Origin of the sequence: Flavobacterium sp. RSP15 (assembly GCF_003968755.1) — a bacterium.
GTDB lineage: Bacteria > Bacteroidota > Bacteroidia > Flavobacteriales > Flavobacteriaceae > Flavobacterium.
Window position 1 is genome coordinate 1 of the sequence record NZ_RYDL01000008.1, and the last position, 107183, is coordinate 107183.

A 107183-nucleotide genomic window follows, 5' to 3' on the forward strand; every position below is an offset into this window, starting at 1 on the left:
TTGCAAAAACGTTTTTGCAAGTGTTTAATTAAATATTTTTATCTAATAATCTGTATCGGTTATTCAGGACAAGACAAAACCTTTTTTTTGTCATTTAAATAAAAAAAGCAAAATGCTTGTAACAAACTAGCCTTTCCTTAGTCTACTCTAAATCAAAAGAAACCTCATTTTAATAGTTTGTTACAAAAAGAAAAACCCGGAGTATGCCAACTCCGGGTTTTTTGATTTATAAAGTTTTACAGGGATTCTAAATTTGCTTTTAGGGCTTGGATCTCCAACTGATTTGCTAGTTCCCCTGCATCAATAATTGCAGAAGAATGATAGAAAATAGCTTTTGTTTTTTGTTTTAATGCGGAAATATTAACAGAACGCAAACCGCCGCCCGGCATAATTACAATTCGGTCAGTTGCTTTTCTAACTAAGGCTGCCAAAACATCGATACCGTCAATTACATTCGTTTCTTGTCCAGAGGTCAAAATGGTTTTAAAACCACATCCGATTAGCGATTCAAGTGCTTGAAATTTATTTTCTACTCCATCAAAAGCACGATGAAACGTACAAGGCAATGGGTTTGCCAAAGCAACTAAATCCTTATTTTGTTGTTCACTGATACTACCGTCTTCGTTTAAAATTCCAAAAACAAAACCATCAACCTGAAGTTTTTTGAATGCCAAGATTTCTGACTTCATTTGTGCCAATTCAGAATCAGAATAAACGAAATCCCCACCACGAGGCCGAATCATAACATTCAAGTCGATGGTGATTTTATCGCGAACAATTTTAGTAAGTTCTAAATCTGGCGTTGTTCCGCCCGCTGTTCTATTGGCACACAATTCAACCCTGTCAGCACCACTATTTTCAGCAATTATAGCCGATTCTAAATTAAAACAGGCAATTTCCAGTTGTGCTTTTTTCATTTATTTCAAAAAATAATCGGCATCAATTAATCGGTTTCCAGATGTATCATGGACAGCATAGTTGAAACCGCCCTGAATGCAATACGAGCCATATTCTCCTTTTTTATTTAAGGCAATGAAACCAACTTGGATATCTTTTACATTTTTATTTCTTTTACGGGTCAAATTTACGATTCGGGCCACCGCTTCCTCACACGCTTTTTGTGGTGATTTTCCTTGGCGCATCAGCTCAACCACTAAGTGACAACCAGAAATCCGAATCACTTCTTCTCCATGTCCTGTGGCTGTGGCCGCACCAATTTCATTGTCTACATACAATCCAGCGCCAATAATCGGGGAATCACCCAAGCGTCCGTGCATTTTAAAAGCCATTCCGCTAGTGGTGCATGCGCCAGAAAGATTACCGTCAGCATCCAAAGCAATCATCCCAATGGTATCATGATTTTCAATATTGGCAATGGGTTTGTATTGGCTGGTTTTCAACCACTCTTTCCATTCTTTTTCAGATTCTTCCAACAATAAATTTTCTTTTACAAAACCTTGCGACAACGCAAACTGCAAAGCACCATCACCTACCAACATGACATGCGGTGTTTTTTCCATCACAGCGCGAGCCACCGCAATGGGATGTTTTATAAACTCCAAACATCCTACTGAGCCTATATTGGCGTTTTCATCCATGATACATGCATCAAGTGTGACGCGACCGTCTCGATCTGGTCTTCCGCCATATCCTACGCTCCGTTCCTTAGGATCGGCTTCTGGAATTTTTACTCCGGCTTCGACAGCATCTAAAGCTCGTCCGTTATTTTTTAAAATTTCCCAAGCGGCTGCATTCGCTTGGATTCCAAAATTCCATGTCGAAAGCACAATAGGTTTACTTCCTTTTTTAGATGAAAAATCATTTTATTCCTCTGGTTTCCCTTTGAATGAATGTAAAGCCATAGCTGCGGAAGCGAAAGCAGCTGTTTTCAAAAAATTTCTACGATTAGTCATTTTGATTGTATTACTATTGGTTGCATCAATTTTGAACTATAAATATAACGGTTCCTCTTTAAATAAAAAAAACCTGCACAATAATTTGCGCAGGCTTAGACTATTTATCAAAGAACAATTGGAATCGACATACGATTTATTGTACTACTATTTACCATTTAATAATGGCGCTTCCCCAAGTAAATCCACTTCCAAAAGCGGCTAATACAACCGTATCTCCTGATTTTATTTTGCCTTTTTCCCATGCTTCAGTCAAAGCGATTGGAATAGAAGCGGCGGTAGTATTACCGTATTTCTGAATATTATTATAGACCTGATCATCGGTCAAGTTGAATTTCTTTTGGATAAACTGTGAAATTCTCAAATTTGCCTGATGCGGAATCAACATATTAATATCCGAAACCTGCAAATTATTCGCTTGTAATCCTTCATTAATTACTTCGCTAAAACGAACCACTGCATTTTTAAATACAAATTGTCCGTTCATGTACGGGAAATAACTCTCATCATCCGGATCATTATCTGCCAAGATATCTGTTATCCAACGGCCTCCCATTCCGGGCGCTTTTACAATTAATTCTTCGGCGTGCTGCCCTTCAGAATGCAAGTGTGTGGATAAAATTCCTTTGGTCAAATCCTCTTCTCTGCTCAAAACAGCCGCTCCTGCACCATCTCCAAAAATTACTGAAACCCCTCTTCCGCGCGAGGTCATATCCAATCCGGTAGAATGAACTTCTGATCCAATTACCAATACATTTTTATACATGCCCGTCTTGATATATTGATCTGCCACGGATAAAGCATAAACAAATCCAGAACATTGATTTCTTACATCTAATGCGCCTACGGTTCTTAACCCTAAATCCCGTTGCACTAAAACGCCTGGACCAGGGAAATAATAATCAGGGCTTAATGTGGCAAAAACCACAAAATCGATGTCTTCCTTAGCAACACCAGAACGCTCAATAGCAATTTTGGCAGCTTTCACTCCCATAGAAGTCGTCGTGTCTTCTCCTTTTATAATATGTCTTCGCTCCTGAATTCCAGTTCTTTCCTGAATCCATTCATCATTAGTGTCTATAATTTTGGACAAATCGTCATTAGTCACTACGTTTTCGGGAACATAATAACCCAATCCTGCTATTTTTGAATGATACATATATTGTTGTTATTTTATTAAAATACGAGTACAAATTTAAAACATACTTGAAAATATGAGCACACAAATTACTACTTTTTTATCAATTTACAACTTTTATGCTTTTTTGCGCAATTTCTTGTTATACTTACAAATACAATCTGTTGAAGTGCTTAAAAATAATACTATTGTGACCTCATCCGGATCTGACTCAAACGTTAAAAAAAAGTTTTTGTTTCCAAATGTAACAAGATTCATTTATTTTAGACCAATTATTGACACTGCCAATGCTAATTTAAAATCATTCAAATTATGAAGTTAAAAATTCCATTTTTTTTATTTCTTGGATTGAGCTTAACCACTTTTGCACAAGAAAACTTAACCTATCAAAAACCATCTCAGTCCATATTGGATTTAGCGGATTATGAAAGAGCACCTTCAGTATCGATGGATACTAAAAAAGAATACATGTTGCTTACGTACAGAAATACGTATAAATCACTGGACGATTTAAACCAAGAAGAACTGCGCTTGGGTGGATTGCGGATTAATCCAATTACAAATATTTCCAGTACTGTTACATACGTGAACAACCTGAAATTACGCAAAATAAAAGACAAAAATGAAGTACAGGTTACAGGTTTGCCTACGAATCCTCGTATCAGTACTATCGGTTGGTCTCCAAATGATACAAAAATCTCATTTTCGCACACCACAGCTTCCGGAGTAGAACTTTGGGTTATCGATGTTACTTCGGCGAAAGCCACCAAATTAACGGAAGCAACAGTGAATGCTAATATTGGAAGTCCGTTCAGCTGGATGAATGACAACGAAACTATTTTGGTAAAAATGTTACCAAAAAACAGAGCAGCTCTTTTGGATGCCAAAAAAGATTTGCCAACCGGTCCGATAATTTCAAACGCCGATGGTGTAAAATCGCAGAACAGAACTTATCCGGATATGTTGAAAAACAAGAATGATGAAATCAATTTTGAGAATATCATGACTTCTGAATTGTACAAAGTAAACCTGAACGGAATAGCAACTTTATTCAAAAATGCAGCTATGTATGCGGGAGAAAGTTTTTCCCCTGACGGCAATTATCTAATGCTGACTACGATTCAAAAACCATTTTCATACATTGTCCCGTTGAGTCGTTTTCCTTCAAAATCAGTAATCTATGACAAAGCTGGAAACGAAGTAAAAGTAGTCAATGAAGTGCCGCTGACGGAGATTATTCCTAAAGGATTTATGGCCGTTCGAAAAGGAAAAAGAAACATGAGCTGGAGAACCGACAAACCCGCAACATTAGCTTATGCTGAAGCTTTAGACGGTGGCGATCCTGCAAACAAAGTGGAATTCAGAGATGAAGTTTTTCTTTGGAACGCACCTTTTAATCTTTCCGCTACTTCATTGGTAAAAACACCACAACGCTACGACCGAATAATTTGGGGAAATGATACCGTGGCTATAATTACAGATGAATGGTACGATACCCGTAATACCAAAACGTATGCAATAAATCCCTCGAATCCAAGTCAGGCTCCAAAAGTAATTTTCGACAGAAATTCACAGGATGTATATTCTGATCCTGGAAATTTTGAAACCAGAAAAAACCAATACAACAGGTATGTTTTGGCTATCGAAAATGACAATGCATATCTTATTGGTAATGGATTTACTAAAAACGGGCAATTCCCGTTTATAAGTGAATTTAATCTGAAAACGTTGCAAGCAAAACGGTTGTATACTTCGACTTACACCGATAAAAAAGAAGACGTTTTGGAGATTGAAGACTTCAAAAAAGGAACGGTTTTAGTCCAAATCCAGTCTAAAAATGAATACCCTAATTATTACCTTAGAAATATTAAACAAAAAAACAAACTAACACCAATTACCGCATTCAAAAATCCTTTTGAAAGTATCAAAAACGTGAGTAAAGAAGTGATTAAATACAAGCGTAAAGATGGTGTTGAATTATCCGGAACGTTATATTTACCTGTTGGTTATGACAAAATCAAAAAAGAGAAAATGCCATTGTTGATTTGGGCTTATCCAGCTGAATATAAAGACAAAAATTCAGCAGGACAAAGCACACAAAACCCGAACGAATTTACATTTCCTAGTTATGGATCGTTCGTATATTGGGTAACCAAAGGCTATGTAGTTCTTGATGACGCAGCTTTCCCCATAATTGGCGAAGGAACAACGGAGCCCAATGATAATTTCATGACGCAATTAGTTGACAATGCTGAAGCGGCCATCAATGCCGTGGATGCTTTAGGATACATCAACAGAAAAAAAGTAGCTGTGGGCGGTCATTCCTATGGTGCTTTTATGACCGCTAATTTACTAACGCATTCTAATCTTTTTGCGTGTGGAATCGCTCGAAGTGGTGCTTACAACAGAACGCTAACACCTTTTGGTTTCCAGACCGAACAACGCAACTACTGGGAAACTCCTGAAGTGTATAACACGATGTCACCATTTATGAATGCTGATAAAATGAAAACGCCCATGCTTTTGGTACACGGTGAAGCAGATAATAATCCGGGTACTTTCACTTTGCAAACCGAACGTTATTTTCAAGCTTTGAAAGGGTTAGGTGCTCCGGCAAGAATGGTAATTCTGCCAAAAGAAGCACACGGTTATGTAGCCAAAGAAAATATTTTGCATTTGCTTTGGGAACAAGACCAGTTTTTAGAAAAGTATTTAAAGAATTAATTCTAAAAAGGGTTCAGTGATCAGTTATTGAGTGATCAGTAAGTTGTACAAAAAAAATTAACATAGCACAAAACCCCAAATTCACTTTGACTTTGGGGTTTTTGTTTATTACTACTTTTATAAAAGTTGAAAACGACTTCTACTTTCGATAGTTATCAGAACTGAAAATCACTGAATACTGAGCACTGTTTACTGAATACTAATCATCAGGATAACATCAAATATACTTCCTGATTTAATGCTAATTCCGAATCATGTTCAAAAAAAATCGCTCTTCTTTCAAAAGCTGCTTTGACTAAATAATGACTTCCTTTAAAATAACATTGTTTTACGACTACTTTCATAATGGCGTTGTCCACCACTTTTAATTGATGCGGATACAATAAAAGCGGCTGATCCGCTTCATCCACAAGTTCAATTAATTGAGACAATTTTAACTCATTGACTTCTCCAAAAAGAGAAGCAATATATTTGTTAGCGGGGTTTTCATACAAGGATTTAGAATCTCCTTTTGCCACTACTTTTCCGTTTTGAACCACAATTGTTTCATCAGAGAAAGACAACGCATCAGTACTGTCATGTGTGGCAATAATACAGGTAATCTCTTTGTCTTTTAAATACCTAAATAAATTTCGACGCAACGAATTTTTCCGAAAAGAATCAATTTGACTAAACGGTTCATCGAGCAAAATAATTTCGGGTTCTAATGCTAAAACTCTTGCCAAGGCTACTCGCTGCTGCTGTCCACCGCTTAGGAACTTCGCTTTTACTTTTGCGAAAGCAGTCATTTCGACCATTTCTAACAGCTCTTGGACTCGAGCTTGCTTTTGTTCCGGATGCATATTTGACAAGAACTTGCCCACATTTTCTTCAACGGTTATGTACGGCATCAAATCGAAATCTTGTGCTAAATATTTAATATAATCTTCTCCCGGTATCAGATTGTATTTGGGACCCAAAATAGGTTTGTCATTATAAGTAATTGTTCCGTTATCCAAATCATATAATCCGTATATGAGTTTTAGCAACGTACTTTTACCGCAACCGCTTTCGCCAATAATAGCGGCGTTTTCCCCTTTTGCAATGGCAAAACTAACCTCTTCTATTACGGGCTTTTCAATGTAAGTAAAGGATATGTTTTTTATCTCGAGCATCATCTGTAATTAAGACTGCAAATTTACAATGTTTTAATGCAATTTGGACATAAAAAAAGGCTGCTTCTTGACGAAACAGCCTTTGTTTTTTGGTATTTTATACTTAATTTTTTCCTTCGGATTCAGCATCTTTAATCATTTTATCGTTTGCAGTAATCGCAAATTCAACACGACGGTTTTGACTTCTGCCATCAACTGTTTCGTTGGAGGCAATTGGATCTGCAATTCCTAAACCAGTCACTTGAAATCTACTGGAAGAAACCCCTTTGCTAGTTAAATAATTTCTAACTGATGCCGCTCTTTCTCCTGAAAGTTTCAAATTGTAATCCGCTGGACCTGTGCTGTCAGTATATCCGTAAATCGTAATATCAGTATCCGGATATTCTGAAAAAACAGGAACTAGTTTATCTAAATTTGCTTTAGCACTGGCCGTCAATGAAGATTTATTAGTATCAAAACGCACTGCATTTTCATTCAAAACCAGTTTAATACCTTCTCCTACACGAACGACTTCAGCGCCAGGAAGTACTGCATCAATTTCTCTTGCTTGCTTGTCCATTTTGTTGCCAATAACTCCACCGGCAACTCCACCAACAACTCCACCAAGTACAGCTCCCATTGCTCCATTACCACCTTTTCCAAGATTGTTTCCAAGAACACCTCCCAGAACGGCTCCGGCAACAGCACCTATTCCAGCTCCTCTTTGGGTTTTATTGGTGTTTTTGATTGCTTCGCAACTGGTAAACATTGAACCTATAATCATTATTGTTGCCATTGCAACTATTGAAATCTTTTTCATATCGCTATTTTTATTAATTAATTAACTTTCTGGAACTGATACACGACATCCGTCATTTTTCCTCCTACATCGATTTTATCGATCAATTGAAAAGAAGTTTCCGTTTGGTTTGCAAGGCGTAAAATATAACCGTCTCTCACTTTTCGCGCTTTTTCACCTGCATCAAGTACTTTCAATACAAATTGCTCTTCATTGTTAACAAACCATGTAATTGGGGAGCTAAATGCAACACAATTTACTTTGGTCAAAGCCATATTCCCTTTGTTATTATTCGAAATAAACTTCCACGTACTTCCAATAAAGCATTCGGAATCGGCAAGTTGAAACGTATTCACATTAATATATTGTGAACCTGGATAGGTTACTGCGCTAATCACCCAGTCTCCTTTCATCATGACCTGAGCTTTTCTATCGGTGTTCGTACTCGTTACTGATGTTGACTTACATGCAAACATTAAAACCGCTAATGTGCATAATAAAATGATTTTTTTCATCGTTTGAAATTTATGTAATTAATGTTTTAACAAAGATACAAAGCAATAAAAACAAAATAGTTTCAAAATTAAATTATTTTATATCATAATTAACACCTGCGCCAATTTGTCACTTCAACAATAATTGGTATTCTATTTGAAAGGATTTTATTCATAAAAATAAACTTAAAAATTCAAAATATGACAACAGGTAAAATTAATGTTTCGGTAGAAAACATCTTTCCCTTAATCAAGAAATTCTTATACAGCGATCACGAAATTTTCTTGCGTGAATTGATTTCGAACGGGACAGATGCAACTTTAAAACTGAAGCATTTAACCAGCATTGGCGAAGCCAAAGTAGAATACGGAAACCCAATTATCGAGGTAAAAATCGACAAGGAAGGCAAAAAACTGCACATCATCGATCAAGGTCTGGGAATGACAGCTGATGAAGTGGAAAAATACATCAATCAAGTTGCTTTTTCTGGAGCTGAAGAATTTTTGGATAAATACAAAGATTCTGCTAAAGATTCTGGAATTATTGGCCATTTTGGTCTTGGTTTCTATTCTGCTTTTATGGTTGCTGAAAAAGTGGAAATCATCACTAAATCTTTCAAAGACGAGCCAGCTGCGCACTGGATTTGTGATGGTAGCCCGGAATTTACTTTAGAACCTGCTGACAAAACTACTCGCGGAACAGAAATTATCTTGCATATAGCCGAAGATTCTTTGGAATTTTTAGAAGATTCAAAAATCAATCAGTTACTGAACAAATACAATAAGTTCATGCCTATTCCAATTAAATTTGGAACCAAAACAGAGAAAATAGAGCAAAAAAAGGGTGAAGAAGTTGCTGCAGAAGATAAAGACAAAATTTTTACTGAAGTAGAAGTTGACAACATCATCAACAACCCAAACCCGGCTTGGACGAAACAACCAACGGAGTTATCAGATGCTGATTACAAGGATTTCTACAGAGAAGTATATCCAATGCAATTTGAAGAACCGTTATTCCACATTCATTTAAATGTTGATTATCCGTTCAACTTAACCGGTATTTTGTATTTCCCAAAATTAGGTTCGGATTTACAAATTCAGAAAGACAAAATCCAGTTGTACCAAAATCAAGTGTACGTAACGGATAATGTTGAAGGAATTGTACCTGAATTTTTGACTATGTTAAAAGGGGTTATCGACTCACCGGACATTCCGTTGAACGTTTCTCGTTCTGGATTGCAAGCAGATGCTGCGGTGAAGAAAATCTCTAATTACATTACGCGTAAAGTTGCCGATAAATTAAAATCGTTGTTTACTGAAAACCGTGAGGATTTTGAACAAAAATGGAACGATATCAAAATCGTTTTGGAGTACGGAATGCTTTCTGAAGATAAATTCTACGAAAAAGCAGGTGCGTTTGTTTTGTATCCAACAGTGGATGGAAAATATTACACATTAGAAGAATTAAAAGAAAACCTTGCGGCAAATCAAACGGATAAAGACGGGAAATTAGTGGTTTTATATGCTGGAAATAAAGAAGCACAACACTCTTATATCGAAATTGCAAAAGACAAAGGATATGAAGTTTTATTGTTGGATTCCCCAATTATCTCGCATTTAATTCAAAAAATTGAAGGCGACAACAGCAACATGACTTTTGTACGTGTGGATTCGGATCATATTGACAATATAATTAAGAAAGAGGAAACTACTATTTCTAAATTATCGGAGGAAGAGCAAACCAACCTAAAAACCGTTTTAGAAGCTATTGTTCCTAAACAAACGTATTCGGTTCAACTGGAAGCTTTAGATAGCAATGCTTCGCCATTTATCATCACGCAACCGGAATTCATGCGTAGAATGAAGGAAATGAGTCAGTCTGGTGGCGGTGGAATGTTCGGAATGGGAAATATGCCGGAAATGTATAATTTAGTGGTGAATACTAATTCTGAATTGGCAACAAGCATCCTAAACAACAAAGACAAAGACGCTCAGGAAAGTTTGGTCAAACAAGCGCTTGACCTAGCTAAATTATCACAAAACCTATTGAAAGGAGAAGCATTAACCGCTTTCGTGAAAAGAAGTTTTGAGCTGATCAAATAAGCAGCGAACCCATTTTATCAACTAAAATTATGTGAATCGCTTATTCCGAACTTGCTTCGGAATATCCAAAATACTAAAACTGTCCAACCTTGGGCAGCTTTTTTTTTGGAGCAAAACGATTGTTTTCCAGAATCACTTTCGTCCCGCTATACGCTGCAATCTTTGCCTTTGGCTGTCGCCAAAGCAAAGGATTTTCACTTCTATCGGGGCTATTTAGAGCATTTTAAGGTTAAAACTTCGTTTAGCAGCAGGAGTAAAGAAATACTATTTTGTAAAGAATTATTTATATATTTGTGTATAACCATCAATTTAATAGTGACAATCTACCCAATTTTGGGTAAATACTGGCTATAGAGTAGCAAGTATATACAAGTTGGTAGTAAGCAACACGTAGAACGTAAATTAGAGAAGTAACAAATACTAAAATAAAACGTCTAATACTAAAAATAAATTATGTCAAGAATTGTAATGGTAGTAGGTTTAGTAATCGTTTTTATAGGTTGGATTTTATACCGACTAATAATTAAAAAAGACTTAAATAAAAATTTAAATAATGTATACCTTGGACTATTTTTTATAATAATATGGGCAGTGTTTTATTTTTTTATTGTTGAATATTTTTAAAAATCGTGTACAATTGGTTATGCACCCTCAGAAGCTAGATCGCGGATTTACTTTTTTTTTGACAGCGACAGCGCGGATTTGCAATCCGTGCGCACATAGAATATCTACAAAGGGAATTTGCAATTTCAAAATTTCAAAAAAAGTATCCTGTAACATATTTAATTGATTAATTGGAATAGGCACGGATTGCAAATCCGCGCTAACGGATTTTCATATTTTGTTTAAGAGAAGTATAAATAAAAACTAATTTTTTATCCTGAAAATGAATTCATGAGATGTACAGGAATAAATAATTAACGCTGCATTTTATATTGGGGTAAAATTGTACAAAAATTAAAAAGTAGTCCAAGTATTTTATAGTACAATATTTCATAAAATTAAATGGGAATGAACACGATTTTTTGAATACATTTGATTTATGAAAAGGGATAAAGGTTGTCCACAATAAAGTTAAAATCAATCAAATCGCAAAAAAAATGAGAAAAATCATATTATCAATAGTGTTCTTATTTTGTAGTCATTTATCAATTGCTCAAGAGAAAGAAATTAAAGCAGTTTTAGAAAAACAACGTTTAGATTGGAATAATGGGGATATGATTGGGTATATGCAATGTTATTTAAAATCCGATTCTTTACTATTTGTTGGAAAAACAGGACCATTTTACGGCTGGCAAAAAAACTTAGAGATCTATCAACAAGTTTATCCCGACAAAGCTGCAATGGGTACTCTAACTTTTGATATCAAACAAATAAAAATGATTGATAGCGAACATGCCTTTGTTTTAGGTGCTTGGAATTTGCAAATGGAAAAAGGAGAACAAAAAGGATTTTTTACTTTAATAGTAGAAAAATTTAAAGAAGGTTGGAAAATCGTAGTTGACCATTCTAGTTAGTTTTTTTTAGTGAAAGGTTGTGACGAAATATTTATATGAAATGAGTTTTCTAAATTGCATTCCAAATTACATCATCAGGAGTTGGCGCCAAGATTTCCATATTTTCTTTGGTAACAGGATGGGTAAAGACTAGTTTTCGAGCATGTAAATGAATGCCTCCATCTGAATTACTTCGATCAAAACCATATTTTAAATCGCCTTTTATGGGTGAGCCAATAGCCGAAAGCTGTGCGCGAATTTGATGGTGTCTGCCCGATCGCGCCGACATACCACAATCGTTAGCGCAGTTTTGCAAAGTGTGCCCACAATAGTGAGCAAACAATACAAATAACACAAAAAATGTCGACAAAGTATAAAGCCACAACAACTGAAGACGCTTATTTTATTACTATAACTACAATGGGTTGGGTAGATATTTTTACACGATTAAATCAAAAACAAATTATTATACAAGCGTTACACTATTGTCAAGATCAAAAGGGCTTAGAAATTTATGGATATTGTATTATGCACAGCCATATTCATCTGCTTTGCAAAGCAACAAACGGTTTTATATTATCCGATGTGATGCGTGATTTTAAAAAATATACATCTAAAAAAATTATTCAGGCTATTATTGAAGAACCGGAAAGCAGGAGAGAATGGATCTTGGATTATTTTAAAAAAGCTTGTCAGCATTTAAAACAAGAACAACAATACAAAGTTTGGCAAAACGGTTATCATGCAGAACATATTTACAGCAATAAATTTATTAGACAAAAAATGGATTGCATACACAACAATCCTGTAAATGAAAAAATTGTAACGATGCCGGAAGATTATTATTTCAGTTCTGCAAGAAATTATGCTGCATTAGAAAATGAATTAGAGGTAATTTTATTAGATTTATTTTAGTTGCCAATTGAAATGGCCACAGTTTACAAAACTGCGCTAACGATTCTCTGTAAAGAACATTCATGTTATTACCAATAGTTTTTGAAACAATTAATAAGTGCTACTACATTGGTCAAAGCAACTGTCTAAAGGTGACACAATACAATTGAAAAATAAATGGGCATCCCAAAAGTAATGTTAAAAGGAAACGTTACTGCCAAAGCCATGGGTAAAAATATTCCTGGATTCGCCTTTGGAACGGCTATTTTCATTGCTGCCGGAACCGCAATATAAGAAGCACTGGCCGCTAAGACAGCAAAAATAAAACGATTCCCAACATCATCGGTAACGAATTGACTTAAGAAAGCAACAATACACCCGTTGATCAATGGGAAAACAATAGCAAAAAAGACGCTAAACCAGCCACTTTTGAAAAAATCATTTAATTTTCGTCCACTAACAATTCCCATGTCTAGTAAAAATAAAGCCAAAAACCCTTTGAAAATATCAGTAGTAAACGGCTTAATTCCTAAAGCCTGTTGCTCACTGGCCAAAAACCCAATAACCAAACTACCTAGAATCAAGAGCACGCTTCCATTAGTAAATGAATGTTTGATAATTGTGGTCATCTTCGTTTTTTGAACTTTTTCCTTACTAAATAATCGGATCAAAATCACTCCGATAATGATTGCCGGAGCTTCCATCAGCGCCATAACAGCAACCATGTGGCCGCTAAAATTGTAACTTTGAATTTCTAAAAAAGAAATAGCCGTTACAAAAGTAACTGCACTCACAGATCCATAAGCGGCGGCTATGGCGCCCGAATTCTCAATACTAAACTTTTTCTTTAAAATAAAAAAAGTATATAATGGAATTAATACCGCAATCAAAACTCCAAAAACGATCGACCAAAGTATCTCTATAGTAAAGTGACTGTGAGCTAATTCCTGTCCACCTTTAAAACCAATGGAAAAAAGAAGGTACAACGATATAAATTTAGAGGTATTCTCCGGAATTTCTAAATCACTTTTGACATAGACGGCGATAATTCCCAACACAAAAAACAACAAGGCAGGATTAGTTAAATTATCCAGTAATAAACTAAGATTCATATTTTAATTATTTTAAATTATTTTATACATTTTGATTATCTTATCTTTTCAAATCGCAATCTTTTTCCTTTTATATCTGTCTTCACAAGTCCTTTTTCATACACCAAATTTCCATTAACAAAAGTTGAACTGATGCTGCTTTTAAAAACCTGTCCTACAAAAGGAGACCATTTGCATTTATATAAAAGAGAGTCTGGAGTTACTTCCTGTTTTTTATTTAAATCGACTAAAACTAAATCGGCAAAATAGCCCTCCCGTATATAGCCTCGTTCTTTTATTCTGTAAATTTCGGCTACATTATGGCTCATTTTCTCCACTACTTTCTCCAACGGAATTTCACCACGATAAAATAATTCTAACATTGCTAAAAGAGCATGTTGTACTAATGGTCCGCCGGAATGCGCCTGAAAATAATTCCCTGCTTTTTCGGCAACAGTATGAGGAGCATGATCCGTTGCAATAATATCTATTGAATTATTGAGCAAATACTGCAGTAAACCTTTTCTATCTTGCTCTGTTTTTATAGAGGGATTCCATTTGATCTTGGAGCCCAGTCTTTCATAATCGGCATCCGAAAACCAAAGATGATGTACACATGCCTCGGCTGTGATTCGTTTTTCTCTGATCGGTGTATGATTATCAAATAATTTGGCTTCCGCCAAAGTTGAAATATGAAAGAGATGCAAGCGAGTATGGTATTTTTCAGCAATTTTTAGTACTCGTTGCGTAGCACTTAAGCAAGCCTGCTCATCCCGAATCAGGGAATGATAAAAAAAAGGAATATCATCCCCGTACTGCAGTTGAAACTTCTGGGTATTTGCTTTTATAATTGCGTCATCTTCGCTGTGCAAAGCTACAAGCGTATCCGTTCTTGAAAACAATTGCTCTAAAAAGTCTGGATAATTTGCCAAAATACCTTCGTCATTATTAAAATAAAGACCATCATCCGTAATCCCACATACATTTTCAGTATCTGTTTTTAATGCTTCTTCCAAATTATTTTTAGAAATCCCCATAAAAAAAGAATAATTAGCTATTGATTTTTCAGCGGCCATCCGGTACTTTTCTTCTAATAATTCCTGAGTCAGCGTATTAGGAATCGTGTTTGGCATGTCCATAAAAGAAGTGATGCCACCGGCAACAGCAGCTATAGATTCCGTAAAAAGGGTGCCTTTATGAGTTAGTCCTGGATCTCTAAAATGAACTTGATCATCAATGACTCCCGGAAGCAAATAAAGTCCTGTCGCATCAATTTCAATATATTTTTTTTCGGGATTTAGTACAATTGATGGTGCTATCTTTTCAATTCTTACCCCTGAAATCAAAAGATCTAATTCGAGTATTTGTCCTTCATTGACCACTTTTGCATTTCTGATAATAGTATCCATATCTTATTTTTTAGTAGCTCTTTCTAATCGATCGTTTATCGTTTTGCCTAAACCCACATCTGGAAATCGTTCGGCTATAATGAAGTCAAGTTCAAGCTCATCTAATCGATGCAAAGCAGCATACAATTTTGAAGCAGCTTCTGCTAAATTGCCTGTGGGTGATAAAATTTCCTGTACTGCAATTTTGGGATCATCAATCCCTTTTTGAAAGACTAAAACTCCAATTTTTTGATTCGGAAACATTTTTAGCTTCTCCGTCACATCAGCTGTCAAAAAAGTCGTCGTCGAAGGAGCATAGTGCTTAGAAAACATGCCTGGTGCCGCTGGAGCAATATCATCATGGGTAATCATTTTTACCACCCCAACAATTGCTTCAATATCCTCTACAGCCAAAGAACCCAAGCGATATAAAATAGGCTCCCCATTTTCAAATCCGATGATTGTTGACTCTATTCCCCTTTGACAAGCTCCACCATCCAAAACCATTGGTAACACCTCTTCAAAATAGTCAGCAACATGTATTGCTGTAGTGGGACTAAGAGAGCCAAACGGATTAGCACTCGGAGCCGCTAGAGGATAGGCTAACTGATTCAGCAGGGCTAAGGCTACTGGGTGATTTGGAACTCTGATCGCTACGGTATCTTTACCACCGGTAACCAAATCCGGAATGGAAATTTGCTTTTTTAAAACCAAAGTTAAAGGTCCCGGCCAGAAAGCTTTTGCTAACAAGTTCGCTTTTTCAGGAATGTCTCTCGCTATTTCAGAAAGGACAGTTGCCGATTTTATATGAACAATTAACGGATTAAAAAACGGACGTTTTTTAATCGAAAATATACGCTCTACCGCCTTTGAGCTGTAAATATTGGCGGCTAAACCATAAACCGTTTCGGTAGGAATTCCTATGGTTTGCTCCTGATTTAAAAGCGCAACAGCTTTTGGAATCGAACTACTGATTACACTCATATCTTATGGATTACAGGAATCGCAGAATCCTGGTTCTTCGGTTATTTTTTGATGGGGATACATTTTTTCGGAACTAAAACAACACTTTTTACAACTATAAATAAAACTCAAGGTAGATCGTGTGGGCGCTGAACACCATGAACAAGGCAAGCCCTGTTTCGCATCTATCACACAATAACCCGGTGCTTTACAGCTTGGGCATTCCGTTTTTATAGTTTCCAATAATTTTTGCGCCGCTACTTTTATCACACCCATACGAGTGGGGTTGTACAGCGCACGCATATCAGTTTCAGCATAAACACTTCCATATTTGTTCACAAGGTGCTGAAAAGTATCTTCCAATTCACTTTTTGTGGTAATCCCTTTAACTAGTGTTGTTAGATCATCAGGCTTGCTTCGCAAAATTATGGCATGGGCAGGAAATTGAATCTTATTTGCAAAATCCAAGAGCATTTCTTTACTAGAAATATTTTCTCCATGAAAATTAGTTTTCAAACTGAGTTCTCTGGCAATGATTTCTAAGTCGTTTTTTTTATCGATAAAAATTAAAAACTCATCATCGGACTGAGCAAAAAAGATGGAAGGATGTGAACCAAAAGAGCCTTCGCTGGCAATAGCCAAATCGCAGTCAAATTCTTCCATTGCCGCCAAACATTTAGCTCTGACGGTTTCAACTGCCGTGTTTTTCCGCTCCACTTCACCTGAAAAAGTGCCGAAAATATCCGAATCATAACTTTCAGGAACAAAACAGTGAACACCTAATCCTTTTTCAAAAATTGGAGCAATCACTTTTTCTTTGTGATGCTTGGTGGCAATGAGTAATTGTCTACCCTCAAACATTCAATTCAGTTTTTACTTTAGGACACAGTACAATTTGAATTACACTGTCAATTTTCAGTTCCAAATCCTTTGACGACGCTTCTTTGATGAGTTCCTTGATGTATTCAGAGGCGTCTAAAAGAGTCTTAACCCTTATTTTTGAATGCGGATTCTCTTCATCAAAACGGATCTGATTACTAAATATTTCCAAATTATGGTAATTTATCTTACTGTTTATCAAAGAAAACAGTACTTTTCCTGCTTCTGATGGTGCAAACTGACCTTCAACTAACTTAAACTGATATTCTTTTTCCATAATACTTTATAATGAAATTTTATTTTTTTGTAATGTGTAGATCGTGAAAAATATTCCCAAACCTAGAAACAGTGTGAAAAATAAGTTATTAGGTGCTACGATTGTCAATAGTATTCCACCAATCAACCAAACTATTCCAAAGACCAAACTAATTTTTTTATTTTTATTTTTCATAGGGACTAATTTTTTTACTACTTACTGGAGCGTGTTAGGAATGACTCACCTTATTAAATTCTTTAAAGGAAACAGCACATTTAGTGAAAGAGTACCAATTAAATAAAGGAGAAGTTAACGCATTTCTTACTGTCCTTGACCCAATGAAAAAGCCATTTTCCCGTCAAATTTATATAAATTTTCAGTTTTGATGCTATCGATATTATGGTCGATGCATTGCTGCAATAATCCAATGATCTCCTCTTTGTTAACTAGTACTCCATCCTCAACTTTGAAACGGCATCTCCAGTGATCTGTACAAAAGGTTTGTTTAAATCCTTCGGGCCAAACTTTGATTCCTCTATTGGAAATCATATTCAGTTTTAGATTTTCAGTCCCTATATTTTTTAGAATTTCGGCTAGCGAATTAGGATCGGTTCCATTCCAATGCACAAATACATCGTGACCTACCAATTCTTTTTTTGCAGCTGGTCTTCTCTTATATTTCGGGAGATCTAAGGCTTGAACATTTTTATAATCTACAGCAGGAAGCTGTTTTGGTTTTTGCCCTAAATTTAGGATTACTGCGTCGGCAAATTCTGAAGTCCCTACTTTTGCAGTGCTTACGCCTTCTTTGAAGATATCATAGGTATGTATTCCGTCTTCAAGCGTTTTCAGCCATGCATTTTGTACTTTACTAGCCACTTCGTTTTGCCCAATATGATTCAGCATCATTACTGCTCCTTGTAATAATCCCGACGGATTCGCAACATTTTGTCCGGCTCTTCTGGGTGCAGATCCGTGAATTGCTTCAAACATTGCACATTCTTCTCCAATATTTGCTGAGCCTGCCAGCCCCACAGAACCGGCAATTTGTGCAGCGATATCAGAAATCACGTCACCGTATAAATTTAAGGTTACAATAACATCAAAATTCTCTGGTGTATCGCTCATTTTTGCAGCACCAATATCTATAATCCAGTGCTCGTTTTCAATTTCAGGATACTCTTTCGCTAACTCATCAAACACTTCATGGAATAATCCGTCCGTCTGCTTCATGATGTTGTCTTTTGTGAAACAAGTTACCTTCTTTCTTCCATACTGTTTGGCATATTCAAAAGCATAGCGGACAATTTTTTCACAGCCTGGACGACTAATGATTTTCAAACACTGCACAACTTCATCCGTTTGCTGATGTTCTATTCCCGCATATAAATCTTCTTCATTTTCACGAACAATGACAATATCCATTTTTGGATGTTTTGTTTCCACAAAAGGGTGCAAACTCATACATGGTCTAACATTAGAATATAATCCTAAGAATTTTCTAGTGGTAACATTCAAGCTTTTATAACCACCACCTTGCGGAGTAGTAATTGGAGCTTTGAGAAATATTCTATTGTTTATTATAGAATCCCAAGATGACTTTTCAATTCCGGAGGTATTGCCTTTTAAATACACTTTTTCACCTACTTCAATTTCATCGAATTCGATTTGTGCGCCCGCTGCCTTAATAATTTTCAAAGTAGCATCCATTATTTCAGGTCCTATTCCGTCTCCTTTTGCTATTGTTATTCTTTGCATATCTTTTTGTTTGTTTTTTTTTTACAAAAGTAAAACCGGCTATCCATATATTTTTATTTATATTTGTAATACAAAACATAAAAATTATTTATGAATTATACACTACACCAGCTGCATGTCTTTTTAAAAATTACCCAAAATAAAAGCATCACTAAAGCCGCAATGGAACTGCACCTTACACAACCCGCAGTATCCATTCAATTAAAAAATTTTCAAGATCAATTTGATGTACCGTTAACAGAAGTAATCGGAAGAAAGCTGTTTGTTACTGATTTTGGCAAAGAAATCGCCATGGCTGCAGAAAAAATTCTAAATGAAGTGCATGCAATCAATTATAAAACAATGGCATTCAAGGGACAACTGACAGGACGATTAAAAATTTCTGTCGTATCAACCGGGAAATATGTAATTCCCTATTTTTTATCTGATTTTTTGAAACAAAATCAAGGTGTCGAATTGATTCTGGATGTGACCAATAAAACTAAAGTGTTGAAAAACTTAGAAAGAAATGAAGTAGATTTTTCTCTGGTTTCCGTGTTACCAGAAACCCTGCAAATCGAGAAAGTGGAGCTTATGCCTAATTCCCTTTTCCTAGTTGCTAATAGTGATCAAAAAATGGGAAAAGGAATTCAAGAAAAAAAAATCATAGAAACCTTACCCATCATCTATCGCGAGCAAGGATCAGGAACAAGATATGTGATGGAAAAATTTATAGAACAGAATCAATTAACAGTTTCAAAAAAAATGGTGCTGACCGGAAATGAAGCGGTAAAACAAGCCGTACTGGCTGGACTTGGATGCTCGATCATGCCTTTAATTGGTATAAAAAACGAGCTTAATAATGGAGACCTACAAATTATTCCGGTAAAAGGCTTGCCTATTCAATCCAACTGGAATTTAATTTGGTTAAAAGGCAAAAAGTTTTCACCTGTAGCCGATGCCTATTTAAAATTTATTCAAAAAGAAAAAACTAGAATCATCGAACAAACCTTTAACTGGATTACACTTTAAAAATTTAAGTCAGTAAAGGAAAACTCCTCTTATTCATTGCAATACTAAAATGCATCAAAAGATTAGCAATATTTGCCTTTACAATGATTCTATTAAATTATGATTTTACAAATAGAAACTCCAGCATTACTTTTTAGCGCAACTTCGTTGATTTTATTGGCGTATCCCAACAGGTTTTTGGCTAATGCTACAATCATAAGAGGATTAAAAAAAACCTTCCACGAAAAGCAAAATGATGTAATTTAATTGGAAATCAAAAACCTGAATTTATGGTTGACTCTGATATTATCTACCAATTTACACCTTATAACTAGGAACAAAACCCTATCTTTGTCCGCTTTTTAAAATTAAAAAAATGATAAAAAATAGTGTCTTAAAAGGAGTTTTCTTAGTTGGTCTCGGCGCAACGAGTTACGGAATGCTGGCTACTTTTGTAAAGATAGCCTACGGTCAAGGCTACACTACACCCGAAGTTACCGTTGCCCAATTTGTATATGGAATCATGGGAATGCTGCTGATCAATATGTTTCAAAAAGCTAAGAAAGGAAAAACCGTTATAAAAGCATCCCAAAAAAACATCACTCAGCTGATGCTTGCCGGAACTTCTTTAGGATTTACGAGTATCTTTTATTATTTGGCAGTAAAATACATTCCTGTTTCTATTGCGATTGTTTTATTGATGCAAACCGTCTGGATGGGTGTATTATTCGAAATGATTTTAGAAAAAAAAATTCCTTCTACTCAAAAAATAGGTTCCGTATTTATTGTCTTAACCGGAACTATCCTTGCTACCAATGTCTTCGAGAATAGTATCGTTTTAGACTGGCGCGGTATTGCTTTAGGGCTTTTAGCAGCAGCTTCTTTTACTACAACAATGTTTACCGCTAATCGTGTGGCAACTCATATTTCCTCGGCACAACGCAGTTTATTCATGTTGTTGGGAGGTGCTGTCATCGTGACCTTTTTTGCAATTTCGACACAAAACACTCCTTTTAACTTTGAAATTTTTATAAAATGGGGAATCATTTTAGCCCTTTTCGGAACCATAATTCCACCTTTATTATTGAATGCCGGTTTCCCGCTGACTGGAATCGGACTGGGAAGTATTGTTTCGGCACTGGAACTTCCCGTATCGGTACTCATGGCATATCTATTATTGAATGAGCAGGTAAACCTGATCCAATGGCTTGGCATTATTTTAATTATTTTAGCAATTATCATAATGAATGTAAACCTGAAGCGAACCTCCTAATTGCAGTTTCAATCCATTTGTATTGATTTTAATAAAAATTTTATAAATTCGTACTAAATAACTTTACTATGAATTTACCTTGGCATTTATATGTAATGGCTTTCGTCTACTTTATCGCAGGATTAAACCATTTCAGGAATCCCAGACTGTACTTAAAAATCATTCCTTCGTACTTTCCAAATCCAAAATTATTAAATTACATCAGTGGTTTAGCAGAAATATTTCTGGGAATTTCGCTTTGTATTCCGTTACTCTCCAACTACGCCGCTTGGGGGGTGATCGCTTTGTTGATTGCTATTTTCCCAACACATTTGTATATGTATTTTGATGAAAAAGCAAGAATGGGTCTGCCAAAATGGGCCTTACTATTGCGAATGCCACTACAATTATTTTTAATTTACTGGGCGTACCAATATACTTAATCTCGTGAAATCACTTTTCGAATCCACATCAGAACCCGTATTTATTGACTTGCCAGATGCGGAGATCATCTACTATCCTCAATTTTTTGACCAAGAACAAGCCGATATTATTTTTGCCGAATTAATGCAAGATATTCCTTGGCAACAAGACGATATTCGCGTATTCGGGAAAATTCATCCGCAGCCTCGTTTGACGGCTTTATTTGGAAACGAAGGAAAACCTTACTCGTATTCGAATATAACGATGCAGCCACATCCTTGGAATTTGCTTTTGCAAAAGCTAAAATCTCAAGTCGAAAAAAGTGATGATACTACTTTTACAACCGTCTTACTCAACCAATATCGCGACGGAAAAGACAGCAACGGCTGGCATGCTGACAACGAAAAAGAATTAGGAATCAATCCCATAATTGCATCATTGAGTTTTGGAGCCCAACGAACCTTTCAACTCAAACATAATTTAGACAAAGACCTAAAAAAAAGCATCCTATTGGAACATGGAAGTTTACTGCTGATGAAAGGAACCACACAACATTTCTGGAAACACCAGATTCCAAAAACCACAAAACCTATTGGCCCCAGAATAAATGGCACTTTCCGGGTAATCAAATAATTACTTTCATAAAAAATTATTAAATTTGGAATAAATATCTAAATTATGAATGATATCATTACTTATTTTTCTACCATTCCATCTTCTCACCGAAGTTTAATTCTTGTGGGCGGAATCACTTTTTTCTGGCTGATCGAAAATGCTTTTCCGCTTTTTAACTTCACCTATAAAAAATGGTATCACGCCGGCATCAATATTTTTATGACCTTCACGACTATTGCTGTCAATTTTTGCCTGGCTTTTATTTTATTAAAAGCGGCTGACTGGACAATTGCTACAAATTTTGGAATTTTACAATGGCTTCCTGAAATGCCGCTATGGCTTTACGCCCTTATTGGATTGCTTTTATTGGATTTAATAGGCGCTTATCTGGTGCATCTAGTGGAACATAAAACCAAGTTCCTGTGGCGTTTTCATTTGGTTCATCATACAGACACCTGGATTGACACCACAACCGCCAATAGACACCATCCGGGAGAAAGTGTGATCCGATTTACATTTACCGCTTTGGGTGTTTTAATCATTGGAAGCCCAATGTGGATGGTTTTCCTTTACCAAACATTATCTGTTGTAGCCACGCAATTCAATCATGCTAACATTTCACTTCCTAAAAAAATAGATACTATTATGAGCTATTTTATCGTATCGCCAGACATGCACAAAGTACACCACCATCATGTTTTGCCTTATACGGATAGTAATTATGGCAATATATTTTCAATCTGGGATCGGTTATTTGGCACATTTATGACACTTCCAAAAGAAGAAATTATTTACGGAATTGATACCCATCCCAATCCTGAGGAACACAATGCATTAAAGAATTTATTGAAAATACCGTTTCAAAAACAGCCATTAAAGAAAAAAAATTAAAAAAAATCATCTTTTGAGAAAAAGTAATTATAATTTTCCTTAATATTGAATGAAATTAAAAAATTTAATTTAATAATCATTAACACCTATTTGAATTAATTTTCACGTGATGAAAAAGAGTAACCGCAAAGAATTGAACTGGGAGCAAACAGAAAAACTTGTTACAATGGCTTTAGAAGAAAAAAATCCTTTTGAAATCATTAAAAAAGAATTTGGTCTGGCCGAAAAAGAGATCCTGGAGATAATGAAGAAGAAGTTGCCGGCAGAAAAATTTGAAATGTGGAAAAAGAAAGCTACCGCAAATAAACCAAAACCAAAACCCATTAAAGTGGATGATTTTGACGAAGACTTAGACGGTAAATATTACATAAAAAACAAACTAGATTAAAATAAAACTCCTGATATTCGGGAGTTTTTGTTTTTAAAATAGCAGTCTCAACTCATACATTTATGGTTTCAGTAACATCAAACGAAAACGAATTTATTTTTGATATTCTAGGAAGTCATACATTTTGGGCTTTCGAAAATAAGATTCGTGTACCGAAAGATAAAATAATCCGAGCGTATCAAAGCAACGATGAATTTACATTTTGGATCGGCTGGAAAATGCCAGGCACCCAATTACCATGGGTCATAACTGCTGGCACTTATATCAAAAAAGGAAAACGCAACTTTTGGGACGTTTGCAATAAAAAAAATGCAATTATTGTTGAACTCAAAGATTCCTATTACAATAAACTAATTATTGAAGTCGAAAATCCGGAAGAAACAATAAACGAATTAAATGCGAAATAAAATGAAAAAATCACTACTTGTACTCCTGTCCTTGTGTTCAATACTCTGCCATTCACAAACAGAAACAGCAATTCAATCTTTTAATAAGGATGAAGTTACTATAAATCCATTGTTAAATGGGTCGTTGTACTCTCCTTTAAAACAAAACAAAAAGACGAATCTTGTCATCCTTATTGCAGGTTCAGGCCCTACAGACAGGGACGGCAATCAAAAAGGACTCCCCAATAATTCCCTGAAATATTTATCCGAAGAATTAACTAAAAATGATATTGCCGTCTTTAGCTATGATAAAAGAATCCTTGCTCAAATGAAGAATGGAACGGTAAATGAAGCTACCCTTACTTTTGATGATTTCATCACTGACGCAACCACCGTTTTGCTATTTTTTAAAAATCAAAAAAAGTACAACAAAATAATAATTGCAGGACACAGCGAAGGTTCCTTAATAGGAATGATTGCTGCCAATGGCAAAGCGGATGCTTTTATTTCATTGGCTGGAGCCGGAAGAACGATTGATGCCGTTCTGGTGGAACAAATAGCAAAGCAAGCCCCTTACCTCAAAGAGGAAGTTCAGAAAAACCTGAACATTCTTAAAAATGGGGAAACTTTCGAGTTAAGAAACCCCATGTTAGCCGCCCTTTTTAGAGCAAGCATTCAGCCGTACATGATTTCATGGATAAAATACAATCCGCAAAGTGAAATTGTAAAGTTAAAAATACCTGTACTACTGCTCAACGGAACTGCTGATTTACAGGTGTCAGTTGCTGAAGCAGAACTGTTAAAAAAAGCCAAACCGGAAGCAGAGCTAGTTCTGATCGAGAAAATGAATCATATTTTCAAAGAGATAAATGGAGATGATTCTGTAAATATGAAATCCTATTCTAATCCGGACTTACCCATTGCTCCAAAAGTGGTGACAGCAATAACTGGCTTTATAAAATCGTTATAAGGGGTAACAATTCCCACTTGTAAAAGACCTATACAATAAACAAAAACAATACAAATGAAAAAAATATTTTTTGCAATAGCATTTGCTACTCTTCTTTGGAGCTGTAAAACTGTTGGCACTTCAGCAAATGTTTCAAAATCAATAACCGAAGTAGTACACGTAGCAATCAACTTAAATGACGTTAAAGAGGACAAAGTAATGGTTACGATTACCGCACCAAAAATTAGCACTGATGAAGTCACTTACAGTATTCCTAAAATTGTCCCTGGCACCTACTCTATTGATGATTATGGAAAATACATTGAAGATCTAAAAGCTTTTGACAGTAAGGGCAATATACTTCCGGTTAACAAAACGGATGACAACACCTGGAATATCAAGAATGCCAAAACTGTCACTAAAATAACCTATTGGGTTAACGACACATTTGATACTGAAAAGGGAAGCGGCTTTGGCAAGAATGATATTTTCTCTCCTGCCGGAACAAATATAGACGCAGGAGTCAATTTCATGCTAAACATGCATGGCTTTGTGGGCTATTTTCAAGACAAAAAAGACCTTGCTTATACGGTAAATATAGCCCATCCGGAAACACTTTGGGGAGCAACTTCCATGACAGATCAAGACGCAAGTACTACAAATGATGTATTTACAACAGCTCGTTATGCTCAATTAGTTGAAAATCCAATTATGTATGCTAAACCGGACTACACTACTTTTACTGTAGACGGTATGGAAATATTGATCAGTGTTTTTTCGCCTACCGGAAAAGTAACTGCTGAAAGTATTACTCCACAGATGAAAACCATGATGACTGCTCAAAAAACATTTTTAGGAAAAATAAACGCTACCAAAAAATATACCGTCTTGTTGTATTTATCAAGCATGAAAGATACTGATGCAAAGGGATTTGGAGCCTTAGAACACCCTACAGCCACTACAGTGGTTTTACCGGAAATGATGCCAAAAGAAGAATTGGTACAATCAATGAAAGATGTAGTTTCGCATGAATTTTTTCATATCGTAACTCCTTTAACCATTCATTCTAAAGAAATTCACTATTTTGATTACAACACGCCTAAAATGTCAGAACATTTATGGCTGTACGAAGGGGTGACGGAATATTTTGCCAATCTTTTTCAGATTAATCAAGGATTAATTACAGAAGAGGAATTTTATACGCGTATGTCTGAAAAAATTGCACACGCAAATGCAATGAATGACACGATGCCTTTCACAACGATGAGCGCAAATGTGTTGACTGAACCTTACAAAGCCCAATACTTGAACGTATATGAAAAAGGAGCTCTTATTGGAATGTGTCTGGATATCATTATCAGAGAAAAAAGCAACGGAGAAAGAGGAATTCTTGATTTGATGCAAAAGTTATCAAATGAATATGGCGCTTCAAAACCGTTTAATGACAAGGACCTTTTTGCAAAAATAACTTCATTTACCTACCCTGAAGTAGGGACTTTTTTAACAACTTATGTTTCCGGACCAACACCAATACCGTATGAAACGTACTTAGCTAAAGTAGGCATCACAAAAGCTATGGCAAAAGTACCTGGTAATGTGTTCTTAAAAGGACAATCCCCGTACATAACCGTGAACCAACAAACAAAGGAAATTATCGTAATTCCAACTATAGAACTAAACGATTTTTATACCAATTTAGAGCTAAAAGGAGGCGACATCATCATCTCTATAAATGAAAAACCTTATTCGTTAGACAATATTTATGAAATGATTTCCGAAAGTCAAAACTGGAAAGAGAACGATACAATCACTTTTAAGATAAAACGAGACGGAAAAGAACAAATAATCAAAGGAAAAGTTACACTTCCTTACGAAGAAAAAGAAGGTCTTAAAGCCACTGATGCATCCAAAACCACTTTAAAAGAAGCCTGGTTAAAAGCTTAAATTCATAATTTAATGAGGAACATCTCAATTTAGAAATAAATTGAGATTTTTTTTGATAAATTTGAATGTGTTAGCAAAATCATTCCAACAATTTTCTTTATTTTGCGCCAAAATCTAAACACTAATCAAATCGCCAAGATTCTATCCCGAGATATCAGGATAAATCATAAAAAATGACGATGCCATGTCCTAAAAAACAAATTTTAACTTCACATGAAAAAAACTATTCTAGCATTTATCACTTTAATCCTTTTATCGTCCTGTAATAAGGAGGAACCTGGGGGGAATGTACACATTACCGGAAATATTAAAGGATTAAAAAAAGGAACTTTATACATCCAAAGAGTCGTTGATACGATGCTGGTTGCAATTGACACGATTCATATTGATGGAAGCGCCGTTTTTGAAAGTCACTTAGATCTAAAATCACCTGAAATGCTGTACTTGTTTCTAGACAGAGGCGTCAGTAATTCCATGGACAACAACCTGCCTTTCTTTGCTGAGCCGGGAAAAATAACTATTGAAACCAGTTTAGATCGCTACTTATCTGATGTTACAATTACAGGTTCTAAAAACAATGAAATATTTGAAGAATTTAAAAAAATAAATAGCCGCTTCACCGATGAAAGTCTTACTTTAATAGAAAAAAAATTCAATGCAGTAAAAAGTCAAAACATAAAAACCATTGATAGCATAGGAGCAAAACAAGATTCTAACTTGAAAAGAAAATACTTATTTGCCACAAATTTCGCTCTAAACAACAGAGACTACGAAGTGGCGCCTTATATAGCCTTATCCCAGATTTACGACATCAACATAAAATACTTAGATACGATTCAAAAATCAATGTCTCCCAAAGTGGCAAAATCTCTTTATGGAAAGCAATTAACAGAGTATGTAGCAACAATCAAAAAACAGCAATAATCATACAAATTAAGAGAAGTACTTAAAACAGGAATCAATTGTCATGTTCTATAAAACAAAAAACCATCCCGCTTAAGACGGGATGGTTTTGTCAAAGAGCCGGCGGAGGGACTCGAACCCACGACCTGCTGATTACAAATCAGCTGCTCTAGCCAACTGAGCTACGCTGGCGACTCATTACGGATGCAAATATAGGTCTGAATTTCTGTTTTCCAAAACAAATTCAAACTTTTTTTGCTTTTTTTTTGACTACAATTCGTTGATTTTAGCAATCAATTGATTAGCAGTTTGTTCCAATTCAACATTAATTTGTTTGAAGTGTGCTTTTTTATTTTCTACTTTTTTAACATTTACTTTTGTGATTAAAGTGTCAAAAGCAGCAATCGCTTCGTCAATTAAAGCATTTGTTTCTGTCGTTGGTTTTCCTGTTGTAGAAATTTCGAACAAGTAAACTGCTTCAATAATATCTCCTAAAACGTAGTTGATGTCTTTTTTTAAATTCTTAATGTTTGCCATTTTTATTTTTTTAAAATTTGAATTTTAATTTGCGTCTGCAAAAGTACACATAATCTTTCTATTACCGACTATGAAATGTAAATTTCTAAAATTGAAGCTTTTCCATTGATAATGAATGCATGCATGGCAGCAGGAATCAAAACAGTGTCTCCCTTTTTATATTCTAGTTTTGAATTGTCAAATTCTATTTCAAATGCTCCTTCGACACACATATATACGGTAAAGCTTTCTCCAGATTTAGAAACTGCAATAGCTCCATCTAGGAGGATAATGTTAGTGGTAAAGTAAGGGCAATCAACCACTGGATTAGACTCATTGCTATTCTTAGAGTATTCTTTTTTGGTTTCAACTGTATTGTAATTGATCGCTTCCAATGCCAAATCCACATGCAATTCTCTGGTATCCCCATTCGTGTCTACTCGGTCAAAATCATACAATCGATACGTAATATCCGAAGTTTGTTGAATCTCGGCCACCATTAACCCAGCGCCAATAGCGTGAACAGTACCGGTTTCTAGGAAGAAAACATCTCCTGCTTGTACTTTTATATCGTCCAGAACAGAGAGCAGGGTTTTATTTTTTAGGTTTTCTAAATAGGCTTCGGGATTCGACTTTTCTTTGAAACCTACAATAATTCGGGCGTCATCATCTGCTTGCATGACATACCACATCTCTGTTTTACCAAAAGAATTGTGGCGTTTTTTTGCTAAGGCATCATTAGGATGTACTTGAATAGACAAATCTTGACGGGCATCTAAATATTTAAAAAGCAACGGAAATTGCTTTCCAAAGCGATTATAAACTGCTGTTCCTAGGATTTCCTCAGGAAACTCATTAATAATATCTGTCAATGCACTGCCTCTCCAATCTCCGTGAGCCACAACACTAACGTCTCCTGCTACAGTTGATAACTCCCAACTTTCGCCAATATGCGTTGAGGCAATGGGTTTGTTAAGTATTGTTTTTAATTTTTCACCACCCCAGATTCTTTCTTTCAAAATGGGTTTAAACTGTAAGGGATAAAATGTCATGTAACTATTTTTTTTGAATCCCAAATGTAAACAAATCAATATTGTTTTACACAAAAATAGATTTCCATTTACAGGAGTCCGTTAAACTACCGAAAAAAGTATAAATTAATTCCAATCAGAAAAGTAACAAATCACATTTTGTAATTGATTATACTAATTTTTTAATGGCAGCAAGTGCTTTAGGAATATGTTTCGTTGCTAGAACACTGTCAAAAATCATTTGTATTACTCCGTTTTTATCCGTTACGTAAGTTACTCGTCCCGGAAGCAACCCGAACATACCAGAGGGAACCCCAAAAAGTTTTCTTATTTTTTTATCAGTATCGGACAAGAGAATAAAAGGCAGTTTGAATTGTTTGCTGAATTTTTGATGTGAGGCAACGCTATCGCTGCTAATCCCTATCACTTCTGCACCCAAATCCTTAAAATCTTCGTATTGATCCCTAAAACTACAGGCTTGCGCAGTACATCCAGGCGAATTATCTTTAGGATAAAAATAAATTACAAGTGGTTTTCTGCCTACTACGTTTGCACTGTCAAAATCAGTTCCATTGGTGTCTTTCGCCATGAAATGGGGAATAGTATCTCCTACTTTTAGCTCCATTATTCTCCTTTATAAGTTACAAAATTCCGAGGTGTTTCGTATAAAACCACTTCTAATTCAAACTCTGCCTTGATTCTTTTTCTAATTTTATTCCAAATGACTACTACAATATTTTCAGCTGTTGGATTCAAATCCTGAAACTCCGGTACATCCAAGTTCAAATTTTTATGATCAAACTGATGCTCAACATCCTCTTTAATGATATCACTTAGAAATTTTACATCCATTACATAACCTGTTTCCGGATCAATTTCCCCAGTCACACTTACTATCAGTTCATAGTTATGCCCGTGGAAATTTGGATTGTTGCACTTGCCAAAAACGGCATCATTTTGTTCAAAAGTCCAATCTTTCCTGTGCAATCTGTGAGCCGCATTGAAATGGGCTTTTCGTGAAATAGTCACTTTCATAAAACGTATAAATTAAGGGTTATCTGTGCTCGAGTTCAGAGACAAAGGGCTTTTATGTTCTTCCAGAAAATAATAAAACTCGTCAAAAATTATTTTGAACCAAACGGTATACAAGGCCGGCTGCAATTCCATATCCATTTTTACATCCTCAATTTTCATCCATTTCCAGTCTTCCACTTCCTCCGGATTGATGACCGGTGCGTCGTTATAATAGCCAATCATCACATGATCGAGTTCATGCTCCGTCAAGCCATTATCAAACGGTGCTTTGTAAATAAAATGAAAAAGTTCTTTAAGTTCCGTTTTAAAACCCATCTCCTCAAATAACCGTCGGTTTCCCGCCTGAATATTTGTTTCTCCATCGCGTTGATGACTGCAACATGTATTAGTCCACAATAACGGGGAATGGTATTTTTGACCTGCCCGCTGCTGCAGCATGATTTCATTCGTACTGTTTAGAACAAAAACTGAAAAGGCACGATGCAGAACTGCTTTTTCATGCGCTTCAAGCTTAGGCATCAGCCCTAACTGCTCATCATTTTCATTAACTAAGATTACATTTTCTTCTAACATGTGGCTTTATAATTAGGTCAAAAATACAAAAAAAGAACGGGTATCTGTGCCGTTTTTGAATTTGTGAAAAGTTTAACGAGTGTTGAATACCCTAATATTCTAATTTTATATTTTAAGTATTAATCTTCTAATTTACACTTTAGTCTGGGTAATATCCGCAAAACTAAAAGGCTATTTTTTTCGTAAATACAGAGGAATCAAAAATATAAATAAAAAAAATTCAATTACAAAGTAACCGACATTTTAAAACAAAAACCGCTTTACATTTGTAATGTAAATAAAAAAAAGATGAAAACAAAAAACAAATTCTTAAGTGTATTATTTTTAATCTCTTTATTCACCTTCACTGCTTCTGCGCAAACAACAAAGAAACAAGATCCTATAAAAAAAACTGTCACAATGAAAAACACAATTGAAAAACCTGGAAACCCATATTACTCTAACACGAATACTGCAAAACTCGAAATAAGTGATGCCGAATGGAAAAAAGTTTTACCCAAAGATGTCTATGAAGTAACTCGTAATGCGGATACGGAAAGACCTTTCACAGGAAAATTCTGGAATACAGATGACAAGGGCACCTATTATTGTGCCGCCTGTGGCAACAAATTATTTCGTTCCGGCGCCAAATTTTCCAGCACTTGCGGCTGGCCAAGCTTTTTCGAACAAGACAATAAAAAAAGTGTGGTTTATAAAACCGATAATTCACTAGGAATGGAAAGAACTGAAGCGCTCTGCGGAAGATGTGATGGTCATTTAGGTCATCTTTTTGATGACGGGCCGGAACCAACCAAAAAAAGATACTGCATGAATTCAATCGCACTTGACTTTATACCTGACACCAAATAACATGAAAAAATTATTTTTAGTGTGTGTTTTAACGATCAGTAGCCTGTTTGCGAAAGGTCAAACACCAAAGCAATCCAATCTTGAATCCATTACTGTAGCTGGTGGATGTTACTGGTGTGTTGAGGCCGTTTATGAGAATCTCATTGGAGTACAATCGGTAATCTCAGGATATGCAGGCGGCAAAAATAGCAATCCTACCTATGAAGATGTGTCAACTGGAAGATCGGGTTATGCAGAAGTGGTGAAAATTACCTATGATAAAAACGTCACGAATCTAGATGAGATTTTCAAAGTCTTTTTTACGGTACATGACCCAACGACACTTAACCGGCAAGGTGCCGATGTAGGAACACAATACCGTTCCGCCATTTTTTATAAAAATGAAGCACAAAAAAAATCAGCGCAAACGATAATCAACGCAATGAAAAAGGCCAAGATTTATGATAGTCCGATAGTAACAACACTAGAACCGTTGACTAAATTTTACAAAGCAGAAGATTACCATCAAAATTACTACGCCAACAATAAGAACCAACCCTATTGTCAAATGGTAATTCAACCTAAAATGGAGAAATTCGAAAAGCTTTTTAAAAACCGATTGAAAAAACAAAAATAAAAGCGTAAGAATACCGTCTTGTTTGAAATAACAAGACGGTTTTTTTATATCCTACTCAAAAAAAAGACACTTTACACCCCTATTTAAAATTAATGCCAGACGAAATAATTTTGCTATATTTGTTTCTAACTGACCTTCTTTAGAATCGAAACAGCTGTGTTTTTAACTAAAATAAAGGCTGTTTAGCAACCAAATTTTACACTACCAACTAATGAAAAAAATTATTCTTTTTGCTGGCTTATGCTCCTTCTCCTTTTTTGCTACTGCACAAAATTCCGTTCTTAAAGCCACGGTTGCCAAAAAAGCAGCCTCCTTAGAATCTAAAGTCAGTGCCTGGCGGAGAGACTTTCACCAAAACCCTGAATTAGGCAATCGAGAATTTAAAACTGCCGAAAAAATAGCAATACATTTGCGTTCTTTGGGCATGGAAGTACAAACTGGTGTGGCAAAAACTGGCGTGGTGGGAATTTTAAAAGGCGGAAAACCCGGTCCGGTTGTAGCACTTAGGGCAGATATGGATGCCTTGCCTGTAACAGAAAGAGTTGCCATTCCTTTTGCATCAAAAGCAATGGGAGAATACAACGGTCAGGAAGTAGGTGTCATGCATGCTTGCGGACATGATTCGCATATAGCCATGCTGATGGGAACTGCTGAAATTCTGGCCGCTATCAAAAGTGAATTAAAAGGAACGGTTAAATTCATTTTCCAACCTGCTGAGGAAGGCGCTCCCGATGGTGAAGAAGGTGGAGCTGCACTAATGGTAAAAGAAGGTGTTCTGGAAAATCCAAAAGTAGATGTGATTTTTGGGTTACATATCAGCGCAGACACCGAAGTCGGCAAAATCAATTACCGTCCAAAAGGAGCGATGGCTTCCTCAGACTGGTTCAAGATAAAAATAAAAGGAAAACAATCACACGGAGCCAGCCCATGGCAATCCGTAGATCCTATTGTTACGGCGTCCCAAATAATATTGGGATTACAAACTATTGTGAGTCGCAATGTAGATTTAACGGAGTCCGCGGCTGTGGTTAGTGTTGGAAAAATTACATCTGGCGTAAGAAGTAATATTATTCCGGAAGAACTTGAAATGGCAGGAACGATTCGGACCCTAGACAAACAAGTTCAGGAAATGATCCACAACAGATTGAAACAAATTACCACCAATATTGCAGAAAGTGCTGGAGCTACTGCCGAGGTAAGCATCACTAAACAAACCCTGATTACCTATAACGATCCTATATTGACTGAAAAAATGCTCCCTACATTAGAAACTGTAGCGGGAAAAAACAATGTAGTATTGACTCCTGCAGCAACTGGAGCCGAAGATTTTTCGTACTATCAAGATAAAGTTCCCGGACTTTTCTTTTTCCTGGGTGGAATGCCAAAAGGCAAAAATCCTGCCGAAACAGCCTCACATCATACTCCCGATTTTTATATCGACGAGGGTAGTTTTGTATTAGGAATGAAAGCGATGTCCGACCTAACTATAGATTATATGGAAATGAATGCTGAAAAATAAATCAGTACTTGAATAGACATTTAAAAAGTTTTTAAAACTACAACCGAAAAGAGATTTTCGGTTTTTTTACACCTTTGTATGATTCAAAAAAATAATATTCAAAATATTGAATTAAAGCAATTTAATCCATGTTTTTAACGATTTTTAGTAAATTTACGTCTATATCTTAAAAGTTGATTTTATCAAGGACACTAAACATATTCAAAAGAAATCTCTAGGAAAATTGCCAACTCAAAGCTGCTGAATGAAAGCACTTGAAACCTATTTTAGAAATCAAAAAAGGCCTAGAAACTCATCTTGAAAAAACGCCTGACTCCTACACTGTTAAAACTTTCCACGAGTTGCGAGTTGAAATCAAGAAACGGAGATCTTTATTTGAATTGGGTGCCTTTTGTAAAAAAAAATTAAGCCAAACAATTTCATCCTATGAGCCGAATACATATAAAAAAACCATCTTAAAAGCATAAAAATCATAGTATCTTCGAAAAAGAGAATTAGTGTTCCATAAAATAAATGCAACTTTACCGTACAGGACTCTTTCATACCTATTGGAAACAAAAAATACTAAATAACGCTAGGAATCATAATTTGCTTCAAAAATACTTAAAACCATATTTATATAACCATTATGAAACTAACCATCATGCTCATATTCGCATTTATCCTACTGAGTTGCGGCGGTAATTCTATCTATAAATCACAAAGTAAAAGTAAGGATTGGGCGATGCTCGACTTTGTAAAAGTAGATAGCCTAAACCCTATTTTAGAACCACAGTTACATCCTGTTTTTCAATCTCCAATAAGCAACAAAAAAGTCCACTGGGAAGAACGAAATGTTCTTAATCCATCCGCTATTGTCAAAGACGGAAAAGTATACCTCATCTACAGAGCGCAAGACAAAGACATGACATCAAGATTAGGCCTAGCTATCAGCGATGATGGACTGCACTTTAAAAAACAACCCACACCAATATTCTATCCGGACAACGACACGATGAAACAATACGAATGGAAAGGAGGTGTTGAAGATCCTAGAATTATAGAAAGCGAGAATGGGACTTACATTATGACTTACACATCCTATGATGGTAAAACTGCGCGTCTTTGTTTAGCCAGTTCAAAAGATTTAAAAACATGGACAAAACACGGTTTAGTATTAAGGGAAGAAAAATACAAAGACTTGTGGTCAAAATCCGGAGCTATAGTTTGCAAATTATACAAAGATAAAATCATAGCTACAAAAATTAAAGGCAAATACTGGATGTATTTTGGGGATACTGATTTGTATATAGCAACCTCTGAAGATCTCATCCATTGGGAAGTAGCCGAAAATAATGAAAACAAAAAAATGATTACTGTTTTACATCCCAGAATGGGATATTTTGATAGTCGTTTAGTAGAACCCGGTCCTTTTGCATTACTTCAAAAGCAAGGTATCGTGCTGATTTACAACGGAAGTAATGCCGAAAATTATAATGATTCAAGTTTACCTAAATTCACTTATGCAGCAAGCCAGGCGCTATTTGACAAAGAAAAGCCCTATAAATTAATAGACCGTATGGAGAATCATTTTCTGCATCCGGACAAGCCCTATGAAAAGACAGGTGAAGTAAATGAAGTTTGTTTTGTTGAAGGACTGGTCTATTTTCAAAACAAATGGTTCTTGTATTATGGAACAGCAGATTCAAAAATTGCAGTAGCAGTAAAAAACAAATAACACCTAACCTGAAAAAGAAGATTAATCAACGACCAAACTTTCTAAATAAGCTAAAAACCTAGATAAAATACCTCTTTTATTTTGTGTGATAACCTTTTTTTTTTTTACTTTTTCAAATTCATTAAAAGTAGAAATAAAGAACGCTACAAAACACAAAATAACTACTATTGTTAATACAATTAATTCTATATTTTCCATATTATTTTTTGAGTTTTAAATTTAGGAATATTAAAAAACCAAGAATTGTAGGAGGCCATAATCCAATAAAAATTGCCCGTTGAGGATCTTTCAAAACAATATAAAAATATTCCGAAGTAAATATCAAGGCCAAAACCAATACTAAAATTAAAATTTCAGATTTTTTAAATTTTTCAAACATATTTATAATTTTTATCTTTTTTAATACATCTAACGCTATAAAAAAATAATTAATTTGTAAAATTAAGACATTTGCTATTAAAACAATATTTTTTTTAACAAAAAAATACTAAATTGTAACAGCTATAAATAAAGAAAGTTTGAAATAAAAATTAGGATAACAATATAAAATAATAGTTTGCCTATACAACGAGACTATTTAGTAGGAATCATTCTCCTTCTAAAATAATATTTGATTCTATTTTAGAGGTATAACAAGCTGTTTACAAAGTATATTAACTTATAAAATTCTTTATAGTCTGTCGATTAAAAAAACTAAAAAATAAAGGACTAAGTGCCAATTTAGACCAACGTAAAAAGTATAAAAAAATACTGGTCCACAACTTAACCCTCTAACCTTTTTTTAAAAATATAAACTACTATAACTAAATAGAAACAGAGCGAATCTATGTCCATTGTTTCCGGAAAACAAGTATTCCTCGACAAAATTAGAAATCAAAAGCACGACTAAAAAATAAAAAAATTATTTTTTAATTAAGTAATAATAGTCAATACAACCCTGTTAAATTTTTTATCCGATTATTTTTGGTTTAAAATTGCTCCAATCATCAAGGCACATTTTTCTCCATCTATTGCAGCCGAAATAATTCCGCCCGCATAACCGGCGCCTTCTCCACAAGGATACAGCCCTTTTATTTGAACATGTTCATAGGTCAAAGGATCTCTGGGAATACGCACCGGAGATGACGTTCTGGATTCTGGCGCATGTAGTACTGCTTCATTAGTCATATAACCTCGCATTGATTGTCCAAATTCAGTAAATCCTTCCCGTAATATCTGCGTTAAAAAATCGGGAAAAACCTGCCCCATTTCTACCGAAGTTGTTCCAGGCACATACGATGTTTTTGGGATATCTGATGAAACTCGGTTTTGTGTAAAATCAATCATGCGTTGTGCCGGGACTTTTTGGCTTTCGCCAGCTAAATGCCAAGCGCGTTGCTCGATACTTTTTTGGAATTCCATTCCAGCCAAAGCACCAAATTTAGCCCAAGGTTTAAAATCCTCCAGTTGCAATTCAATTACAATTCCGGAATTGGCAGTAGCCTGATCCCTTTTGGATGGAGACCAACCGTTAGTAACCACTTCGCCGGGACTCGTAGCGCAAGGAGCAATCACCCCGCCAGGACACATACAAAAGGAATATATTCCCCGGCCTCCTACTTGCTTCACAATAGAATACGGAGCGGGAGGTAAAAACGCTCCACGATAATCACAATTGTACTGAATGCTGTCAATCAAAGATTGCGGATGTTCTGCACGCACGCCCAAGGCAAAAGGTTTAGCCTCGATAAAAATCTTTTTTCGGTCTAACAATTCAAAAATATCACGAGCAGAATGTCCCGTAGCCAAAATAACTTTATTAGCAAGAATTGTATCCCCTTTTTGAGTAACTACACCCTGAACTTCATTATTTTTTAATAAAATATCGATCAATCGGGTTTCAAATAATACCTGCCCACCACATTCGATGATTTTCTCTCGAATGTCCTGAATAATCTGAGGTAATTTATTTGTTCCAATATGCGGATGCGCCTCAATGAGAATATCTTCGGAGGCTCCAAAAGCGACAAACAACTCCAAGACACGCGTTACATCACCTCTTTTTTTAGAACGCGTATACAACTTCCCGTCCGAATAGGTTCCGGCACCGCCTTCGCCAAAACAATAATTGGAATCTTCATTGACGACATGATCGAGATTGATGGCTTTTAAATCTCTTCGTCTGCCCCTAACGTCTTTTCCACGCTCGACAACTATAGGTTTCAGCCCTAATTCGATCAATTGCAAAGCAGCAAAAAGACCGGCGGGTCCAGCGCCAACAACAATTACTTCTTGAGCTGAGGAAACATTTTTATACTCCGGAAGTTGTATTTTTTGCTCTTGAAAAAGCTCTCCTTTTAAATAAATCATAACTTTAAGATTTATTTTTATCGCTTTTTGGCGGGCATCAATCGATCTTTTTAAAATAGAAATATGTTGAATTTCAGTTACAGAAACGGTAATTTGTTTTGACAAATGATTTTTTAGCAGCACATCATTTGCTGCAATTTCCGGGGATACTTGTAATAAGAGTTCTTGAGGCATTTTTTTAGATTATTCGATTTTCAGATTATTTGACTTTTAAAATCTCAAAAATAATCCACGTACAAAAGTAGTATTTTGTACTGACTTCTTCTTGTAGAAAACAGAATCCGTTTTCAATTTTTAAAATTAACCAATTTTAAAATTAGAGTTTGTAACTTTGTATGTTAAAGTAATTATCCAACTAAACCATTAACCGATTAATCTTAGGGAAAAATGTCCAGAAAAATAAAGTTGATATGGGATTTCCGTGGGCCAGCTTCCGCAAAAACCGCCGAACATCATGAAATCCACTTAAAAGAATACATTGCTATTGAAAAATTATCGTTGAATATCACTGGGTTCGAAATCCAAAGCGAAATGCTGGCCATTGCTTTTATGGTGGTCACCGATGAAAACATGATTCAAGTACGAGATGTTTTGAAACCGCATCGTGGAGAAGTTTATGAACACAAAATTTAGGTTGATTGACTACAAACTAAGAATTGTCTTCACCAATAATTTACTTAATTTTTCATCCGCCATTCCTGCTACTGCAATAATCTCTGGAATATCAACAGGTTTTAGATTGTCTGGATCACATTCATCCGTAATCACGCTAATCGCAGCACAAGGTAATTTTAATTGATTAGCAACAATAACCTCTGGAGTAGTACTCATTCCTACCATATCTGCTCCAATAATTCCTAAATATCTGTATTCAGCTCGTGTTTCTAACTGAGGTCCAACAACAGAAGCATAAACCCCTTTTTTCAGATTAATATTTAATTCCTTAGTGGCTTCTAATAATTTTTTATTTAAAATTCTATCATAAGGCGCACTCATATCGGGGAAAATACCGCCATATTCAAATGAATTCAATCCAGACAACGGACTTCCGCCTTGTAAATTAATATGGTCATCAAGTAAAACCAAATCTCCTTTTTTTAAATTTCTATTAATTCCTCCAGCTGCATTGCTCAAAAATAATTGTTGAATTCCCAGTTGTTGCAATACACGAATAGGAAAAGTAATTTCCTGTAAACTATATCCTTCATACAAATGAAAACGCCCTTGCATAGCAATTACTGAAACTGAACCAATAGTTCCAAATATTAGTTTACCTTTATGAAATTCAATTGTGGATTGTACAAAATTAGGAATGTCAGTATAATTAATAGTAAATTTAATTTCCAAATGATCTAAAAACTTACCTAAACCAGTTCCTAAAACGACTCCAACCTGTGGATCAACAATTCCTTTTTCTCTTAAAAAAAAAGCAGTTTGATTGATTTGTTCTAAATAGTCCATATTTTAAAAACTTTTATTTTGTAATTACGTACATACTATAAATATACTTAAAAATGAGAAAATATTTCTTGCTAATATTACTATTTTCTATGCAATTGGTTTCGGCACAAGAAATAGATTATATCAAAATGTCACAAAAATTCATTGAATCGGCAAAGTTTCAAGATGATAGCACCGCATATTTTATTGAAAAATTCGCGACAGCTGATGAAAATATTCTAAAAAAACAATTAATTAATGATAATTCAAAGAAAGCCTTTTTTATTAATCTTTACAATGGTTTTACAAATAATGCATTAAAAAAAAATCCAGAGAAATATAAAAATAGAAACAAATTTTTTAAAAGCAAGCAATTTGTTCTTGCTGGTCACAAAATAAGCTTGGATATCATAGAACACGGTTTTTTGAGAAGATCAAGTATTAAATGGAGTTTGGGAAAAATGAATAAGATTTTCCCTTCTAAACTAGAAAAAGATTTCCGAGTTGAAAAAGTAGATTACCGAATTCATTTTAGTTTAAATTGCGGTGCAAAAAGTTGCCCAATGATCGCTTTTTATGATCCAGCAAAAATTGATGCTCAACTGGATACTGCAACAAAAAGTTATTTAACAGGAGACGCTAGTTATGATGCTACAAAAAATATACTTTCGTTGCCAGTTTTAATGAGTTGGTTTAGAGGAGATTTTGGAAATAAAAAAGGGATATTGAAAATCTGTGAAAATCTAAAAATTATACCAGAAAATACAAACCCAAAATTAAAATACAATAAATACGACTGGACTTTATATTTAGAAAACTTCAAATATTAAAAAAAATGGATACTAATTATTACAATGCAAACGATTTAGCAAAATTTGGAAATATCGTAGAATTCCAAAAAGAAATGGGTGAAAAATTCTTTGGTTATTATGGTGAAGTTTTTAAAGAAGGTGAATTAACAGCAAAAGAAAAATCATTGATTGCTCTTGCGGTTGCTCATGCGGTTCAATGTCCTTATTGCATTGATGCCTATAGTACCGACGCTTATGAAAAAGGATATAGCGAAGGTCAGATGATGGAAGCAGTTCACGTTGCTGCCGCTATTCGTGGCGGAGCAAGCCTCGTTCACGGCGTACAAATGATGAATAAAGTTAAGAAAATTGCTCTATGAGCGAGTTTAAAAAAGTAATTCTAAAATCATTAAAGTCAAAAGATAGTTCCTTATCTAATGCACAAAATCAAATATTAACCTTACAACAGAATCCAGAAAAATTCAAACCTTTTAGTGCTAGTTTAAGAGCAATAGGTGTCAATAGTTTAAAACCTACACAGCTTGAAATTTTTCAGGTTAATCTCGGAAAAATGTGCAACCAGGTTTGTACACATTGTCACGTTGATGCTGGTCCGGATCGTAAAGAAATTATGACTAAGGAAACCATGCAATTGTGTTTGGATGTATTGAAAGCAAATCCGTCTTTCAAAATTGTAGATATGACTGGTGGTGCTCCCGAAATGAATCCTAATTTCCGATGGTTTGTTGAAGAAATTAGTAAATTAAATATTCAAATGTATGTTCGTTGTAATTTAACCATTATTCGTGCAAACAAAAAGTATTATGATTTGCCAGAATTTTTCAAATTACATAAAATCGAAGTGATTTCTTCCCTTCCATTCTATTCTCAGTCAAGAACCGATAAACAACGTGGCGATGGTGTTTTCAAAAGCTCTATTACCGCTTTACAAATGCTGAATGAAGTAGGTTATGGTAAAGAAAATAGTGGCTTAACACTCAATTTAGTCTACAATCCTGCTGGAGCTTTTCTTCCGCCAGATCAAAAAGCATTAGAAAATGAGTTTAAAACTAATCTGAAAAAGGATTTTGATATAGAATTCAATAGTTTATTTGCAATTACTAATTTACCAATAAGTCGTTATCTGGATTATTTAGTTGTTTCGGACAATTATGAAGATTACATGACCAAATTAATTAACGCATTTAATCCATCAGCAGCACTTAATGTGATGTGTAGAAATACAATTTCTGTAGGTTGGGATGGATTTTTATATGATTGTGATTTTAATCAAATGTTAGAATTAAAAGTGGCAGCACCAGGCTCTCAACATCTATCAACTTTTAAAAGTGAAGCATTATTAAAACGTACAATTATAGTCAACAACCATTGTTATGGCTGTACCGCTGGTGCAGGAAGTAGCTGTGGCGGTGCCGTAGCATAATTTTAAAATATTATAAACAACAAAAAATAAGAATATAAAAATGGAAAATTATTTAGACGCAACAACAGATTTATACAGAGAAGCAGCCTTAACTCCTGATGTAGGATTGTGTTGTACAACTACCCCAATTTGGAAATTTCCTGGTTTGGAAATTCCAAAAATCATGCAGGAAATGAATTATGGCTGCGGAAGCACAATTAGCGCACAAGATTTAATAAATAACCCAAAAATACTTTATGTTGGTGTGGGTGGAGGAATGGAATTACTCCAATTTTCTTATTTTTCACGTCAAAAAGGTGGTGTCGTTGGTGTCGATGTCGTAGACGAGATGCTCGAAGCTTCAAGACAAAATTTTATAGTAGCCGAAAAAGAAAATGACTGGTTCAAAAGCGAATTCGTAGAACTGAAAAAAGGAGATGCACTAAATCTTCCTATCGAAGATGAAACTATTGATATTGCTGCTCAAAATTGCTTATTCAACATTTTTAAAACCGATGATTTAAGAAAAGCATTACAAGAAATGTACCGTGTTTTAAAACCTTACGGACGTTTAGTAATGAGTGATCCTACTTGTGAGCAACAAATGAATGACACTTTAAGAAACGATGCACACCTTAGAGCATTGTGTTTAAGCGGAAGTATTCCAATTGCAGAGTATATTAAAATGTTGACCGATGTAGGTTTTGGAACTATCGAAATCAGAGGCAGAAGACCTTACCGAATCTTAGATACAAAAAATTATCCTACCGATGAATTAATCTATATTGAAAGTATCGAAGTTTGTGCTATAAAAGATCCAATGCCAGCAGATGGCCCTTGTGTTTTTACTGGAAAAGCAGCAATATATTATGGTACTGAAAATCATTTTGATGATAAAAAAGGTCACATTCTAACGAAAAACCAACCTTTAGCAGTTTGTGATAAAACTGCGGCGGCAATTGCAGCATTAAATAGAGATGATATTTTTATTAGTGAATCCACTTTTCATTATAACGGTGGCGGTTGTTGCTAAATAACTATAAAATGTCTTCAAAACAAGCAATAATTTTGTTTACAAAAAATCCCGAACTTGGCAAAGTCAAAACCAGACTTGCCACGACTATAGGCGATGAAAAAGCATTAGCTATTTATAAAAAATTGCTACAGCACACCAGAGAAATTGTTACTCCGATGGAAGTGGATAAAATTTTATTTTATTCGGACACCATTATTCAAAACGATAATTGGTCTACTGCTATTTTTATGAAAAAAGTTCAGGTAGGAAATGATTTAGGCGAGAGAATGAATCATGCTTTTCAAATGGTTTTCAATCTGGGTTATGAAAGTGCCTGCATTATTGGAAGCGATTGTTATGAACTAAACACAACTATCATTGCTGAGGCTTTTGAAAGCATAAAACGCAAAAACATGGTTATCGGACCAACATTCGATGGGGGTTATTATCTGTTGGGAATGAATAAACTACATTCAAGTATTTTTAAAAATATAGAATGGAGTACAGAAACTGTTTTTGATGATACGATGAAAGAGGTTGAAAATTTGAATCTTTCCAGTCATATCCTAACCAAATTAACAGATATAGACGAAGAAAAAAATTTACCTCAACATTGGAAATAAAAGAATTTGTATAATTTTTTTAAAATATGGGCGCGATTGGCACTGTTTTTTTATTCTAGAAAAACTGTTGCAAATTTTGCATTAATTTTAAATTTAAATCAACCCAAAATTCTCGCTTCCAATCATCCAAATTCTTTTTTTGATGCAATTGTAATAGCGGTTCATTATCCAAAACCCATTTATTTTCTAGCGCGTGGTGATGCTTTTAATAAGCCGTTAATTAAAAAATTTCTGAATGCTTTACATCTGATTCCAATTTACAGACTAAGTGAAGGAAAAGAAAATCTTTCTAAAAACGACAGTACTTTTGAGCGTTGTTTGAAATTACTAAAAAGTAACGAACATATTTTGATTTTCCCTGAAGGCGTTTGTGTAAACGAATGGAATTTGCGGAGTTTAAAAAAAGGAACTGCACGCCTGGCATTTATGGCTTTGCATCAAAAAATAAATAATCTTATTGTTCAGCCCATAAATTTGAATTATTCCTCTTTTTATAAAGTTCCGAAAGAAATCATTATTAATTTTAACGAACCAATAACAGTATCAAATTTATCAAATCATGCAGAAAATGTATTTTATAGAATTTTTAATCAAGAATTAAAAGAAGGAATTACACGAAAAATGCTGATTAAATCTGATTTACAATACTTCGATTTATTCCCAAAAAAAGAAAATTATTTAAGAAAAATACTGTTATTTATTCCTGCTATTTTAGGATTTATAAGTCAATATTGGATTTATTTCTTTTTGAAAAAATGGGTCATAAAAAAAACCAAAAATTCCGTGTTTTATGATTCGGTGCTTTTTGGTTTATTAATGTTCTCTTATCCCGTAATAATTATTGTAATGGCAACATTCGTAGGAATCTTTTTTAATTTCAAACTCGGACTTTCAATGTTGATTTTACTTCCATTTACCGCTTGGTGTTGCAAAGAAATAAAATAGACAACTATTTCACTTTGCTTAAAGCCAACATTTTTATCATCCAATTGGGTAATGGTTTTTCAAAATCACGCTTTCTTAAATCCAAAAACCAGCCAATTTTCTTAAAAATAGGCACTTTATGGGTTTCTACTAATTCAATTAATGTTCCGTCTGGATCTTCAATATAGCAAAATCGCCCTGAAGCACTATCCATTTCGAATGTATTATTGCTGTCAACAGTGAAATTATAGTTGTTTTTATCGGAATGTAATTTTAAAGATTTCATATCTAAAACATCTAGGCACAAGTGTATAAAACCACAATCACCCCAATATTTATTCTCGTATATTTTCTTTGGAGTTTTGTTTAAAATTTGAATTAATTCAATTTCAACCGAACCCAACAGCTTATTAAAAGCACCTTTACCAGTGGCTTTTTTAAACAATCCTACTTTTCTATATAAATTTCCGTCAGCTTCAGTACTTTCATTATCATATAAAATTTCATTGACACCTAAAATTTCTTTATAAAAATGCAATGATTTTTCCATGTCACTCACACCAATAACGGCACCACAAACACCACCAGTATCATGTTTACCGTTTTGAAACCACTCAGAGGAAAAAACAATATTAAAGTTATTTCCGTATTGATCTTTTACCCAAAATTGAGATGAATTACTGTTTTTAGTTATCGCTGACACTTGAATTCCAGAAACATTAGAAAGCCTGTTGTATGATTTTTTTATATCTAATGATTTGATTTTAGGACTATAAATCCCAAGATCACCAAGATTAACTTCATTAGTAGCAATAGGAGTTCTGTCAAGAAATTGCCAAATCTCAAAACCGCCTCCTCCTTGCAGATTCATGGTCAGAATAGCTCTTCGTTCGTGAATTTTATTACCTGTGTATTGCGACATTAATTTGGCCTGCGCTACGTCATCAAAAATTAACACATCAAGACCAAATATGCTTTTATAAACATTCATAGCTTCTTGAGCATTTTTTACTCCAATCCCAATTTGTTGAATTCCAGATAAATAATTATGCATTTAAGATGTCTTGTTTTTAATACCTTTTAGGTAAGCTATTTTATAATATATCGAAGGCAAGAACCACCAAAACCAAAATAATAAGCGTTCTACTTTTGCAATAATAATGTTTTTTTTGTTCGATTGGATTCCCGAAATAATTTTTTTTGCACAAATTCTTACATCAATTCCTACTTCATTAATATCATCCGTTTTGCCATATTGATTTCCGTTTCCTAGCAAAGCATTTTTCGAAATATCAGTATCAATTCTTCCTGGATATACGATAGAAATACTAATATTGGTTTTATATAATTCGCATTGCATAGTTTCAAAATACCCTTTCAATGCATGTTTTGAAGCTGCGTAACCTGATCGCAACGGAAAACCCATTAGTCCGGCAAGACTACTGATTACTGTTATATTCCCTGAATTTACTTTTTTAAAATGAGGTAAAATTGCCTGAGTCAATAATATAGGTGCAAAAAAATTGAGTTCCATCAACTTTCTGTTCACTTCAATCGATGTTTCATCAGATAATGCTCTTTGACTGATTCCTGCACATTGAATAATAACATCAATCTTACCTTCTAATGCTATCGCCTGATTAACGAGTTCCGGAATTGCATCAACATTCATTAAATCACAAGACAATATATGACAAACTGAATTGTGTTTTTTTAAGACTAAAGCCAATTCTTTTAATAGATTTTCATTAGATGAAGTAAGAATTAAGATCGCTTCTTGTTTAGATAATTGTACAGCCAATTCTCTGCCAATGCCAGAAGATGCGCCTGTTATCCAAACAACTTTGTTTTTAAAATGCATTCTTTCTGTAATTAAGCATTTGCTTATAAGTAGTAATCATGTCGCTTTGCGAAGCTCCTTTTTTGTACATATTTACCACTTTCAAATTGGCTAGCTGAACAGTTAACCAAGAATTCTCATCATACTTTCGGGCAGAAATAAGTGTTGTTTTTGAAATTAGTTTGAATTTCCCTGCGTTCCAGATGCGTTCTAGGAAATCATAATCTTCCATAATTAGCATTTCTTCTTTGTAATTACCGACTTTTTTCCACAATGACTTAGTAATGAAAATAGTTTGGTCGCCACCACGAAAAAAAAGATAATTGAAACGTGTAAAAAAAGCATTGATTTTTAGAATAAATCTATTGCTGTCAAAACGAGTCAGGAAACTCCCGCAATCAAAACCGTTTTCAATGGCCTTTTGGATGTCATTTTGAAAAGTCGGTGTCGGTAAACTATCGGCGTGTACAAAATAAAACACACCGCCTTTTGCTTGTTTTACTGCATGATTCATTTGTCCTGCTCTACCTTTTACTGGAGAAACCAAAACCTTAACGCCTAACTCTATTGCAATTTGACAAGTATTATCAGAACTTACTGCATCGCTGACAATAATTTCGAAGGAATCTGATTTTAAATATTTTAGTAAATGAGAAATAGTAATCCCAATATTTGCTTCTTCATTATAAGTGGGCATAATAATGCTTAAAAACATAGTGTTCGTTTTAGAATTTAATAACTTTGGAATATTTAATTCGCCACTTCGCTGATGAATTTTATACGCATCAGACGCAATTCACAAAGATCATATTCGCCGTCAAATTCCTTGAGTGCTGCTTCAATATTATCCGATTCGGATTCCATGAAATACTCGTGAATTTCTTCTTGTTGTTCATCGTCAAGCATGTCGTCAATCCAGTATTTTATATTCAGCTTGGTACCAGAATACACAATTTGTTCCATTTCTTTTATTAAAACATCCATTTTAATTCCTTTAGCGGAAGCAATATCATCGAGCGATAATTTTCTGTCAATATTCTGAATGATATAGAGTTTGTTTACTGAATTGACTCCTGTTGATTTTACGACAAGATCTTCCGGACGCGTAATGTCATTTTCTGCAACATAGCGGCTGATTAATTCTAGAAATTCTTTTCCATATTTTTTGGCTTTTCCTTCCCCAACCCCATGAATATTAATCAGTTCCTCTTGAGAAACTGGATATTTCAAAGCCATATCTTCTAGTGATGGATCCTGAAAAACTACAAATGGGGGAACGCCAACTTTTTTAGCTACTTTTTTACGCAAATCTCGCAACATTCCCATCAAAATTTCATCTGCAACTCCGGTAGATTTTGATGCGGTTACAATAGCCTCATCGAATGATTCGTTGTATTGATGATCTTCCGACATCATAAAGGATTTTGGTTTTTTTATAAAATCCAGTCCTTTATCGGTAATTTTGACAATGCCATAGGTTTCTATATCTTTTGATAAATAGCCCGCTACCAAAACTTGTCGCAACAAGGCCATCCAATATTTTTCATCCTGTTTTGAACCACATCCAAAAAAAGACTGCGCATCCGTTCTATGTGCCTTGATCACTGCGTTGACGCGACCGATCAAGGTAAAAACAACTTCTTTTGATTTGTATAAATGTTTGGTATCTCGTACCACTTCCAGCAGCTGCACTACTTCAGCTTTGGCCTCTGTTTTTGTTTTTGGGTTTCTGACATTGTCATCCATATCCGCTCCTTCGCCTGTGACATCGTCAAATTCTTCTCCAAAGTAATGCAACAGAAACTTTCTTCTGGACATCGAAGTTTCGGCGTAAGCCACAACCTCCTGTAATAAAGCAGATCCAATTTCCTGTTCTGCAACGGGTTTACCAGACATGAATTTTTCTAATTTCTCGACGTCTTTATAAGAGTAATACGCCAAGCAGTGCCCTTCACCGCCATCTCGACCGGCACGTCCTGTTTCCTGATAGTAGCTTTCTAATGATTTAGGAATATCATGGTGAATTACAAAACGCACATCTGGCTTGTCTATTCCCATCCCAAAAGCGATGGTGGCCACTACGACATCTACATCCTCCATAAGGAACATGTCCTGATGTTTGGCACGGGTTTTAGCATCTAATCCCGCATGATATGGCACGGCACTTATCCCGTTGACTTGCAACACCTCGGCAATAGCCTCTACTTTTTTACGGCTCAGGCAATAAATAATACCCGATTTGCCTTTATGTTGTTTGATGAACCGAATAATATCCGATTCAATATTTTTTGTTTTAGTACGTACTTCATAATACAAATTGGGTCTATTGAAGGATGCCTTAAAAGTGGTAGCATCACACATATCCAAGTTTTTGAGGATGTCTTCCTGTACTTTAGGAGTAGCAGTAGCAGTTAGTCCTATAATAGATAAATCACCCAGTTGTTTTATGATGTGTTTCAGGTTCCGATATTCCGGTCTAAAATCATGTCCCCACTCTGAGATACAATGAGCCTCATCTATGGCTACGAAAGAAATGCGAACGGTTTTTAGAAAATTGACATATTCTTCCTTTGTCAACGATTCCGGCGCAACGTACAAAAGCTTAGTCAATCCAGAGGTAATATCCTTTTTTACTTGCGCAATTTCAGTTTTGGTCAGGGAGGAATTTAAAACATGAGCAATCCCGTTTTCTGAGGATAAACTTCGAATGGCATCAACTTGATTTTTCATCAAAGCGATTAAAGGCGATACTACTATTGCAGTTCCTTCCTGAATTAAAGCGGGCAGCTGGTAGCATAGTGATTTACCCCCACCAGTTGGCATTATCACAAAAGTGTTCTGCTTATTCAACAGACTTTTTATGACTTGTTCTTGCAATCCCTTAAATTGGCTGAAGCCAAAATATTTCTTTAATTCTTTGTGTATTTCAATTTCGTTTGAATTCATTCTTTATTATGTGGTATTTTGTATAAATTTGCATCATCTAAAGGTACAAATTTCTTTTACACACACAAATTTTAATTATTCAGTTTTGATAACTACAGAAAATATATTGGCAAGTGCCAGAAAAACTATTTTATCGGAAAGCCAATCCATTGCAAAACTCGCTGATTTTCTGGATGAAAACTTTATTAGTGCCACACAAAGCATCTATAATACTGCCGGAAGACTAGTAGTAACAGGGATAGGAAAAAGCGCTATTATTGCCCAAAAAATGGTGGCTACTTTTAACTCTACCGGAACTCCGTCGTTGTTTCTTCATGCCTCCGAAGCCATTCATGGTGACTTAGGAATGATTAAAAACGATGATGTAATCATTTGCATTTCTAAAAGCGGCAACAGTCCGGAGATAAAAGTACTGGTTCCGCTATTGAAACGTTTTGGCAATACGCTGATTGCCATTACTGGAAATACGTTCTCTTTTCTTGCCAAAGGATCTGATTTTGTATTGAATACTACCGTCACCTCCGAAGCTTGTCCAAACAATCTTGCCCCTACAAACAGCACTACCGCACAACTTGTCATGGGAGATGCACTTGCGGTTTGCCTGATGGAAATGCGCGATTTCAAACCGGAAGATTTTGCGGTCTACCATCCTGGGGGCGCATTAGGAAAAAAATTATTGCTCAAAGTGAAAGATATGTTAGAGCACAGTCTCAAACCAATGGTTACTCCGGACGCTTCAATCAAAAAAGTTATTTTCGAAATTTCAGAAAAGCGCCTTGGTGTCACTGCAGTTGTAGATCAGCATAAGGTAATCGGAATCATTACGGACGGAGATATAAGAAGAATGCTCAATGAACGAGATAATTTCACTGATTTAACCGCAAAAGATATTATGACAAAAAACCCAAAAATGACTTCTTCGGAAGCGATGGTAGTTGAGGCATTCAACATAATGGAAGATTTTTCTATCACCCAATTAGTGGTGGTTGATCATGGCGAATACAAAGGAGTCTTACATATACACGACATTTTAAAAGAAGGAATACTATAATGGCAAAGAAAAATTTAAACGAAATGTCCTTTTTAGATCATCTTGAAGAATTAAGATGGTTATTAGTTCGAAGCACTGTAGCTATATTAATCCTGGCCACTGTTACGTTTTTTATCAGTGACTATATTTTTGACGTTATCATCTTTGGACCAACCAATCCAAATTTTATTACCTACCGTGCTTTTTGTGATTTATCACATTATTTGGGTTTTGCTGATAGTATTTGCGTAACCGAAATGGCTTTTATCATTCAAAACACCAATATGGAAGGGCAGATCAATGTATTGATCTGGACCTGTATCACTGCCGGTTTTATATTGGGATTTCCTTTTGTATTATGGGAAATCTGGAAATTTATAAGCCCAGCATTGTATGAAACCGAAAAAAAACACGCAAAGCTTTTTGTGATCACCTCCTCCTTGCTCTTTTTCATGGGTGTCCTTTTTGGTTATTTCGTAATTGTCCCCATGTCGATGAACTTTTTTGCTACATTTACCATAAGTGATGTAGTAAAAAATCAGTTTAGCGTTGATTCCTACATTGGGATGGTAAAAACCAGTGTTATCGCTTGCGGATTATTTTTTGAATTACCAATAATTATCTATTTCCTGACTAAATTAGGCTTGGTAACCCCTGAATTTTTAAGGAAATATTGGAAATATGCCGTAGTCATCATCCTTATAGTAGCGGCAATTGTAACACCTCCGGATGTGGTGAGTCAAATAATTGTAACCATCCCGATGTTGTTAATCTATGAAGCAAGTATCTTAATATCGAAAATAGTTGTAAAAAATCAAAAAAAAGTAAATGGCTGATATCATAAATGAATTCAACGAATACCGTTCGAAAATGAACGAAAAATTATTGGCAGACAATAATAAAATTGTAAAGCGAATTTTTAATTTGGATACCAATGCGTATGCTCCAGGCGCTTTGGATGTAAAAACAAAAGAGCTTTTAGGCCTTGTTGCTTCGGCTGTTTTACGCTGCGATGATTGCGTAAAATACCATTTGGAGACGAGCTTCAAAGAAGGTGTCACCAAAGAAGAAATGATGGAGGCGATGGGAATTGCTACACTTGTTGGCGGAACTATTGTTGTGCCTCATTTGCGCAGAGCCTATGAGTTCTGGGAAGCACTGGAGGAAACCGCAACAAAATAATTTGTTAAGAAGTTCTATCGTTTAATTGTTTATTCGTTTATTTGACGATTAAACAATTAAACTATTGATGCGTTAAACGATTAAACCAAAAAAATGAAATTACGAGCCGAAAATCTAATCAAAACCTACAAAGGACGCAGTGTTGTCAAAGGCATTTCGGTAGAGGTAAATCAAGGCGAAATCGTTGGACTCTTGGGGCCTAACGGTGCCGGAAAGACAACTTCATTTTACATGATTGTGGGATTAGTAAAACCCAATTCCGGAAATATATTCCTAGATGATTTGAACATCACAGATTACCCGATGTATAAAAGAGCACAGCAGGGAATTGGTTATTTAGCTCAAGAAGCTTCCGTTTTTAGAAAATTAAGCATCGAAGACAATATATTAAGTGTTTTGCAATTGACAAAATTATCCAAAGCGGAACAAGAAGCAAAAATGGAAAGTTTAATTGATGAGTTTAGTTTAGAACACATTAGAACCAATCGTGGGGATTTACTTTCCGGCGGTGAACGCCGCAGAACTGAAATAGCCCGTTGTCTGGCTACAGATCCAAAATTCATTTTATTAGATGAACCATTTGCCGGTGTCGATCCTGTAGCCGTTGAAGACATTCAGCGAATTGTGGCGCAATTAAAAAATAAAAATATCGGAATTCTTATTACAGATCACAACGTTCAGGAAACCTTAGCCATCACTGATAAAACCTACCTGATGTTTGAAGGTGGCATCCTTAAAGCCGGAATTCCAGAAGAATTAGTTGAGGATGAAATGGTACGTCGTGTGTATCTGGGGCAAAATTTCGAACTGCGAAAAAGAAAGTTGGAGTTTTAGAAAAATCGCCTTTTTTTAATATTCAGTTAAAAAATGGAAAATGGAAACTAAGATAAAATCATAATTTTTCATATACTTACAATGCAAAAAACTTATATCTTTGTTATATGATTTTAATAAACCAAAATAAAGAAATGATAAAAAGATTATGTAAAACACATAATGTTGAAAAATTATATCTTTTTGGTTCTGCTACTACAACCAAATTTAATGAAGAAAGTGACATTGATTTCTTAGTGAAATTTAAATCTTTTGACCTTAAATTATACTTCTTAAACTACATTGATCTTAAAACTAAACTTAAACATTTACTGCAAAGAGAAATTGATTTAGTAGAAGAACAAACTTTAAAAAACCCCTACTTAATTAGTTCTATTGAAGAAAACAAACAATTAATTTATGGATAAAAAAATCCTTAAGTGGCTTTATGATGTTAAAGTATCCATTGATGAGATAAACAGTTATTTTATTGATGAAAAGATGGATTTTTTTGAATACAGAAAAAATTTAATGAGAAAAAGAGCCGTTGAACGGAATCTTGAAATCATTGGAGAAGCCATAAATAGAATATTAAAAAGTGATCATTCTAATACATTAAAAATTACCGATGCTACTGCAATTGTTGGATTAAGAAACCAAGTAATTCATACCTACGATAACATATCGGACGAGACTATTTGGGCAATACTTACCAATCATCTTCCAAAGTTAAAAATTGAAATCAATACATTACTAGAAGTCACCTAAAGCATTAAGATACTACCATTTCTTAATCTGAAAACTGAGACAAAACCGCAACTAAAAATCTACTCTAAAGTAATAAACCGTAACTGCTCCAAATCTCCATTGTAAATATTGACATCTACATTGCCATTTATTCCTGGAACAGAAGCTTTCTCCGTAAATTGCCAAAACAACCAGTCTTTGGCTATTTCCTCCCTGTAAAAATTATAATTGGCTATCCAAAAAAGATAATCGCCGAATTCCTCTTTCAAAAAATCATCGTAATAGCGCTCGCCGGTATAGATAATAGGCCTCACCCCGTAATGGGATTCTACAGCATTTAACCACCTTTTCAAGCCTAGTTTAAGATTTTCAATCGACTGGTTTTTAGGTAATTTTTCAATATCCAAAACAGGCGGTAAATCTCCCTTTTGAAGGGTGACGGTTTTGATAAAAAGTTGGGCTTGTTCAATTGAATTTTCGTTAGGACGATAATAATGATAGGCACCTCTAATCATTTTATTTTCTTTGGCACCCAGCCAGTTCCGCGCAAAATTTCGGTCTTTCCGGTCTTTCCCAACCGTAGCGCGAATAAACACAAAATGTAGTGGATATTTATTTTCTAAAGTATCCACGTAAGTCCATCTGATTTTACCTTGGTATTCTGAAACATCTAAACCGACACTTTTTCCTTCGTGCTTTTCTAAAACCTGAAAATTTCGAACATCAGAAATGCGCTTGGCTTCAGTTTCTTCTTGTAGAATTTTATCCGATTTAAAACTAAAATAGTACGCTAAACCATCTCTATAATGATATCCAACAGCAGTCATCAGTGCTACTAAAAGAGTACCAATAGAATAGCGTATAACCTTTCCGGAGAAAACAGTTGCTTTCTTCTTATGTTTACGGACAAGGGTAGTTTTTCTTCGTACGGTTTGTTTTCTCATTCAAAAATTACTTTTTGACTACTTTATTATTCAAAACCGACAGTAAAACATAAAATAGTATCAGTAATGGAATTCCTAAATAGCAAAAGAAAACCAACAACAGAACAGCACAGATCAAAAAGACAATTTGAAGGGTGTTTTCTTTGAAACTGAATTTCTTGATTTTCAGAGAAAATAACGGAATTTCCGCATTTAGCATAAAGGCGCTCAATACGGTTAGCACTAATAAAAACCATGGGTTGGTCAATAGTTCAACAATAAATATAGAATCGGTATATTTCAAAACCAACGGCAGACTCAGAATAAACAGTGCATTGGCAGGCGTTGGCAAACCAATAAAAGAATCTGTTTGACGGGTATCAATATTAAAATTAGCCAAACGATAACAAGATCCCAACGCAATTACAAAACCCAAATAAGGGAAAAACTGCAAATGACCTGCTGGTGCTGTTGTTGCATGACTAATCATCATTTGATACATCACTAAACCAGGGACAACTCCGCTGGTTACCATATCTGCCAAAGAATCCAACTGCAAGCCGAGCGGACTTGACACCCTGAATAATCGAGCAAAAAAACCATCAAAAAAGTCCAGAAATATACCCAGACAAACAAAATAAAAGACCATTTCAAAATCTTGATTAAAAGCAAATACCAGCGCAATGCACCCACAAAAAAGATTCAGTAACGTAATTAAATTCGGTGTATGCTTTTTAATAGTCATCATAATAAAGTTTAAATAAACAAAGATGGCAAATTTAACATAATAAGTGAATGAAAAGTACGTTTTGTGATAGAGATTTAAACCGCTACAGCCAAGTAGCTTTTTAAGGACTCAAAACGCTGAAAGGGCCATTTCTAAATTATGTGCAAATAATTCAAACAACAGCTGTAAAAAAGGTATTCTTCCTCTTGTAATTTACTATGATTCTAAAAAAATGAATAAAAACAAACTTTTTAAGTACTATCCGCCTGTTATTTTAATTCTTTACGGCCATTATTAGCTATAATTTTTCTAGCTCAAGTAACTAGAAGAACCAACAAATTCAGGACTAATCCACACTAAATTGATCCGCAATACTAAATTCAACAGCAAAATGAAATAACCTCAGTAAAAAATTATATTTTTGATGAAAATTAAACAGACTTTTAGTTCGTAAAAATGATGCCCTTAAAAAAAAGCTTTTTAGTAGCAGTCCTCTTGGCAAGTACCTTCACGTATGGCCAAACGGTTAGAAAATACTCCAATGAATTCATGAATATCGGGGTTGATGCGGCTGCATTGGGCATGTCAAATACTGTCGTGGCTTCAACCAGAGATGTCAATTCAGGATATTGGAATCCCGCTGGCCTGATTCATCTGGAAGACCATCAGGTTTCAGTAATGCATGCGAATTATTTTGCAAATATTGCCCAATACGATTACTTGGCCTACGCCAGTCCGATTGATGATCGCAGTGCTTGGGGCATTTCATTAATACGTTTTGGAGTTGATGATATATTAAATACCACTGAATTAATCGATAGTCAGGGTAATATTGACTACAACCGAATCAGTCTTTTCTCTACGGCTGATTATGGATTTACCTTTTCCTATGCCAGAAAACTACCCGTTCCCGGATTTCAATATGGTATAAGCGCTAAAGTGATTCGCCGAATCATCGGGAAATTTGCTAATTCTTGGGGATTTGGTTTTGATGCCGGAATCCAATTCGAAAAAAACAACTGGCAATTTGGGCTAATGCTCCGCGACATTACCACGACGTATAACGTGTGGAATATTGACGAAGACGAGTATAAAAAAATTGCTGGTGCCATTCCTGAAGAAAATCAAGAATTACCGGAAAGCACTGAAATTACTGCCCCAAAAGCACAATTGGGTATTGCTAAAAGGTTCATCATTCGGTATGATTACAGCATTCAGGCTGCGGCCAATGTGAATATGCGCTTTGCCAGAACCAATGATTTAATTGCAACTAATTTTATAAGTATTGATCCCGCTTTAGGACTGGAATTTGGCTACACTGATTTGGTCTTCGTTCGTGCCGGAGTGGGTAATTTTCAGAATGTACAGCAATTAGACCAGACGGAAAGAGTAGGTTTCCAACCTAATATTGGCTTGGGATTTAAATACAAAGGTATTCAGATTGACTATGCATTGACCGATTTAGGCAATCAAAGTGCCGCTTTATACTCAAATATTTTTTCGGTGAAAGTAGATTTGGGAATGTTCCGAAATTAATTTAACAGAACCTTTATAATCAAATAATGCTGTGGATCATGATTACGTTTTTTAAAAAGTTCACGATACGTTACAAAACATGAATTCTGATTTTAACCACCAAACTTTCTGCTTCATTTTTGTTTCTTTGAGTATCTTTGGAAACCAAATACAATCAGTGCGGACGCAAATTTATTTTTTAAATACATAAGCGCCCTATTACCCTCTAAAAGCTAACGAATGCAAACCTCTTCTTTCAAGAAAATAATTTTCTTCCTGTTTTTATTTTTAATGGCACCGCGTAGTTTTGGACAAAACATCCAATTATCAAAAAACACGAAGGTCAGTGTACTAACCTGTGGAACAGGCAATGAATCGTATTCTCTTTTTGGCCACACGGCAATTCGCGTTCAGGATACAATAAATGCAATTGATGTGGTATATAATTACGGAGCTTTTGATTTTAACACCCCGAATTTCGTGATGAAATTTATAAAAGGAGACCTACAGTATTTTGCTGTAGCAAATTCCTATCCAGATTTCATCAATCAATATCAGTACGAAAGAAGATCTGTTTATGAGCAGGAGCTGAATATTCCTGAACATTTAAAACAAAAACTGTTTGACAACCTCAATACATCCTTAGCATCAGGAGAAAGTTATTACACCTATAAGTTTATCGATAAAAACTGCACCTCGATGGTTGTTGCCATTATCAACAAAACACTAGACACAACCGCTATTGTAAAAAATGCTGATACTGACCTCACCTACAGAACTATTTTATATCCGTATTTTGACGGTCACTTTTATGAGAAACTAGGGACAAGTATCATTTTTGGAAAAAAAGTAGATCAATTAGGCACGCAATTATTTCTTCCCTTCGAATTGCAAAAAAGCCTGAAAAAAGTTTTTTTCCAAAACCGTCCGCTGGCACCGGAAAACAAAACCATAATCGAATTCAAAAATGAAGTTCCCTTTTCTTGGTGGAACAATCCGTATACCTATTTTTTACTGCTTGCTCTGATCGTTTTTATAAACAAAATGGGTATCAATTTGTTGTACCTTATCCTGATGGCAACAATAGGGCTATTCTTTACGTTTGTTGGGTTTTATTCAGATCATCTTGAGCTGGGTTACAACTACAATATTTTGTTGTTTAACCCAACCTTAATCTGGTTATTGTATTTTTATTGGAAAAAGAGCCAAAGAGGGATCTATAATTTGGTTTTATTTAATCTATTCTCCGTTGTACTCTATTTCTTTTTGATAATCAACAAAGCACATTTGATAGTAGTTTTACCCTTAGTGGTAACTAGCGGAATTATTTTAGTACGACTGGCCATTCAAAATAAAAAAAGAATCTCTACACTTCTGTAATACTCTCATTTACGCACACTTGAATTACTCTAAACAAATATTAATTTTTTTTAACTGCCAAACCTCTAGTTTACTAAAATTAAAAAATCATACTATTCGTCACTGAAATAAATATGAAAACAAAAGTACCTTAAAAGAATAGTTTAGGCTCAATGCGCCTTTGACGTTACTATTTTGGCTACTAACAGAAAATAGAGTTAGTGAACTCAGCTGTTCAGTTGATGCAATATTTGTTCAAATATTTTTATAAATATTCCTTTTTAACAAAAAACGAATCCTTTATTGTCATTTGTACCGAATGCCTGATCGTTTGTATTTCTTTGAAGTTCCCCAAGGAATGCTTTTGTCTTGGATAATTGTATGGGTTTTAGTTGCATATCCAAGCACCTACTTTTCAATGGTCTGTTTTACTATTTGCATCCATAGTTATAGCTGATACTACTAAATACATTCACATTTGATAGAAATCAAATTAGGCAATTACTACCAATTATCGCTTTTCAAAAGATATGCTGTAAAAACATCACATACAAAAAAGGCTGTCCTCTTGGGACAGCCTTTTAAACAAATTACAGTATCAATTATTAATAACCCGGATTTTGCGTTAAGTTAGTATTATTATCTCTTTCTCTTTGTGGGATAGGAAATACAACTTTGTCAGCATTTGGCTGAGATTTATCAAAATTAACCATATTACTTGATCTAAGAGGAAGATTGTTTCTCAGTAAATCCATTCTTCTCAAACCTTCAAAACAGAATTCTTTTCTTCTTTCAACCAATATATCATTTATTGATGTTATAGTTGCTAAAGGTGATAAGTTTGCCCTAACTCTTGTTCGGTTAAGATCACTAACGGGTGTAGCACCAATAGCACTATTATCTCTAAAGTTAGCTTCAGCTCTGATCAGATACATTTCTGAAACACGTAATACATTAGGATCATCCGTATTTGCAAGACCATTAGGGTATTTAGTGGTAAATACAGATGTTCTGTTTTTGGCATCAACACCTGTTCTAGTCAGTCCATATCTTAAATCACCTGGCTCAGCCGCAAATGCACTTTTTAAATTAACAGAAAATGGCGCATCACCTCTACCTCCGTTAGCGGTAGGGCTGTACAATTTAGAAAAAGATTCAGCAAATCCTTGATCCCCAGGTATATTTTGAAGCTGGAAAATATGCTCCGTACTTGCAGCGTTGTAGAAAGTATAATTTGCTGCTAATGAAATACCGGACGTATTAATGACTGTTGTAGCACTATTAGCAGCCTCTCTCCAACGCTCTTGGTACAAATACAATCTTGCTAACAAGGCAGTTGCAGATGCCGAAGTAGCTCTGCTTTTAACTGTTGTATTTGTAATTGCGCCTTGAGCAAATAATAAATCTTTTTCAATCAAAGTATAAACTTCTTTCAGTGTAGCTCTAGCAGGCATATTAACGACAGCCTGAAATGGTTCAGTAACTAAGGGAACAGATAAACTATTTCCAGTAGGATCTTGTTTTAACTGCTTTCCAAACATTTGAGAAAGTTTAAAATACAATAAAGCTCTCACAAATCTAGCTTGTCCTACCAAGTTATTTTTACTTGCATCAGAAAATGTTGGATCAGCCACTGTTGGAACATTCAATATAATCATATTAGATTGATTTATAGAGAAATATGTTGCATTCCAAACATTCAAAATTGAAGTATTGTCTGATAATGTGTTGTAGGTATATATTTCATCAAAGGTTGGAAACGATCCCACAAATTCAACATTATCAGCTTGCCATTCCGTCATCGTATCAGGTATACCTGATAATACATTTGAGCTTTGTAAAGAACTATACATACCATTTACAGCATTAACAGATACTGCTTCAGTAGTGAAAATTTGATCTGGTTGTAATGAATCCTCAGGAATTAAATCTAATGAATTATCACAACTTGAAAATACAAGTACAGATAAAACAAAAAAGATACTTTTTATATTTTTCATAATAATTTTATTTTAGAAAGTTAATTTTACACCTAATAAATAATTTTTAGATTGTGGTGGCGTAAAGAACGTTTCACCTTGTCCTAAATTACCCACAGTGCTTGTCGTTTCAGGATCTACTCCAGCCATCTCCTTATTTTTTAAAGTGTATAGGTTTGTTGTAGTCGCATACACTCTAGCAGAAGTAAAGAAACGCGAATTCTCAAAAATCTTTGAACTTAAATTATATCCTAAAGTCACATTATTGATCCTTAAGTAAGAACCGTCCAATAACTGATTAGTTGAGCTACGAGCAAATATCGCTCTTGTTGAACTAGTCAATGCTGGTGTGTAAGCATTTTGACCAGGAGTGGTCCAATAGTCTAAAACTTTAGTTGTTTTGTTAAAATCATTATTTAAATTATCAGTAAATTGTTGTCCTTGTACAAAAACTTGATTCCCATAACTGAAATTTGCCAAGATATTTAAATCAAAATTCTTATAATTGAACGTATTAGTGATACCACCTACAAAATCAGGATTAGCATCACCAACTATAACTCTATCACTATCTCTTGGACTAGTGGTTGGGACTCCATTAATATCAAGCCATTCAGCATTTCCGGTTTGAGGATTGACTCCTGAATATCTTACTAAGAAGAAAGTATTAACAGAATACCCTTCAATAGCTCTCTGAGCAGCACCACCACTAATAAATCTATTTCCATCTGGTCCAATTGATGCACCTGGCAACTCAAGAACTTTATTTACATTAGTTGCGATATTAAAAGAAGTTCTCCATTTGAAATCTTCGCCATCAATATTTAGCGTAGACAAGTCAAACTCTAAACCTTTGTTTTCCATAGAACCTGCATTAGCTGCAATAAATGTAAACCCATTACTTGCAGCTATTGGAATATTCAAAATCATATCTGTTGTTTTCTTGTAATATGCATCAACAGACAATCTAATTCTACTATTAAGAAAAGCTACATCTAAACCTATGTTGGATGTCTTAGATTGCTCCCATCTATAATCTCTATTTTCTGGTTGCGAATATGTAAAACCAGGACTATTATTGTAAGCTCCAGTTACACCACCGGCATAAAGGGGTAAAAATGCGAAATCACCTACTCTATCATTTCCATTTGTTCCAATCGAACCTCTTAATTTCAAATCAGATAAAAAATTAACATTACTCATGAATTCCTCATTGATTACATTCCAACCTGCAGAAAGCGCCCAAAAATTACCATATTTTCTGTTTTCTGAAAATCTTGAAGAACCATCTCTCCTACCTGATGCTTCAAGGAGATACTTAGAATCGAAATCATAAGCAACTCTTGCAAAATATCCATTTAATCTAGAATTTTGGGTCGAAGAAGAAGTTACTGTTTTTTCAGCACCTGAAATAACATTCAACTGTAAATCCGAAGCAAAGTTAATAGCTGCAACAGTGGCCGATATGATGTCATTTTGCTCATAAGCAGTACCTAAGATACCTGAAAAGGAATGCTTAGCAATAGACTTCTCATAACTCAAGCTATTAGTAACAACGTATTTATTTTGAATATTTGTTTGATAGGATCCAGATCCTCCTGGCGTATTTATGTTCAATGATCTCTGTTTCTGCTCCAGCAATAATCTATCCATACCGAAATCTACTCTATATGTAAGACCTTCAAACAATTGAAGTTCACCAAAAATATTACCAAAAGCTCGTGTTGTTTTCGCTAAGTTAGTATCGAATGTTTCAATAGCAATAACGTTAGGAATGAAACCTGCAAGTCTAGTCAGATCTCCCGATGAATTATAAGGTGAAATCCAAGGACTTTGCAGATACGCAGCGGTTAAAGGCGCAAAAGTACTATTCTCTGAACCTACTCTATCATTAAGCACTTCGCTGTAAGAAAGGTTACCTCCAATTTTAATTCTATCATTTACGTCGCTATTCACTGAGATTTTCCCATTCGTCGAACTTAACTTGTTCCCAATAATAAACCCTTCTTGATCAGATCTACCAAAACCAACATAATAAGTAGTTTTGTCATTTCCGCCTGAAATAGATAGATTAGTTGCTCTAGAGACACCGTCTCTAGTAACTCCCTTTTGCCAATCAAAATCATCATTCAAGAAATTAGCAGGATTATCCCCTCTCAAAGTCTTAAATCTACGAAAATCTTCACCATTCATCATAGATAATAAATCAGTAGCTCTACTAACAGAAATATTTTGTTCGAAAGTTACCCTTGCTGGTTGATTTTTCTTACCTTTTTTTGTTGTAATTAAAATCACACCATTTGAACCTCTCGAACCATAAATAGCAGTTGCAGAAGCATCTTTCAAAACTGTTTGACTCTCAATATCATTAGGATTAATTTCTAATAATGGGTTCAGAGCCTGACCTCCTTGGGCACCCGTAAAAGAATTATCATTCAAAGGAACACCATCAATTACATACAATGGTCTACCACCTGCAGTTATTGAAGCATTTCCTCTAATTTTAACAACCGTTGCAGCCCCAAGAACCCCTGAAGACTGAACAACCTGAACACCGGCTGCTTGACCTTGTAGCATCTGTTGTGGAGACAAAACCGTTAGGTTTTCCATCGCTGAGTTGCCTACTACTTTACTAGACTGAACAACCTTTGATCTTTTTTGTGTACCATAACCAACAACAACTACTTCTTCAAGACTTTCAGATGATGGTGCTAATATTACATTAACTACATTAGAAACACCAACTACTTTAGATTGGTCTACCAAACCAATGAAAGAAAAAACTAATACATCTCCAGCGGTCACTCTGATCGAATATTTTCCCTCTAAATCAGTTTGTATTCCTCTAGTAGTTCCTTTGACTACGACATTCGCTCCAGGCAAGGATCCAGTGGCATCAGACACTACACCTGTAACAGTTTTTTCTTGTGCGAACACAAATTGCATGGACAGCGCCAACAGCAACGAAAAAATCCATTTGAATTTTGATCTCATATTAAATTTGTTTTTGAATTAGTTATTCCACAAACTTCTTAATAATTTCTTAAAGAAACAAGCTTTTATAAAATTTAACACATTCTATTTTTAACACCATTCCGTTTCAAAAAATAAACATACAAATGAAATTTAGTTATTACGACAGTACAAACTGCAAAAAATCACTTCAAAAATCTATTTTTTGTCAAAATTAATTTAATGTAAAGTCCTTTCTTTTTAACACCATCTTTAGACAACTGATCAAGCAGAACCATCCATAATTATAATACTCAAGATTTATTTAATTCCCAAAAATAAAACTCTGAAGCAATTAATATTAGAAAATATTTTAAAAAAATACCGTTTTTCTAGTATTTTGAACATTTTTAAATTAACAATAAAACAAATAACTAAGTAGAAAGATTAAACGTCATAAAGTCAAAAGGAGCAATATTACAAATAGTAGTTTAAAATCAATCTGTTGCGTCATTTTGTCTAATTTTAAAACACGACATTATACAATAGGTGTTACTTACATTAAATCAAATTTTGTAAAATAACCCAATAATATGAGTTAATAGCTGTTTAGGACTATTAAGATTCAAGATCACAATTACCTACTCCCGCTCCATTAAAGTGAGATTACTAAGCCCCCATTACAAATACTCGACACTGAAATATTAAATAAAATACACACCTTTTTTTGTTAATATACCGTGCAATAATTTTATTTAGTACTATAGGTAAACTACTTATTGATTATTTTAACATATTATAAGAAAATAAATACTAAAAATTAACAAATTTATTATTAAAAATAATATGTTAAACTTTAGTTAATTGGCTGTTAATAATTGGGGCCTTAAGATAAAATTAAGATTTTTGAAATACTAACAAATACAAATTAATATGAAATTGAAATTTATTTTTTTTTTAGTACTATTGTCAGTACTGATAACGCAAAGTTCCTTTGCACAGAAAAAAACTGTAAATGGTAAAGTTTCCGATGAAACCGGACTATCAATACCAGGTGCAAATGTGTTAATAAGTGGCACTACGACAGGAATTCAAACTGATTTTGAAGGTAACTTTTCAATAAGTTCAATCTCAGTAGGAGATAACATTGTAATTTCTTTTATTGGCTACAAATCACAAACAATTAAAATTACTCAAAGTAACACCTACAATGTTGCGCTTCAACCAGATGCTCAAATGATGGATGAAGTTGTTGTTATTGGTTATGGAGTTCAAAAAAAGAGAGACCTTACCAGTTCAATTGCTTCTATCAAAGGAGATGACATTCAAGGTTTAGTAACACCCAGTTTTGAGAGTCAATTAGCGGGAAGAGCATCAGGTGTACAAATTACCTCTGCAACAGGAATTATTGGTGAAGCTCCAAAAGTAAGAATTAGAGGTACAGCTTCTATTTCTTCTGGAACAAATCCTTTATACATCGTGGACGGAATGCCTGTTTACTCGGGAAGTAATGGTGGATTCGCTAGTTCGAATGCCCTTGGAGATATCAATCCAGCTGATATCGAATCATTCGAAGTATTAAAAGATGGTGCTGCAACAGCAATTTATGGCTCCCGTGCTGCCAATGGAGTAATTATTATTACAACTAAAAAAGGAAAAAAAGGATCTATGAAAGTTAGCTACAATGTAGTAACTGGTTTTGCCTCTGCAGTCAAAACTTTTGATTTATTAGAGACAGAAGATTTTTTGACAATTTCAAATGAAAAAAGAAGTAACAGAACCCCTGTTCAACCTGCTTGGGCTGTGGGCAACGAATTCAATACCGATTGGCAAGGTGCGGTATTAAGAAAAGGAGCTTTTCAAATGGACCATAATCTTTCTGTAAGCGGAGGATCTGACAAAACCAGATATTATATGTCAATGGGTTATACTGAACAAGAAGGAGTAGCACAATCAAATGAAATGACCCGTTACACTTTTAGAACAAATATTGAACACGATGTAAACAATTGGTTAACTATTGGTGGAAATGTTGCGCTGACAAGAACAGAATACAATGGTTTGAATACAGGGGGTAATTCACTTTCCGGTAATATTTTTAATGCCATCCGTCAAGCACCAAATACGCCAATCTTTGATGCTACCAATCCAACAGGTTATAACTTAAATTTAACCACTGGAACTGTTGGACAAGGAACTAACTTAAGTCCTATTGGTGACAACATTAGTAATATTGCTTACGTTCTAGCTAAAAATAGATTTCAGTCTAAAATTAATAGAACCCTTATCAATACGTTTGCATCTGCTAAAATTACTAAGGATATTAATTACAGGTTTCAAGCCAGTGTCGACAACCCAATAACAGGTGGGTTTTTATACTATAATCCAACTCACGGTGATGGTCGCGGTTCGAATGGTAGACTTCAAAATGACAATACCGACTTATTAAGATGGAACATACAAAATTCACTTTCCTATAACAAAACATTTGCTGAAAATCATAACGTATCTGCGACAGCAGTAGCAGAGTATCAGAAAGAAAAAAATCAATATTTTGTTGGTATAGGAACAGATTTATTAAATGAATTTTATAATCAAAATTTAGTTACTGGTGCCTATGGAGTTCAACAATCAGGAGGTTCTGTAACCGAAATAGGAATCATGTCCTATATTGGAAGATTGAGCTACAACTATAAACAACGGTATTTTGTACAAGCCTCTATCAGAAGAGATGGTATCTCTAAATTAAGCGCAGACTCACGTTGGAATAACTTTTCAGGTTACTCAGCAGGTTGGAATATTGCCAATGAAGAATTCATGAAACCATTATCAAATATTGTAAATGAATTCAAACTAAGAGCTTCTTATTCTGAAGTAGGAAATACAGAAATTGGAACTTACCCATATTTAGGGTTAACATCTGCCTCTCAATATGGTGCCTTAAATGGAATTGCTTTCACCCAATTCGGTAATGATTTATTACAATGGGAAACCAGCAAGAAAACAGATTTTGGTGTCGACCTAGCATTATTTCAAAACAAAGTGAAATTGACTTTTGATTATTTTAATAATGACATTGACGGAATTGTTTTACAGGTCCCAACTGCTCCTTCCCTAGGTGTTCCTAATAATAGAATTTCTCAAAATATTGGACAATTATACAACAGAGGATATGAGTTCTCTACTGATATAAACCTGATTAACAGCGAAGATTTAAGATGGGATGTAGGTGCCAATATCACTTTTCAAACCAACAAAGTAACCTCACTTCCTGGTGGCTTGGATATCGTTGGTGGCTCATCAACAGATCCGCTTATTGCAGCAAACGTTATTATAAGAGAAGGAGAATCTGTAAATTCACTTTTCGGATTTCAATATTGGGGATCAAATCCTGCTAACGGAAATCCAGTATACTACAAAGCAGATGGATCTCTTGTTCAAGGAAATGTTGAAGCGGGAACTTATTCTACATTCGACGTAAACAACCCTTCTGATATTAGTACTCGGGCAGCAGCCTTAGGTCAATCTGACAAAAAGATTCTAGGAAATACACTTCCAACCTATTTTGGTGGATTAAACTCTAAAATAAGTTATAAAGATTTTGATTTTAGCTTTCTTTTCCGATTCAGTGGTGGAAATAAAATGTTTAATGCTACACGAAGAGATTTGATGAATCAAAATTTAAACAACAACAGTACAGAGATATTGGGAAGATGGCAAAGTGCTGAAAATCCAGGAGACGGATGGACTCCTAGACTTTATGCTAGCCAAAATACTTTTTTAAATCAAGCTAGTAATGCAACTACACGATTTGTTGAAGATGGATCTTTTATTAGTTTAGATAATGTATCGTTGGGGTACAAGTTACCAAAAGTGCTTACCGACAAAATCAATGTAGATGTAATTCGCTTTTTCGTCCAAGCACAAAACCTACTAATTATTACCAAATATAAAGGACTAAATCCTGAAATGGAAACCCTTGGAGTAGATTTAAATGGTACACCACGATCAAAAGTAGTTTCATTAGGTATTAACGTAAACTTATAAAAAACATGAAAATATATTTAAAATTCATAGCAATGTCCGTTTTGGCACTAGGAACGAGTGCCTGTAGCGAAGAGAAACTTCTCGACTTAACACCGATAAATAACATTTCAATAGAAGATGCTTTTTCAACACCATCTTTAATTGAAAGTTCAATAAACGGAATGTACAATGCGGCAGCAATTGGACAATACAATACCACAAACCCAAACGGTGGTAGAGGTTTTGTATGGGGCGCTGCATTTGTACAACAAGGAGACAACAGAGGAGAAGACGTAGTAAATATTCAGGCTTTTTATCAAATTACGTATACTTCAACTTATGATGCAGGATCTGCCAACAACACGTACTATTGGGTAGACGCTTACCGCCTAATCAACAGATGTAATTTGGCTATAGAAGGGGTTACAGCAGCAGTATCTAACGGCATAATTACACAAGCTGTTGCGGATAACTATATTGGCCAAGCCAAATTCCTAAGAGCAATAACACATTTTGAATTGCTTACTTATTTCGCCAGACCTTACAATTTTAGTGCTGGAGCCTCTCATTTAGGAATTCCTTACAGAGAAGTGGGTGTAGACACACAAGCAGAAATTGCATCTGAACTTTTAAAACCTCGTAACACAGTAGCCGAATGCTATGACAAAGTAATTGCTGATTTAACTGCTGCTGAATCTCTGACCACTAATGTGACTTTGACAAAAGCATCTAAAAAAGCTGCTATTGCTTTTAAAACTCGAGTGTATTTGCATAAAAGAGATTGGAACAATGTAATTACAGAAGGTCAAAAATTAAATGGAGCGTACGCTTTGACAGGCACTCCAAATGGACCATTTGCAAATAGTTATGTAAATACTGAATCTATATTTTCTATTTTGATGGCCGCTACACTAAATCCTGGAGTAAATGCAGCTTTGGCCTCACAATATAAGACTAGAAAATTAGTAAGTGTTAGCCCAATAATATGGAAAGATCCTAGCTGGTTATCGGATGATAAACGAAGAGAGGAAGGCGTACTAATTGAAACTGTTAATGGTGTAAAGTACACCAACAAATATAAAGACGGAGTTAATTACACTGATGCTGCCCCTGTAATTCGCTATGCAGAAGTAGTATTAAATATGGCTGAAGCATATGCCCGCAGGTCTTCAGCTGATGCAAGTCTATCTGTAGCTGAATTAAACAAAGTAAGAAACAGAGCTTTAGCTAATCCTACTACTCAGCAATATGTGCTTTCACAATTCCTTTCGCAAACCGCTTTAGTGGCAGCAATTATTAAAGAAAGACGAATTGAATTTTTAATGGAAGGGCGCCGTTGGTCTGATATTCACCGTTTACAAGGAGATAATTTAGTTCCTATAGATGGTATCCCTGCAAAAGTAGGAAATGGATCATTAGTTGCATCGGGCTTTGTACTAGACGGGACACCATATTCCGGACCAAAATCAGAAGCCGCTATTCCAGGTTCAGATTTTAGATTCTTGTGGCCTATACCACTTTTAGAAACAAACAACAACCCTACTCTAAAAGCACAACAAAATCCAGGTTGGGAATAATACAGTTTAGGACTATTTAAAAAAAAAAAATACAAATCTTAGATGCCTGTTCATACCATGAACAGGCATTTTTGTTGTTTATAAGTATCCAACGAAGGTTTAGAATTAAATACCAAACAAAAATATAATGTAGACTACTTTTGAAAATTGGTTTATATTATGGCATAAGCCAAAATATTTACAATTATGAAACTAAGTAACAACTCTTGTATAATGTCGTGTTTTAAAATTAGATATAACGACTCAACAGATTGATATTAAACTACTTTTTATAATAGTGCTTCTTTTGACTTTATGACTTTTAAACTTTCGACTTACTTATACCTTTAACACTAAAATAAATCCGTCCTAAATAATGTAATTGAAGTTTTAACTTAATTGCTTTTAAAACAAACCTAAAATCTTCTATGCTTTAATTTTTTAAAACAGGACAACATGCCGTTACTGCACTTAATTCATTTTTAAAAAATCGTCTTTTCATAAAAAAAATTTCTTTAAAAATATTATTAAAGTACAAAGAGTCTTAAAATGCCGTAAAACACAACTTTTAGACCTATTTTCGTCAAAATTAATTTAATGTTAAGCCCTTTTTTTTTAACGCCATATTTAGAAACCGGAACGGATGAAGCTGGTCGGGGTTGTCTGGCAGGACCTGTCACTGCAGCAGCCGTAATACTGCCTGTAAATTTCCAAAATGAGTTATTAAATGACAGCAAACAATTGTCTGAAAAAGTGAGAGAAAGATTAAGACCTATCATAGAACAAGAATGTATTTCATTTGCAGTAACGCATCTAGAGCCTTTGATAATTGACGAAATAAACATTCTTAATGCCTCCATAAAAGCAATGCAGGAAAGTGTTTTAAAATTAGATCCAAGACCACTACATATTATAATAGACGGAAATAGTCCATTCATTCCTAAAGGCGGAATTAAAAATCGTGGTGGAAAGGTTTTTACGGATGCTGAAATTGAAATCCTACATTCGATTCCGAATGTCAGTGTTATTAAAGGAGATTCAAAATTTATGAGTATTGCCGCCGCTTCCGTATTAGCAAAAACGTATCGGGATGAATATATGAATCGGATTCATGAGGAATTCCCAATGTACAATTGGAAACAAAATAAAGGATATCCTACCAAAGAACACCGGGAAGCCATTCGGAAATATGGGGTTACAAAACACCACCGAATGACATTTCGTTTGTTGCCGGAACAGTATTGTTTTGATTTTTGAATTTAGATTGCTTCGCCAGTTTGCCTTACAGGCTCGTGTAACGATTTTTGAGTGCAGGTTTCTCAAAAGTGGCATCAAAAAGAATGGCAAAATATTTCAGGATTTTTTCTTTGACTTCTTGTTCATTCACTTTGGCTACGCCTAGTTCTACGTTCAAAGAAGTTACGGCTTTACCGCGAATCCCACAGGGAATAATATTGTCAAAATAACCCAAATCAGCATTTACGTTTAAAGCAAATCCGTGCATAGTGACCCAACGGGAAGCGCGAACGCCCATTGCACAAATTTTTCTGGCAAATGGTGTTCCTGCGCCTAACCAAACACCGGTTTCGCCTTCGCTTCTGCCACAAACAATTCCATATTCTTCAAGGGTAAGAATAATAGCTTCCTCCAGAAACCGTAGGTATTTATGAATATCCGTAAAAAAATTTTCTAAGTCTATAATAGGATACCCTACGATTTGTCCAGGTCCGTGATAGGTAATATCGCCACCACGATTGATTTTATAAAAAGTAGCTCCTTTAGCTTCCAATTGTTTTTCAGACAAAAGTAAATTACTTAAATCACCACTTTTGCCTAATGTATATACATGCGGATGTGCTACAAAAAGGAAATAATTGGGTGTTTGTAAACTCGTTTCTTCTCTCCTATTTTTAATTTTTAAGTCAACTATCTCTTTGAACAATTCTTCTTGGTATTCCCAAGTTTCTTTGTAATCTTTAGTTCCTAAATCTTGAAGTTGGATGTTTTTATTCATGTGTCATTGCGAGGAACGAAGCAATCCTATTTCGTTCACTTATTTTTGAATGACAAAGGTACAACGTTTTGAGTTTACTGTTTTTTCCTATAAGGTTTTTTTTCAAACCTTGCAGGTAAGATATAAAATTATGAATCAAAAATAATTAGTCTCGGACTTGAACTAATTTCGATGTTTTATCATTGCGCCAAAAAAGTCACCTACAAGATTTGAAAAAACCATTGAAGGATTAACTCATATTTCTGTCAAGTTGAGCGCAGTCGAGACTAACCAAATGAGTCTCGACTGCGCTCGACTTGACCATAAGGCGATTATTTAAGTTCAATATTATTATTCCAAAACAACTTCAAGATTTATACTCTCCGGGTTTTTAAACAATCTGTGATTAGAAATTGCATTTCCAGTGCTTTTTTGTCATCGCTTATTTTTGAATTTATATTTGAACCCGATTTTATTTTTCGAGGAAAATGATATTTCAAAACATAAGACTGCGTAATTTTGAATTTAGAAACTTGCGTTTGGGTCCTTTAATCTTATCCTGTTGTCTTTTTAGTTCAACTGCATTTGTTATTTTTACTATTCTCCTGAAAACACTTGCATCAAAAGCATAGTTCACACTGTAATAATGTTCTTCGGCAACCAGTGCGTAATTATTTTCTATATCATCCGCCTATTCTTCGGTTTTGTATAAATCCGCAACTTCGGTTATTGTATTGAGTTTTTGACTGATTATTATGCAAAATTCTTTCTCGAAGGAACTTTTCTTACTATGGACTTTTACCGTAATAATTTTTTTAAAAATGGCTTTTTCGGATGCTGGTAATTTGGAAAAACTTCTCGGAATTTTTGGTTATCAGATCTTTAAAAACATAAGTTGTATCAAGAAAAACGTCTTCTTTGGAGTGATTTTCAGCTATAAATTACATACAACGATGTTCATCGCGGAGTAATTCTGTTTCAATTTTTCCGGTTCCGTCTTGGTTTAGACAAATGGTTTCTTATACTTGGCAACTGATCAAAAATAATACTAAAAGCAGTAAATCGTGTTTTTCCATTTGGTAATTTAAAATACTTATTGGTTTCTATATATGTTATTTGTACTATTTTTCATGTTGATTTAAAAAAATAAAAGTCGTAGCATAGCCCCGATAGCAGTGGCATCCTTTTTTTCTTGTTTTTTTTTGAACAAGGAAAAAAGATAGAACGAATAGCGGGACGGATCGTCTTGAAGAAACAAAATATTCTGCTCCAAAAAACGGTACATTTTAAACTTTAAATTTTAAAACTTATATAGTATCTTTGCGCTCTTAAAATCAGCATAAAATGGCATTATCCGAACAAGAAATATTACGTAGAGAAGCACTTACAGAATTACGCAATTTAGGTATTGAGCCTTATCCTGCAGCCGAATTTATTACAACCGCATATTCTAGCGAAATCCTAGCTGATTTTGCAAAATACGAAGGTAAGGAAGTGGTTTTAGCAGGTCGTTTGATGGGGAAGCGTATCATGGGAAAGGCGTCATTTGCCGAATTGAAAGATGCTGAAGGGCGTATTCAAATCTATGTTTCGAGAGATGATATTTCGACAGATGAGGAGAAAACCATGTATAATGTCGTTTTCAAAAAACTGTTGGATATTGGCGATTTTATTGGGATTCGCGGAACGGTTTTCAAAACGCAAGTGGGAGAAATATCGGTTCATGTTTATGGATTAACAGTTTTGGCCAAAGCCTTGAAACCACTTCCTGTTGTAAAAACGGATGCTGATGGTAAAACACACGATGCTTTTGCTGATCCGGAACAAAGATACCGTCGTCGGTACGTGGATTTGACCGTGAATGATCATGTAAAAGAAACGTTTATCAAAAGAACAAAATTGTTCAATGCAATGCGTTCTTTTTTTAATGACAAGGGATATCTTGAAGTAGAAACGCCTGTTTTGCAACCAATTCCCGGTGGTGCTGCAGCGCGTCCTTTTATCACGCATCACAACTCGCTTGATATGCCTTTATACATGCGTATTGCGAATGAATTATACTTAAAAAGATTGATTGTTGGTGGTTTTGAAGGGGTTTATGAGTTTTCGAAAAATTTTCGTAACGAAGGAATGGACCGTACCCACAACCCAGAATTTACTGCCATGGAAATATATGTAGCCTACAAAGACTACAACTGGATGATGAAATTTGCCGAAGACCTTTTAGAACATTGCGCGATTGCTGTAAATGGAAGCTCGGAAGTTACTTTTGGAGAACATACCATTAATTTTAAAGCGCCTTACGCCAGAGTGACAATGACGGACTCTATCAAACATTTTACTGGATTTGATATTTCAGGAAAAAGTGAAACAGCGTTATTTGATGCTGCCAGAGGAATGGGAATTGATGTAGATGCAACCATGGGGAAAGGGAAACTGATTGATGAGATTTTTGGCGCGAAATGCGAAGGAAATTACATTCAGCCTACTTACATCACGGATTACCCAAAGGAAATGTCTCCGCTTTGCAAGCAACACCGTGACAATCCAGAATTGACAGAACGTTTTGAATTGATGGTTTGCGGAAAAGAAGTGGCAAACGCTTATTCTGAGTTGAATGACCCAATTGACCAAAGAGCCCGTTTTGAAGACCAAATGAGATTGGCTGAAAAAGGAGATGATGAAGCAACCGGAATAATTGATGAAGATTTCTTGAGAGCATTAGAATACGGAATGCCTCCAACATCCGGAATGGGAATTGGAATGGATCGATTGATTATGTATTTGACAAATAATGCTTCTATCCAGGAAGTGTTGTTGTTCCCGCAAATGCGCCCAGAAAAAACTCAAGTTAAAATTGAATTGGAAGACGATGAGAAATTGATTATTGACCTTTTGAAAGTCAATGAAAACCAAATGGATTTTGGTTTACTAAAAATCAAATCGGAACTGAGCGGTAAAAAATGGGATAAAGCAATGAAAAATTTATCTTCTTTAGGATTGACCGAAGTTGTGGTAAATGGCGACAGCAAAGCGTGTCGATTGAAATCCTAAGTGTATTATAGAGCTATATTTATAAAAATGGAGCTTCAAATTGAAGCTCCTTTTTTATAAATACTATTATTTTTTATGACTGTCCGTAACTAATCCCAAGTTGTTTCTAAATCAGTAATCATCAATCTAACCCGATATCGCGGATTTGATAGCGGATTTGCAATCCGTGCCCACAAACATAAGCCACAACAGCAAATAATTAAAGTTATTATTTCTTTATATTTTTAAAATATAAAAAACTTTACGGGCACGAATTGGAAATCCGCGTGCGCTGTTACTTCCGTTTTGAAATTTTCAAATTGTTCCTTCTCGATTTTGTTTGCCAAATTCAGATAAGAAGTGATGCGTTCTGCGCGGTAATCCTCTGTTTTTTGAGTAATTCCCTGCTACGACAAATCGAATTTCCTGCTATAAAAAGCATTCATTTTTTCGATAAGTACGTCATCCATAATAGAAATAATGGATGAAATTCCATATTCCACACTCGTAGCAGACTATCCATAATGTAAGTATGTCCTTACAATATGGATATAAAAAGTATGAAGTAGTTTACATGTTGTCATGCTAAAATGATTTAATAAATAAGCCACAAAGTTCGAGAAACATAACCGGATTAAAACGGATAAATATCATGCTTTTGTATCGCTGAAATTTCTTTTTTTAGAATGCTGGAGTACCGAAAAATCGGATTAAAGTATTCTTCGAATTTAAATATTAAACCCAAAATTTTGTTAATGATTAAACTTTTAAATAAGAACCCGGTCTTATATACTTAAAACAAAACAAATGAAAAAATTATTTATCGTTGCATTATTAGTTGTCGGAATGACAAGCTTTGCACAAGAAAAAGAAGTAAGACCGGCAAGAGCTCAAATGGGGCAATTAACTCCTGATCAAAGAAATCAACTGCAGTTAAAAAAGATGACTTTGGAATTAGATTTGAATGCTTCACAGCAAAAAGAAATGAGAACAATCCTCGCGGAACAAAGCACTAAAAGAGAAGCTAAAATGGCCGAACGAAAAGCTAACAAAGATTCGGCTAAAAAACGGCTTACCTCTGATGAACTTTTTGCTAAAAAAAGCCAAATGTTAGATGAACAAATTGTGATGAAAGAGAGAATGAAAAAAATTCTTTCCTTAGACCAATATAAAAAATGGGATGACATAAAAGGGAAAAGACACAACCGAATAAAAAAAAGAATGGCATACCATCAGAATAGAAAACCAACAAAAATAGGCGATAAAAAATAATCCATTTACTTGAAGTAAGTCAAAAGTTTAAACTTCATAAAGTCAAAAGAAACACTGTTGCAAACAGTAGTTTAAAATTAATCTGTTGCGTCATTTTGTCTAATTTTAAAACACGACATTATACAGTGGCTGTTACTTATTTCATTTTATTTCATAAAAAAGCCCTGAAATAGTGTCTAATTTTTTAGAGGCAGTCTATTTTCGGGGCTTTTTTTGGTTTAAAATGTTTTCGAAACTTTATCTATCGCTTGAATGGTAAAATCTAAATCAGCATACGTTAATGCATCCGTAATAAACCATGTCTCATAGGCGGATGGCGCAATATAAATTCCTTCCTGCAATAATCCGTGAAAAAATTTCTTGAACGTTTCGTTGTCGCCGTTTGCAGCCGTTTGAAAGTCTACAACCGGAGCCGCGTCAAAGTGAATCGAAATCATTGAGCCAATAGTGTTGATTGTAAATGTAACATCATTTGCTTTCAGAACTTTATCGATTCCTGTAGCCAAATACGCTGTTTTTTCTTCTAGTCTTTTAAAAATAGTACGATCACTGTCTAAAGCTTGTAACATGGCTAATCCTGCGGCCATTGCCAATGGGTTTCCAGACAATGTTCCCGCCTGATATACAGGACCTAACGGAGCAAGATAGTTCATGATTTCTGCTCGGGCAGCAAAAGCACCGACAGGCAATCCTCCACCGATTACTTTCCCAAAACAAACGATATCAGCCGTTACATGCAATAATTCCTGAACACCACCAGCGGCGAGTCTAAATCCGGTCATTACCTCATCAAAAATCAAGAGAATTCCGTTGTCAGTACACAATTGACGTAAGCCTTCTAAAAAGCCTTTATTAGGCGGAATACAACCCATATTCCCAGCAACAGGCTCAACGATTATTGCTGCAATTTCATTTTTATTTGCTTCAATTAAAGTGGCTACGTTTTCTAAATCATTGTATCGTGCCAGCAAAGTATCTTTGGCCGTCCCTGCTGTTACACCAGGACTGTTTGGCGAACCAAAAGTAATGGCTCCGCTTCCGGCTTGTATCAAAAACGAATCCGAATGTCCGTGGTAACAACCTGCAAATTTGATTATTTTATCTTTTTTTGTAAAACCACGAGCCAGCCGTACAGCGCTCATACAGGCTTCGGTACCAGAGTTTACAAATCTAATTTTATCAATATTTGGAACCATAGCAACGGCTAAAGCGGCAATTTGTGTTTCTAATTCTGTGGGCATCCCAAACGAGGTTCCCAACTTTGCTTTCTCTATCACGGCGTGTACAACCGGTTCGTAAGCGTGTCCTAAAATCATTGGCCCCCAAGAATTGATATAATCAATCAAACGGTTGCCATCTTCATCGTACAAATAAGCACCTTTGGCACTTTTGACAAAAATAGGAGTTCCGCCCACTGCCTTAAACGCTCTTACGGGTGAATTTACGCCACCTGGAATTACTTTTTCTGCTTCAGCAAAAAGCTGACTACTTCTTTTATATAACATGTATGAAATTATGAATTATCGTTATTTTAAAATTATTTTACTACCAGTTTTTGTCCAATAGAAAGGGCATTGTCCGAGAGGTTATTTTTTTGTTTTAAATCCTCAATCTTTAATTCGAATTTTTTCGAAATAGAATATAGCGTATCGCCTTTTTGAACCACATAGGAATCCAGCCCCTTAGGGATTGTATTTCTGGATTCAACCGTTAATTCTGCAATCATTTGTTTTTCATTGGACACATAATTAATATCTAGAACCTGATTGTCATATTCATGCAAATTGTAGCGTTCAATATACGAAATCAATTTATCTGGATACTTAGGATCTGTGGCATATCCGGCGGCTTTTAAGCCTTTGGCCCAAGCTTTATAATCGCCTTTTGAGAATTCAAATAATCCAGCATAGCGGCTTCTTCCTGTTAAAAATAAAGCGTGATCTTTAAATGATTCTGATGGATTGTCATATTTTCTAAAACATTCCTGTGCAGCATCGTCATCATGCCTGATACTTTCACCTGTCCAGCCTACATGACATTTTATACCAAAATGATTGTTCGCATTTAAAGCCAAATTACCCCTCCCGGCACCAGACTCTAAAATGGCCTGTGCTAAAATAATACTTGCAGGAATACCATAATTCCTCATATTGCCCATTGCAATATCTTTGAATATGGAAACGTAGGTTACAATCACATCATTTGTAACTATTGTTCTTGAAGTTGAAGCAATCTCTTCCGCTTCACTATTATTCAGCTCTTTACTTGATGCTTTTCCTGCGGTGGCACGTACTGTTTTGGTTTTCTTTTCATATCCCTTTTTAGCCGTCGTCGCAATTTTTGATTTTGAAGGCGCTTTTTTTGTAGTAACAATAAGTGGTCTAGTGGCATTACAACTCACCAAAGTTATTAGTATAAATAGCAGTAGGATTTTCTTAATCATTGATCTCAATTATTGGTAATTGTCTGTTCCGAAGTTTTATATTCATTCCCTGAATTCCCTGAATTCCACCAGTATGAATTAGTAAAATTTTTGATTGGGCAGGAAAATAGTTTTTTTGAATTAGTTCTATAACACCAAAAACCATCTTTCCCGTATAAATTGGATCTAAAGGGATCTTATTTTGCTTATAAAATGAATTGATAAACCCTATTAATGCTTCATTAACTTTACCGTAGCCCCCAAAATGATAGTCTGTAATGAACTCCCAGTTTTCATTTTGTACAAAATTACGAATTTCTTCTTTCAAAAAATCGCCTTTTAAGGCCGGAAACCCTAAAATTTTTTGATGCGGCAAAGCACTGTTTATGATACCGGAAATGGTACCGCCAGTTCCTATCGCACAACAAATATAATCAAATTGAGCATCTTCCTGAGTTAGAATTTCTTCACATCCCTTGATGGCAAGTTCATTAGTCCCGCCCTCTGGCAGGAGATAAAAACGACCAAATTGTTGTTTTAATTTCTCCAAAAATGAGTCATCACTTTTTAACCTATACGCGTCTCTTGAAATAAATTCCAGTTGCATTCCACAATTTTGAGCGAAAATTAATGTTGGATTCTCTGAGATTTTACTTTCTAATTCCTCACCACGGATAATCCCGATGGTTTTAAATCCTTTTTCTTTTCCTGCATAAGCCACAGCGGCAATATGATTGGAAAAAGCACCTCCAAAAGTAAGCAATGTGGTCTGCTCGTTTTTTTTGGCTTCAAGCAAATTGTATTTCAGTTTTCTAAACTTATTTCCGGAAACAAAAGGATGGATCAAATCTTCTCGTTTGATGGTTACTGAAATAGAGTGCGGAAATGCTGTAATTACCTTTTGATTCAAACGAATATTTTTTAACACAAAGGTAAATTTATATATAAAAAAATGCAACCTTTATAGATCGCATTTTGTATTAATTCTTTTCAAAAGGATTTAATTTTTAATTATAATTTTCTGACCCACCTCTATTTTGTCTTTTGTGGCTAATTTTACGATGTAAATTCCATCGCGAAGACCCGCAGTAGAAAACGCATAGCTTGCATTAACTCCCAAATTTTCTTTTTTAAAAATCAATTTTCCGGCGACATCATATAAACTGCAGGCAGCGAGATCCAATAACATGGGATTACTGATTTTTAGATCTTTTGCAGAATTGTTTTGATAAATTACAAAATCTTTACGCACTGCCTCTTCGACACCTAAACTGGAATTGTTTTTAAAGGTAATTTCAAACTGTGTATTATTGACACCAGCCGGAAGTGACAATTCATGGAAATCGTTCTTGATATCAAAATATCTGTCCGATTTCTTATCATGCAGATAAATGTTTGCTACCTCTGGAAGATTTAAAATTTCATTAACTGTGATTTTATAATTGGCTGATTTATCATTTCTAAAACCTAAGGGGATTTTTTTATCACTATCAAAACGGATTGCATTGATAATGAACTCAGAATCCTCTAGTACAAAATAAACATCTGCCGGAGTACTATCACTAGAAGAAATGGCATCCATAGCCCGATCAATTCCATCAGTAGCTTCGGGAATCAATGCCAATGCTAATTGACGCACACCATGGTCGTTCATCAAGGTATTGAATCTGATTTGTGGCGTTGTAACTAAATCTAGCGATGTGTAATCAAATCCGGATTGCTTTTGAGTCATCAAACCAATATTTTTTTTTGTTTTAGAAACACCCGTTATTCTCGTAGGGGCTTGATTACTTACCGTTTCTTTAACAAATCTCCTATAACTATTTTTCATCTCAACAAAACCGTTTGCTAATCCCCCAATCAAAAAACCTTGTCCTATTGGAGAAAAACGTCTCTGATAATTCCCTCCGGTTACGCCTGCTGCGCCTTCATTACCAGAACCGTCATACGAATTAAAAGTAGCTGGAACATAAATTCCGGCACTTCCTAATGCACCCGGGGAAAAAGCACCATAACCCCCTTTGTAATCCGCTATATAATGTGAATTCACTGTGGCGTCTTGTTCCCAAAAATAGGCTATTCCGGTACAATTTGTTTCTGCCAGCAAAAAGGCTGATAAATCAATTGCGGATGGATACGGATTTCCTGTCAATGTAAATTGTTCCACTGCAACGGGTATTGCTATTGTTCCGTCATTTGGTTTTCCTCTAAAATCATATCGCTGTTGACTTCCGGGATTATTTTGAACGCCATTTACAGTAAAGCCATTTGTACCTGATGTTCCTTTCATTGTAAATCCTTCTCCTGCGTTCAGACCGAAACTGGCTCCCACTCGTACCCAATTCGAATAGCCTGATGAAGCTATTAATTTATAGACCCAAAAGGGTGCAATTGCTAACGGATTCGCCGTTCCATTATAATTACTCATTGACAATATTGCCGGCTCTTTGAAAGCAATCAAACCATCAACATCCTTAAGTTGAGTCACCCCAAAAGGAGAATTTCCGGCGGTGACACTTGTTTGTCCCACAGGCGAACACCAATAGTCATATTGAAAATTATTAGTTGTTCCTTCCTGAAATACGGACAAACTTCCTAATCCTTGATTTGTTCCTGCTGCAATTGTCCCTTGTATCAACTGCCCATTTTCCCTTAAATAAAAATTACTGTTGACCGCATTTAGTTCTAATTGTTGGTTAATGAAAACAACCTCATTATTGACAAAAACATAACTATTAGGACTCACATACATTTGAGCACTCATGTTGTTTTGCAAAAAAATTATCGCAAAAATTGCCACTATCTGTTTAAGTCTTGCTGCGTTCATAAGCATATATGTTAAGTTGTTTTTCTATATTATTTTTTCTAAAACTATGGTCAAAATATATCCTCTTAAAAAATCTTGCTTGCATAATAAAACTACAAATCAGTTTTTTCAATACCAAAACATGAAATTTTCTCTAAAAACGAGTAAAATTACAAAAAAACAGGATCTTTATTTGACTAAGTACCAATAAAAAGTATTTAAAATTCGTTTAACTAATTATACCTATTGTTTAAATAAGTTATTCCTTTCAAAAAAATAAAATTAAAAATAAACAAAATTAAAACAATACAAAACTCTCCAAAGTAAGTAATGACTAAAATTTAATGTCGTATTTTAATAAAATACTAAATTTCTTTGCCACAGATTTCACAGATTACCACAGATTAATTCGTTATGTAATTTTAAAATCTTTTTAATCCTTACAATCTGTGGCAAAAACTCTTTTTAATAATTGCGACAATATATCTTTCTTGCTACTTGTTATAAAAAAAATCATTTTCAGTAGTTCAATCCCTTTTATTTAATAAAAAAAAGCCCGGCCGTTTAAAATAAAAAAAAACATTAAAACAAAAAAAACTGGCCGATAGATCATAAATATTTAAAAAACCGTAAAAAAGTCGTCTTTTAAGGTAATGAAAATTCCTCTCATGAGCATACGCCTCTCTTTCAAAACTACTATTTCCGTAAGCCAAATTTGCATTTTTATACCGAACCAATCGAAAACAATATTCTAACAGATACCAAGAAAAAGAGGAATAATTAATAATTCTAATTGCTGGCGCAAATGAATTTTTTCATGATTAATTAAACTGATATTTGTTCTATCTTCTTGATATTGTACCCCAGCAAATGGGAATACCGCTAATCCACTGTATCCTTTTGGAATTAAATATTTAGAAACAATCAGAAACATTCGCTATAAAATTATAAATTTGTACTACTAAAGTGGTCCTTTTTAATGAAAAAGCGCAATCGTTTGAATCCCAATTTAGCAATTGAACGAAATCGAATGACGCCTGCAATCGCACAATACCAAATATGATGGACCAAAATACTGAAAATAAATTAATAGAAGGGGAAGATTTCTATTACACACCCGAAGGCTATAAATGTTTTACTGAAAAATACCATTTAAAACGGGGTTATTGCTGTAAAAGTGGCTGTCGCCATTGTCCGTATAAAAGCCCGCTAACACCCAAAGGGGAAAAAAGAAGAGATTATGAATAATAAAAGCTTACATTACCATGACTAACTCACCTCACATAACTCCTACCACGATTCCGATTTCAGAAACTAGGACCTCTTTTCAAGAACAAATACAACAAGGAATCCCATCGGTTTTACCAAAACCAAAACCATACGATATGGATATCAATCACGCACCAAAGCGTAAAGAAATCCTTTCGAATGAAGAAAAAAAATTAGCCCTTCGTAATGCTTTGCGTTATTTTGAACCAAAACATCATAATGAGCTAATAAAAGAATTTCGACAAGAATTAGAAATATACGGCCGTATTTATATGTATCGCTTTCGTCCCGATTATGAAATGCGTGCGCGTCCAATAAATGAATATCCTGGAAAAAGCGAACAGGCCAAAGCAATTATGCTGATGATTCAAAACAATCTGGATTACGCCGTGGCACAACATCCGCACGAACTGATAACCTATGGCGGCAATGGAGCTGTATTCCAAAACTGGGCACAGTATTTATTGACGATGCAATACTTATCAGAAATGACCGATGAGCAAACATTGACGATGTATTCCGGGCATCCAATGGGATTATTTCCCTCGCACAAAGAAGCGCCACGAGTTGTAGTAACAAACGGCATGGTAATCCCTAATTATTCTAAACCGGATGATTGGGAAAAAATGAATGCTTTAGGCGTTTCTCAATACGGCCAAATGACCGCCGGAAGTTACATGTATATTGGCCCGCAAGGAATTGTACACGGAACAACTATCACGGTTTTGAATGGTTTTCGTAAAATAAAACGCAGTCCAAAGGGCGGATTATTTGTTACTTCTGGTTTGGGCGGCATGTCTGGCGCACAACCTAAAGCCGGAAATATTGCCGGTTGTATCACCGTTTGTGCCGAAGTAAACCCTAAAATTACACATATTCGCCACAGTCAAGGATGGATTAATGAAGTGATTGATAATATTGATGCGCTGGTAAAAAGAGTCGCTTTGGCGCAAGCCAATAATGAAATTGTGTCCATCGGATATCTTGGAAATGTGGTTGAGGTTTGGGAAAAATTTGACCAGGAAAACATCCATATTGATTTAGGATCAGATCAAACTTCGCTACACAATCCTTGGGCAGGTGGCTATTATCCTGCTGATATTTCCTTTGAAGAAGCCAATGAAATGATGGCATCAACTCCTGATTTATTTAAAACAAAAGTACAAGAAACATTACGACGTCATACGACAGCAATCAATAAACACACTGCCAAAGGAACGTATTTCTTTGATTATGGAAATGCTTTCTTACTGGAAGCTTCCCGTGCCGGTGCAGATGTCATGGCAGAGAATCACATCGATTTCAGATATCCAAGTTATGTACAGGATATCATGGGACCCATGTGTTTTGATTACGGTTTTGGCCCTTTCCGATGGGTTTGTGCTTCGGGAAAACCAGAAGATTTAGCCAAAACAGATGTAATTGCTTGCCAGGTTTTGGAAGAAATGTCCAAAACAGCTCCCGAAGAAATTCAGCAACAAATACAAGACAATATTCATTGGATAAAAGGCGCACAAGAAAACAAATTGGTTGTAGGCTCACAAGCACGAATCCTTTATGCAGATGCTGAAGGACGCGTAAATATTGCCGAAGCTTTTAATCAGGCTATTGCCAAAGGCGAAATAGAAACCGTAATTTTAGGTCGCGATCACCATGATGTTTCCGGCACCGATTCTCCATACAGAGAGACTTCTAACGTTTATGATGGCTCAAGATTTACCGCTGATATGGCGATACAAAACGTCATTGGAGACAGCTTTCGTGGCGCCACTTGGGTATCCATTCACAATGGCGGTGGCGTGGGCTGGGGAGAGGTAATAAACGGCGGATTTGGTATGGTTCTTGATGGTTCAAAGGAAGCGTCAAGACGTTTAGCATCAATGCTTTTCTGGGATGTCAACAACGGAATTTCCAGAAGAAGCTGGGCTAGAAATGAAGGAGCAGTATTTGCTATAAAAAGAGCGATGCAAACACAACCTTTATTGAAAGTAACCATCCCTAATACAGTCGCTGACAATTTATTGGATTTTTAAAAATTTGAACGTATCTTTAATAAACATTTAGTAATCAAAAAAAACAGGTCATGAAAGCAATTAAACTCCTTCTCGCATTTCTACTTTTAGTATTTGCCTCTTGCGCTTCCGTAAAAGTATATTCTGATTATGATAATAATGTCGATTTTACTCCGTACAAAACGTACGCTTTTCATAAAAAAGGCATCGATCGAGTTGAAATATCAGAATTGGACAAAAAAAGAATACTCAATGCCATAGATCGAGAATTAAGTAAAAAAGGAATGACCAAAAGTGAAAATCCAGATTTGCTGATTAATATATTAACTAAAGAAAGAGAACGCATTGACGTAAATCAGTTCAACGCAGGCTGGGGTTACGGATGGGGTTGGGGATGGAATCCTTACTTTTGGGGAGGCCGCAGCAGTTTTGTTTCCTCATCAACGGAAGGGACATTGTATATTGATTTAATTGATGCCAAGAAAAAAGAATTGGTTTGGCAAGGCGAAGGAGTTGGTTATTTGACCGAAACCCGAAGTGAAAAAGAAAAACAAATCAACGAATTTGTGGCAAAAATTCTTGAACAATTTCCGCCCAAAGTAAAATAGTTTACCATCACATTTCAACATAAAAGCCTACCTTTGCGTAGGCTTTTTTTATACCAAATTATGGCACAATTTAACGACATTTCCACATTCGAAGATATTAAATTACTAGTGAATACTTTTTATTCTAAAGTTCAAAAAGACGAATTTATCGGACCCATATTCAACGAGAAAATAGGCAATCGCTGGCCGGAACATTTAGAAAAAATGTATCGCTTTTGGCAAACTATTTTACTTGAAGTGCATTCTTATTCCGGAAGTCCATTTCCACCACACAAACAATTACCGGTCGCCAAAGAACATTTTGACCGCTGGATGCAAATTTTCACTGAAACAACTGACAACTTATTTTCTGGTCCATTAGCCGACGAAGCTAAACTTCGGGCAAAAAATATGGCTGAAATGTTTAATTACAAAATTGACTACTTCCGCAATCTTGAGAAAAGTCAAACGAACAATTCATAGTTTTTAAAGTGGGTTCAATCCAAAATATGTTCCTTTTTGCAAACAGCAACAAATTATTTTATGCGCAATTTATTATTACTTGTCGTTTTACAAGCTTTCCTCATTTCTTGTTCCAATTTAAAGCAAACAGCTGACAACAAGTCAACCCCAAGTTTAAAACTAATCAGTTCCATTGAAATTCCTTTTGAGGAAACGTTTCAAAACACAAAAGTGGGCGGATTGTCCGGAATCGATTATGATGCCAAGAATGATTTGTATTATTTGATCAGTGACGATAGATCCATGTTTAACAATTCAAGATTTTATACGGCAAAAATTCATTTGCTCGAAAATAAAGTTGAACGTATTGATTTCCAAAGTGTCACCACTTTAAAAAATGCAACTGGGAAAGCGTTTGGCAATTGGAATACCATGCCAACTACTTCCGCAGACCCGGAAGACATCCGATTCAATCCAATAACGAACACTTTGGTTTGGAGTAGCGAAGGCGCTCGAGTGCTAACAGCAGATAAGGAAGTTTTACAAGATCCTTCTCTAAATTTCATGAATTTAAAAGGTGATTTTCTAGGCAATGTCACCTTACCGGAAAATTTAAAAATGCAGAAACTGGAAAAAGGTCCGCGAAACAACGGCGCTTTAGAGGGAATTACTTTTGACAAAAACTATAAAAATGTCTATACCAATATTGAAGAACCATTATTTGAAGATGGCGACCAAGCCAATACCAGCGAAGGCGGTTTGATTCGGTTGTATCAATTTGATGTCAAAACAAAAAAGAACACCGCTCAATACGGCTATAAACTGGAACCTATTGCTCGTGAGCCTAATCCGAAAGGGACATTTGGTGTAAATGGCGTTTCGGCAATTCAGTATTATGATAAAAATCAATTACTGGTAGTGGAACGCTCCTATTCTACCGGAACGCAAGCCTGCACGATAAAAGTATTTTTGTGTGACCTGAAAAAAGCAACTAATATAAAAAATTACAGCTCTTTGCAAAATCAAAAATTCGAATTGGCTTCTAAAAAACTGGTCCTTAACATGGATGATTTGGGAATTTTTATTGATAATATCGAAGGACTTACTTTTGGTCCAAAATTGGCAAATGGTAATCAATCTATTATTTTCATTTCAGATAATAATTTTTCAGATAAACAAAAAACGCAGGTTTTGGTGTTTAAGTTGGCGAAGAAGTAAATCCAAAAAATAGCTATCAATCCTCTATCCAGTTCGCCAAAGAACATATTCAGTACCAACAAAAATGAGAATGCACAATGTTTAATTTAGCGGAAGTCAATGAAACATAATTGGAGAATGTTTGAAATTATACTATCTGGAATTCAGATTTGCCTCGGTATTTTAATATGGTTTTTTGTCTATTTAACTTGCAATCAATATTATACTTTTTTGTGGAAAAATCCATTAATGGACCATCATAGCATTGTTCAAATGGCTGTCAGAAAAAATATAACTTTAGTAATTCTATCACTTATTGCTATTTCATCAGCAATACTTTTAATCAAAAACTTATCTCAAGGCTGGGTGATGAGTGTTATAACTTGGATTATGCTTATAATAACATTGATAATTAACTCCTATCGATTAAACCAAAGCAATCCTAATGAGTTAGATTTAATTTCTATATTTATTATAGGAATAATTACATTTGTTTTTATAGCTATTGTATTCGCATTAAATAATATAGAATTCAAACGGAAATACAGCCCAACCATAAAAAACTGGATTTTCATAGCAATTTCTATTGTTGTACTGACAGCTTTAAAATCTTTATAAGCTTAAGCGAGAGTGTGACGAACTGAGCAGACTTTGTGCGCGGAATGTATTGATGAGATTGCTTCGTTCCTCGCAATGACTAAATGGACAAAAATCATCATAAATGTCAAAATCTCTAATTAATCCCCAACTCCTCTAACCCCGATTGCAATGAAAAGCTTTTTGTGAAAGCCGTTTTGATTTTTCTTGTTTATAAAAAGCGACTCCTCTCCCCAACCCTCTCCAAAGGAAAGGGAGAAAAGAGGAATACCCCTTTTTATTTCTCCTGCCGGAACATTAGAAAAACAAACGGGTTTGCAAAAACTTGCAATGAAAAGCGGGAAATCGCTCCTGAAATTCGTACTTTTGCAGTAGAACTACAACGTTTTCGATATGAACTCAACTATAGAAAGCAATCCGTTATTAGACCGATTGCCAAAGCACTTAAAACAATTCATTAAGCCTCAGGATTATAGCGATTATACGCCCATAAATCAAGCGGTTTGGCGTTATGTGATGCGCAAAAATGTAGCTTATTTATCAAAAGTGGCGCATAGTTCCTACCTAGAAGGATTAAAAAAAACAGGAATTGAGATTGATAATATTCCGAGTATGTACGGTATGAACCGCATTCTGACTGAAATAGGCTGGGCGGCGGTTGCGGTAGATGGATTTATTCCGCCCAATGCTTTCATGGAATTTCAGGCCTATAATGTGCTTGTAATTGCTTCTGACATTCGCCAACTTGAACATATAGAATACACGCCCGCACCAGATATTATTCACGAAGGTGCAGGTCATGCTCCCATAATTGCTAATCCGGAATATGCGGAATATTTACGCCGTTTTGGCGAAATAGGCTGTAAAGCGCTCTCTTCACATAAGGATTATGAAATGTATGAAGCCATCCGACTGCTTTCCATCGTAAAAGAAGCTGAGGGAACTCCCCAAGCTGTTATTGATGCTGCCGAAAAAGCGGTAGAAGATTTGCAAAACAATATGGGTGAATTATCAGAAATGGCGCAAATTAGAAACCTGCATTGGTGGACTGTTGAATACGGTCTCATTGGAACCGTAGAAAATCCTAAAATTTATGGTGCCGGTTTGTTATCTTCAATAGGCGAAAGTGCGCACTGCATGACAAACGAGGTAAAGAAAATCCCGTACGACCTATCAGCAGCAAACCAGAGTTTTGACATCACAAAATTGCAACCGCAACTTTATGTCACACCAACATTTGCTTATTTAAACCTAATTTTAGAGGAATTTGCCAATAAAATGGCACTTAGAACGGGCGGTTTATCCGGAATAGAAAAACTGATAGACTCAAATGCTCTGGGAACAATTGAATTGAGTACAGGCTTGCAAATTTCTGGAATTTTCAGTTCCGTAATTGCACACGAAGGCAAGCCTATTTATATACAAACCATCGGAAAAACGGCTTTAGCTTCTCGCCAAAAAGAACTGGTTGGTCATGGAACTTTGACACATCCTGAGGGTTTTGGAAGTCCTATTGGGAAGCTGGAAGGAATCAATCTGGCAATTGAAGACATGAGTCCAAAAGATTTGAATGCCTACGATATATTGGAATCGAAAACGGTCAAACTGGAGTTTGAAGGTGGCATCACTGTTGAAGGTGAAATCATAACCGGCTCCAGAAACTTACAAGGCGAAATTATTTTGATTCGCTTTAAAAACTGTACTGTGTCACACGGAGAAACGATTTTGTTTCAACCAGAATGGGGCATTTATGATATGGCTGTGGGTAAAAAAGTGATTTCGGCTTTTTCAGGCCCTGCAGATGTGAATAGTTTTGATTTGATTTCGCATCTTCCCGCGAGCAAAACCATTAAAGCGAAACATACCGCAGAACGTGATGATTTAGAGGTTTTGTACCAAACTGTTAGAAATAGTAGAGAAACCAGGGATACAGAAACTCCCTTGAAGCCTATATTCGAAAATTTACGAACCAATCACCCAAAGGATTGGTTACTAGCTGTTGAAATCACAGAGCTGCTAAAAGAAAGAAATGAAATTAAATTATTACAGGAAATATTGGTTTATCTCGATCAATTAAAACAAAAAAGACCTGAAGTAGCGCATTTGATTACTGGTGGTTTGGATTTAATCTTTGACAAAGAGAAAGCTTAGTTTTCCAATTTAGGTTTGTCAAATCGAGCGCAGTCGAGATTTTTCAATAGGCTTAAACAGCTATAAAAATGGTTTCGACTGCGCTCAACCTGACAAAAAAACTATTATAATTTTATTTTTTGTCCAAAATCTTTTTCGCTTTCGATTACTTTTCCTTCGTATTGTAATTTCCAGCCCATTGAATTACTCAAAATTAATATTTTGGACAATTCGCTGATTAATCGGTTTTGAGCATTGGTTTTCAGTGAAGACTTTTCTATTTTCTTGGCGAGATTTGCTTTGACCGATTTATTGATCTTATTATAATCATCTCCCGTAAACGGATTCAGCTTGCTTTGTTCTACGTTATAAAACTGAATATCTGGACTTATTTTTATTTCTTCTTTTGGAATACTGACAATAGTGATGGTTTTATTTTTTTCATCTATTTCATATTTCATTTGGCGCAAATCATAAGCAACTGTAACATCAGCATTGACTATTACCAATGCTTTTTTCTCAAAAGAAAGCATATCCAACAAATATTTTTGCTGATTTTTATAGGTAATCACTTCGGAGAAATGACCTTCAGTAACTACTAATTTTCCAACATTTAGAATTTGTTGCTGAATGAGATTTGTGTTGTACTGGATATCTTCATCGTCGTTTTTCTTAAAATCGCAGTATTTGAATAATAAAAATATTCCCCCGATAACTACTATTGCAATACCTATTCTTCTTAACATAATTAAAATTTCATAAATGAATATTCTGATTCCAATTTAGTGATTTTTTCTCTGACTTTAGACTCAAATTTTAAATGACTTTCAGATTTCGGATTAAAAGGCTTGTGCGAAAGACTTTTTTGAATAGTTGAAACTTCATCCATTGTAGCAAAAGCAGTTTCAGAAATTGTAGTTTCCTTGAAACGTTTCCAAATATAATCGATTGCCACTGGATTGGGATGCAACATATCTTCAGTATAAAAACGGTAATCTCGAAGTTCATCCATCATGATTTCGTAGCTGGGAAAGTAATTTATAGTCGAAAGTCGAAAATCAAAAGTCCCATGAAGCGCACTAATTATATTGGCTTTGCTCCATTGATTTTCGACAAAACCATCTTTGATGTGACGCACTGGAGAAACGGTAAAAATAATGGTGCAACTAGGATTTACAACATGAATTAATTTCAGTGTCTTTACTATACTTTCTTCTATTTCTTCAACAGAAAGTAATTCTTTCTGAAACAGCTTTTGCGGTACTTTATGACAATTAGCCACAACACAATTGCTTTCTATATTTCGATATACCCACGAAGTTCCGTAAGTAATAATAATATGGGAAACATGCTGCAATTGCAGTTTTGTAGCTATCAGCATTGCATTTAAAGATGCTAACAATTCCTCTTTACTAGAACTGCTTAAATCCGAATGCACATCAAAACAATGCCAGCGTTCGTTGTAAAAAAAAATGTCGCTTTCTGTAAATTGCTTTCCGGAAACAGCAAAATCAACTAGTTTTTCAATCGCTATAGGATGAAACAAAATGCCAAATGGATTACAACTATTTTGAAATTTAAAATAGTCCAGTTTCTGCGCCATATTTACCGCAAAACAAGAACCTAAAGAAATAATTTTAGAAGTATAATCAATAGGAAACTTACTTTTAGGAATGGGAACTTGGGTTCTGAAATTCATATTTATTTCTCGCAAAGCCGCATAGGTTAAAGGTTATTTACAATTCTTGTAATTCCTGTTTTAATTGGTGGTTCGTTGAAATTAATTAACAAGCCAAATTTCATTCCTGTAATTTTCAGTTACGTTTAAAGTTGTATTGGATGAACATTAGCAATTTGTTCAACTGATTTTATTTCTAAAATAACTTTATTTTCTATGATCAAGCCAGTTCTGAATCCAATATCTAATTTTACTTAATCCCAGACAACGGGAAGTGGTTTTTGACTTTCAACTAGTAGTCCTCTTTTCGTTAACTCATAAAACAAAACAACTTCATAAACTGATTCTAATAACCCTGGACCAAACTTAATGTGCATCTTTTAACAAACATCAATAACAATTTTTGAAATCTCGTTTTCAGTCATTTTTTTATTTCTCGCCAATATATTAAAAAAATTACGATATAATTACTTTACAAACTCAATTGCTTTTTCTAAAGCTTGCTGAATTCCTGCGACATTCTTCCCTCCTGCTGTTGCAAAAAATGGTTGTCCTCCGCCTCCACCTTGGATAAATTTACCCAATTCACGAACCACTTGTCCTGCATTTAGGTTTTTCTCCGCAACTAATTCTTTAGAAATATAACAGGTCAACATTGGTTTTTCTCCAGAAGCTTCGGGATTCACTGTAGCCAAAACTAGAAACAAGTTATTTCCTAAATTTCCTAATTCGTACGCCAAATCTTTTGCTCCCTCCGGATTCAAATCGACTTGTTTTGCCAAGAATTGAACGCCATTAATTTCCTGTATCTCAGCGATTAAACTCACTTTAATATTTTTGACTTTATCTTTTACCAAAAACTCAATTTGCTTAGTCAATTTGACATTTTCTTCTTGCATCGAATGAACGGCTTTCAGAATATCCTGAGGATTTTTTAAGGCTATTTTTACTTCATTCAATGTGCTTTCATGCGAAGCAAAATGTGCTTTTACCGCATCACTTGTAATCGCTTCTACACGACGAATTCCTGCAGCAACCGCTCCTTCTGAAACGATTTTGAAATGCCAGATTTCAGCTGTATTTTTCACGTGGATTCCACCGCATAATTCCATGCTTTCGCCAAATTTGATTGCCCGAACCTCATCTCCATATTTCTCTCCAAAAAGTGCCATCGCTCCTTCTTGAACTGCTTGCGCAAAAGGAATATTTCTTCTTTCAATTAGTGGTAATTGCTCTTGAATTCTTGCATTTACAAAATCTTCCACTTGCTGCAATTCGGTTTCCGTCATTTTAGCAAAATGAGAAAAGTCAAAACGCAAGTAGTTTGGATTTACTAGCGAACCTTTTTGTTCTACGTGTGTTCCAAGAATACTTCTCAAGGCTTGGTGCATTAGATGTGTCGCCGAGTGATTTCTGGAAGACAAACTTCTCAAATCTTGATTTACTTTGGCTACAAAACCAGCATTTATATTTTCCGGTAATTTTTTTGCAAGATGTAAAATCAGGTTGTTTTCTTTTTTCGTATCGATGATTTCGATAGTTTCATTTGCAGACCCGAGCGTTAGCGAACTGGCGGAGCAAACTAACGTTCCTTTATCACCCACTTGTCCTCCACCCTCTGGATAGAACGGGGTCTTGTCTAAAACGATTTGGTATAAAACACCATCTTTTTTACTGTCTACTTTACGAATGCGAGTGATTTTTACGTCACTTTCTGATTGGTCGTAGCCTACGAATGTTTCTACATTTCCTGGGACTAATAGCAACCAGTCTTCGGTAGAAACTTCCGATGCCGCACGGGAACGTTTTTTTTGTTCTTGCATGGCGGCGTTAAAACCAGCTTCGTCCAGTTCGAATCCTTTTTCTCGAAGAATTAATGCGGTCAAGTCAATTGGAAATCCAAACGTATCATACAATTCAAACGCTTTTATTCCAGAAACTGTTGAACCTTTAGTTTCGGCAACCACATTTTCTAATAATTGCAATCCTTGGTCTAATGTTCTCAAGAACGATACTTCTTCTTCCCGAATTACATTCGTAACCAATTGTTGTTGCGATTTGATTTCCGGAAAAAACTCTCCCATTTGATTCGCTAAAACAGTAACTAATTGATTGATGAACGGTTCTTTTATATTAAGAAACGTAAATCCGTACCGAATGGCACGACGCAAAATTCTACGAATTACGTAACCAGCACCTGTGTTTGATGGCAATTGTCCATCGGCAATAGCAAATGCAACCGCACGAACGTGATCGACTACTACCCGAATAGCGATATTTATTTTTTCCTCATCTGCATTCGGTACGGACAAGTCTCGACTTGTACCTACGGAATTTGATGTGTATTTTAATCCTGTAATTTGCTCTACTTTTTCGATAAGTGGCATAAACACATCCGTATCATAATTGGATGTTTTTCCTTGTAATGCCATACACAAACGCTCAAATCCCATTCCGGTATCAACGTGTTTTGCTGGCAATTTTTCCAGAGAACCATCGGCTTTACGGTTGAACTCCATGAATACATTGTTCCAGATTTCCACTACTTGGGGATGATCATTGTTAACCAAACTTTTTCCTGAAACTAAGGCTTTTTCTGCTGCAGAACGAATGTCAACGTGAATTTCTGAACACGGCCCGCAAGGTCCTTGGTCTCCCATTTCCCAGAAATTGTCTTTCTTGTTTCCAAGAATGATACGGTCTTCGTCAATTAATGCCGCCCAAATATCCCAAGCTTCCTGATCGAATGGTACGTTTTCAATTGGATTACCTTCAAAAACGGATACGTATAAGTTTTCTTTTGGAATTTTATAGACTTCTGTCAAAAGTTCCCATGCCCAGTTGATAGCTTCTTTCTTGAAATAATCTCCAAAAGACCAGTTTCCCAGCATTTCAAACATGGTGTGATGGTAGGTATCAAAACCTACATCTTCCAGATCATTATGTTTTCCTGAAACACGAAGGCATTTTTGCGTATCAGCAATTCTGTTGCTTTTTGGAGTTCCGTTACCTAGAAAATATTCTTTGAACTGGGCCATCCCTGAATTGTTGAACATTAGTGTTGGATCATCCTTGAGAACTATGGGTGCCGATGGAACGATTAAGTGTCCCTTTGATGCGAAAAAATCCAAAAATTGTTTGCGTACGTCTTGTGATTTCATTTTTTTATTTAAATATTTAAAGATTCAAAAATTTAAAGATTAGTTAGAATTGAATTTTTCAATCTTTTAATCATTAAATCTTTTAATTTCTTTTGCCCCAGATAGTAGTGAAAAGCTTCGAGATTTATACATTTATTTTTTCTTGAGGTGGCAGAGCAACCGAAGGAAGCTCCTGCTAGCTCATTAGAAAAAAAATTTATAAACGAGAACTTGCAACAAATAGCTGGAATAGGCACATTATTTTATTTATTATTGAAAAAAGGGTGTAACAAATGAAACATTTCTTAAATTTGTTCGTCTAACCTTTTACAGTGTGCAAAAATAGGGTATTTTAAAATATGTCGAAAGTAAAATATTATTACGATTCTGAAAATTTAGCGTACAGGAAAATAAAAACTCGAAAAAGAAGAAAATTTGGTGTTATCATTCTGTTTTTGCTGGCCTCGATATTATTTGGTTTTTTGAGTTTTATTGTATTATTGAACACCCCTTATTTTGAAACGCCTAAAGATCGGTTGCAGGCTCGCGAAATTGAAAATTTAAGATTGAATTATGCGATTTTAAATAAAAAAATGGATCAGGTAAATAGCGTAGTTGAGGCTCTTGAAGAGAGAGATAATAATTTGTATCGGGTATATTTCAATAAAACAGCAATTCCTGACTCTGTCCGGAAAGCGGGATTACCGGGAATAAACAGGTATAAAGTACTAGAGGGATATGACAATTCCCAGTTGGTACTGAATACCACCAAAAGAATTGATGTATTAAGTAAGGAACTCGCCATTCAATCCAAATCACTGGATGTCATTTTGAAAATGGCAGATGCTAAAAGTGATTTTTTGTCTGCCATTCCTGCCATTCAGCCAGTGCGAAATGAAAATTTAAAACGACTGGCATCTGGTTTTGGTTATCGAACAGATCCGTTTACAAAAGTAAGAAAAATGCATGAGGGAATGGACTTTACCGCCAAAACAGGAACTCCAATTTATGCCACTGGAGACGGAATTGTAATAACCGCCGACAATAGGGCCTCTGGATATGGAAATCATATTGTAATTCGGCATGGATTTGGATACGTAACATTATACGCGCATTTAAGTAAATATAAAATACGAGCTGGACAGCGTGTAAAACGCGGAGATGTAATAGGATATGTGGGAAGTACCGGAAGATCTGAAGCACCGCACTTGCATTATGAAGTTCATAAAGATAACAAAGTGGTAAATCCGCTTAATTTTTATTATGGAAACATTTCGGCAGTAGAGTATGTTGCTATAGCACAATTAGCGAATCAAGAGAATCAATCGCTAGATTAATCCTTTAACAAAGTGTTCAGTATTCAGTCGAAATAGTTTATAAAAGAAGTGTTCAGAAAAGATTAAAATAAAAAATATGCACATTGAACTTTCTAAAGATAAAAGATATTATAGCATTGGCGAAGTAGCCAAAGCATTTGACGTGAACGCCTCGCTGATACGTTTTTGGGACAATGAATTTGATATTTTGAAACCAAAAAAAAATGCCAAGGGCAATCGCATGTTTACACCCGAGGATATCACTAATTTGCAATTGATTTATCATTTAGTCAAGGAAAGAGGTTTTACGCTGGAAGGGGCTAAAACCCATTTGAAGGAAGGACAAAAGAAGGCTTTGGATAATTTTGAAATAATCCGGAAATTAGAAACGATACGCACACAATTAACAAATATTAAAAACGAATTGTAATCCCGAGACAAAACAGGGATCCCACTATTTACAATTAAAATTAAACAACAAACATTAAATTAAACAAAGATGAAAAGATTTTTGCCTTGGATTATCGTAGGAGTTATTATTATTGGTATGTACAGCTGGATTAAAGGGATTAATAATACTGCGGTAACAATGAACCAAACAGTAGAACAATCATGGGGAGATGTGCAAACGGCGTACCAAAGAAGAAATGACCTGATTGGAAATCTAGTAAATACTGTAAAAGGTGCTGCTGATTTTGAAAGAAGTACCTTGACTGCTGTTATTGAGGCACGTGCCAAAGCTACCTCAACTACTATTGACCCAACGAACATCACACCGGAAAAATTAGCTGAATTCAACAAAGCACAAAGTGGTGTTAGTAGTTCTTTGTCTCGATTGTTAGTATCAGTAGAGCGCTATCCTGAGCTGAAAGCCAACCAGAATTTCTTGAAATTACAAGATGAATTAGCTAGCACAGAAAATCAAATTCTAACAGCAAGAACACGTTTTAACGAAGCAGTTAAACCTTATAATTCACACATTAAAACGTTTCCAAACAGCTTATTTGCAGGAATGTTTGGATTCAAAGACAAAGCATATTTTACTGCTGTTGAAGGAGCGGATGCACCTGTTGAAGTAAACTTCTAAAATTGGATTATTAAATCTTATATATTTTTATAGGTCAGAATAAATCAAATTTAAATTCAAGAAACAACCTTTTAAAAATTAACGATTTTTGACTTCAGATTTAACATTGCTGAAATCAAAAATCGTTAATCTTAACTCAAAAATATCTCAATGTCAAAAGTAGCAGAATTATTAACCCCGGAAAACGAACAGGAGATTGTTGAAGCTATTCGCATGGCTGAAAAAAACACTTCTGGTGAGATTAGAGTTCACATAGAAAAAACAACTTCCATGGATGCGTATGAACGAGCCAGAGACGTTTTTCATGAACTTAAAATGGATGAAACCGAACTTAAAAATGGTGTTTTAATATATTTAGCTGTTGATGATCACCAATTTGTAATTTGTGGAGACCAAGGCATCAATGATGTTGTTCAAGATGACTTTTGGAATCGTACACGGGATCTAATGGTCGTTCAGTTTAAAACCGGGAATTTCAAGCAAGGACTTATTGACGGAATCACCAGAGCCGGTGAACAATTACAAAGTTATTTTCCTTGGCAAGAGGGAGACACGAATGAATTATCAAACGAAATATCTAAAGGATAATGTTATTACAAAAAAAGAATACCCTAATTTGCCTAAAGTTGTTTGTTTATCTGTTATTTACACAAGTTAGTTTTGCGCAATTAACCATACCTGAAAAACCAACGTTACAAACCTCTGTTTACGATTATGCCAAGGTTTTAAGTGCCACAGAAAAAGCACAATTAGAAGAAAAACTGATTAAATACTCTGACTCTACCACAACGCAAATTGTAGTGATCACTATAGAAAGCCTAAAAGGGGAAGATGTAAGTCAATTAGCTACCCGGTGGGCACAAACTTGGGGAATTGGAGGAACTGCAAAAGAAGACAATGGTGTCATTATTTTACTCTCTAAAACCGAAAGAAAAATTGCAATAAACCCTGGTTATGGTCTAGAAGACAGGCTTACCGCAGGAACTGGTGGAGAAATAATCCGGAATATAATCATTCCAGAATTTAAAAAGGGAACCTATTACAGTGGATTAGACAAAGGAACAGATGCCTTAATTGATGTTTTTAAAGGCAAATACAAAGGTGTTCGCAAACAAACACCAAAAGAAAAAGAATTCCCGATACTGCCTATTATAGTTATCGTGATCGTGATACTGGTATTAATATCCCGAAATAAAGGGGGTGGAAATTCAGGAAATTCCGGTGGCGGAGGTCCAAGTCTACTCGACGTTATTATTTTAAGCAGTCTTGCCGGTGGCAGAGGTGGCGGCGGTTTTGGCGGCGGAGGCTCTTCTGGAGGTGGTTTTGGTGGCGGTTTTGGCGGCGGGGGATTCTCTGGTGGCGGATCAAGTGGTAGTTGGTAGCAATACCGCTTACAGAGATGCGTTTCCAAATTAAGACCTTGCTAACTAAACAATAAGACAGTGATTGATAATCAACTTATAAAAGTAGATTTCTTTTTAAATACCAATAATTTAGCTCATTTTTTTAAAATCTATTTACAGAATAGCAATAATCCAAATTAGTAGCCAAATTAATCAATCAATGATATTACATGCTTTCACATAAAGCCAAATATGCGCTAAAAGCACTGCTGTTTTTAGCGCAACAAGAAGAAACCCATATTTCTCGAACTATCGAAATTGCCGAGGCAGCCTCTATTCCAAAAAAGTTTTTGGAACAGATTCTATTGGATCTTAAACGAGGTCATTTCGTAGGGAGCAAACAAGGGAAATTTGGAGGTTATTATCTTTTAAAATCCAAAAATGACATTACTTTAGCCGATATTCACAGGCTTTTTGATGGTGCAATTGCCCTGCTACCTTGTGCTTCACTGAATTTTTATGAACGTTGTTCTGATTGCGTTAATGAGTCGGAATGCCTACTAAGACACGGATTAATTAGTATTAGAGAAGAAACTTTAAAGGCTATGGAAGGCATCACTATTGCTTCATTGGTAAAAAAATAAAAAAATATTATTTAAACTCTACTAATTTTATAGAATTACTTATATATTTGCCTCGAATTTAAAATATCATTAACAATACAAATTTAAAAATATGAAAACGTACCGAAGTAAGTTTCCTTTTTTGCATAGACGATCCGGCAAAAAACATCTAATTATAAGTACAAAAAAGAACTCTCAAATGATGTGTATGAGTTAGTAAAAAAATTTAAATTAAATTCTACTAATTACATATACTTACTTAACATGAAAATTTATCTAAATAATACCCTTGTAATACTATCCGTTTTAACGTTCTCAATATCATTTGCGCAAAACATTAAAGGTGTAATTACAACAAACCTAAACATACCATTAGAAGCCGCAAATATTGTACTAAAAGAAACAGATTCTAACTCATTTACAGATTCTAGCGGAAAATTTACGATTGACTCGAAAGGAAAATTCCCTTTAACTCTTTTAGTTCAATATGTGGGATATAAAACCTCAGAAATAGAAATTACTTCCTTACCGATATCTACATTACAAATAAATCTTACTGAAGAAAATGTATTGGTCGAGGTGGTCGTTTCTTCAAGACGCCGGATAGAGAAAGTACAAGATGTGCCAATTGCAATCTCCGTAATAACGGGAAAACAGGCAGAACAATCCGGAGCTTTTAACGTTAATCGCATAAAAGAACTTGTCCCATCCGTTCAATTGTATTCATCAAACCCCAGAAATACGGGAATTAATATTCGAAGCTTAGGTTCCCCTTTTGGACTTACAAATGACGGAATCGATCCGGGTGTTGGTTTCTACGTTGATGGCGTTTATTATGCACGTCCAGCTGCAACCACTTTAGATTTTATCGATGTCGAACAAATTGAGGTATTGCGTGGTCCACAAGGATCATTGTTTGGTAAAAACACCACTTCGGGTGCCTTTAACATTACTACACGTAAACCAAGTTTTATTCCAGATGCTACCTTTGAAGTGACCTACGGAAATTACAACTTTTTGCAAGCTAAAGCTTCGGTTACTGGAGCTTTGAGTTCAAAAATCGCCGGTCGAATCTCATTTTCAGGAACGCAACGTGACGGTTTAATCCATAATGTCGTTACTGAAAAACCTACAAACACATTAAACAATCAAGGAATTAGAGGACAATTACTTTATACTCCTTTTGAAAGAACAAATATCATATTAGCTACAGATATCACAATACAACGTCCAGATGGATATGCTCAGGTAGTTGCGGGTGTCGCACCAACAGAAAGAGCGGCTTACCGTCAATTTAATGCTATTATTGCTGATTTGAATTATCAACTGCCAAGTTTAAACGCGTTTGACCGTAAAATTGACCACGATACGCCATGGCGTTCAGGACAAGATATCGGAGGTATTTCTCTTAATATAGATACAAAAATTGGTAATGGAACACTTACGGCAACAACTGCTTGGCGTTTTTGGAATTGGGATCCGTCAAACGATAGGGATTTTACAGGATTACAAGTATTAGCCAAATCGCAAAACCCAACCAGACAGACACAAATAACACAAGAAGTACGTTATGCAGGTCAGCTTACCACAAAATTAAGCGGTGTAGTAGGTTTATTTTTTATTGAACAAACATCACAAACAGATGGTACAGAAGAATCTGGTAATGCACAATGGCGATTTGCGCAAAGTACTACCAGTAATTTATGGAAGACACCTGGCCTATTTGAAGGATATGGGATCAAAACCGATGCCCGCATTAGAGCTTCTAGTGCGGCAGTATTTAGTCAGTTGGACTGGGTAATAACAGAACGTTTACATGTATTACCAGGTTTACGTTATAATTTTGACAAAAAAGACGCTACTTACAACCGTACAACATATGGAGGACTTCAAACGAATGATCCAGACTTAATTGCCTTGAAAAAATTAGTTTATACGGATCAGTCTTTTTTATCTAATACAAATAACACTAATTTTTCTGGAAATATAACCGTTTCTTTTAAAGCAACTGACAAGATTAATGTGTATGCGACTTTTGCAAAAAGCTACAAACCCGTTGGAGTAAACGTAGCTGGATTACCTACTCTTGCCGGGCAACCAATTCTTGAACTTGCAGTAATTAAACCGGAAGAAGTAAATCATTATGAAATTGGAGTAAAAACAGCACCGTTTAAAAACTCAATATTCAATTTTACCTTCTTTAATACCGATATCAAAGATTTTCAAACCAATGTACAGTCCGCTGAATTAGGTGTAAACCGTGGCTATCTTGCCAATGCAGATAAAGTAACGGTAAAAGGGGTAGAATTAGACGCTAGTTTCGTAATCAACAAACATTTAACCATCAATGGAGCAGCGACCTATACAGACGGTAAATATGTCAAATTTACAAATGCACCTCTTCCGTTAGAAGAAACAGGAGCAGCAGTATCCTTTAAAGATGTTTCAGGAACTGCTTTACCTGGTGCTTCAAAATGGGCAGGTTCTTTAGGGGGTGAACTTTCCGATAAAGCAAGATTCTTTGGAAATACAGGAAAAATATTCCTTGGAATCGATTCTTATGCCCGTTCTGAATTCTCTTCTAGTCCATCTGCTTCAAAATATTTAGTCGTTCAGGGTTATGCCTTATTGAATGCTCGTGTAGGTTTCCGGGCAACAGATGGTTTGTCGGTACAATTCTGGGGACGTAACCTTTTAGACAAAGAGTACTACGAACAACTATTACCGGCGGGTGGAAATTCAGGACAATATGCAGGGGTATTAGGCGATCAAAGAACGTACGGTATTACACTTCGTTATTCGTTATAGTAGCACTAAATATAAACAAGCACAACAGCACCAGTAAAACTGAGTTTTGATTGTGCTAGATATGCAAATAAAACTAACCGTATTAATTTTTTTACATTTTTAAACCTTTAATGTTGAACTATTTTGTCCTCTAAAGCAGCATATACTCTGTTTTTTTGTGCGGTATTTGTAATACAAAAAAACTGCCCCAAAAAAGCGGCTAACTTTTTGAGGGCAGTTTAATATACATAGGCTCATTGAAAAACCATTGAAGGTTCTTATTTTTTAATCAACTTCTGACTGTAACTTGTACCATCTTCTAATTTTATAGTTATAATATAAACCCCTTGAACAAGATTACCCGTGTCTACTCTAGATTCGGTAGCTAAGTCCATTTTAGACTCTATTAATTGTCTTCCGTTGATATCAAATATAGATATTACAGCATTCCCTGCGTTTTTATTTGTATTGATAAACACTTCAGAAGTCATCGGGTTAGGATAGATACTGAATAAAGTTTTTGTATTATCAAAAATAGATAAAGAATTACAAGGACCTAGTAAAGGATTAACTTGAAAGTTTTCCACTTGATCATCTCTGCGTGCAGATGTGCCCTGAAGGGCCAAAGCTCCAACACCTCTTCTTGCAAATACTGCACGAATCAAACATTCATTTTTACCTGCATAAAGTGCTGCGTCGGCCTTTATTATTGCATCTCTACCCTCCACAAAACCAACATTATCACAGGTAATCAATTTTAGACCATCCATTACTAATTGGATAGCCATGTTGTTTCCTCCAGTTCCATAATAGATATCTGGGTCAAAACCGTATGTGCCGATAAAAGCCCAATACATATCCCAAATCATAGTTGCCCATACAAAACCAATACCATGAGGCACGCTTAATTTAGGACTAGCAATATCAGCGTAAGTGTAATCATTGATTCCCATGTCAGTAGAATAAGGAGAAGGACGTATTCCTGGTCCTTCAGTATTCTGAAATTGTACGTATGTTCCTATTCCTCTTTTTTGACCTTGAGTATCTCCGGTTCTATGAGTCATTACAAGTCCAAAAAAGTCTGACCAACCTTCTCCCATTTGCTCTTCATGGGCTTGACCCAATAAACAGTCAATACGATTCCGGCCTCCTACTAAACGAGTAGATATTCCATGCCCATATTCGTGCGCGATGATCCCTTGATCTAAATCTCCATCTCTGTTGATTAAATTTTCAGCTGGACCTCTGTCAATTAGTCTACCATAGACATCCTCTGTTGCCATTTTGTCTAGTAATATCTTCCCGTCCTCAAAAGATAAACCTACTGTGGGGATTGTAATCGGTTTGTATGGTACACCGCCTCCATTAACTGGACCAGCGCCTGGAGCGTTGTTAATCATTATGACACCAATTGCTCCATTTTCCTGCGCTATTATAATTTTATCAACAAAAGGACAATTACCACGGATGATAACAGCAATTTTACCTTTAACTGCAGCCGCACCGGCAGCTGTATAAGCTGTACATCCATCTCTAGGATCAGGACTCTGTGCTGGTGTACCGGGAGGAGTGGTGTTAGTTCCAAGCCATGGAGTCCCGTCATCTTCTGCAAGTATTAATTTACTGTCCTTAGAAGGATCTGCTTCTCTAGGAATAGCTACAAAGGGGAAACGAGTTGAGGCATATGACCTACGAATATCAGTTGCACTTGGAGCAATCACATCAAGAAATTCTCCAAAAGGAGAGGCGCCCCATAAAAACATTTGCATGGTTGGCTCAAATCCATCAACCAAAGTACCAAAATTAGCGTTGTTAAGTCCACTACCATCTTGAGCCTCAGCCTGTACTTCATCACCATCCCAATTATTTACTACACCGTCAATAGCGTTAAATCGGGCGTAAGAGTCTTCTTGAAAATTTCCATTATTTTCGTCAAAACCGTATGCGTATGAAAAATCATGCACGTAATTATTCCATACAAATAAATTGACAACAGCCGCCTTTTGGTAGTTGATTGGTGCCTGGGTCAAATCTAAAGGGTAATCAAAACTTAATGCTCCTGTAGCGCCGTTTTCTGCGGCAAAAGAATTATCATTAGCGGGTGCATTAAGTTTACCACCATCTTCATAAGACTGGACATTATTACCTTTTGTTTTGGTGTCTTTTACTCCAGCAAAATCATGCCATCCTTGTGGTGAAGGAACAGCGCTTCCAGCTGGTTGAGTGGCAATGTTGGCAGGATTTTGAATTATACTGCGACTACCGTGATTTGGTGTCTCAATACCCAAACGAAACGCATTATATTTTGACCCATCCGAAGCAGAAAGAGCTGAATTAGATTTCACTAAAGTAACTTTTTTGCTGTCATTTTTAAAGTTGAATGAAAGCTTATCAGTACCATAGCTATGGGTGTGGTTCTTGTGGCTTCTTGTATCTATTGGAATTGCATCTGTTTCAACAGGAACGTCAAAGTTGCAACTGATCATTAAATCAGACTGATTCAAGAGGGCGCCATCTGAAGCATTAATTTTAGTTGACCACCAATGTGAGTCTGGAGCTTTGACAATAATCTCATACGCCAATACATAGCTATTGCTGATGTTCTTAAAATAAGTTAGTGGTGCTTCAAAAGTTGTACTACCCAATTCGGAAGGTAATACATCCTTTTTAGTGGCATAATTCACTACTTCTACTCCAGCAGAACCGTTTAGTCCTAGCTGATTAATTGCTTGTTTAGCTGCTTCAGTTGCAGTTAAACTTGCAGTCCCGCTACTAATGCTTCCCGATATGTTTTTTACGAACATATGCGTAAAGCTAGTAACCACATTGTTTTTTAAAAGCACTGTTGCTGATGTATTAGCAATTTTAATGCCTCCAACTTCTTGTTGTAGGTAAGCAACCAAATACTCCTTATTTTTAAGCGTTCCATAACTGGTTATGGTAAATTGATTGGCATCTGAAGCAGATAAATTTAAACTTGCAAAATTCACAAGCAGATAGTTTTTTATAATATCTTTTTTATCTTGACCATGACTCACGGTGCTCAAGGTTAAAAAAGAACAAAACAAAAAAACAGAGTAAAGGTTTTTCATAAATAGCCGATTTTTAATTACTTAATTCAAATTTACGACGAAAGTAATTTATGAAATTTAATTTTATAAATTTTAGCGTATAATTTGAAATAAAAAACCAATAATTTATATTTAAACATAAAAAAGAATGTAAATAGCAATTTATTGCCCTAAAATAAAAGAAAAAAATATTTTTTAGCAATACCAACAACATATTTGTACACGTTTATAAAAGACAATATTCTGTTATTCAAAATTCTAGTGCTTAAAACTACAAGCTAAACTTACCAATCAGTTTTATTCCTTTTAAAAACAAACTAATGTATAATGTTTTGAAGACTACAAAATGCAATCCACATCTAATGCACCAGCGTTAAAACAGCTATATATTTGGCCACAATCAGTACAAAGAACACAAAACCACTGGTTCTACACCCGAGTTTTTATAAGTTATACCAGCACTATAATAAGGCAAAAATCTGTCTATGAATTACTTACAAAAACATTAATGCACTTAATAATAACCAGACTGTTAGCACCTTATTTTGAATGCACACCAATTTTAAAATATTTTAAATAAAATAAAATATACCCTATAGAAATACTAGACTTTTTTTTAAATTTGCCATAATCGAAATAAAATTTAGTGAAAACCATTAGAATCATCTTGTTTTTATTTGTGTCACTGGGCTGCCAAGGACAAAGCAGCAAAATAGTGGATCATCAAAGTATTCTTTGGACACGCTATTACAACCAATTATCGTTAAACGAGAAGTGGTCTCTGCATTCTGAATTTGACAATCGTCTTTTTGTAAAGCCTAGTGCTGAAAATTTATATGTTATTCGTGTTCAAGGACGTTATAAAATTAATGATCATCTGGAAACTGGAGTCGGTTTTGCTTATTTCTCTGTTGACACGCAGGTTCCTGAAATTAATTTTGATTTTGAAATCCCGGAATATAGAGGGCAACAAGACATTACATGGAAAAAAATCATAGGTAAAGTAACTTTCCATCAACGTTTTCAATTAGAAGAACGTTTTATTCATAACGCTAGCAAGACTGCTTTATCGCCGGGATCCTCGTTTTCATGGAGATTCAGATACAGACTTCAAGGGGATTATACCTTTTGGAAAAAAGAAAAACACTTTGTCAAAGCAATATTATCTGATGAAGTAATGGTTAATTTTGGAAAAAAAATCATCAAAAATACGTTTGACCAAAACCGAATTTACATCGCTCTACAATATGGTTTTAATCCGAATATTGCTTTAGAATTGGGCTATTTAAATAGTTTTCAGCAGCGATCCAACGGAATTGATTATTTCAATAGAAATATTATCCGATTCAGTATATTGCATAAAATAAGACTCCAAAAAAAGAACCGAAAGAACTATTAGTACGTATATATTTTTACAAAAATACTAAATAATCATATTTTAAGTATTAATTATTAGTGTATTAACTAAATATTTAGAATTTAAGATGTGTCTTAATTAAAAGATATAATCATGAAAAATTTCGCAATTAAACTCGCGTGGTTTACCACCATTTACATTTTTGTATTTGCCGATTTATGTCAAACCACTATTCCTCTGCCAATTTTAATGATTCTATATTGCGTGGTATACCATTTATCCAATTTATGGTTTATACCGTTCTAACTGACGATTAAAACTACAAAAACATTCAAAGATTGGTACAGTGACCATCCTACGGAAACTTTTGAAGAAGAAAAACGTTAATTACTCAAATCCATTTTATGCAAAAAAAATCCCGATAAAATCGGGATTTTTTTTATTTTTCTCTAATATAAATATCGATTGGAACGCCTGAAAAGTCCCAGTTTTCTCTAATTTTATTCTCCAGATAACGTTTGTATGGTTCTTTTACATATTGTGGCATATTAGCAAAAAATACAAATTGTGGTGTAGGTGTTGGCAACTGCATGCAGTATTTAATTTTTACATACTTCCCTTTTGTTGCTGGTGGCGGGTAGGCTTCAATCACTTTCAACATAAATTCGTTGAATTTTGAAGTTGCAATATGCTGTTTTCTATTTTCAAATACTTTGACGGTTGCTTCTAATGCTTTTAACAAACGCTGTTTGGTCAAAGCCGAAACAAAAAGAATAGGCACATCCGTAAATGGCATCAATTCTTCTCTGATTTTAGCTTCATAATCCCGAGTTGACATCGTTTCTTTTTCGACTAAATCCCATTTGTTTACTAATATTACAACTCCTTTACGGTTTTTCTCAGCCAACCAGAATATACTTTGATCCTGACCTTCAAATCCACGCGTGGCATCAATAATCAAAATGCAAATATCCGCATGCTCAATCGCACGAACCGAACGCATTACTGAGTAAAACTCTAAATCTTCCTTCACTTTCGCTTTACGACGAATACCCGCAGTATCCACTAAGTTAAATTCGAAACCAAAACGGTCAAATTTTGTATCAATTGCATCCCGAGTTGTTCCCGCAATATCGGTAACAATATACCTGTCTTTACCAATTAAAGCATTGATAAAGCTTGATTTTCCAGCATTAGGACGTCCAACCACTGCAAAACGCGGCAATACCACTTCTTCCTGAGTTGGCTCTGGTTTTATAGGAAAAGCATCAATTAATGCATCTAATAAATCACCGGTTCCACTTCCTGAAATACTGGCAAACGTATAATATTCTCCTAAACCAAGGTTGTAAAACTCAATCGCATCTTTCTCACGCATGGAATTATCTACCTTGTTTACAGCCAGTAAAACTGGTTTTGTCACCTTACGCAACAATCGCGCAACGGCATCATCCATTGGAGTAATTCCTTCCTCTACATCTACCACAAAAATGATAACATCAGCCTCATCTATTGCAAGTTCGACTTGTTTACGGATTTCTCCTTCAAAAACATCATCAGAACCACGCACGTATCCGCCGGTATCAATTACAGAAAACTCTTTTCCGTTCCATTCGCTTTTTCCGTAGTTTCTGTCACGGGTCACTCCCGAAACAGAATCTACAATAGCTTCTCTTCTTTGTATCAGCCTATTGAAAAGGGTTGATTTCCCTACATTAGGTCTTCCTACTATCGCAACAATGTTATTCATAATCCTATTTTCAAATATTTTGCAAAGGTATGCTTTTTTTAGTTTGTAGTGACTAGTTTTGAGTATTCAGCAAAAAAGCACACTAACTGCACGCCTTCAAACTAAATTTCAATGCCTTTTTAGGAGCTATTTCCAGCTGTCCACTCTATCTTTTATGTTTTAAAGAAAAACATAAAAGGATGCCGTTCCCATCTGGGCTAGGGCATTTCGAGTTCTACTATTATTTATCGTAAAATTTTTAGAGCTGAGCACTAAAAAACTGAATCCGGAACAGTTGTCTTACTGATTATACCCAAATCGTTTCAACATATTAACGTTGCTACGCCAGTTTTTGTTGACTTTTACGTACAATTCAATATGGATTTGTTTTCCGAAAAACTTCTCCAAGTCGGCACGAGCTTCCATTCCTACTTTCTTCAAAGCGGCTCCTTTATGTCCGATGATGATTCCTTTTTGGGTTTCGCGCTCCACCATAATCAAAGAACGGATTCTGATAATGTTTTCATCCTCAAAAAACTCTTCGGTAACAATTTCTACGGCGTATGGAATTTCTTTACTATAATTCAATAATATTTTCTCCCGGATGGTTTCATTCACAAAGAAACGTTCTGGTTTGTCTGTCAATTGATCTTTCGGGTAATACGCCGGTGATTCCGGTAATAACTCAATGATACGTCCAAAAACTTCTGGCACATTAAAATTCTGCAAGGCAGATATTGGGAAAATTTCTGCATTTGGAACTTTGGCTGCCCAAAAAGCAACTTGCTCTTCTAGCTGCACTTGGTTTGAAGTATCAATTTTATTCAATAAAAGCAGAACTGGGATTGTGGCGTGAATAATTTTATTAAAGAAAGCTTCATCTTTCAAATCCTGCTCTCCAATTTCGACCATATAAATCAAGATATCAGCATCTTCAAAAGCAGACTTCACAAAATTCATCATAGATGCCTGCATTTCATAGGCAGGCTTTATAATTCCTGGCGTATCTGACAAGATCAATTGAAAATCTTCCCCGTTTACAATTCCAAGAATTCTATGGCGTGTTGTTTGTGCTTTTGAAGTAATTATGGACAATCGTTCTCCAACAAAGGCATTCATTAATGTTGATTTTCCAACATTTGGATTCCCTATGATGTTTACAAAACCTGCTTTATGTGACATTTTCAATATAATTTATTGTGCAAAGGTAGACATATCAAGTCAATAGACGAAATAAAACATTTTTTTAAATTTATGTTTGAATTTAGTAAATTTGGTTGTACATTTGCAGTCGAAACAACGCGGGATAGAGCAGTAGGCAGCTCGTCGGGCTCATAACCCGAAGGTCACTGGTTCGAGTCCAGTTCCCGCTACTAAGTTAATCATATTGAGATTACAAACGCACATCGCGGGATAGAGCAGTAGGCAGCTCGTCGGGCTCATAACCCGAAGGTCACTGGTTCGAGTCCAGTTCCCGCTACTAAGA

At 35.2% G+C, this 107183-nt stretch carries 92 protein-coding genes, 3 tRNA genes and 4 pseudogenes; 56 read left to right on the plus strand and 43 right to left on the minus strand.

What is annotated here, in order from left to right:
- Positions 1-236 precede the first annotated feature (236 nt).
- The 3 genes and pseudogenes from EKM00_RS09710 to EKM00_RS09720 all read right to left on the minus strand — a co-directional run bounded on the left by EKM00_RS09710 (position 237) and on the right by EKM00_RS09720 (position 3072).
- Entirely contained in the window at positions 237-917 is a 681-nt protein-coding gene (locus EKM00_RS09710) for a copper homeostasis protein CutC (protein WP_126453564.1), read from the minus strand.
- A pseudogene (locus EKM00_RS09715) lies at positions 918-1913 on the minus strand (isoaspartyl peptidase/L-asparaginase family protein).
- Between the two features lie 151 nt (positions 1914-2064).
- A complete protein-coding gene (locus tag EKM00_RS09720; protein ID WP_126453562.1) occupies positions 2065-3072 on the minus strand; it encodes a 3-oxoacyl-ACP synthase III family protein in 1008 nt (335 codons plus the stop codon).
- Between the two features lie 291 nt (positions 3073-3363).
- On the opposite strand from EKM00_RS09720, the gene EKM00_RS09725 reads away from it, so the two are divergent.
- Positions 3364-5775: an alpha/beta hydrolase family protein gene (locus EKM00_RS09725; RefSeq protein WP_126453559.1), complete on the plus strand. Its 2412-nt coding sequence runs from the start codon at positions 3364-3366 to the stop codon at positions 5773-5775.
- Between the two features lie 206 nt (positions 5776-5981).
- Here EKM00_RS09725 and EKM00_RS09730 read toward each other — a convergent pair whose 3' ends face one another.
- From EKM00_RS09730 to EKM00_RS09740, 3 genes are all read right to left on the minus strand, one after another.
- Positions 5982-6929, minus strand: a complete 948-nt coding sequence (locus tag EKM00_RS09730) for an ABC transporter ATP-binding protein (RefSeq protein ID WP_126516102.1) — start codon at positions 6927-6929, stop codon at positions 5982-5984.
- A gap of 103 nt (positions 6930-7032) precedes the next feature.
- Positions 7033-7728 (minus strand): OmpA family protein, encoded by a 696-nt coding sequence (locus tag EKM00_RS09735; protein WP_126461562.1) that lies wholly within the window; start codon positions 7726-7728, stop codon positions 7033-7035.
- A 17-nt stretch (positions 7729-7745) separates the two neighbouring features.
- Positions 7746-8222: a lipocalin family protein gene (locus EKM00_RS09740; protein WP_126516037.1), complete on the minus strand. Its 477-nt coding sequence runs from the start codon at positions 8220-8222 to the stop codon at positions 7746-7748.
- A gap of 180 nt (positions 8223-8402) precedes the next feature.
- Between EKM00_RS09740 and htpG the strand changes: the two genes are divergently transcribed.
- Entirely contained in the window at positions 8403-10304 is a 1902-nt protein-coding gene (htpG, locus tag EKM00_RS09745; protein ID WP_126516038.1) for a molecular chaperone HtpG, read from the plus strand.
- 1100 nt (positions 10305-11404) lie between these two features.
- Positions 11405-11821, plus strand: a complete 417-nt coding sequence (locus tag EKM00_RS09750; RefSeq protein ID WP_126516039.1) for a YybH family protein — start codon at positions 11405-11407, stop codon at positions 11819-11821.
- Between the two features lie 49 nt (positions 11822-11870).
- On the opposite strand, the pseudogene EKM00_RS09755 reads toward EKM00_RS09750, so the two are convergent.
- Positions 11871-12077 (minus strand): annotated as a pseudogene (locus EKM00_RS09755) (RNA pseudouridine synthase); the annotation flags it as partial.
- A gap of 83 nt (positions 12078-12160) precedes the next feature.
- Between EKM00_RS09755 and EKM00_RS09760 the strand changes: the two are divergent.
- On the plus strand, positions 12161-12715 hold the full coding sequence (locus EKM00_RS09760) for an REP-associated tyrosine transposase (protein ID WP_126516040.1): 555 nt from the start codon (positions 12161-12163) through the stop codon (positions 12713-12715).
- 125 nt (positions 12716-12840) lie between these two features.
- Here EKM00_RS09760 and EKM00_RS09765 read toward each other — a convergent pair whose 3' ends face one another.
- From EKM00_RS09765 to EKM00_RS09790, 6 genes are all read right to left on the minus strand, one after another.
- On the minus strand, positions 12841-13806 hold the full coding sequence (locus tag EKM00_RS09765; protein ID WP_126516041.1) for a sodium-dependent bicarbonate transport family permease: 966 nt from the start codon (positions 13804-13806) through the stop codon (positions 12841-12843).
- 35 nt (positions 13807-13841) lie between these two features.
- A complete protein-coding gene (locus tag EKM00_RS09770) occupies positions 13842-15194 on the minus strand; it encodes a dihydroorotase (protein ID WP_126516042.1) in 1353 nt (450 codons plus the stop codon).
- Between the two features lie 3 nt (positions 15195-15197).
- On the minus strand, positions 15198-16157 hold the full coding sequence (locus EKM00_RS09775; RefSeq protein ID WP_126516043.1) for an L-threonylcarbamoyladenylate synthase: 960 nt from the start codon (positions 16155-16157) through the stop codon (positions 15198-15200).
- A 3-nt stretch (positions 16158-16160) separates the two neighbouring features.
- A complete protein-coding gene (locus EKM00_RS09780; protein WP_126516044.1) occupies positions 16161-16997 on the minus strand; it encodes a DUF6671 family protein in 837 nt (278 codons plus the stop codon).
- Entirely contained in the window at positions 16990-17292 is a 303-nt protein-coding gene (locus EKM00_RS09785) for a hypothetical protein (RefSeq protein ID WP_126453537.1), read from the minus strand. Before EKM00_RS09785 ends, EKM00_RS09780 begins: the two co-directional genes overlap by 8 nt.
- A 300-nt stretch (positions 17293-17592) precedes the next feature.
- Positions 17593-19029: an NADP-dependent isocitrate dehydrogenase gene (locus tag EKM00_RS09790; protein ID WP_126516045.1), complete on the minus strand. Its 1437-nt coding sequence runs from the start codon at positions 19027-19029 to the stop codon at positions 17593-17595.
- A gap of 90 nt (positions 19030-19119) precedes the next feature.
- Here EKM00_RS09790 and EKM00_RS09795 point away from each other — a divergent pair, with 90 nt between their 5' ends.
- The 11 genes from EKM00_RS09795 (at position 19120) to EKM00_RS09845 (ending at position 27791) form a co-directional block, all read left to right on the plus strand.
- Positions 19120-20040, plus strand: coding sequence for a LysR family transcriptional regulator (locus EKM00_RS09795; protein WP_126453533.1), 921 nt, complete (start codon positions 19120-19122; stop codon positions 20038-20040).
- A 99-nt stretch (positions 20041-20139) separates the two neighbouring features.
- Entirely contained in the window at positions 20140-20286 is a 147-nt protein-coding gene (locus tag EKM00_RS09800; protein WP_126516046.1) for a DUF2721 domain-containing protein, read from the plus strand.
- Between the two features lie 109 nt (positions 20287-20395).
- A complete protein-coding gene (locus EKM00_RS09805; protein WP_126516047.1) occupies positions 20396-21292 on the plus strand; it encodes a DMT family transporter in 897 nt (298 codons plus the stop codon).
- A gap of 68 nt (positions 21293-21360) precedes the next feature.
- Complete coding sequence (locus EKM00_RS09810; RefSeq protein WP_126462116.1) at positions 21361-21714, plus strand: DoxX family protein; 354 nt, start codon at positions 21361-21363, stop codon at positions 21712-21714.
- Positions 21715-21718: 4 nt separating this feature from the next.
- Positions 21719-22327 carry an alpha-ketoglutarate-dependent dioxygenase AlkB family protein gene (locus EKM00_RS09815; protein WP_126516048.1) on the plus strand — a complete coding sequence of 203 codons (609 nt, stop codon included), beginning with the start codon at positions 21719-21721 and terminating at the stop codon, positions 22325-22327.
- A 45-nt stretch (positions 22328-22372) separates the two neighbouring features.
- The gene (locus tag EKM00_RS09820; protein ID WP_126516049.1) at positions 22373-23200 is read left to right on the plus strand and encodes a sterol desaturase family protein; all 828 of its coding nucleotides are present in this window, start codon (positions 22373-22375) and stop codon (positions 23198-23200) included.
- A gap of 109 nt (positions 23201-23309) precedes the next feature.
- Entirely contained in the window at positions 23310-23588 is a 279-nt protein-coding gene (locus tag EKM00_RS09825; RefSeq protein ID WP_126453521.1) for a DUF2805 domain-containing protein, read from the plus strand.
- A gap of 62 nt (positions 23589-23650) precedes the next feature.
- Positions 23651-23995: a hypothetical protein gene (locus EKM00_RS09830; RefSeq protein ID WP_126462104.1), complete on the plus strand. Its 345-nt coding sequence runs from the start codon at positions 23651-23653 to the stop codon at positions 23993-23995.
- A 1-nt stretch (position 23996) separates the two neighbouring features.
- A complete protein-coding gene (locus tag EKM00_RS09835) occupies positions 23997-24944 on the plus strand; it encodes an alpha/beta hydrolase (protein WP_126516050.1) in 948 nt (315 codons plus the stop codon).
- Between the two features lie 54 nt (positions 24945-24998).
- Positions 24999-26867: a M61 family metallopeptidase gene (locus EKM00_RS09840; RefSeq protein ID WP_126516051.1), complete on the plus strand. Its 1869-nt coding sequence runs from the start codon at positions 24999-25001 to the stop codon at positions 26865-26867.
- Positions 26868-27080: 213 nt separating this feature from the next.
- A complete protein-coding gene (locus tag EKM00_RS09845; protein WP_126516052.1) occupies positions 27081-27791 on the plus strand; it encodes a DUF4369 domain-containing protein in 711 nt (236 codons plus the stop codon).
- Positions 27792-27888: 97 nt separating this feature from the next.
- On the opposite strand, the gene EKM00_RS09850 is transcribed toward EKM00_RS09845, so the two are convergent.
- The 6 genes from EKM00_RS09850 to idi all read right to left on the minus strand — a co-directional run bounded on the left by EKM00_RS09850 (position 27889) and on the right by idi (position 30925).
- Positions 27889-27962, minus strand: a tRNA-Thr gene (locus tag EKM00_RS09850).
- Between the two features lie 78 nt (positions 27963-28040).
- Positions 28041-28307: a hypothetical protein gene (locus EKM00_RS09855; RefSeq protein ID WP_126453511.1), complete on the minus strand. Its 267-nt coding sequence runs from the start codon at positions 28305-28307 to the stop codon at positions 28041-28043.
- 68 nt (positions 28308-28375) lie between these two features.
- Complete coding sequence (locus tag EKM00_RS09860; RefSeq protein ID WP_126516053.1) at positions 28376-29338, minus strand: type I phosphomannose isomerase catalytic subunit; 963 nt, start codon at positions 29336-29338, stop codon at positions 28376-28378.
- Positions 29339-29486: 148 nt separating this feature from the next.
- On the minus strand, positions 29487-29942 hold the full coding sequence (locus EKM00_RS09865; RefSeq protein ID WP_126516054.1) for a peroxiredoxin: 456 nt from the start codon (positions 29940-29942) through the stop codon (positions 29487-29489).
- Positions 29942-30352: a 6-pyruvoyl trahydropterin synthase family protein gene (locus tag EKM00_RS09870; RefSeq protein ID WP_126453505.1), complete on the minus strand. Its 411-nt coding sequence runs from the start codon at positions 30350-30352 to the stop codon at positions 29942-29944. The genes EKM00_RS09865 and EKM00_RS09870 overlap by 1 nt, the downstream gene beginning before the upstream one ends.
- Before the next feature lie 12 nt (positions 30353-30364).
- The gene (gene idi / locus EKM00_RS09875; RefSeq protein ID WP_126453503.1) at positions 30365-30925 is read right to left on the minus strand and encodes an isopentenyl-diphosphate Delta-isomerase; all 561 of its coding nucleotides are present in this window, start codon (positions 30923-30925) and stop codon (positions 30365-30367) included.
- 288 nt (positions 30926-31213) lie between these two features.
- Here idi and msrB point away from each other — a divergent pair, with 288 nt between their 5' ends.
- The 4 genes from msrB (at position 31214) to EKM00_RS09895 (ending at position 35626) form a co-directional block, all read left to right on the plus strand.
- Entirely contained in the window at positions 31214-31774 is a 561-nt protein-coding gene (gene msrB, locus EKM00_RS09880; protein ID WP_126516055.1) for a peptide-methionine (R)-S-oxide reductase MsrB, read from the plus strand.
- Between the two features lies 1 nt (position 31775).
- Positions 31776-32390, plus strand: coding sequence for a peptide-methionine (S)-S-oxide reductase MsrA (gene msrA, locus EKM00_RS09885; protein WP_126516056.1), 615 nt, complete (start codon positions 31776-31778; stop codon positions 32388-32390).
- A gap of 211 nt (positions 32391-32601) precedes the next feature.
- Positions 32602-33909 carry an amidohydrolase gene (locus EKM00_RS09890; protein ID WP_126453497.1) on the plus strand — a complete coding sequence of 436 codons (1308 nt, stop codon included), beginning with the start codon at positions 32602-32604 and terminating at the stop codon, positions 33907-33909.
- Positions 33910-34552: 643 nt separating this feature from the next.
- Positions 34553-35626 (plus strand): glycoside hydrolase family 130 protein, encoded by a 1074-nt coding sequence (locus EKM00_RS09895; protein ID WP_199734641.1) that lies wholly within the window; start codon positions 34553-34555, stop codon positions 35624-35626.
- A 21-nt stretch (positions 35627-35647) separates the two neighbouring features.
- Here EKM00_RS09895 and EKM00_RS14745 read toward each other — a convergent pair whose 3' ends face one another.
- Together EKM00_RS14745 and EKM00_RS09905 are read right to left on the minus strand one after the other, a co-directional pair.
- Positions 35648-35824 (minus strand): hypothetical protein, encoded by a 177-nt coding sequence (locus EKM00_RS14745; protein ID WP_158614892.1) that lies wholly within the window; start codon positions 35822-35824, stop codon positions 35648-35650.
- A gap of 759 nt (positions 35825-36583) precedes the next feature.
- A complete protein-coding gene (locus tag EKM00_RS09905; protein ID WP_126516058.1) occupies positions 36584-38149 on the minus strand; it encodes an NAD(P)/FAD-dependent oxidoreductase in 1566 nt (521 codons plus the stop codon).
- A 213-nt stretch (positions 38150-38362) separates the two neighbouring features.
- On the opposite strand from EKM00_RS09905, the gene EKM00_RS09910 reads away from it, so the two are divergent.
- A complete protein-coding gene (locus tag EKM00_RS09910; protein WP_126516059.1) occupies positions 38363-38608 on the plus strand; it encodes a hypothetical protein in 246 nt (81 codons plus the stop codon).
- A 9-nt stretch (positions 38609-38617) separates the two neighbouring features.
- On the opposite strand, the gene EKM00_RS09915 is transcribed toward EKM00_RS09910, so the two are convergent.
- Positions 38618-39436 carry a purine-nucleoside phosphorylase gene (locus EKM00_RS09915; RefSeq protein WP_126453486.1) on the minus strand — a complete coding sequence of 273 codons (819 nt, stop codon included), beginning with the start codon at positions 39434-39436 and terminating at the stop codon, positions 38618-38620.
- Positions 39437-39489: 53 nt separating this feature from the next.
- On the opposite strand from EKM00_RS09915, the gene EKM00_RS09920 reads away from it, so the two are divergent.
- From EKM00_RS09920 to EKM00_RS09945, 6 genes are read left to right on the plus strand one after another with little or no spacing between them, the layout of a single operon-like run.
- On the plus strand, positions 39490-40245 hold the full coding sequence (locus EKM00_RS09920) for a DUF547 domain-containing protein (RefSeq protein ID WP_126516060.1): 756 nt from the start codon (positions 39490-39492) through the stop codon (positions 40243-40245).
- Positions 40246-40250: 5 nt separating this feature from the next.
- Complete coding sequence (locus EKM00_RS09925; RefSeq protein ID WP_126453483.1) at positions 40251-40586, plus strand: arsenosugar biosynthesis-associated peroxidase-like protein; 336 nt, start codon at positions 40251-40253, stop codon at positions 40584-40586.
- Positions 40583-41650, plus strand: a complete 1068-nt coding sequence (arsS, locus tag EKM00_RS09930; protein WP_126516061.1) for an arsenosugar biosynthesis radical SAM (seleno)protein ArsS — start codon at positions 40583-40585, stop codon at positions 41648-41650. The genes EKM00_RS09925 and arsS overlap by 4 nt, the downstream gene beginning before the upstream one ends.
- A gap of 40 nt (positions 41651-41690) precedes the next feature.
- Complete coding sequence (arsM, locus tag EKM00_RS09935; RefSeq protein WP_126453479.1) at positions 41691-42662, plus strand: arsenosugar biosynthesis arsenite methyltransferase ArsM; 972 nt, start codon at positions 41691-41693, stop codon at positions 42660-42662.
- Positions 42663-42673: 11 nt separating this feature from the next.
- On the plus strand, positions 42674-43267 hold the full coding sequence (locus EKM00_RS09940; protein ID WP_126516062.1) for a TIGR04282 family arsenosugar biosynthesis glycosyltransferase: 594 nt from the start codon (positions 42674-42676) through the stop codon (positions 43265-43267).
- Positions 43268-43303: 36 nt separating this feature from the next.
- The gene (locus EKM00_RS09945) at positions 43304-44212 is read left to right on the plus strand and encodes a 1-acyl-sn-glycerol-3-phosphate acyltransferase (protein ID WP_158614893.1); all 909 of its coding nucleotides are present in this window, start codon (positions 43304-43306) and stop codon (positions 44210-44212) included.
- A 4-nt stretch (positions 44213-44216) separates the two neighbouring features.
- Here EKM00_RS09945 and EKM00_RS09950 read toward each other — a convergent pair whose 3' ends face one another.
- From EKM00_RS09950 to EKM00_RS09965, 4 genes are read right to left on the minus strand one after another with little or no spacing between them, the layout of a single operon-like run.
- On the minus strand, positions 44217-45245 hold the full coding sequence (locus EKM00_RS09950; protein ID WP_126516064.1) for a VOC family protein: 1029 nt from the start codon (positions 45243-45245) through the stop codon (positions 44217-44219).
- On the minus strand, positions 45246-46052 hold the full coding sequence (locus EKM00_RS09955) for an SDR family oxidoreductase (RefSeq protein WP_126516065.1): 807 nt from the start codon (positions 46050-46052) through the stop codon (positions 45246-45248).
- The gene (locus EKM00_RS09960) at positions 46042-46746 is read right to left on the minus strand and encodes a TIGR04283 family arsenosugar biosynthesis glycosyltransferase (protein ID WP_126516066.1); all 705 of its coding nucleotides are present in this window, start codon (positions 46744-46746) and stop codon (positions 46042-46044) included. The genes EKM00_RS09955 and EKM00_RS09960 overlap by 11 nt, the downstream gene beginning before the upstream one ends.
- 35 nt (positions 46747-46781) lie before the next feature.
- Positions 46782-48977 (minus strand): RecQ family ATP-dependent DNA helicase, encoded by a 2196-nt coding sequence (locus tag EKM00_RS09965; protein ID WP_126453466.1) that lies wholly within the window; start codon positions 48975-48977, stop codon positions 46782-46784.
- A gap of 85 nt (positions 48978-49062) precedes the next feature.
- Here EKM00_RS09965 and EKM00_RS09970 point away from each other — a divergent pair, with 85 nt between their 5' ends.
- The 6 genes from EKM00_RS09970 to EKM00_RS09995 all read left to right on the plus strand — a co-directional run bounded on the left by EKM00_RS09970 (position 49063) and on the right by EKM00_RS09995 (position 52770).
- Positions 49063-50028: a KpsF/GutQ family sugar-phosphate isomerase gene (locus EKM00_RS09970; protein ID WP_199734639.1), complete on the plus strand. Its 966-nt coding sequence runs from the start codon at positions 49063-49065 to the stop codon at positions 50026-50028.
- Positions 50028-50843, plus strand: a complete 816-nt coding sequence (gene tatC / locus EKM00_RS09975) for a twin-arginine translocase subunit TatC (protein WP_126453463.1) — start codon at positions 50028-50030, stop codon at positions 50841-50843. The genes EKM00_RS09970 and tatC overlap by 1 nt, the downstream gene beginning before the upstream one ends.
- Entirely contained in the window at positions 50836-51189 is a 354-nt protein-coding gene (locus EKM00_RS09980; RefSeq protein ID WP_126453460.1) for a carboxymuconolactone decarboxylase family protein, read from the plus strand. The genes tatC and EKM00_RS09980 overlap by 8 nt, the downstream gene beginning before the upstream one ends.
- Positions 51190-51282: 93 nt before the next feature.
- On the plus strand, positions 51283-52023 hold the full coding sequence (lptB, locus tag EKM00_RS09985) for an LPS export ABC transporter ATP-binding protein (RefSeq protein ID WP_126453458.1): 741 nt from the start codon (positions 51283-51285) through the stop codon (positions 52021-52023).
- A 107-nt stretch (positions 52024-52130) separates the two neighbouring features.
- On the plus strand, positions 52131-52430 hold the full coding sequence (locus EKM00_RS09990; protein ID WP_126453455.1) for a nucleotidyltransferase family protein: 300 nt from the start codon (positions 52131-52133) through the stop codon (positions 52428-52430).
- Positions 52423-52770: a HepT-like ribonuclease domain-containing protein gene (locus EKM00_RS09995; RefSeq protein WP_126516067.1), complete on the plus strand. Its 348-nt coding sequence runs from the start codon at positions 52423-52425 to the stop codon at positions 52768-52770. Before EKM00_RS09990 ends, EKM00_RS09995 begins: the two co-directional genes overlap by 8 nt.
- Before the next feature lie 59 nt (positions 52771-52829).
- On the opposite strand, the gene EKM00_RS10000 is transcribed toward EKM00_RS09995, so the two are convergent.
- Positions 52830-53693, minus strand: a complete 864-nt coding sequence (locus EKM00_RS10000) for a glycoside hydrolase family 25 protein (protein WP_126516068.1) — start codon at positions 53691-53693, stop codon at positions 52830-52832.
- Between the two features lie 7 nt (positions 53694-53700).
- Positions 53701-54417 (minus strand): CDP-alcohol phosphatidyltransferase family protein, encoded by a 717-nt coding sequence (locus EKM00_RS10005; protein ID WP_126516104.1) that lies wholly within the window; start codon positions 54415-54417, stop codon positions 53701-53703.
- 531 nt (positions 54418-54948) lie between these two features.
- Here EKM00_RS10005 and EKM00_RS10010 point away from each other — a divergent pair.
- Positions 54949-55935: a PorV/PorQ family protein gene (locus EKM00_RS10010; protein WP_126453651.1), complete on the plus strand. Its 987-nt coding sequence runs from the start codon at positions 54949-54951 to the stop codon at positions 55933-55935.
- Positions 55936-56154: 219 nt separating this feature from the next.
- On the plus strand, positions 56155-57294 hold the full coding sequence (locus tag EKM00_RS10015) for a lipoprotein N-acyltransferase Lnb domain-containing protein (RefSeq protein WP_126516069.1): 1140 nt from the start codon (positions 56155-56157) through the stop codon (positions 57292-57294).
- Between the two features lie 584 nt (positions 57295-57878).
- On the opposite strand, the gene EKM00_RS10020 is transcribed toward EKM00_RS10015, so the two are convergent.
- Together EKM00_RS10020 and EKM00_RS10025 are read right to left on the minus strand one after the other, a co-directional pair.
- Positions 57879-59273 (minus strand): RagB/SusD family nutrient uptake outer membrane protein, encoded by a 1395-nt coding sequence (locus EKM00_RS10020; RefSeq protein WP_126516070.1) that lies wholly within the window; start codon positions 59271-59273, stop codon positions 57879-57881.
- A gap of 12 nt (positions 59274-59285) precedes the next feature.
- Entirely contained in the window at positions 59286-62246 is a 2961-nt protein-coding gene (locus tag EKM00_RS10025) for a SusC/RagA family TonB-linked outer membrane protein (protein WP_126516071.1), read from the minus strand.
- Positions 62247-63137: 891 nt separating this feature from the next.
- Between EKM00_RS10025 and EKM00_RS10030 the strand changes: the two genes are divergently transcribed.
- The 3 genes from EKM00_RS10030 to EKM00_RS10040 all read left to right on the plus strand — a co-directional run bounded on the left by EKM00_RS10030 (position 63138) and on the right by EKM00_RS10040 (position 69043).
- Positions 63138-66251 carry a SusC/RagA family TonB-linked outer membrane protein gene (locus EKM00_RS10030; protein WP_126516072.1) on the plus strand — a complete coding sequence of 1038 codons (3114 nt, stop codon included), beginning with the start codon at positions 63138-63140 and terminating at the stop codon, positions 66249-66251.
- A 5-nt stretch (positions 66252-66256) separates the two neighbouring features.
- Positions 66257-67807, plus strand: coding sequence for a RagB/SusD family nutrient uptake outer membrane protein (locus EKM00_RS10035; RefSeq protein WP_126516073.1), 1551 nt, complete (start codon positions 66257-66259; stop codon positions 67805-67807).
- A 576-nt stretch (positions 67808-68383) separates the two neighbouring features.
- Positions 68384-69043 carry a ribonuclease HII gene (locus EKM00_RS10040; RefSeq protein ID WP_126516074.1) on the plus strand — a complete coding sequence of 220 codons (660 nt, stop codon included), beginning with the start codon at positions 68384-68386 and terminating at the stop codon, positions 69041-69043.
- Between the two features lie 25 nt (positions 69044-69068).
- On the opposite strand, the gene lipB is transcribed toward EKM00_RS10040, so the two are convergent.
- Positions 69069-69800, minus strand: a complete 732-nt coding sequence (gene lipB, locus EKM00_RS10045) for a lipoyl(octanoyl) transferase LipB (protein WP_126516075.1) — start codon at positions 69798-69800, stop codon at positions 69069-69071.
- Positions 69801-71123: 1323 nt separating this feature from the next.
- On the opposite strand from lipB, the gene lysS reads away from it, so the two are divergent.
- Both lysS and EKM00_RS10055 read left to right on the plus strand, forming a co-directional pair.
- The gene (lysS, locus tag EKM00_RS10050; protein ID WP_126455323.1) at positions 71124-72833 is read left to right on the plus strand and encodes a lysine--tRNA ligase; all 1710 of its coding nucleotides are present in this window, start codon (positions 71124-71126) and stop codon (positions 72831-72833) included.
- A 786-nt stretch (positions 72834-73619) separates the two neighbouring features.
- The gene (locus EKM00_RS10055; protein WP_126516076.1) at positions 73620-74084 is read left to right on the plus strand and encodes a hypothetical protein; all 465 of its coding nucleotides are present in this window, start codon (positions 73620-73622) and stop codon (positions 74082-74084) included.
- A 218-nt stretch (positions 74085-74302) separates the two neighbouring features.
- On the opposite strand, the gene hemL is transcribed toward EKM00_RS10055, so the two are convergent.
- The 5 genes and pseudogenes from hemL to EKM00_RS10080 all read right to left on the minus strand — a co-directional run.
- Positions 74303-75589, minus strand: a complete 1287-nt coding sequence (hemL, locus tag EKM00_RS10060) for a glutamate-1-semialdehyde 2,1-aminomutase (protein ID WP_126516077.1) — start codon at positions 75587-75589, stop codon at positions 74303-74305.
- A gap of 32 nt (positions 75590-75621) precedes the next feature.
- A complete protein-coding gene (locus EKM00_RS10065) occupies positions 75622-76527 on the minus strand; it encodes a glucosaminidase domain-containing protein (protein WP_126516078.1) in 906 nt (301 codons plus the stop codon).
- Positions 76520-77416: a 1-aminocyclopropane-1-carboxylate deaminase/D-cysteine desulfhydrase gene (locus EKM00_RS10070; protein WP_126516079.1), complete on the minus strand. Its 897-nt coding sequence runs from the start codon at positions 77414-77416 to the stop codon at positions 76520-76522. Before EKM00_RS10070 ends, EKM00_RS10065 begins: the two co-directional genes overlap by 8 nt.
- A 90-nt stretch (positions 77417-77506) precedes the next feature.
- Positions 77507-79333 carry a T9SS type A sorting domain-containing protein gene (locus EKM00_RS10075; RefSeq protein WP_158614894.1) on the minus strand — a complete coding sequence of 609 codons (1827 nt, stop codon included), beginning with the start codon at positions 79331-79333 and terminating at the stop codon, positions 77507-77509.
- A 596-nt stretch (positions 79334-79929) separates the two neighbouring features.
- Positions 79930-80246, minus strand: a pseudogene (locus tag EKM00_RS10080) (hypothetical protein); the annotation flags it as partial.
- Between the two features lie 125 nt (positions 80247-80371).
- Here EKM00_RS10080 and EKM00_RS10085 point away from each other — a divergent pair.
- The 7 genes from EKM00_RS10085 (at position 80372) to EKM00_RS10115 (ending at position 87587) form a co-directional block, all read left to right on the plus strand.
- Complete coding sequence (locus EKM00_RS10085; RefSeq protein ID WP_126455335.1) at positions 80372-80560, plus strand: DUF5522 domain-containing protein; 189 nt, start codon at positions 80372-80374, stop codon at positions 80558-80560.
- A gap of 17 nt (positions 80561-80577) precedes the next feature.
- Complete coding sequence (locus EKM00_RS10090; protein ID WP_126516081.1) at positions 80578-82614, plus strand: urocanate hydratase; 2037 nt, start codon at positions 80578-80580, stop codon at positions 82612-82614.
- A gap of 50 nt (positions 82615-82664) precedes the next feature.
- Positions 82665-83201 (plus strand): DUF4136 domain-containing protein, encoded by a 537-nt coding sequence (locus EKM00_RS10095; RefSeq protein ID WP_126516082.1) that lies wholly within the window; start codon positions 82665-82667, stop codon positions 83199-83201.
- Positions 83202-83261: 60 nt separating this feature from the next.
- A complete protein-coding gene (locus EKM00_RS10100) occupies positions 83262-83663 on the plus strand; it encodes a group III truncated hemoglobin (protein WP_126516083.1) in 402 nt (133 codons plus the stop codon).
- 36 nt (positions 83664-83699) lie between these two features.
- Entirely contained in the window at positions 83700-84860 is a 1161-nt protein-coding gene (locus tag EKM00_RS10105; protein WP_233592274.1) for an esterase-like activity of phytase family protein, read from the plus strand.
- Between the two features lie 99 nt (positions 84861-84959).
- A complete protein-coding gene (locus EKM00_RS10110) occupies positions 84960-85457 on the plus strand; it encodes a hypothetical protein (RefSeq protein WP_158614895.1) in 498 nt (165 codons plus the stop codon).
- Between the two features lie 372 nt (positions 85458-85829).
- A complete protein-coding gene (locus EKM00_RS10115; RefSeq protein WP_126516085.1) occupies positions 85830-87587 on the plus strand; it encodes an aromatic amino acid hydroxylase in 1758 nt (585 codons plus the stop codon).
- A 104-nt stretch (positions 87588-87691) separates the two neighbouring features.
- Here the strand turns inward: EKM00_RS10115 and EKM00_RS10120 are convergent, their stop codons facing one another.
- The 4 genes and pseudogenes from EKM00_RS10120 to alaS all read right to left on the minus strand — a co-directional run bounded on the left by EKM00_RS10120 (position 87692) and on the right by alaS (position 92405).
- Entirely contained in the window at positions 87692-88312 is a 621-nt protein-coding gene (locus EKM00_RS10120; RefSeq protein ID WP_126455347.1) for a DUF4230 domain-containing protein, read from the minus strand.
- A 2-nt stretch (positions 88313-88314) separates the two neighbouring features.
- Positions 88315-89265, minus strand: a complete 951-nt coding sequence (locus EKM00_RS10125) for a GSCFA domain-containing protein (RefSeq protein ID WP_126455349.1) — start codon at positions 89263-89265, stop codon at positions 88315-88317.
- 125 nt (positions 89266-89390) lie between these two features.
- Positions 89391-89621 (minus strand): annotated as a pseudogene (locus tag EKM00_RS10130) (GxxExxY protein).
- Between the two features lie 90 nt (positions 89622-89711).
- The gene (gene alaS, locus EKM00_RS10135; RefSeq protein WP_126516086.1) at positions 89712-92405 is read right to left on the minus strand and encodes an alanine--tRNA ligase; all 2694 of its coding nucleotides are present in this window, start codon (positions 92403-92405) and stop codon (positions 89712-89714) included.
- 338 nt (positions 92406-92743) lie between these two features.
- Here alaS and EKM00_RS10140 point away from each other — a divergent pair, with 338 nt between their 5' ends.
- The 7 genes from EKM00_RS10140 (at position 92744) to EKM00_RS10170 (ending at position 99561) form a co-directional block, all read left to right on the plus strand.
- A complete protein-coding gene (locus tag EKM00_RS10140) occupies positions 92744-93721 on the plus strand; it encodes a M23 family metallopeptidase (RefSeq protein WP_126455353.1) in 978 nt (325 codons plus the stop codon).
- A gap of 76 nt (positions 93722-93797) precedes the next feature.
- Positions 93798-94130 (plus strand): MerR family transcriptional regulator, encoded by a 333-nt coding sequence (locus tag EKM00_RS10145; RefSeq protein ID WP_126455355.1) that lies wholly within the window; start codon positions 93798-93800, stop codon positions 94128-94130.
- Positions 94131-94199: 69 nt separating this feature from the next.
- Positions 94200-94787 (plus strand): LemA family protein, encoded by a 588-nt coding sequence (locus tag EKM00_RS10150; RefSeq protein ID WP_126455357.1) that lies wholly within the window; start codon positions 94200-94202, stop codon positions 94785-94787.
- A 150-nt stretch (positions 94788-94937) separates the two neighbouring features.
- Positions 94938-95375 (plus strand): TPM domain-containing protein, encoded by a 438-nt coding sequence (locus tag EKM00_RS10155; protein WP_126516087.1) that lies wholly within the window; start codon positions 94938-94940, stop codon positions 95373-95375.
- The gene (locus EKM00_RS10160) at positions 95375-96169 is read left to right on the plus strand and encodes a TPM domain-containing protein (RefSeq protein ID WP_126455361.1); all 795 of its coding nucleotides are present in this window, start codon (positions 95375-95377) and stop codon (positions 96167-96169) included. Before EKM00_RS10155 ends, EKM00_RS10160 begins: the two co-directional genes overlap by 1 nt.
- 191 nt (positions 96170-96360) lie before the next feature.
- The gene (locus EKM00_RS10165; protein ID WP_126455363.1) at positions 96361-96774 is read left to right on the plus strand and encodes an RrF2 family transcriptional regulator; all 414 of its coding nucleotides are present in this window, start codon (positions 96361-96363) and stop codon (positions 96772-96774) included.
- 243 nt (positions 96775-97017) lie between these two features.
- The gene (locus EKM00_RS10170; RefSeq protein ID WP_126516088.1) at positions 97018-99561 is read left to right on the plus strand and encodes a TonB-dependent receptor; all 2544 of its coding nucleotides are present in this window, start codon (positions 97018-97020) and stop codon (positions 99559-99561) included.
- Positions 99562-99818: 257 nt separating this feature from the next.
- On the opposite strand, the gene EKM00_RS10175 is transcribed toward EKM00_RS10170, so the two are convergent.
- Complete coding sequence (locus tag EKM00_RS10175) at positions 99819-102632, minus strand: T9SS-dependent M36 family metallopeptidase (protein WP_126516089.1); 2814 nt, start codon at positions 102630-102632, stop codon at positions 99819-99821.
- A gap of 625 nt (positions 102633-103257) precedes the next feature.
- Here EKM00_RS10175 and EKM00_RS10180 point away from each other — a divergent pair.
- Positions 103258-104010: a DUF2490 domain-containing protein gene (locus tag EKM00_RS10180; RefSeq protein WP_126516090.1), complete on the plus strand. Its 753-nt coding sequence runs from the start codon at positions 103258-103260 to the stop codon at positions 104008-104010.
- A gap of 397 nt (positions 104011-104407) precedes the next feature.
- Here the strand turns inward: EKM00_RS10180 and der are convergent, their stop codons facing one another.
- Both der and era read right to left on the minus strand, forming a co-directional pair.
- The gene (der, locus tag EKM00_RS10185; RefSeq protein ID WP_126461959.1) at positions 104408-105718 is read right to left on the minus strand and encodes a ribosome biogenesis GTPase Der; all 1311 of its coding nucleotides are present in this window, start codon (positions 105716-105718) and stop codon (positions 104408-104410) included.
- Between the two features lie 279 nt (positions 105719-105997).
- A complete protein-coding gene (era, locus tag EKM00_RS10190) occupies positions 105998-106879 on the minus strand; it encodes a GTPase Era (protein WP_126452863.1) in 882 nt (293 codons plus the stop codon).
- 118 nt (positions 106880-106997) lie between these two features.
- On the opposite strand from era, the gene EKM00_RS10195 reads away from it, so the two are divergent.
- Positions 106998-107070 (plus strand) — tRNA-Met (locus tag EKM00_RS10195).
- A gap of 34 nt (positions 107071-107104) precedes the next feature.
- Positions 107105-107177: transfer RNA gene (locus EKM00_RS10200), tRNA-Met, on the plus strand.
- Positions 107178-107183 lie beyond the last annotated feature (6 nt).

Bases quoted from the DNA above. Each gene is read 5' to 3' on its own strand.
- EKM00_RS09990 (WP_126453455.1), top strand. From the start codon at position 52,131: ATGATTTTAATAAACCAAAATAAAGAAATGATAAAAAGATTATGTAAA.
- EKM00_RS10085 (WP_126455335.1), top strand. From the start codon at position 80,372: ATGATGGACCAAAATACTGAAAATAAATTAATAGAAGGGGAAGATTTC.
- EKM00_RS10100 (WP_126516083.1), top strand. From the start codon at position 83,262: ATGGCACAATTTAACGACATTTCCACATTCGAAGATATTAAATTACTA.
- EKM00_RS09905 (WP_126516058.1), bottom strand. From the start codon at position 38,149: ATGCCTCAAGAACTCTTATTACAAGTATCCCCGGAAATTGCAGCAAAT.
- EKM00_RS10030 (WP_126516072.1), top strand. From the start codon at position 63,138: ATGAAATTGAAATTTATTTTTTTTTTAGTACTATTGTCAGTACTGATA.
- EKM00_RS09775 (WP_126516043.1), bottom strand. From the start codon at position 16,157: ATGAGTGTAATCAGTAGTTCGATTCCAAAAGCTGTTGCGCTTTTAAAT.
- lysS (WP_126455323.1), top strand. From the start codon at position 71,124: ATGGCATTATCCGAACAAGAAATATTACGTAGAGAAGCACTTACAGAA.
- EKM00_RS09835 (WP_126516050.1), top strand. From the start codon at position 23,997: ATGAAAAAATCACTACTTGTACTCCTGTCCTTGTGTTCAATACTCTGC.
- EKM00_RS10020 (WP_126516070.1), bottom strand. From the start codon at position 59,273: ATGAAAAATATAAAAAGTATCTTTTTTGTTTTATCTGTACTTGTATTT.
- EKM00_RS10095 (WP_126516082.1), top strand. From the start codon at position 82,665: ATGAAAGCAATTAAACTCCTTCTCGCATTTCTACTTTTAGTATTTGCC.
- EKM00_RS10055 (WP_126516076.1), top strand. From the start codon at position 73,620: ATGAAAAAATTATTTATCGTTGCATTATTAGTTGTCGGAATGACAAGC.
- EKM00_RS09770 (WP_126516042.1), bottom strand. From the start codon at position 15,194: ATGGATACTATTATCAGAAATGCAAAAGTGGTCAATGAAGGACAAATA.
- EKM00_RS10125 (WP_126455349.1), bottom strand. From the start codon at position 89,265: ATGAATTTCAGAACCCAAGTTCCCATTCCTAAAAGTAAGTTTCCTATT.
- EKM00_RS09810 (WP_126462116.1), top strand. From the start codon at position 21,361: ATGAATTTACCTTGGCATTTATATGTAATGGCTTTCGTCTACTTTATC.
- EKM00_RS09765 (WP_126516041.1), bottom strand. From the start codon at position 13,806: ATGAATCTTAGTTTATTACTGGATAATTTAACTAATCCTGCCTTGTTG.
- lipB (WP_126516075.1), bottom strand. From the start codon at position 69,800: ATGAATAAAAACATCCAACTTCAAGATTTAGGAACTAAAGATTACAAA.
- EKM00_RS10120 (WP_126455347.1), bottom strand. From the start codon at position 88,312: ATGTTAAGAAGAATAGGTATTGCAATAGTAGTTATCGGGGGAATATTT.
- EKM00_RS10140 (WP_126455353.1), top strand. From the start codon at position 92,744: ATGTCGAAAGTAAAATATTATTACGATTCTGAAAATTTAGCGTACAGG.
- EKM00_RS09890 (WP_126453497.1), top strand. From the start codon at position 32,602: ATGAAAAAAATTATTCTTTTTGCTGGCTTATGCTCCTTCTCCTTTTTT.
- arsM (WP_126453479.1), top strand. From the start codon at position 41,691: ATGGAAAATTATTTAGACGCAACAACAGATTTATACAGAGAAGCAGCC.
- EKM00_RS09940 (WP_126516062.1), top strand. From the start codon at position 42,674: ATGTCTTCAAAACAAGCAATAATTTTGTTTACAAAAAATCCCGAACTT.
- EKM00_RS10035 (WP_126516073.1), top strand. From the start codon at position 66,257: ATGAAAATATATTTAAAATTCATAGCAATGTCCGTTTTGGCACTAGGA.
- EKM00_RS10145 (WP_126455355.1), top strand. From the start codon at position 93,798: ATGCACATTGAACTTTCTAAAGATAAAAGATATTATAGCATTGGCGAA.
- EKM00_RS09790 (WP_126516045.1), bottom strand. From the start codon at position 19,029: ATGCAAAGAATAACAATAGCAAAAGGAGACGGAATAGGACCTGAAATA.
- EKM00_RS09870 (WP_126453505.1), bottom strand. From the start codon at position 30,352: ATGAAAGTGACTATTTCACGAAAAGCCCATTTCAATGCGGCTCACAGA.
- msrB (WP_126516055.1), top strand. From the start codon at position 31,214: ATGAAAACAAAAAACAAATTCTTAAGTGTATTATTTTTAATCTCTTTA.
- EKM00_RS10115 (WP_126516085.1), top strand. From the start codon at position 85,830: ATGAACTCAACTATAGAAAGCAATCCGTTATTAGACCGATTGCCAAAG.
- htpG (WP_126516038.1), top strand. From the start codon at position 8,403: ATGACAACAGGTAAAATTAATGTTTCGGTAGAAAACATCTTTCCCTTA.
- EKM00_RS09820 (WP_126516049.1), top strand. From the start codon at position 22,373: ATGAATGATATCATTACTTATTTTTCTACCATTCCATCTTCTCACCGA.
- EKM00_RS10025 (WP_126516071.1), bottom strand. From the start codon at position 62,246: ATGAGATCAAAATTCAAATGGATTTTTTCGTTGCTGTTGGCGCTGTCC.
- EKM00_RS09730 (WP_126516102.1), bottom strand. From the start codon at position 6,929: ATGCTCGAGATAAAAAACATATCCTTTACTTACATTGAAAAGCCCGTA.
- EKM00_RS10175 (WP_126516089.1), bottom strand. From the start codon at position 102,632: ATGAAAAACCTTTACTCTGTTTTTTTGTTTTGTTCTTTTTTAACCTTG.
- arsS (WP_126516061.1), top strand. From the start codon at position 40,583: ATGAGCGAGTTTAAAAAAGTAATTCTAAAATCATTAAAGTCAAAAGAT.
- EKM00_RS10170 (WP_126516088.1), top strand. From the start codon at position 97,018: ATGAAAATTTATCTAAATAATACCCTTGTAATACTATCCGTTTTAACG.
- EKM00_RS09800 (WP_126516046.1), top strand. From the start codon at position 20,140: ATGATTTTACAAATAGAAACTCCAGCATTACTTTTTAGCGCAACTTCG.
- EKM00_RS09965 (WP_126453466.1), bottom strand. From the start codon at position 48,977: ATGAATTCAAACGAAATTGAAATACACAAAGAATTAAAGAAATATTTT.
- EKM00_RS10065 (WP_126516078.1), bottom strand. From the start codon at position 76,527: ATGATTAAGAAAATCCTACTGCTATTTATACTAATAACTTTGGTGAGT.
- EKM00_RS09960 (WP_126516066.1), bottom strand. From the start codon at position 46,746: ATGTTTTTAAGCATTATTATGCCCACTTATAATGAAGAAGCAAATATT.
- EKM00_RS09780 (WP_126516044.1), bottom strand. From the start codon at position 16,997: ATGTTTGAGGGTAGACAATTACTCATTGCCACCAAGCATCACAAAGAA.
- era (WP_126452863.1), bottom strand. From the start codon at position 106,879: ATGTCACATAAAGCAGGTTTTGTAAACATCATAGGGAATCCAAATGTT.
- lptB (WP_126453458.1), top strand. From the start codon at position 51,283: ATGAAATTACGAGCCGAAAATCTAATCAAAACCTACAAAGGACGCAGT.
- alaS (WP_126516086.1), bottom strand. From the start codon at position 92,405: ATGAAATCACAAGACGTACGCAAACAATTTTTGGATTTTTTCGCATCA.
- EKM00_RS10040 (WP_126516074.1), top strand. From the start codon at position 68,384: ATGTTAAGCCCTTTTTTTTTAACGCCATATTTAGAAACCGGAACGGAT.
- EKM00_RS09830 (WP_126462104.1), top strand. From the start codon at position 23,651: ATGGTTTCAGTAACATCAAACGAAAACGAATTTATTTTTGATATTCTA.
- EKM00_RS09895 (WP_199734641.1), top strand. From the start codon at position 34,553: ATGCTCATATTCGCATTTATCCTACTGAGTTGCGGCGGTAATTCTATC.
- EKM00_RS09760 (WP_126516040.1), top strand. From the start codon at position 12,161: ATGTCGACAAAGTATAAAGCCACAACAACTGAAGACGCTTATTTTATT.
- EKM00_RS09910 (WP_126516059.1), top strand. From the start codon at position 38,363: ATGTCCAGAAAAATAAAGTTGATATGGGATTTCCGTGGGCCAGCTTCC.
- EKM00_RS09855 (WP_126453511.1), bottom strand. From the start codon at position 28,307: ATGGCAAACATTAAGAATTTAAAAAAAGACATCAACTACGTTTTAGGA.
- EKM00_RS09845 (WP_126516052.1), top strand. From the start codon at position 27,081: ATGAAAAAAACTATTCTAGCATTTATCACTTTAATCCTTTTATCGTCC.
- der (WP_126461959.1), bottom strand. From the start codon at position 105,718: ATGAATAACATTGTTGCGATAGTAGGAAGACCTAATGTAGGGAAATCA.
- EKM00_RS09785 (WP_126453537.1), bottom strand. From the start codon at position 17,292: ATGGAAAAAGAATATCAGTTTAAGTTAGTTGAAGGTCAGTTTGCACCA.
- EKM00_RS09980 (WP_126453460.1), top strand. From the start codon at position 50,836: ATGGCTGATATCATAAATGAATTCAACGAATACCGTTCGAAAATGAAC.
- EKM00_RS09825 (WP_126453521.1), top strand. From the start codon at position 23,310: ATGAAAAAGAGTAACCGCAAAGAATTGAACTGGGAGCAAACAGAAAAA.
- EKM00_RS10160 (WP_126455361.1), top strand. From the start codon at position 95,375: ATGTTATTACAAAAAAAGAATACCCTAATTTGCCTAAAGTTGTTTGTT.
- EKM00_RS09840 (WP_126516051.1), top strand. From the start codon at position 24,999: ATGAAAAAAATATTTTTTGCAATAGCATTTGCTACTCTTCTTTGGAGC.
- EKM00_RS09915 (WP_126453486.1), bottom strand. From the start codon at position 39,436: ATGGACTATTTAGAACAAATCAATCAAACTGCTTTTTTTTTAAGAGAA.
- EKM00_RS09725 (WP_126453559.1), top strand. From the start codon at position 3,364: ATGAAGTTAAAAATTCCATTTTTTTTATTTCTTGGATTGAGCTTAACC.
- EKM00_RS09795 (WP_126453533.1), top strand. From the start codon at position 19,120: ATGAATTATACACTACACCAGCTGCATGTCTTTTTAAAAATTACCCAA.
- EKM00_RS09995 (WP_126516067.1), top strand. From the start codon at position 52,423: ATGGATAAAAAAATCCTTAAGTGGCTTTATGATGTTAAAGTATCCATT.
- EKM00_RS09860 (WP_126516053.1), bottom strand. From the start codon at position 29,338: ATGACATTTTATCCCTTACAGTTTAAACCCATTTTGAAAGAAAGAATC.
- msrA (WP_126516056.1), top strand. From the start codon at position 31,776: ATGAAAAAATTATTTTTAGTGTGTGTTTTAACGATCAGTAGCCTGTTT.
- EKM00_RS09925 (WP_126453483.1), top strand. From the start codon at position 40,251: ATGGATACTAATTATTACAATGCAAACGATTTAGCAAAATTTGGAAAT.
- EKM00_RS09735 (WP_126461562.1), bottom strand. From the start codon at position 7,728: ATGAAAAAGATTTCAATAGTTGCAATGGCAACAATAATGATTATAGGT.
- EKM00_RS10005 (WP_126516104.1), bottom strand. From the start codon at position 54,417: ATGACTATTAAAAAGCATACACCGAATTTAATTACGTTACTGAATCTT.
- EKM00_RS09720 (WP_126453562.1), bottom strand. From the start codon at position 3,072: ATGTATCATTCAAAAATAGCAGGATTGGGTTATTATGTTCCCGAAAAC.
- EKM00_RS10110 (WP_158614895.1), top strand. From the start codon at position 84,960: ATGAAACATAATTGGAGAATGTTTGAAATTATACTATCTGGAATTCAG.
- EKM00_RS09740 (WP_126516037.1), bottom strand. From the start codon at position 8,222: ATGAAAAAAATCATTTTATTATGCACATTAGCGGTTTTAATGTTTGCA.
- EKM00_RS10165 (WP_126455363.1), top strand. From the start codon at position 96,361: ATGCTTTCACATAAAGCCAAATATGCGCTAAAAGCACTGCTGTTTTTA.
- EKM00_RS09955 (WP_126516065.1), bottom strand. From the start codon at position 46,052: ATGCATTTTAAAAACAAAGTTGTTTGGATAACAGGCGCATCTTCTGGC.
- EKM00_RS09750 (WP_126516039.1), top strand. From the start codon at position 11,405: ATGAGAAAAATCATATTATCAATAGTGTTCTTATTTTGTAGTCATTTA.
- EKM00_RS10155 (WP_126516087.1), top strand. From the start codon at position 94,938: ATGTCAAAAGTAGCAGAATTATTAACCCCGGAAAACGAACAGGAGATT.
- EKM00_RS14745 (WP_158614892.1), bottom strand. From the start codon at position 35,824: ATGGAAAATATAGAATTAATTGTATTAACAATAGTAGTTATTTTGTGT.
- EKM00_RS10075 (WP_158614894.1), bottom strand. From the start codon at position 79,333: ATGAACGCAGCAAGACTTAAACAGATAGTGGCAATTTTTGCGATAATT.
- EKM00_RS10015 (WP_126516069.1), top strand. From the start codon at position 56,155: ATGCAAACCTCTTCTTTCAAGAAAATAATTTTCTTCCTGTTTTTATTT.
- EKM00_RS10090 (WP_126516081.1), top strand. From the start codon at position 80,578: ATGACTAACTCACCTCACATAACTCCTACCACGATTCCGATTTCAGAA.
- EKM00_RS10010 (WP_126453651.1), top strand. From the start codon at position 54,949: ATGAATATCGGGGTTGATGCGGCTGCATTGGGCATGTCAAATACTGTC.
- hemL (WP_126516077.1), bottom strand. From the start codon at position 75,589: ATGTTATATAAAAGAAGTAGTCAGCTTTTTGCTGAAGCAGAAAAAGTA.
- idi (WP_126453503.1), bottom strand. From the start codon at position 30,925: ATGTTAGAAGAAAATGTAATCTTAGTTAATGAAAATGATGAGCAGTTA.
- EKM00_RS09920 (WP_126516060.1), top strand. From the start codon at position 39,490: ATGAGAAAATATTTCTTGCTAATATTACTATTTTCTATGCAATTGGTT.
- EKM00_RS09865 (WP_126516054.1), bottom strand. From the start codon at position 29,942: ATGGAGCTAAAAGTAGGAGATACTATTCCCCATTTCATGGCGAAAGAC.
- EKM00_RS09950 (WP_126516064.1), bottom strand. From the start codon at position 45,245: ATGCATAATTATTTATCTGGAATTCAACAAATTGGGATTGGAGTAAAA.
- tatC (WP_126453463.1), top strand. From the start codon at position 50,028: ATGGCAAAGAAAAATTTAAACGAAATGTCCTTTTTAGATCATCTTGAA.
- EKM00_RS09805 (WP_126516047.1), top strand. From the start codon at position 20,396: ATGATAAAAAATAGTGTCTTAAAAGGAGTTTTCTTAGTTGGTCTCGGC.
- EKM00_RS10000 (WP_126516068.1), bottom strand. From the start codon at position 53,693: ATGAGAAAACAAACCGTACGAAGAAAAACTACCCTTGTCCGTAAACAT.
- EKM00_RS10150 (WP_126455357.1), top strand. From the start codon at position 94,200: ATGAAAAGATTTTTGCCTTGGATTATCGTAGGAGTTATTATTATTGGT.
- EKM00_RS09710 (WP_126453564.1), bottom strand. From the start codon at position 917: ATGAAAAAAGCACAACTGGAAATTGCCTGTTTTAATTTAGAATCGGCT.